We start from the raw sequence: 115343 nt of genomic DNA, 5'->3' as shown, positions 1-115343 counted from the left end.
CAAAGAGACAACCGGTAAACAGCAATGATTCTTCCAGCTTGAAGCTCACAGCGCAATCTCTCATCAACTCAAGCATTCTACTCGCCTGTTCTTCTTGCGGTAAGGAAGAAAGGTCGACGCAAGACACTGACACCCGGTTGGTAAGGTGGCGCTCATTGTAAAAGAGCTTCCCTTCTTTTGCAGAGTAATTGAGTCGTAGACAATCGTGATGGGTAACCAGTGCAGACAGACTCGCTTCAAACTCCTCTAGCGTTACTCTTTCTTTGCTTTCAAGGAGCAACGACTGGTTCCAATGATCAGCATTGCGGAACTGTTGTGACAGAAACCACGAAACGATGGGAGATGACGGCAACTCACCCGTACACGGCTCTTGTGAGATCTGTTCCACTCCCCAGCTCCAGTCACTTCTCGCTTTTAGTTCTGCAATCGTGTCGTAAATCAAGATGTCTCTTACCGGAATCTTGATTCCTCGCTGATGCAATCGATAGGAAACCTGAATCGCCTTGATCGAATCCCCCCCTAGTTGGGAAAACGGGTCATGCAGCCCAAACGGTAAATGACCAAGCACATCCTCATACACTTCAACCAATAGCTTGTCAAACTCGTCACGAGGACTAGTTTCATCCTCCCCACTTTTTCGTTCAATGACAGGTTCGGGAAGCTGTTTTCGATCTACCTTGCCATTTGAGGTCAGCGGAAACTGTTCAAGCTGCACGATTTGCGAAGGGATCATGTATGCGGGCAATCGACCTGCAAGTTCTTCGCGGAGCTCTTTTTCCCGGAAAGATGTTTCCGTGATCAAATAAGCACAAAGGTACTTACGCCCCCACGTATCTATGCGATCGATCACCACAGCCTCACGCACAGAAGAATGCCCTAGTAGCTGCTGTTCAATTTCACCCAATTCAATGCGGTAACCATGAATCTTCACCTGATAGTCAGCCCGCCCCAGATACTCCATAACTCCATTTGGCCGATAGCGAACCAGATCGCCCGTCTTGTACATTACTTTACCTGGCTGAAACGGATCGGGTAGGAAACGCTCTTGAGTCAACTCCTCGCGGTTAAGATACCCGCGTGCCACACTATCTCCCGAAATAAATAACTCTCCTGTCGATCCGATCGGGATTGGTTTCCCATATGAATCTAAAATGTAAAGCTGCACGTTATTGATCGGATGTCCAATCGGCACAGAACCCTCGACATCGGTCTCTGGATCAAATTGATAGATCATGCACCCGACTACAGTCTCAGTAGGTCCATACTCATTGAGAATTTCGATTTGTCCGTTCCATTTCGAATGAATCGCCTCAGCCAGACTCACCTTCAAGTCCTCGCCGCCCACTATCACTCTCTTTACCGTAGTAGTAGGCAGATCGATTTCTTGCAGCAAAAACAGATGGGCGGGCGTGAGCTTTACTACATGGGAACGTCCGTCGCTAAAGATGCGCGATAACACAAACTCTGAATCGGAGTGCGGATAGATAACCATCCGGTTTCCCTTTACCAGCGGGCAAAAAATGGACGTAACCGTCAAATCAAATGCTAGTGAGGAATAAAAAGCAAACGCTTCTTCTGGACAGGAGAGATAGCGGTCTTTCGCCCACGAAATATAGTTGACTAACCCCCGATGAGTAACCATGACTCCCTTCGGATTTCCGGTAGAGCCCGATGTATAAATGACATAGGCCAAATCATCTGGCTGATTAACCGACTCCAGGAACGCGCCATCATTTAAATACAGGGACGAATCACCGAGCTCCAGAATTTCTTTGGACCACGAAATATCTTCTGTTCGCGAGGTGTGACGAAGCAACAGGTCCGCTCCAGAATCAGACAGCAGATATTCGATACGCTGAGAAGGGAGTTGAGGGTCAATCGGAAGGTAAGCACCGCCCGCTTTTAGCACTCCCAGCAACCCGATGATCATCTCTGGCGAATGATCTGCCAGCAGTGCGACAATTACCCCAGGACCAACTCCTCGGATTCGCAACGACTGGGCGAGTCGATTCACTTGATCCTGCAGTTCGTAAAATGTCAGTATGCGCCCCTCTGACTCCAATGCAACTCCCTGTGGTGAGCGTTTTACTTGCTCTTCAAACAACTGGACTACTGTCTTCTGGCTGGGATAAGAAGCCGCTGTATCGTTCCACGTTTTGAGTTGTAGTGCCAACTCTTCGTCAGCAAGGAAGTTCAGATTGGACAGCGGTACTTCTGGAGTCGTGATCATCTGATTGAGCAGCCTTACGAGATGATCCGCTATTCGATCAACATCATTTTCCGTGTACTCGGCGATCTTATAATCCAATTCCAGCGTCAATCGTTCATCTGTAGCCCATTCCCTGATAATGACTTGGAGCGAATACAACTGGTGACCGTTGTAAAACTCCTCATTCGTCACGGGGTACCCGCCAAGGGTGAAGGGCAGCTGCGTGCTGTAATAATTTACACAAATCTGAAACAGGCTGTCATAGCCATGTTTCTTCAATTCCAACTCTTGAGCCAGCAAATCGTACGGATATTTCTGATGAAAAAAACAGGAAGTCAATTCCCTGTTGACATATTTGACATAATCGAAAGCATCCATTTCCATCGGAACTGCCAGACGAAATGGCATGGTGCTGGTAAACATCCCGAATATTTTGCGCTCCACTTTGCCTGAACGGTTTAACAGCGGCGTACCGATCACGATTTCTTCTTGCCTCGTACAACGCTGAAGGTAAAGACTGACGAGAGCCACAAACATGGAATTTAGCGAGCATTTCATCTGGTTTGCAAACTCGCGTATTCTTGTCGAATCTTCACGGTTGAATGCATAGACTTTGCGCTTGCCTTCGGTAGTATCCGTTGCCTTTTGTAGTGTCGTGATCACCGGCAAGCTCTGAAACTTGTCCCGCCAGTATCGCTTGTCCTTTTCAAATCTCTCAGACAGAGAATAGGCATGCTCCCTTTCGACAAAAGCTTGATAAGCGTGTTCATCTCCTACATGAACGGTACCGCCTGCCAACAACGTGTCATAATAGTGAGAAATTTGTTCTGTCATAATGGAGATGGACCAACCATCAGCAATCAAATGGTGAAACTTTACAAAATATCCGGCTTCTTCGTCACTCAGTTGAATCAGACAAAAGTAAAATAGAGGCTCCTGTCCGATCGAAAATGGTTTTGCAAACAAAGCTTGCAGGAATTGTCTGCACCGATCAGGGGCATCCGGTTCCTGTCTGAAATCAAACACCTGCAATGGCTGTGGTTCGTACTCTCCAACGTACTGAAGGACTGTTTCTTCCTCCTGATAGTTGAGGCGCAAAGCATCGTTCTTTTGAATGAACAGGTGAATGGCCGCTTCCAGAACATCCAGTTTCACCTTTCCTTGAACCCGCACCATCCCCCCTAACGTATGGATGGGAAGCTGCGGATGTAATTTTTCCGTATACCAGATACGCTTTTGTGGATGACTTAAAGGATATTCCACCTTCAATTGCTTCTTATCCTGGCGCATTGCATATCCCCCCTTTCGGAATTGTGCAGATGGAATCACAATTCGATCATGGTAAAAAATCTATTTGATTACAAATACTTCCATCCCAACTATATCGATGACTCTTCTCTAGTGTCAAATGAATTTTCCATAAAATGTTATTTCTGAAAATTAGGTTAATTGCATCTCTTCCTCCCTTTCTCTAGCGCTGCATAGAATGGAAAAAATTTTGTGCACACTATTGATTTTGGGTGTCTTTTCACGTAGGATAAAATGTAATATATTGGTAAAAACAAGCCCCGGAAGGATGAACGTGATTAGATGTCTGTGACACTTCGTGAAGTAACCCTGGAAAACTGGGAAGAGTGTATTGAACTGGAACCTACTCCCGAACAGAGTGAGTTTGTTGCCCCGAACCTCTACTCCCTCGCTGAATCAAAGTTTCAAACGACATTTGTCCCTTTGGCCATATACCATGATGAAACGATGGTTGGATTTGTCATGTATGGACTTGATCCCGACGATGGCAACTACTGGATTTACAGACTCTTAATTGATGCTAAGTTTCAGCGGCAAGGCTACGGACGTGCTGCGATTTCGCAAGTCATTGATATCCTGAAAGCAAAGGAAGGTTGTCAAAAAATTGTCATTGGTTATGCCCCAGCCAATGTTGCAGCCGAAAACCTTTACGCTTCCCTCGGATTTCAAAAAAATGGCATGGTTCTGTTTGGTGAGACGATTGCAGAATTGAACTTTTAAGCTAAGCTATTTTCTTTACCAAAAAACAAAACAGCGGCGATCTAAGACCTGAAAATCAAGCCTTAGACTCGCCGCTGTTTGAATTGTTTTCCCGTATACTAAAAAAGCACACCTTCCACGTGTCTCTAAACAACATGGTTAGTGTGCATTCATTTTTGCTATGGTGCCGGTGAAGGGACTTGAACCCCCACGGTTTCCCTCACGATTTTGAGTCGCGCGCGTCTGCCATTCCGCCACACCGGCATGTGAAACTATGAATAAAATAGCACAACATCGATAGAAAATCAATGGTGGGGAGAGACGGATTCGAACCGCCGAACCCGGAGGGAGCAGATTTACAGTCTGCCGTGTTTAGCCACTTCACTATCTCCCCACAATATGTGCTGTCTATCTTCTGCGTCTACTCTCTTCAACCAGAAGCGACATTTATTAATCTATCATGAACTTTGTTTGACGTCAATATATTTATTTAGATTGACTCTCTTTTTTCGCCAAGATTTCCTGCGCCCACTCATGAAAGACGCGCAGTGCTTCGTCTACTTCTTGAAATGTTGCTTCTTCCTCACAGGAGTATTCCGGGAAGTCTAGAATGCGGTTTTTGCGAATCTTTACTTGCTCTTCTTCGCATTTTATCTCCAAGAAGTAGGGAACGGCTTCATCTATCCCATAACTGTTTTCTAAAAACTCGTAGGTACGTACCCACTCCAGAATTCGAACTTCCGATGCTTTTAAGCGAAGCACCTGCTCCAAAGACATAATGGTTTCATTCCCGTAGTAATACATGTTATTCAGCCCTTCTGCATGAAAATAGACGGAGCCGTGACTCCGCCCTGTTATACGTATGATAAATTAGATCGAGGAAAGCAGCTCTCTCAGTTCTTTGACAATCACTTGCTGGTAGCCATTGCCTTCTCCATACTGCTCGAGCATTTCGGAACGCGCCACTTTGATCTTGTCTTCATAATCTGGGGCGTTTCGATCCGGGTTTTGTTGTTTAAACGCCGTCATGACAGCCTGGACATGCTTCGGTCGCGGTCCCCATTTGGCCAGAACATGTCCACCCGTGTCCGCGAAAATAACGACAGGGATCGCCCGACCGCCCATCGTCAGAAACTCGTCCATGAGATCGAGGTGTTGTTCCATCACCATAATTTCCACAGGCATGTCTGTTTCTTTCAGGGCATGCAATACGACTGGCAAGTTGCGAACGACGTCGCCACACCAGTCCGCAGCCAAAATCAAGCATCTAAGGTCATCACGATGCTGGAGAGAGGCAAAAAACGCTCGGTCTTGTTCATTCTCCCATGAAAATGCATCCGACCAGTTTTGGTATGTATCCTGATTTTTTGTCATGCTTTCCACAAACGCTTGTGGCTTGAGCCCCGTACGGAATTTATGAGCTACGTTTGCCCCCATCTTTTCTCCTCCTCGTGTGTAATAAATCTAGTCTTGCTTTTTAGACTCTCCCTCACTTGCTTCTTTCTCTTGCTTTGCCAACTCCATCATTTTTTGTAACAAAATATGCTGCGGCATGTGCATGAGGCGCTCTAAAGGTACCTGAAGTGCTTCGGCCAGCTTGACAGCCGTATCAGGTGATATTTGTAACGGACGCACGTATTTCCACTCCTTCCGGTTGCTTTCATCAGTTCCTCCAGTATAATACACAGCTGTTAAACCTGCCAGCTTTGTACCTTGAGGCTCATCCGTTATCCCTGCCAACCACAACAGTGACCTGCGGATGATCCGGGAATAGCATATCCAGCAGTTCTTGTTCCAGCTTGTGCCAAAGGCGGAATCGCTCTGGAACGAGCCTGGTCCAGGTCATCGCAATCTGTTCCCAATGCTCCATACGACGATTGTGCTTGACGAGCCAGCTATCTAAAAAATTCGTTGACGCCAAATGTCCGTAGCAGAGCTGCGCCAGCACCGCTTGCCACTCTGATTTTGGCAGCGGATGATGAGCCTGATACCCTTCACAGAACGCAAGGATCCCATCGTACTGTAGGGCTGACAAGTGAAGCCCTGTAACCAGATCTTTTGCCCAATACCCTTCCCTTCCAGCACCATCTGTCCAGTCTACGAGGGCAGCTACCTCGCCATTTGGATGAAAAATAAGCTGTTCGACCCAATACGAATGAAAGCATCTACCTCGGAGCGAGGGGACTGGCAAACAGGTAACGTATTCATGGCTCACCATCTTCAGCAAGGAAATTTGCTCCTCGAGTAATTCTCGTACGTATACTGGAAAATCTCCCTGCTCTTCCTGATACTGACTCCATAATTCTCGGCAATTTGCAAGCGCTTCGGAAGGCGAGAGCATGGGAACGTCCTCAATGGGGGGAAGAGGATCAAATTGCCGATGAAAATGGGCTAACAGCTCCCCCATAGCCTTTGCTTCACGAAGTGGCAATTCCCCTGGATGATAGCTGCGCCCGTCGATCCATTCATTTACTTGGTACGTCTCTCCCTGATCATGGGCAAGCCATTCATGATGAAGGGGTAGAAGCAAGCGCGGGGTGGGAAAGCCTTTCTCTCGCAGTTCTTGGCTAAGTGCTAGACCAGTAAGCATCTCCTGGTAGCGAGTTTGCAAGCGCCATTTTGCATAAAATCGTTTTACATAATATCGTTGACTGCTTGTCCAAACGGAAAAGCTTTCTTCCCATAAGCCATATGCAATGCGCTCGATACGCTCCACATTCAATTGATATTGGTTTTTTAAAGCTACTCTCACCCGATCCGTAGGCAATTCCTCCTCCGATTTCTTCCGTATAGTTCTCACTTCTACATGCAAATCCGCTATTCCTCGTAGTTCACTCCAAAAAAGATAGTCCCTCTTGAATGAAAGTGAAGGGACTATCTCCCGTGAACCGTACAACTGCACATGGAAAAGGACAAACTATGGCTTTTGCTTAGTAAGGATGCATGGTACACCAAAGCCGATCGCGCCGGGCTGGGACATCTGTTCCAGATATGCCAACCCTCGTGCACATTGCTGCTTGCATACTTGACATGTATGGGACGTTACGATTTTCAGCTGTACTTGATTGGGGTGCTCTCGCGTATTCTTCTTCTTTATTTTTTTGCCCTTGGCCATCCGTTTTCCTCCCTTTGCCCTGGATCACTCCAGTCTATGAAGGAGAACACCCCCGCTCTTTAGGCAAGCATACAAAATCAAGATGTTCACCTGCAAAATGGGCCTTGTCATACTTGTCAACAAATAGAAAAAGCCGCCGGAGAACTCTCTCCAAGCGACTTATGAGCCTTCACTATGGCTTTGGACTTAACAACTGGCGCAGTTCCAGCTCCAGTGTAGGGGCATCAACCATGCCGATGATCTTCTTTTGTACAATCCCATCCGCGTCAATCAAGTAAGTAGTTGGGAATGCCATCACCTTATAACGGTTCGACACGCTTCCAGCTACGTCCATCGGTATCGGAAATGTCAGCTTGTAGTTGGTGACGAACGCCATAGCTGCTTCTGGGCTGTCATTGCTCGTGACGTTCACGCCATACAGATCAACCTGTCCGCCGTATTTTTCATAGACTTTTTGTAAATCAGGCGCCTCCAGCTTGCATGGTCCACACCAGGAAGCCCAAAAGTTCAAGACTAATGGTTTCGCCCTTTTTCCTTCTACCTTGTACGTCTGCTGGTCCAATCCGGTCAGTGTAAAATGAGGGGCCGCAAAGCCAACTTCCGGTTTTTGAACCTCTGCTACGATTGCGGCTGTTTCTTGAGGCTTTTCCCAAACAGCAAGTCCGACCCCTAACAATACGAGCACCGCGAGCAACAGCTTTTTCATTTTGTCACCTCTGCCCTACTGAGTTAGAATCCCGTAAAGCCTCCGTACATTTGAATGAGCACGCGTGTAATATCCGTCAGTTTATCTGTATACAGAAGAATACCGAACAAAATCATAATGGCTCCTCCGATTTTCATAAACAGGTCGGAATACTTCACAATCGCGTTCACCTTACTGATGAAGAACGTCATGACAAAAAATGGAATGGCAAATCCGAGCGTATACGCCAATGTGTACGCCAAAGCGCTTGAAGGATTGGAAACGCCCATGACGATAATCCCAGAAAGAATGGGTCCCACACAAGGTGTCCATCCAGCTGCATACGTCATCCCCACCAGTATGGACCCAGTATACCCCAACGGCCTCGATTTTAAATCGATTTTAAAAGAACGCATCATCCAGTCCATTTTAAACACGCCCAGCATAACCAAACCAATGACAGCAAGCAAAATACCGCCCAGTTGACGAATTAAGTCCTGTTGGTCGGTGAACAAGCTTCCGATCCAAGATGTAGACAGCCCGAGCGCAATGAAAATGATCGAAAACCCGACAATGAAGAAAAAGGTATGCAAGAAGGCTTGCTTGCGAAAAACCGCTCTCCCTTTCTTCACTTCATCTACCGTAACCCCAGTTATGTAAGACAAAAAGGACGGATAAAGCGGTAGGCAGCAAGGGGAAATAAACGAGAGGAAACCTGCTGCAAAAGCCAAAAACACAGTAATATCGCCAGTCATATGTACCTCCGGTGGGTATTTTATCCACTATTCTCTCATTGTATCGAATCTTTTCCCCCTTCAAAAGTAGCAAAGACACTTTGTCTTAAATCCGTGACAATTTACTTTACATAATATTCATTATGTCTTAAAACTCGGTACGAAACGTTACAATTAGATGGATAAATCTGGTCCACCTTAGAAAATAGATTAGAATTTTGACAAATGTGACAAGTACCTTTCTCGGAAGACATGTAGATGATGAGCAGCATGCCCAAGGATAAAATAGACGAGTGCAGCTGCAGTTGTCTTGTCCTGAATAATCACGCCCGAACGATTCAACTCTTCTTCCGTAAGTCCTCTTACCAGTGATCGGGTAGCAGCACGCACTGTCCGATACTCCTCGATTAGATCGACAAGCGGTCGGCGGTCAAAATTCGTAAGACTGACGTAAATGTCCTGATGCCTAGGCAACGATGTCTTGTCTCCTCGGGATGCACACAGCAAGCGATAGCTCATGATTCGCTCTGTATCCATAATATGGCCGAGAACTTCCTTTACACTCCATTTATCTTCCTGATAACGGAACATGCTCAGTTCCTCCCCGCATGACCGAAACGAAGCAAGTATTTCTTCCTCCTGAGAGCAAAGCAGCTCATTCAGATCACCTTCAGGAACGACTTTGACATAGGTTTCAAACTGCGTAGGATAATCACCAGACTGTGGTTTGCGGAAGTACAAATGAAGACACCTCCCTTTTGGAATAGTGAGACGAATATTTCCATTGTACACAAAAAAGAGGCGGATGTACTCCGCCCCTTCCTTGCTACTCTTTTTCTCACTGAATAGTGACTTTGCCGCCATCTTGAAGCAGTGTTTGCCCTTTTACCACGATCTTATCGCCGGCAGACAAGCCTGTCAAAATTTCGATCTGATCACTGGAGGATTTGCCTGTAGTGACCTCGACTTGTTTTGCAATGTCACCTTCCAGCTTGAATACATACTGCTTACCTTCGCGATCAAAAACTGCACCACGCGTTACAACGAGCGATTTTGCTCCACTTTCCCCAACCGATGGGAAGGTTACATTCACAACCATATCGGACTTCAGCTCATTGGATGGGTTTGGAATCGTAATCTCCACTGGGTATGCCTTCAACTGCGTATCCATTACTGGACTCATCGCCGTTACTTTAGCATCAATCGTTTTTCCTGTCGATTGTACGTTTACTTTTACGGTAGTTCCTACTTTTACTTTTGTGATATCTGCTTCTGACAGATTTGCTTTTACCAGAAGTGGGTTCGTGTTAACGACAACCACAACCGGCTGCTGGCCTGCCATTTGACCAACTGCGCCATTTACGCTGGAAATATATCCGTTGATCGGAGACGTCACAGTCGCATTCGCTAATTGCTCACGAGCATTTTGCAGGCTTACTTGCGCTTGCTGCACAGAGGCTTCGGAAACTTGCACACTTGTTTTTTGTCCAGCAGATTGCACTGCCTGCTGCGCGTTATCATATGAAGTCTGTGCTGTTGTCAGTTGGGAATTTGCCTGTTCCATCTGCTGTGCGGAAATCGCTCCTTGTGAAAAGAGCTGTTGCATCCGCTGCTGGTTTACTTTTGCATCCTGAAGGGCAGTTTCTGCCTGCTTCAAGCTATTTTTCGCTTGGACCAAGCCTTGATCAGAGCTGCTGCCTGCTTGGCTTAAGCTCGCTTTCGATACGTTGTAGGCTGCTTCAGCTTGCTTGACACTGTTCACTAGATCTTTTTCATCGAGCTTGAACAATACTTGACCTTTTGTCACGTATTGGCCCAGTTTCACTGGCAGGGAAGAAATTTTCCCACCCATTTTCGGGGAGACTTGCACTTCCTCACTCGGCGCCAGCTTTGCCGTGAGACCAGAATCTGATACCACTGTGCCCGTTGCAACCGTTTCAACCTGTACAGGGGTTGCCGCTTCCACTGTTTCCGTAGGCGGCGTTTCCGCTTGCGGGCTGGAGCACCCTGCCACTAGCGTGATAGCCAGCAATGCCAAAATGACGGGTTTTTTACTTAGTTTCATGTATGTCCCTCCTCTTCCCACAAACGTCTTACGATTCCAAAGCGGGATTGATTTTCTTTTGTTTCTTAGCAAGTTTCTTTTCGAGTTTCAACTGGCGCTTCAAGCGTCTCTTTTTCCCTAAGTCATCAAACCAGGAAGCAACGACAGGAACCAGAACCAGTGTAATCAGTGTAGAGAATCCGAGACCGAAAATAACCGTTACGGCCATTGGTGCATTCGTCTCAGATCCGGCACCGCCAGAGAATGCGAGCGGTCCAATCGCCAGAATGGTGGTGAGTGTCGTCATCAAAATCGGACGAAGACGAATCGGCCCAGCATGCAGGATCGCATCAAACAGCTCCATACCTTTTGCACGCAGTTGGTTCACGTAGTCGATCAATACAATCGCGTTGTTCACGACCAGACCGATCAACAAAATGTACCCGATCAAAACCCCAACGCTGATCGTTGTGCCAGTCGCCAATAGTCCAAGCAGAACGCCTGTAACGGTCGGTGGCACGGAGAACATGATGATAAACGGGGTGTAGAACGATTCAAACTGCGCTGCCATTACCATATAAAGCAACACGACTGACAGTACAATCGCGAGAGCAAGGCTACTGAATGATTCCATCATTTCTTCACTTTGCCCGCCAAAATCGACTTTGTAACCATCCGGGAGATTCAGCTTCGAGATTTTCTCTTGCACTTCCCGTGTGACAGAGCTCAGGTCACGCCCTGCCAAATCACTCGTTACTTGAACTTCACGGCTTGAATTGGCACGGTTAATCGATACAGGCACATCTACCTTACTGATAGTCGCAACCGAGGTCAGCGCGATCTGTGCCCCACCTGGAGCGGAAATTCGCATATTGTTCAAGAAGTTGATATCTTCCTGAAACTCTTTCGGCAGCTTGAGGTTGACGTCAATCTCATCATCGCCTGTGCGATAATACGTTACCGTTTGACCTTGGAAGGAAGTGCGAACACTGGAGAGAATTTGTCCTGTCGTCAAGCCGTACAAGCTCGCTTTCTCTGCATTGATCTTCACTTCCAGCTCTTGTCTTGATTCTTCCAAGCTGGTTGTTACATTACTTGTACCAGGTACCTTCTCAATTTCACCTTTAATGATACCACTAATGTCTTTCAGTACGTCCAGATCATCCCCACTAACCTTCAGTTGGATTGGGGAACCCGTAGACATACCGGATGGTGCGCTTACCGTAATTTCAGGTCCAGCAATATGCTTCAGCTTTTCCTGGAGATCCATTACAACTTCATTGGAGGAACGTGTGCGCTGGTCGAGATCTACCAGCATCAGGCTGATCGTTCCTTGATTGGATGACAATGTGCTCGCTATCGGTGATGCATTGCTACCCACCGAAGTCGCAACAATTTTCTTCTCCGGTACCGTGTTGACAATTTCTTCTACTTGTCTGGTTACTTTTTCTGTTTCAGCCAGAACGGTACCATTTGGCATTTTGATAGAGATGTTTACTTGACCTTGGTCCATAGCCGGGATAAACTCAGCCCCGATCAATGGAGTCAATGCGAGAGAGCCCACCATCATGACGACCGAAGAAATCATGACCGTTTTACGATGGCCCAATGACCATTTTAACAATCTTTGGTAGCCTTTTTCCACTTTGCTAAATCCAATGTTGAACCAAGTAACCGGATTGATTCCACGATAGTTCTCATGATGCGTATGCGACGGAATTTTGTTCAAAATTCTCGAACTCAGCATCGGCACGAGCAAAATAGAGAATACAAGCGCCGCAATATGTGAGTAGACAACCGTCAATGCAAGTGGTCCAAACAACTCAGAAGCAATACCTTCTGTGAGGGCAATCGGCAAGAACACGCAAATTTGCGCCAAAGCCGAAGCCATAACTGCCGTACCTACTTCTTTGGAGCCATCCAGGGCGGCTTCCATCATGCCTTTTCCCTGTTCTCGATGGCGGAAAACATTCTCGAGCATAACAACCGCAAAGTCAATCAACGATCCCAATCCCAATGTCAAACCGGAGAGAGAAATCAAGTTGATCGTCTGTCCAGTCATGTACATCAGCAAGAACGTAGCAACGATCGATACTGGAAGAACGATGACCGCAATTACCATGGATCGCAAGCTGCCCAAGAAGAAGAACAGCAAGATCATACCGATACCGCCACCCAACAGAGCATGTTCAGCGGTGGTGTAAACGGAATCCTTAATGTAGATGGATGTATCCAGAGTCGTAATGATTTCTACGCCTTCTGGCAGCTCGCTTTTGATTTTCTCCAGCTCAGCTTTTACATCATCTGCTACCTCAATGGTGTTTCCGCCAGAAGCTTTTGTCACTTTAATGCCCAAGCTAGGTGTTCCATTTACGTAACTCAATTGCGTTACATCTTGATGCGTGTCTTTTACTTCGGCAATATCGCTGAGCCTGATGGAGTTTCCGCCGACAGAGATTGGTGTCAGCGCGATTTGTTCGATATCGGCAAACTCACCTTGCACACGGATGTTGAGCTTGGCGTCACCCTCGCGTATCGCTCCACCGGAACCTGACAAGTTGCTGGTCTGTAGAGCTTGCTGAACTTGGTCAAGTGACAGACCATACGCCGCTAATTTTGCTGGGTCGACTGTAACATCGATGATCCGGCTTTGTCCGCCGCTGATGGAAGCAGATGCGACCCCATCAATACGCTCCAGGCGTGACTGGATCATATCCTCTGCCATCTTTTTCAATTTGTTGATATCTTGCTCACCCGTCACCGCAAACTCAATGATCGGTGTACTGTTCGGGTCAATGCGCAGTACGCGTGGCGCTCTGGCTGAGTCAGGCAAAGAGCCACGAACCTGATCTACCTTCTCTCGCATGTCGAGAGTCGCCTGATCAAGGTCTGTCCCCCAGTTAAACATGAGGATAACCTGAGAAGCGCCTTCCATCGATACCGATTGTATACTATCTAAATCGGATACCGTTGCAAGTGCGTCCTCAATCGGTTTCGTTACCAGTTTTTCTACCTCACTTGGAGATCCGCCGTCAACGGATGTAACCACGACAGCAACCGGGAAGTTAAGATCCGGCATGAGATCAATCGACAAGCGAGGCAGTGAAACGAAACCAAAAATCAGCATGGCCAGAGTCAACATAATCATGGTGACCGGGCGTTTAATCGATAGTTCAGAAAGATTCAATCCACTCACCTCTTCTTTATATATCTGCTAATTTTTTGTGAGTAATAGTTCGCATGACGAAATGAATAAGGTGAACCTCGAGTTAACATTTCGTTGAACGAAATATCAAGGGATGAAACCATTTTTAGACGGTTTGTGAATTTCCCCATTTCACATCTCGCTGTTGGTATACACGCTCTGTCAGTGACACCCACACAACTCGTCGATCTGATTGGTCTCGGAACCTGCGTACCAGGTTTTCCTGCTCCAACCGATTAATAAGACCGGAAGTTGTGCTGTATGAAAGACCGACAGTCTTACTTATGTCCCCCATCGTTTTTGGCCCGTTTCCGAGCTGCTCAAGAATCAAGACCTGTTGCCAGGTTACATCGCTTGTATCCAGCTCTTGCTCAGAAATCGTGGTAAACAAAACACTGGCTTCTTGCAGGAGTTTTGCCAACTGAATCAGTTCTTTCATGAGAACCTCCCTTGCCATCCTTACTTAACCACTTCCACCCATAACTAATCGTTTATTTCCCAAAAATAATTCTACTGAAATGTATATGTAGTGAAGTCTACCCAGGGGTAGATTTCTGACAAGTATTTATCTATCTGGAGATAGACGACAACGCATGCTAGAATGAAGTTAAGTGATTATCCGGCAGAGAAAGAAGGACTTCTCATTGTTGAAGATAATGATGAAAGCCATACAAAAACGTTTACTGATCATGTGGTTTTCCATCTTAATTGTATTAGCTTTGATTCCTGATTCATTTAAACGGGAAACTCCGTTGCAATTTTCTCTTACCATTGTACTATTTATTTGTTACCTTGTGGTATTTTGGACTTCCAAGAAAAAATGGAAGCCTTTCCAATTCGAATTCGTGACAGTCGTGCTTGGAATCGTTTCCTTACTAAAGTCCCTTATCTTAGGGGGAGAAGGCTTCGGCTTGATGCTCCCACTCGCTGTTTTTATCGGGTTTCACATTCATGGACGCCGTGCGTTGGCCTATGCTACTTTTTTTGGTACGTGCAGTACGCTTTTTTTATATTTTGAAGAAAACCTGAAATTCACGCACATCATCTCTTATATTCTTACGTATGTGGGGTGCTATATCGGCGCACGTGGCTATCGGATTCAAACAGAAGCATACGAAACCAACCAACAGCATCTGGAGCAGCTGCAAAAAGCACATACAGAGTTGCAAGAGGCGCACTTACAACTTCAAGAAGCAGCGCTTCATTCCCTTCAAGTAGCGGTTCTGGAGGAACGAACGAGAATTGCCCGTGATATTCACGATGCATTGGGTCATAGTTTGACTTCACTCATTGTCCAGCTGCATGCCTTGAAGTATATGTTGCAGGATGGACCTGACAACGCACAAGAAGCCGTACGCAACATGCTCGGTGTTGCCAAGCAAAGTCTGGAGGATATTCGCTCGTCTGTCCATACACTGGCTCTGGATAAAACCTCCCTGGGACTTACGCCTCTGCGAGCTCTCTTATCACAGGCTCAAAAGCATACAGGAATAAAAATGGAGCTGATATGCTCCGATCTGGACATCCCGCTCTCTCAGGAAATGACGATAACGTTTTATCGAATTTTACAAGAAGCGATCACCAATTCCCTACGTCATTCTGACGCAAAAGAAATTCTTGTCATCATTGAACAAAAGAAGGACATCCTTTTGTTGTCCATTCGAGACGATGGAAGCATCACGAGCGACCAAAAAATCAAACCTGGCTTTGGCCTAACTGGGATCTCTGAACGAATTCAATTATTGAACGGAACTCTCGCGTATCGCATTCGAGAGCCCCACGGATTCCAACTCGATTTCAGCTTTCCGATTCGCCAGACTGAGCCTGAAAGGAGCATGCGAACATGACCGGTAAACAAAAAGAAGGAGCCATTCGCGTGGTCCTAGTAGATGACCAAACCATGATACGCCAAGGTTTGGGTTATGTCATTCAAATGCAATCCGATATGGAAGTAATTGGGGAGGCTTCCGATGGCGTGGAAGCTGTAGAACTGATTGGTGCCCTCGCACCTGATGTCGTTTTGATGGATGTTCAGATGCCCAACAAGTCTGGTATTGAGGCCACAAGAGAAATCATGCAGCAGCATCCTCGCACGAAGGTATTGATTCTTACCACCTTTGACAATCACAATTATGTGGTGGAAGGAATTCGTGCTGGCGCCGTCGGCTATATGCTAAAGGATGCCGACTCTCAGGAAATGCTTGATCTGATTCGCAGAGCCCACCAGGGAGAAGCCCTCTTCCACACCGTGACAGCTGCAAAAGCCCTTGCGGAAGCTCTGCAAGGTCAACGTGAGACACCTGATTTGACTACCACTCCCCAATCAGTTTTGCTAGATGAACTGACGGATCGAGAGCTAGATGTACTTCAACAGATCGCCGATGGTTATCGAAATGATCAGATTGCGCAAAACTTGTTCATCTCAGAAGGCACTGTAAAAACACACGTGCATCGGATTTTGCAAAAAATGGGTGTCGAGGATCGTACACAGGCAGTGGCAAAAGCTCTGCGGCACAAAATCGTGAAATAAATCAGACAGTTTTAGGCAGGAGGACTAAGTGGAATCAAGTTTCCATCCTCCTGCTTTATGCTAATGGAAATTCCTTCTACCAGCTGTGCGCTGGACATCGCTTCGAATACGGCAGCAGCCGCTTTCTTCGTATCGATCACCCGGCAAATCACTGCCAATGTCCTCTCACTGTCTTCTCCACCGTCGCTGTGTCCATTCCCGGTCTTTCCCAAGCATTCGTCCAACAGCTGTTCGATCAAATAGCGCATTTCTATCTCTGACTCAGACAAATGGGGAAAGCGAATGATCATCGGATGGAAATCGTTCTCTTTCATGACCTGATATCCTTGTTCTTTCATCTCTTCTGCCCAGATCTGCAAAACTTCGTCGGGCCTTCCCTCGATCTGCTCCGCTACTACAGCAAAATAGTCGCCAATTTCCCCTACATTTCCGTAATGAACGGTGTAAAGGTGCTCCGTTTCCTCATACCAAGCCTCCCAGTAGCTCCACCTCGTTTCGTTTTTTTTCAGCATCCGAATCACCGTTGTTCAACTCCGTTCAAATTGTAACTGTTTTGTAAATTATTCCACTGATCGACAGCCTTTGACAACAACTTACAAAAAGATTGATTCCAAAGACTTGCAACTTTTTCGCGAATGGGACTTTATGCTCATTCAAGCATAAAGAAAGACGGATATTCGATCCGTCTACAGTCACAATCCTTTTTGGATTTTAGGAAATTGAAAGAGGTAAACGAATCTCAAAACGGGCTCCTTTCAATTTTGGAGAGTTTTCCGCATAGAGTTCGCCACCGTGATCCGCGATGATGCGTTGTGTCGTAGACAAACCTAACCCCGTTCCCTCTTGTTTGGTCGTATAAAAAGGAACGAATAAATTTTGCAGGCAAGAATCTGATAGACCAGGTCCGTTGTCTTCCACAACAATGATGACTTGATTGAGAGATGAGTACACTTTCACATGAACGAGATTGCCTTGGGTCATCAATGCTTCAAGCGCATTTTTCAAGATGTTCAAGATGGCTTGCTTAATTCGCGAACGATGACCAAACACATGCCACTCGCCTTGTGCAATGTCCAACTCTAGCTTGATTCCTCTTCGATTCGCTTCTGGCTCCAGTAAACGAATGACGCCATGTAACTCGTCCATCACTAAGAAACGTTCCGATACGATTTTATCATCCCTGTACCGGGCCAAAACAAGAACATCGTTCAATAGCCCATCAATGCGTTCAATTTCCGTTAAGATGACAGAAAAATAAGATTCACTGCGATTTGCTTCCCCTTGCTCACGCAACAACTGAATGAAGCCTTTGATGGCTGTCAGTGGATTTCGAATCTCATGCGCCATCCCAGCAGCCAGTTGCCCAACTGCTGCCAGCGCTTCACGCTTGCTCAATTCTTCTTCGTACTTTTTGCTTTCCGTAACATTCCGAAGAACGGCGATCGCTCCCCACATCTCTCCATCGTAATAAATGGGGCTCGTACTAACTGTCGTCCATTTGCCTCTGTATTCCGCAACATAATGGCCGGACTGCCCGCGTTCAATCACCCACTGGACAAAACGCTCGCTTATATGAGGGCGAAGGGCATGATCAATGTTTTGACCAATGATTTGATTCCGATCTACGCCAAATAAATGACAGACAGCGTAATTCGCTTCAATGACTCTTAGCTGGCGGTCGATCATCAAGACAGCAATATCACTGGACTGCAGAACCAATTGGACAAGCTCCTGTTCAGCGAGCATTGTAACATCTTCTCCTTTGGCCGAACTGGAACTTGTAGGAGAAGTTGGTGTTTTCTCAACCGGAAATTGATGCGAATTTTTGTTGAAGACATCGTCCATTTGCTGCAAAATGTAGTCCATCGATTGATAGAGACGAATCTGTCCTTGCAAAAGCTCTACTCGCTCCATTTCCGTCGTGGCAAGAGAACATGCGTTGTTATTCATTTCTTCAATAATAACGTCTCGACACTTGCGCAAAAATTGATGCAAATACGTAAGGTTCATTCCGAGTAACGAAAATTTGTACGCAATTTCGCTCAATTCTCGTTCGAATGCATACGTGTCGATTACTTTTACTACTTCAATCCATTTTGTGATTTGCTGTACAAACAAAGCCTCTGTATTTTCGCGGTCTTCTAGAAGCAAAGCAGAGTAATGATGATCTGAAAGAAAGGAAAACGTCTTGGCCACCGCCGCAGGGACCAAATGAGTAAGATACTTACTTATTCGATTTTTCAAAACACTCTGGCTCCTTTTCTCCGTGCTTCATTGAGGCTATTTTTCCAAGTATGTATAGGCTCTATTATGGACGTAAATGAGACAAGATGTAAAGCGGCTTGATGATATCCTCGTGCAGAGAATGACACCATCCAATCAGGTTCTCTTCTTATCCTTACAGACAAACAATCTCGGCTAGCATCCTATTATCGCGCGTTTTCTATTGCCTTTTTCGGACACCTTCACCTCCTGATCACGTTTGACTGAAAACGTTTTCTCAACATTTTCTATCATATCACGATCGAGCATAAAAAGGTAAAGGATGTTTATTATTCAATCATCCAAAAAGCATTTGCCCCCGCAGAGACAAATGCTTTCGCTTTATGAATGGGATTTGACAGCGTAATTGCGCAAATCCGATTTTACCGGGCTATTCGGGTTAGTTACTGTATGTGCGCGCTTGAAAGCTTCGCTTTCTGTCCAATTTTTAAACGATTCCTCATCTGTCCATTTCGTAAAAACGATGTATTCGTCACCTTCCGTTGGTGCCAGGAAAAGGAACTCCAAAAAACCAGGAACCTCCTTCATTCGTTCTCCCCCATTACCAAATGCGCGTTCCAAATGGGATTGATAGTCTTCTGGTACAGTCAGTCTGTTCATGGATACATACATGATGGTCACACATCCTTTTCATTGGGTTCATCTACCAACTCCCATTATACTACTTTTGGCGAAAAACCTAAAAACCGCAAACGCTATTCGCGCCTGCGGTTGATTTGTTGCTCGAGCATGATATCCATCAAGAGTGTATCCTGCAACGGATCTTTCGGGTCTACCGTCAGCAGGGCAGCGACAGCGGCCATCGCGCATCGAACGGATTGGTAGGAATAAAAGGCATCTCGCTCCGATTCGCTGAACAAAGATATATCCGATCGCTCTTGGGTCGGGTATGGGAAGTCAGTCTCGACACCTGCACGATCCAGAACAATGAGTGCCTGTTTAATCGCAATCAATGCCGCACTGACACTAATGCCGTATTCTTGTCGTAGATCTTCCCACACCTGAAAAGCTGATTTTTCTACCCTTTCCTGATTGGGGCGCGTAATGATTCCTGTTTTGCGCCCTTCTTTCAATAACCAATCCACAAAAATATCGTTGCGTGGGGGAAAAGCGTATACTTGCAGCTTCATTTCCAGTTCTGTCGGGTTATCCTTTGCAAAACGTGCGTGAGCCAACGACATTTCGTAACGCCTGGACGGATGCCCAGGAACAGTGACAAATACCGTATCTTGTCGAACAGCAGCGATTTGCAGCTTGGTTCGTGCGGGTATCCTGCCTTGAGGTGCCTTTTCCCTACGGATATTACCAGGAATCAATTCTACTCCGAATTGATGGTACTCCAGCGGTGAATCTATCCAAGGGATGGGCTCTCTCGTCTGTATTTCGTAAAGCCCGTTAAACGTCACCCATTCGCCCGGGCGGCGCTGACTGCGAACCAAAACAGCATGAACTTCCTTTTCTGGTGGCAACTCCGTATCTTGATCCTCCGGTGGGGGATGCATTCGCTTGTGTTCGATAAGAATGCAGTCGGTCATGAACAATCGCTCGAGCAATTCCCGTTTGCTCACCCATTCATATCCGATGCGGTAAATCCGATTTTTCATCGGCTTCACCTCCTTTGATCGCCAATATCGCATCATCCTGGTTTGTTTCTATTACCCTACCATATGTAATCGTCGCCTTGTCCGTGCTAACGAGATCGTACAATCCGCTGTAGCGCTTGGGCTGCTTCTTCAGGTGATTCAGCATGGCTGATCGCACTGATAATTGCGACACCATCGGCCCCCGCAGCAAGCACTTCAGAAGCATTTTCCAGTGTAATGCCACCAATCCCCACGATAGGCAAGTCATTACCGACTGCCTTACGGATCTCCTCTAGCCCCACTGGTCCAATAGGCTCGCCAGCATCTGCCTTGGAACGTGTAGCGAACATCGCTCCTACACCGATACAATCTACGCCACCGTTCTGGGCTGCGAGCGCCTCTTCAACCGTACCTGCCGAAACACCAATGTACATCTCGGAGCCAACTTTGGCTCGTACTTCCGTCAACGCCATATCATCTTGCCCGACATGGACGCCATCTGCCTGCAAGCGAATCGCCAGATCTACATCGTCATTCACAAAAAATACGGTATCATGGTCACGACATAGCAGTTGCAACTGTTTGCCCAGCTCGTATTGTTCCTCAGCAGTCAGCTTGCTTCCTTTATCACGCAACTGAAGCGTACCCACTCCTCCGCGCAATGCTGCTTCCACAATTTGCACGGTCTTTTCGCTGGAATACCCGCAGTCCTGCGTACCAATGACAAAGTATACACCCATCTTTTCCCGAAGTCTTTGTATATCTCGCATACTTTATTTTCCCTCCCAACGATCCAATGCCGCTCGATAAGCGCTGGCTGCTGATTTGGCATCTGCTGCATCGGTAATCCCCGATAAGACAGCAATGCCCGCACACCCTGCTTCCAAAACTTGCGCCGTCCGATCCGGTGTGACTCCACCGAGTCCGATGATCGGTATAGTAAATCGTGCCGTCATTTGCGCGAGTTCTATTGTTCCTCTTGGTGCAAGACCCGGCTTCGAACCACTCGCAAAAATATGCCCGTAGAGCAAATAATCGACTTTTGCGGCAATGGCTTGCTGTGCTTCCTCCACGGAATGGACGGAACGCCCTATTTTTTGACCAGTCTTCAGCACCATTCTCGCTTCTAATGGAGACAGACTATGGTATGCCAGGTGAGCACCGGCGCAACCCGACGCAGCAGCCACATCCACCCGATCATTCACGATCAAGGACGAAAGGGGGATGACACTCGCCAATGCCTTTACCCAGTCCATGCATTCCTTTGCCGTACGCTGTTTTTCCCGTATGTGTAAAAAGTTCATACCACCCGCATAAGCAGCTTCTGCCATTCGCAATACGTCCTCAAGCGAATGCCGGCCGCTCGTAATCACATGCAGCTCATGAGTGCTTGACATCGGGTTGGACACCGCCTCCGGCGAGTGCTGCCACACATTCCTGCAGCCATTGCGTCGTTCGGTCTTCTTTGTCCGTCGGCGACTGAGCCAACAGCTCAATGACTAGTCGACGCAAGAAAAATGCTTGTTGCACGGTAAGTGGAAAGGTAATATTTTTCGGCTTGGTTTCCTGTTTCTCCAACGTCTCCACGCCCGCCAACAAAATATCTCCGATGGACTCCACGAGTTCGCGAAACTGCTCATTTTGCTTCAATTCGTCATAGCAGCCATCATATAGTCTGCACAAAAGTAAAAACGCCTGTGACGACAAGGTCACCGGCTGTACATTCTGCATCGGTTCCGTCATACGTTTCCCTCCACTCGCTAGAAAAAAACAAAATCTATTATATCACATCATGACCTGTATCAATGTAGAAAACCGCTGATTGCTCAGCGGTCTTTTGCAGTTCCTTCATTTCGATCATTATGGTTCGATTGTCGCAAATTTGTGTTGCGATCATTTTCATCCAGCGTTTTCCCACGGTTTTTTCCGAGGTCTTTGCTGTTGTTGTTCTTTCCCAATTGATTCACCTCCTAAGTCGTTCATAGGATAGCGTAACCAATTCGGGTCACTTTATTAGCTGGTTGCAAGTAGTCTATTGCGTTTGTAGATCGCGTAGCCGATGGCAAACGGTACACGCCACCCGAGCAAAAACGCCAGCGTAATGAAATAAGTCACACCTGCAAAAATAAGCGTAATCGGTACACCTGTCCACCAGGAGCGGATCAGTAAGCCAATTGGTGCGGCTACTGTCCAAGTAATCAGTACCGATAATAATTGTCGGCCCGCCGATTCATACGTTCGCTGTCCGTAGCTCTTGAAAAGCAGAATCGCGACGATCCATCCCACCAGGAACGGGGCTAATGTTTCGATAATTCCCATGACAGTGACAGGGTAGTTATGAATGATTTTTCCGTAATAAACAAAGAGCACAAAGGCGATCAGATCCCCGAGCAGTAACAAATAGCCCGGTAGTGACAGACGCAGTCTCATGTATACCCTCTTTTCCGGGTCTTGTCAGAGTAACCCCTCTTGGTTCACCCCTATTGTACACATGCTCTGATCGCCCTTCAATCAATCCAAGCCTTTATTCACCAAACAGCAACAATTGCAGCTTTTGCTTGGCTTCTGGCCATTCACAGTCGAGAATGCTGAAGTATACCGAGTCGCGAATGTATCCATCTGGCATCACCATATGATTGCGCAGGACACCTTCTCGAACGCCACCGATTCGGGCAATGGCACGTTGCGAATTCAAATTGCGAGAATCTGTCTTGAGCTGTACGCGTATACAACCCAGTTGTTCGAAGCAGTGGCGCAGAAGAAGCCATTTACATTCCGTATTGACGCCCGTTTTCCAAACGGACGGGGTCAGCCAGGTAAACCCGATTTCCAATCCGCGATCCTTTTTCGCTATCCCTAAGAATCTCGTGCTCCCGATGATCTGCTCATCTGCTTGGCGAATGATGACGAATGGGAGTTCTGTCTGGGCTTGTTCATTTTTCAAAGCCTGCAGGATAAAAGCCTGAGCATCTTCTCTCGTTCGAATGGTAACGGACATATACGGCCAAATCTCTTCGTATGCGCCTGCTTCCCAGATTCCGTCCACATGGACCATTCTGAGCGGCTCCAATCGGACCAGCTTGCCTTCCAAGATAACAGGTTCAATGTTTAACATGTCTGTTCGCTCCTCTACTGTTCTGCTGCATCCATCAAACAGAACAGTTCCCCGAAATTTTTCCAATGATACGGGCTCGCGAGGATGCTGTCAAGACAAATAATAGGATGTTACGCTTCTTCACTGATAATGACTTGCTTCCCTCTGCGCTTCAAGAAGATAGGGATCAGCAACCAAAGAAGCGCACAAACCAGAAAAGCAGCGGAAAGCGGCTTCGTCAAGAAGATAGAAAAGTCACCATTCGAGGTGGTCAATGCTCTTCTCATGTTATTTTCAATCATCGGTCCCAAAACAAGGCCGAGGACGAGCGGTGCTAGCGGAAAATCGTTTTTCGTCAGGAAATAGCCAGCTACCCCACAAATCACGAGCAAAATCAAGTCAAATGTACTAATTTGCACAGCGTACACACCGAAAACGGAAATCGCGATAATGAGTGGAATCAGGAAATGGGACGGTGTTTCAATGATTTTTGCAAACACTTTCACTAATGGCATGTTCAAAACCAGCAGCATAACATTCCCGATAAACATACTTGCAATTAATCCCCAAGCAATTTGCGGATGATCAGCGAATAAGAGCGGTCCGGGCTGTACGTTATACATCAATAATGCCCCCATTAAAATTGCAGTGGTACCGGACCCTGGAATGCCCAACGTCAACAGAGGAATCATCGCACCGCCAGAAGCAGCATTGTTTGCAGACTCCGGTGCTGCTACACCTGCGATCGCTCCTTTTCCAAAGCGGCTAGGATCTTTGCTGAGCTTTTTCTCAAAAATATACGAGAAGAAGGAAGCGAGGGTAGCACCAGCACCAGGCAAGACACCAATGAAAAACCCGAGCAACGAGCCGCGTGTAATCGGTCCGGCACTTTCTTTTAGGTCTTGCTTCGTAGGGAGTACTCGCCCCACTTTAATAATTTCCTTGGTCGATTGATCGTCTTCCAGGATTGTCTTGAACACTTCTCCAAGGGCAAACAAACCAACTGCTATCGTGAGGAACTCCAAGCCTTGGTACAAATCGGGAATATCGTAGGTAAATCGCGCCACTCCCGAAACGGTATCCATCCCAATTGTCGCAAGCAAGAGTCCCATGACTGTCATAATGAGGGCTTTGGTCATCGACTTCCCCCCCAGTCCGCTGACCGCACACAAGCCGAGAAGCATGAGGGAGAAATATTCAGCAGGGCCGAATTTCAAAGCGAGATCGGATAATGGATCAGCCAAAAACACAAGAGCAATCAGCGCCACGAGACCCGCGACAAAAGAACCGATCGCTGCAATCGACAACGCTGCGCCAGCACGTCCCTGTTTCGCCATCTGATAGCCGTCCAATGTCGTAACAACAGAGGAGGATTCACCCGGCGTATTTAACAAAATGGACGTTGTGGAACCACCGTACATCGCACCATAATAAACGCCTGCCAACAAAATCAGTGCGCTAGCCGCCGCACTTTCAGGAGGTAAGCCAGAGGTCAAGGAAGCCGTAACGGGCATCAATAACGCGACTCCGCTCATTGGACCGATGCCGGGAAGGACCCCTACCGCAGTACCGATCAGGACGCCAATAAAGGCAAAGACAAGATTATGCCACTGTAAGGCAACGAGAAAACCATCCGCCAAAAATTGCAATGCACTCATGCTAACCTATCCCCTCCCTAGACGCCTAGCCAGGCAGGTAGTCCTGGAAGCGTACCTTTCAGCAAATGCACATAGATGACATAAACTCCTACTGAAAACAGCAGGGAAACGATTCCCGATTTCAAAACGCTTTTACTTCCCATCATGGTGAAGGCGTACAGAAGGAAAGCGAAGCTCGAGATGACATAACCGAGTTTCTCCAACAACAAAACATACAAGACTGTCGCTGCCAAAATGAATAAAAACTGCTTGTATCGCAGTGGACTCTGTGACTCAGATGTGGAAGCAGCCACTCCTTTTTTATAGGTCTCCCACAACAATCGCAAGCTCAACAAGATCAGGATGACGCCAAGCCCAAAAGGAAACATATTCGGCCCGACCTGACTTCCGTATGCACTAGACGAAATATTTTGACTTTCGGCAATAAAGAGTGCTCCTACTAGTGCAAAAAACAGGCTGCCGATCCGATCAAACATCAGGTTCATGTATACCTCCTAAGGTGTGGAAAAAGGAGGGGATGCCCCTCCTCTCCCTACTTCGACATACCAAGTGATGTCAACAGTTCTTTGACCTGCTTATCTTGTTCGTCCAGGAATGCTGTGAAAGCAGCAGCGTCCTTGTACTCGCTTTCCCAACCGTTTGCCGCCAATTCTTTTGTCCATGCCTCATGCGTGGAAAGTTCCTTCAGCTTTGCATCCCAATAAGCTTTTGCGTCTGCTGGCATATCAGCCGGACCGAAGACACCGCGCCAAATCGTGAACGTTGCATCAATGCCTTGCTCTTTTAACGTCGGAATATCTTTCAAATCGCCGCCGAGACGTTCATCGGAAGTGACGCCCAGTACGCGAATTTTACCTGCTTTCAGATACTCACCCACGCTGGAAGCATCTGTTGCAATGATATCCGCATTGCCGCCCAACAAAGCAGCCATTGCTTCTCCGCCACCATCATAAGAGACGTATTTTACGCTTTTTGGATCAATTCCGTATTTAGCTGCTGGCATTACGCCGATCAGATGATCCATCGATCCGGGAGCAGAGCCCCCTGCCAGTGTAATTTTGCTTGGGTCAGCCTTGATCGCGTCCAATACGCTCTTGATGTCCTTATGTGGTGAATCCGCTTTCACAACGAGGGTGCCGAAATCTTTCGTCATTTGCGCCAATGGTGTGACATCTTTGTAGCCGAATGGGCTGTTCCCCTCTTTTTTGTTATTGTTAATCAAGATAGGAGGAGAGCTCACGAATAATTTATAAGGATTGCCTTTGTCTTTGCTAACATACTCAGCCAAAAACACGGTTCCCCCGCCACCCGGCTTGTTTTCTACCGTAATGGTTTCTGTCACCAGCTTGCTTTCCGCCAACACCTTTGCAACCGAGCGAGCTGTCTTATCCCAGCCCCCTCCTGCACCGGATGGAGCCACATACACGATCGGCTTTTCCGGGTATTTGGATGCCTCTGCGGCAGGCTGTGCCGATGGAGCTGGCTGCGTTCCCGGACTTGCTGTTCCCGTATTTCCAGTACCTCCACCACAAGCAGCCAATGCTAGTGAAAGAAAAGTGGACACTGTGATTAGCACTTTTTTTCTTTTCATCAAACAAAATATCCCCCTTAACCCGCTTATTTGTAAGCGCTGTCACGCCTGCACATAATGTACCACCGCGGAAGTCAGAGGAATAGTTTTCGTGCATAAGGTCTATTTTGAAAATTAATCACTTTTTGTTCATATTGTTCATGGATCATTTATGGAAGATAGCGATATTTTCTTTCCGGTCTGCCCACTGTGCCATAAATCAAGTCAGCACGCGCCTTTTTTTCCAGAACCAAGTATTCTAAATACCGTCGCGCTGTTGTTCGACTGGTACCAATCTCGCGGCCAATTTCCTCCGCCGAGACCCCCTTGTCTCCCGTCTGTCTGATCGCTTCGATTACTTTTTCCAGAGTCAAGAGGTCAATCCCTTTTGGTGCAAGCACATCTCGATTTTTCGGGGCGACCAGCCTTCTGGTCAGCATTTGGTCAATGACTTCCTGGTCTACCTCGACAGCTTCTCTCGTCCGAATGACATGCTCGCGATAGCTTTCCAACCGTTCACGAAAACGCTCGAAAACCAGCGGCTTGACGATGTAATCATATACTCCACCGCGCAACGCTTCCTGTACCATTTCCATTTCCTTGGCTGCGGTGATCATGATCACGTCTACTTCGCGGTAATGTTGCCGAATATACCAGACCAGCTCCGTTCCCAGCATGTCAGGCAAGTACACATCCAATAAAACCAGCTGAGGGCGGGTACAAGACAGCAATTCTTTGGCATCCGTCCCATTCGTTGCTGTAGCAATTACTTCAAAACCTTCAATCTTGCTGACAAATCGCTTGTTGATATCGATAATCCGCATATCGTCCTCTACGATGAGAACCTCCAGCTTTCTCAAGATGCCACCTCCATTCTTTTGCGTAGGGATACTGTGAAAAGTGCGCCTCCTAGCTCGCTTTTGCCAACGAGAATATAGCCGTCCAATTCGTTAATAATTCCATGCGCCTTGGCCAGGCCAATTCCACGATCTTCGCCTTTTTTCGTTGAGAAACCGTGCTCGAATATTTTTTCTCGCAGTTCTTCCACAACCCCCGGTCCCGAGTCCTCGATTTCGAACATGATCTCATCACCCGTGTCAGACAAATAACACTCCACTCGTTTGTGCTCAACGCTAGGCTCATTGACGGCTTCCAACGCATTCTGGATTAGAGTCCCCAATAAAACCACGATCTGCTGTCGGTTGATCGTCGGGGGGAGTTCCTTCAAGTGACTGTCGTGATGGATGACGAATTGAATTTTCAGCTCCTTGGCTCGATTGTGCATGCCTAACAGCAGAGCCCCTATTAACGGATCGGGAATTTGCTTCGCCAAAAATAAAATCATCTCTTGCTGTGCGGACGTTTCACTCGTAATCAGCTCGACCGCTTCCTGAATCGAGCCAAGCTGCAACAAGCCGGAAATGGTATACAACAAATTGTGAAATTCATGGGTTTGAGCGCGAAGTACATCCGCATAACGCCTTGCTTGGGACAATTCAGAGGCTAGCTGGTCAATTTCCGATTTGGGACGAAAGCTGCTGACCACTCCTACGACCTTACCTCCGAACTTGATCGGAAGTCGATTCACAATGATTTCTTTTCCGCTCATGATGGACTCGCGATCTAATTGATGCTCGCCTGATTCCAGTACTTCTGGCATACGACTGTCTGGTAGCACATCAACTATTTCTTTGCGATGAAACTCTTCTTCCGGTAAATTCAAAATACGAATGGCAGCCTTATTCATCATCGTGATGCGTTTATTCCGGTCAATCGCCACGATGCCTTCGCGGACTGACTCCAGTACAGCATTTCTCTCTACGTACAAGGATGCGATCTCCTCCGGCTCCAACCCCAAAATTAAGCGCTTTAAATAGCGACTGAGTGCAATGGCACCAGCAACACCACACAACAAGGCGAGAAGAGTCAAGATCAATATGCGGTCTTGGTAGAGGTCAATAGCCTCTTCGATATCTTCCAGCAGGAACCCAACGGAAACGATGCCGACGATTTCCCCTTTTTCATTTTTGATCGGCACCTTCCCTCGCAATGATGGTCCCATGCTGCCGACAGCCTTCGATATGTAAGATTGACCATGCGAGAGTCCGGGCTCGTTATCTCCCCCCACCATTTCCTTTCCGATCCGCTCCGGAATCGGGTGCGCATACCGAATTCCCTCATGGTTTCCCACGACCACAAACTCTGCTCCGGTTTGCACACGGACGTTTTCAGCGATGGGTTGAATGAGCGAAGGAGGGTAATCGCTTGAAAAAGCACTACGCAGCTCAGGATCGCTAGCAACGATCTTCGCCACACTCAATGCTTTTTTGCCCACCTGCTCTTCGATCGAAGACGCAACAATAGAAGAAAACACCGCCCCAACTGACGAAACAATCAGAATAATAACAATAGTAATCAATAAGATCATTCTGGTTTGTAAAGACATTTTGATTTTTCTTGTCGTCACAGCTCGCTCCCCCCTTGCTTCATCTTACCATCCCGATTAGGTAAAAAGGTAGAATCATTCCCTTTGTCAATGGCGATGCTTGTCGTTGCAGGCTGTCTTTTTACGACGAAAAATCAGGTATTAGGCCTTCTTTCCCCCAATATAATGTTACAACTTGTATTCAAGACAAACTAGGGCGGTTGTCCGAATACGAGACATCTTGATAAGCAAAGGAGGGAAAGAAATGAAGACGCAAACGGAATCAAATGGAATTGTTACCCTGACGAAAGAAGGCGTAGAGGCAATTAAGAACAGTCCGCTTTATAATGAAGGTCTTCGGCCAACGACGACGGCAGAGCACAGCTGGACTTCCTACAACTTCGCCAGCTTGTGGATCGGTATGTCGATTTGTTTGCCGACGTATGCAATGGCGGCAGGGTTAATTTCGTTGGGTATGAACTGGTGGCAGGCCATTTTGACGATCATTCTCGGTAACTGTATTGTCCTTATTCCCATTCTTCTCAACTCTCATGCCGGGACAAAATTTGGCATTCCGTATCCGGTTTTTGCGCGCCTCTGGTTCGGCTCCAAAGGAGCGCACATCCCCGCTGTCGCGCGCGGTTTGATAGGTGCTGGCTGGTTCGGCATCAACTGTTGGTTCGGAGGTGCTGCCATCGATACGCTCTTGATGTCGATGACAGGCTGGGCAAATGTTCCCGGACATCTCTGGATATCCTTCTTTGGCTTTTGGTTGTTAAACGTATGGGTCGCTTATCGCGGTCCCGAAACGATCAAAAAAATGGAGGCATGGGCTGCTCCCATCCTGATCATCATGAGTTTGGCTCTCCTCGTCTGGGCGCTTACGAAAGCAGGCGGATGGGGACCAATGCTCTCAGCCCCTTCGAAATTCACTTCCAATGCAGAATTCCTGAAGGTTTTCTTCCCAGCATTGACGGGAGCGATTGCTTTTTGGGCAACAATGGCCCTCAACATTCCGGATTTCTGTCGGTATGCCAAAAGTCAAAAAGCCCAAATCATCGGACAATCCTCTTCCTTACCGACCACGATGGGTTTCTTCTCGTTCATCGGAGTTGCTGTCGCTTCTGCTACCGTCGTTATTTACGGAGAAGCGTTGTGGGACCCTGCTGCCGTGTTGGCTAAATTCTCGCCTTTCGCCATTTTCCTCGGAACGATTGGAATTATTCTTGCCACATTGACGACCAACGTAGCGGCCAATATCGTTGCTCCCGCCCGGGCAGTGGAGAATCTGGCCCCTCGCCGTCTCTCGTATGAAGCCGGCGCCATCATCGCCGGGGTCGTATCGATATTGATGCAGCCTTGGTACATCTTGGATAACTTCGGCAACTACATCTTTTTATGGCTCGGAACGTATGGAGCCTTGTTAGGCCCGATCGACGGAATAGCCATCGCAGATTATTGGCTCGTGCGTAAGCGGCGCATTCATTTAACAGAATTGTACAAAACAAACGGGATCTACACCTACAAAACGGGCTTTAATGGCAGAGCCATCTGGGCGATGCTAATCGGGATTGCGATTCCTTTTATAAGTAAATACATTCCGGGCTTAACGATTATTTGGGACAATGCCTGGACTGTCGGACTACTGATTTCACTCGTGATTTACACATGGATGATGAAACATGATGCTTCGATCTTGAGTGCCAACGATTACGAGAAAATCACTGCAAACAACAAACAAACGATTGCTTCCTAAAAGCAAGCTACCAAAAAAGACTGGCTGCCCCGTTGGGTTTGCCAGTCTTTCGTTTGCTCCCTTACTCTACCATTTAAATTGACTGATGGACATTTCTTCCATGACACGTACACTTTCTTGCGTAACGCTCGTCTGTACTTCGAAAGGCAGATACAGCCACTTGCTCACCAGCCTATCCATTCATTGAACGCCGTACCAAGTGTCGCTTTCTCACATATCGAGCACAGATAGAATCGCGATCTCTTCAATTTGAATGTCAGGCTCATAGCAGATATAGTACGTTAGCTCCGGGCTGATCCGATACCGAATCCCCCGGTATCCACAGGCGATCAAATACGCACGCACCTTATCCCCTGTCCATTCCAGCCACTCTTCATAGCCCATTCCGTTCTGTCTCTGTTCGAGCTCCTCTTCTGAATAAGCAGCGCGCAATGCATCGATGCGCAGTTCATTTTCCCCATAGCGCTCGTCCAAACAAATAAGACTCTGCAAATGTAGCTGCTGGCTTAACACAACTGCCTTCTCCCCATTGGTCTCTGCATGACAAATCGCATACTGTGCCGCGATTTCCGGATTGCTTACCAAGTAAACACCAGAGCCAAACACTGCCTTTGCACTAGCGCCGTTTGTAAAATGACGCCGTTCTGCCCTCTCATACTTTTGCGCTTTCACAACGCGAAGTCCCTCGCCATATTCGACCCCTCTATATACAATCTGCCTCATCCCTGAACGCTCCTTTTGACTCTGATGGAATCCTTCCAATGATGTGAAAAGGAGGAAGGCGCATGTCCGGCACCTCCCTCACTCTTGTATTAAGGTAATAGCTTTACCATATCTTCGTAGGTCTCCGGTCTGCGATCTCGGTAAAATTGCCACGTATCCCGCACCTCATGAATTTTGTTACGGTCCATTTCAGCCATAATGACCTCATCCTGATCCCGGCTCCCCATCGCGACAAACTGTCCGCGCGGATCGACCAAGTACGATTGTCCGTAAAACTCTCCCATGTTCCACGGTGCTTCTGTCCCTACCCGATTGATCGCTGCCACATAATAACCGTTGGCTACGGCATGAGCAGGCTGCTCGAGCTTCCACAAGTATTCAGATAAGCCCGCTACCGTCGCAGACGGGTTGAATACAATCTCTGCTCCGTTCAAGCCCAGCAATCGTGCGCCTTCCGGAAAATGGCGGTCATAGCATATATAGACCCCGACCTTGGCAAAAGTGGTTTCAAAAACGGGATACCCGAGATTGCCGGGCTTAAAGTAATATTTCTCCCAGAATCCGCACCCGCTGCTGCCCACTCCGACATGCGGAATATGCTGCTTGCGATATTTGCCCAAATACGTGCCATCCGCATCAATCACAGCGGCAGTGTTGTAATACGTACCGATCCCCACGCGCTCGTACACAGGTAAAATAAGTACAGTTCCTAACTCGCGGGCAAGGGAAGAAAAAAGTTGCACGGTTGGTCCATTCGGTACTTCTTCTGCTGATTCATACCATTTCGGTTGCTGCTCGGCACAAAAATACGGGCCATAAAAGATTTCTTGCAGACAGATGATTTGTGCTCCCTTGGCTGCCGCATCCCGTACCATTTTCTCATGCTTCTCAATGGCCTTTTCTTTGTGTAAATGAACCGGTTCATCTCCGTGGACATCATTTTTTGCCTGAATCAAGCCAATGCGAATGATATCTGCCATAATCGCCCTCCTTGCCTTTTTACGTTCTCACTGATTACGGTCTTGCAAAGGTCGATCGTTTTACAAAGCGTCCAGCCCCGGCTTGCCCGACGAATTGCTGATCGCGAATGACGAATGAGCCGCGTGATAGCACCGAGATGATATCTCCATTCACCACCATGCCTTCAAATGGATTGTAGTCGACATTCATATGGTGAGTTTCAACGGAGATTGTACGCTTCAGCGTTGGATCAAACAGCACGATATCGGCGTCCGAGCCTACTGCAATCGTCCCTTTTTGCGGGAACATTCCGAACAATTTCGCTACCTTAGTAGAGGTCATATCGACGAACTGATTGAGGCTGATCTTGTCCTTTGCTACCCCTTCCGAGAAGAGAAGGCGCATCCGGTCCTCAATGATTGGTCCGCCATTCGGGATTTTCGTGAAATCCCCTAGCCCCAGTTCTTTTTGACCGGAGAAATTAAAGGAGCAATGATCAGAGCCAACCGTTTGCAAGATGCCATTTTTCAATGCGCTCCACAGGACGTCCTGATTCCACTTTTCCCGGAGCGGAGGGGACCAAACGTACTTCGCTCCTTCAAAGCCCGGCTTCTGTAGATCCGTAATATCGAGCACCAAATATTGTGGGCACGTCTCCCCGTACACATTCCATCCTTTTTCGCGAGCCTCTGCGATCCGGCGCACTGCCTCTGCACACGATACATGCACGACATACAACTGTGCATCTGCCAGTGCAGTCAAGGCGATAGCCCGTCCCGTCGCTTCTCCTTCTGCTTCAGGTGGGCGGGTGTAGGCGTGGTAGACGGGATCTGTTTGTCCTTTTGCAATCGCCTGCTTGATCAAATAATCCAGAACGTCTCCATTCTCTGCATGGACCTGTACCAGAGCACCTAGTTCCTTCGCCCGAACCAACGTTTTAAATAGTGTCTCATCATCGGCCATTAGCACATTTTTGTAGGCCATGAATACTTTGAGCGAAGTAATCCCTTCATTTCGTACGACTGCTCCTAATTCTTCGAGAACTTGATCATTCGCATCGGAAACCATCAGGTGGAAGCCGTAGTCAATGACCGCTTTGCCCCTTGCTTTTTCGTGCCAGGTCGAAATGGATGAATGCAATGGCTCCCCTTTATTCGTCAGGCAAAAATCGATGATGCTCGTCGTCCCGCCAAATGCTGCTGCCTTCGTGCCTGTATAAAAGTTATCGGAAGTAACCGTTCCGCCAAAAGGCATATCGAGATGGGTATGTGGATCAATCCCTCCTGGGAAAACATAGTATCCGGTAGCATCGATGATTTCGGCATCTTTCCCATCCAGATTGGAGCCAATTGCGACTACCTTTTCCCCTTCGATCAAAATGTCCGCCTGATACGTGTCTGACGCTGTCACAACTGTGCCATTTCGAATCCATTTTTTCATCCGATGATCATCTCCCCTTTAACCCCGTCACCGAGTAGACATGCCTTCCCTTGTACACGCTATGCACCCCGGGCCGAAAACATGACTGCTTTACAGCTCGCAGCTGCCACCCGCAGCCAAAGCAGCCTGCCGCTGATTCCAGCTAAGAGGGGCTTTGTCGCTCGGAATCTCGACCATCTCAATCGTTCCTTCGACTGGGCAAACGATGGAGCACAAATTGCAACCTACACAATCTTCTTCTCGTACGACCAAGCGCTCTTTGCCCGTCGCGGCATCAGGAACAATGTCAATGCATTGATGCGAGGTGTCCTCACAAGCGATATGACACTTGTTGCAATTGATACAGGTCTCTTCATGGATGCGCGCTACGACCTTGTAATTCAGATTCAGATGTCCCCAATCCGAGTACGTATGCACGGCTTTTCCGACAATATCCATTACAGAGGCAATTCCGCGCTGATCCAGGTAATTGTTAAGCCCATCAATCATGTCTTCCACGATCCGGAATCCATGATGCATGGCGGCTGTACATACTTGAACACCCGTTGCTCCCATCAGCAAAAATTCAACGGTATCGCGCCAATCAGAGATTCCACCAATACCGGAGATCGGGATACCAACCTTGGGATCACGAGCACATTCTGCGACCATGTTCAAGGCGATTGGTTTGACAGCAGGTCCACAATAGCCGCCGTGCGCCCCTTTTCCATCTACATGTGGGATCGGCAGCCATTTGTCGAGATCAACCCCCATCAAACTGTTTATCGTGTTGATCATGCTGATGGCATCGGCTCCCCCCTGGCTCGCGGATCGCGCTGTAAAGCGAATGTCCGTGATATTTGGGGTGAGCTTGACGATGACAGGGGTTTGGGCGACTTCTTTTACCCATTCGACCTGTTGCCGGATTAAATCTGGATGCTGACCGACCGCAGAGCCCATCCCGCGTTCAGCCATGCCATGCGGACAGCCGAAATTCAGTTCCAGACCGTCTACACCGATAGCCTCCACCTTTTTGACAATCTCGTGCCATGCTTCCTGTTTATGTTCAACCATTAGCGACGCAATCAAGGTGTGCTTCGGAAAACGGCGCTTCGTTTCATCCATTTCCTTCAAATTGACCTCGAGCGGTTTGTCCGTAATCAGTTCAATGTTGTTGAATCCAAAGACGCGCTGTCCCCCGAAGTTCAGACCTGCAAAGCGGGAGGTGACGTTGATGATCGGCTCTCCGAGTGTCTTCCAGACCGCGCCACCCCATCCCGCTTCAAAGGCACGCTGTACTTGGTAGCCTGAATTGGTCGGCGGTGCAGAGGCCAACCAGAATGGATTCGGGGATTGGATTCCCGCCAGATTAATGCTGAGATCTGCCATGATAGGTCTCCTCCTTTATACTGGCTGTTTTTGATCACGGAGCGTTTGGTGGATGGCATGAGCGGCTCGCTTGCCGTGGTTGGCTGCATCGACTACCATCGCATCTGTCTTGCCTCCACCAAAAATCACATCGCCCGCCGCGTAAACTTTGACATGGGAGGTTCGATAGGTGCCTTCCTCGACCTCGACAATCCCATTGCGGTGTTGAAGCCCAAATGATTCAATCAAAGACAGATGTCTGTTTTGTCCGATCGCTTTGACGACATAATCTACCTCGATGACAAAATGACTGCCTGGAATTTCTACTGGACGCTTTCTTCCTTTCTCATCCGGCTCACCCAGCTCCATTCGCACCAGTTCCAAGCCCTTCACTCGGCCGTTTTCCTCCAGTACACGCGTTGGAGCAACGAGCCAGCGGAATTCTACGCCATCCTGCTTGGCGAATTCGTACTCAAACTGATAACAGGACATCTCCTGAACAGTCCGTCGGTACAAAATCTGGACATTGTCAGCACCCAGCCGTTTGGAACAGGTGGCAGCGTCAATCGCCGTATTCCCCGCACCGATGATCACGACTTTTTTGCCGAGCATTTCGTCTGATAGTGGCTTGGTCTTGGTCTCCTCCACGAGTGCAATCGCATCGAGGACGCCTTCCAAATCTTCTCCCGGGATATTCAACTGAGGGACATTGCCCATACCCGCTGCCAGCAGGACGGAATCATACTGCTCCAACAGCTCTTCTGGCGCTACATCCACGCCGATCCGCGTATTGGTACGTATCTCTACCCCCAATGCCTCTACTTGCTCTACTTCCCATAGCGAAATTTCCTGTGGCAACCGGAAAGAGACGATACCGTACGTGTTTAATCCTCCTGCCTTTTCTTTGGCTTCAAATACCGTAACTGCGTAGCCGAGACGTGCAAGCTCACGCGCTGCTGATAATCCCGCCGGGCCCGCTCCAACGATGGCTACCCGTTTTCCATTTGCTTCGCCTTTTGAAAAAAGCGTTGCTTGATTTTTGATTGCCCAGTCTGTCGCGTGACGCTGGAGAAGCCCGATCATGATCGGCTTGGAAGCTGAATGGAGTACACAGGCACCCTCACACAGCTCCTCGGTTGGACATACGCGCGCACAGCTCGCCCCGACGGGATTCGATTCCATGATCGTCCGGGCTGATCCGAACAAATTCCCGGTCGCAATTTTTTTGATGAAGGAAGGAATGTCAATCGACGTGGGGCAAGCCTTAATACAGGGTGCGTCGTAGCAATACAAGCAGCGATTCGCCTCATCGATGGCTTCCTTCGGTTTTAGGGCAGGCACGATTTCCACGAAATTTTTCGCGAGCTCATTGGGAATGCTCATCTGTCCACAACCTCCTCACCAGATCTATACATGCTTGCTATTAATCAATGTGCAAAATCGCTTTTTTATGATTGTTACATTTCGTATTTGCCTAGGAAGGAAACGAAATCAATCTGCTTGGATTGACATGAATGATTTCATGTTCGAATAGGATAAAAACAAACAAGGAAGAAAGGGCCGTCCCGTATGAAGGATTACGACCTGGAAATCAGGGTAGTGAAACAAAAAATCGCGGATGCACATGCGCTTCTCAGCCAATTGGAAACCGAGCGCAAAAACTACCTGACGCAACTCGAAAGGCGCAAAGCGTTTCTCTCTTCACGCGAAATATTAAACATCCTGGAGACAAAAGCTGGCCGTGTCGGCAGTATGGCTACCGTCAAACGCTGGGCAGATCAAGGCTATTTAGGGGATTGGATAGACGAACGGGAGACCTTCCCCCTTTTGGTCAGTAAACAAGGAAACAAACGCTTTCTTTTTCCTCGCGAATCCGTACTCACTTATCTATATAAAAAAGGGTATCTTCGCCCGAGCTACGAGGTTTTGGATCGTGTCCAGCTCAGAAGAGACAGCACATGCTGCTGGGGAATCATCACCTCCGTCGAGCGAAGCGATCAGCACTTCACCTACCAAGTCCAATTGGAAAAAACGGGAGAAGTATTGTTGGCGGTACCTGAAGAAGAACTGCTCATCCCGTAAGGAGGCACTATGGAACTGGCCGTAATCACGCTGGAAAATACAGTTGCCAATCAAGAGAGATCACGACAAATCCGCGACTTGCATAAAAAAAAGGGCCAGACCCTCGCCATTCGTTTTAGCGAAGAACTGACCCATATTATTTTAGAAGCACCATGCTTGTATATCCCCGACCAGGAATGGTTGGACGAAGCTATTGTCATCGAAGGAATCGTAAAAAAATCAGCGGAATACTACGAACTGCACCCGCGAACCAAAGGGAAGACTGTCAACCTTCACCTTGATTCAGAATTGGTAGCTGAGCTGGAGCTCATTCGGTCTCTCGTCAGCAGCAAAACGCAGCAGGAAGTCCTTCGTGAGTTGTTCGTTCGAGGCATGCGCTCTTATTTGGCCGAGAAGGAAGCAACCCGCTCGCCCATCAGCGCCAAAAAGGAACGATAGTCCCTACTCTCTACCAGGAGAACTTGATTTTGTCTCCCGTGATTTGATAGCGTACCGTGTAAGTTTGTTTCTTCTCTTTCATGCTGACTTCAAACACAATTGCTTTTTTCGTCAGATCAGGCTTGACTGTATTGACATCCAGCATATCAAACGGCTCGTTTGCCTTTTTCTCCATCCCTACAATTTCTATCTTTTCATGGGTAGTAACATGATAAACTCCCACACCCATCATTGTCTGATACAAGACCCAGTTGTTGTCCAGCCATGTTACTTCATCGATAAAATAACCTGGAAACAGTTGAGCTTGCGGTGTGTAGTCTGGCTGATAAAATCGAATATTCGCGTTATTGTACAAATTGTCTGAATCAATCACCGCGATTTTTTTCTTGTCTGGTGATGGGATTCCAGCTTTTTTCGCCAATTCGATTTTTTCTTTTTCGGTTTCGATCCTCATTTTCTCGATCAGGAACAGAGCATCTTCTTTGGAAAAGACGACATTTTTTACGTTTTTTAAATCAGCGAGCTTGTCTTTGCTCGGAAAATTACTGTAGATGGTTAGCGTTGCATCATCTGGCATGCCATCGTAGGCGATGCCTCTGGATGGGTATTCCCACGCGTATGTACCAATTCCTCTGAGGTGGTACGAAAAATCCGGCTTACCCCATGCACCAAAGATAGAAAAATCAGCATATTCAGCGGGTGCCCCTAATTTTTCACCATAGTCTTGCAAATTTTTAGCCATATCAACTAGTGCTTTCGTATCGGCGATCTGATCACGACGATAAATGGAAATGGCTTTTACTTTATCCTGAGCAAACGTGAAAAACAAGTGGTAGCCCTGTTCCGCATAGCCAATCAACTCAAGCTTTTCATCCATAAAATGTGGTTTACCCAAGACTCGGACAATCTCGTCTTTTCTTTGGGAGGTCGTAATACCTTTTACAACTTCGCCTTTATAAGAAGGTTCCACGAGAACGGCAAACGCTTGCTTGTTTTCGTCCCACTTCATACTGATTCCTTGTGGATAATACACATAGTCATCAAATTCTTTCACGGATTTCCCCAGTAGCTTCGAAAGCGAACCTTGTTTCCACTGATGGGAAGTGAAGGTATTCACGAGCAGCCCTTTTGACAAATCTGCTGGTGCCTGCACGGATGTTCCTGTAACGCTTTGCGGAGTGGTTGGTATTGTCGTTGATGCGCTTGCTGCGAATGCTGTCGAAGCGTACAAACAGCAGGACAACAGTAGCATTGTCGCTTTCTTTTTCACTTCATTCCCTCCCAAACTATCAGCATGACTATATAACCGTCTCCATAAATCAACGATTATCCCTAAATTATACCAGAAATAGACAAAATCCGCTAAAAAGTTTTTTCATCCATTATCAATGTAACAGAATAAAGCGTCCTTTCCCCGATTTTTGAAGGGAAGGACGCTTTTCGATGCACGGTATTTACTTCGATTCGCCGTTGAGATAATTGAAGAACGGTTGATCTACCCAAAATTTGTATGTCTCTACCTTTACTTTGTCATTCAGCTTTTGAAAGCCTTCCACGACTTTTGGTGATTCTTCATTCAGGGAGAAAGACTGCACGACATAACGGCTATCTTTTAATACGTTGTTCGTAATGACAGCATAATCCGCCAGTTCCGTACGGGAATGATAAAGCGGCTGCCACCAAGAGGCCTTGAGCAATCCGGTCATGTCCTCTTGATCTCGTTTGGCATATTTCAAAACAAGTGGCTGGAACTTCTCTTTCTCTTCTAAACTGTCGAATTCCAGGCTGAGATCGTACTCCTTGGCATACGCAATGTAGTTGCCGTTTTCAATCTGCACCACCTGATAATCGGCTGTCTGAACAGGCTCTCCCCATTCCTTCAAGTAAATGAAGGCAGATGTTTTTGGCTCAAATTGAACCTTGGCATGGACGCCTTCACTTTTTAACAAACCGATTAATTGAATAGCGTGAGCGATATCACTATGCCCATACGTAATCGTGCGCTGTGGATCAAAATGCGGATCAAATGCGGCATCCTTCAGATTGTAGCCAGTAATCAGGTTTTGCTTCAAGCCATTGTCTACAAGCTCTTGCAATTCACCAGCTTTGATGATTTGCGATTCGTTCCACGCCTGTGCGAGCTTGCCAAAAATCTCTTCATCGGCGGTTGTGCCCAAATAGTTTTTGGCAGAGCCATGGAACTCTGCTACTTTGGCTAGCAATTGACTCGCAAGCTCTGCGGACACTGCCCCTTCTACAGAAGCTGACTTCAAAGCATTGGCGGACACAAGCCCCGTGTCAATGGCGACAGCCAGCTCTTGTGCAGCCTGCAAAGTAAGCGTGCCGCCTTTTTTGTACGAAATTCCTGCTTTTTTCAAGGCAGCCGCTACTTTTTCCTCGCTATATGTATAACCGAGCTCTTTTAACTCAGCAGCTTTTGCGGCAGCACTGACTGCTTCCCATACAACCAGCTTGGAGGCATCTTTGGATGCAGGCAAGAAAGTTTTGGCTGACAAGTCTTTTTCCGCTATACTTGTCGTAGTAGATACGATCTTGAGCAACGCTTTCTCAAATTGCTCGCGAGTTACCGTCTTTTCAAAAGTCACACCGTATTGCTGCTGTAAAAAGCTGCTCCACTCTACGTGTGCTTCCACCGTTGTTTTCGTTGTAGCACCGACTGCAGTTGGAAAAACAAGCGCCGCTGAGAGTACGGCAGCTGAAGTGGAGAGTTGTAGCCATTTCGCTGGTCTGTTCATGAAGAATCCTCCTGACGTATGAAGACGAGTCATATTAATATTATTCCTATGCGTTTACTAGGGATATAATCAACTACATTAACACTCCTGCATTCATCCTGTCAATAACTAGAATAACCCGAATTCCTCCTACAAATGGAGGGCTTCGGGTTATTTTTTGCACGTTCTTATTTATCCAGTTCCGACCATTTGTTTACTTTCACTGGCGGTGTGTAATCTCGCATACGATCTAGCAAAACAGCAGGATCACTCTCACACAGGATCAATTCGCCCTGCATAGCGGGAATAAATCCGGCCTCAGTCGCATGCTCTACCATCTGCATCAACGGCGTATAGTAGCCATCCACGTTCAAGAGTCCGATTGGCTTTTGGTGAATGCCAATTTGACCCCAGCTCACCACTTCAAAAATTTCTTCAAAGGTACCCAATCCGCCCGGCAAAGCAATGAAGCCATCAGACAAATCGATCATTTTCGCTTTGCGCTCGTGCATCGTCAGTACCTCATGCAATTCTGTCAGCCCTGTATGTACGATTTCTCCGCGGAACAATCCTGTAGGCATGACGCCGATCGCTTTGCCATCGCCTTCCAGTACTGCATTTGCTACGCGCCCCATAAGTCCCATGCTGGAACCACCATAGACCAATTCAAGACCACGAGCGACCAGTTCTTTTCCCAACTCCTGTGCACACCGCTCAAAAAGTGGATTTACTCCAGGATTGGAACCTGCATAAACACAAATACGTTTCATGTCATCCTCCCAAAACTTGTTGAAGTAGAATGGCTTTTCCTAAATTTCTTTGCGTGTAATATAATTATACTAAAATCAGGAAGGGACAGATATACGTGAATATCACTGAGTTTCAAAAATGGGTCGGAGATTTTTATCAAGAACGCGGATGGACAGGGTACGGTCCGTTTATTCGTGTAGGTTTTCTAATGGAAGAAGCTGGCGAGCTGGCAAGAGCTGTTCGCGCCATTGAAATTGGGCGAGATCGTCCTGATGAAGGGGAAAAACCCGCAGCAGAAGCTCGGCAGGAGCTGGTGGAAGAGTTGGGCGATGTACTTGGGAATTTAATCTTGCTGGCAAACCAATATGAGGTTCCTTTTGAGGAGATATTAGAAGCACATCAAGCGAAGCTGCAAAAGCGCTATCAGCTCCATCGTTAAATAACAACAGCGGCAGCTTAGGATTTTCGCATCTCCTAGTCTGCCGCTGCTTTCATCTATTCGTCTTTTCGTCCAAGCTACTCCTACTCCAATGAATCGAAAGCTTCCTTCATAACCTGCGTAATAAAATCGATATCATCACTCGTCGTGGTAAACGGTGGCGAGAGTGTCAGCACATTATTGAAGCTCGGAATGGTGTCGCCATTACGCCCGATGATTAGCCCACGCTTCTTGCACTCCGCAATCACCTGTGTCAATTTCGCTGGCGCCGCAGGTTCCTTCGTTTTGCGATCCTCAACCATCTCGATCCCCATCAGGAAGCCGAAGCTGCGAATGTCTCCAACGTATGGATGATCTGCGAGAAACGCCAGCTTGGCACGCAATTCTGCACCGAGTTCCTCCGCTCTCTCCACCAGTTTTTCTTCTTCTAAAATTTCGAGATTTTTTAGAGCGAGTGCGCATGCCGCCGGATTGCCGCCGAACGTATTGACATGACGGAAATGCAGATTATTCCCTTGCTCATTGAATTTGTCTGCGATTTCGGCCCGCACAGCCGTTGCGGAAAGCGGCAGGTAGGCGCTCGTAATGCCTTTGGCCATAGTCACGATGTCTGGCTTGATTCCGAAATTTTGGTGGCCGAACTTTTGACCGGAGCGACCGAATCCGCAGATGACCTCGTCTACGATCATCAACACGCCGTACTTATCGCAGATTTCCCGTACTTTTGGCATGTATTCCGGCGAGGGAACGAGGACACCTCCCCCAGTAATGGTTGGCTCCATAATGACGGCAGCCACTGTCTTTTCGCCTTCCCAATTGATCACTTGATCGTAATATTGGGCGCATTCCAGATTGCACTTGCCGTACGATTTTCCAGCCGGACAACGATAGCAGTAAGGCGGCGGTACATGAAGGAAGCCAGGCGCCAATGGCTCGTATTTTTCCTTGCGTATGGATTGACCTGTTGCAGCGAGAGCCCCCATCGTATTCCCGTGGTAAGCGCGATGTCGCGAAATGAATTTGTAACGTCCCGGCTCCCCGTTCTGATGATGATATTGACGGGCAATCTTGAATGCGACCTCGTTCGCTTCCGAGCCGCTGTTGGAAAAGAAAACCCGATACTCCTCCCCAAGCCATTCGCTGATCTTCTCGGATAGACGTATAGCAGGGACGTGGCTTTGTGTGAGTGGAAAATAAGCCAATTGCTTCAACTGCTCGTAAGCGGCGTCTGCGAGCTCCTGTCGGCCATAGCCAACGTTGACGCACCACAAGCCAGACATTCCATCCAGGTACCGATTCCCGTCGATATCGGTGATCCACGATCCGCTCGCTTCCGTTACGATCATCGGATTGGGATTGTAGTGGGACATATGGTGCCACATATGCGAACGGTCGGCATCCAGCAAGCTCTCTTTATCAAAATCTTTTGTCACTTGTCCTTGCTCCATCGCGCAATCCTCCTTATTTTTTCGTAAGAGGTTATTTTACAAAAACTTTTTGCGAGCCAATACTGGTATCGCCATCTTCGAACCATCTGGATGTGACCGTTTTTTTCTTCGTAAAAAAGAGGACGCCATCTTTTCCATTTGCATGCAAATCACCGTAAAAGGACTGCTTCCAGCCTGAGAAAGCAAAGAAGCCCATCGGAGCAGGCACCCCTACATTGACACCGACCATACCTGCTTCCACCTGCTGAACGAATTCTCTTCCCCATTTTCCATTGTTCGTATAGATGGTCGCCCCATTGCCAAAACGCGAGCGGCTGATCGCCTCCAAGCCCTCTTCAAAGTCTTTCACACGCATGACACTCAGGACAGGCGCGAAAATCTCATCGCGGACAATGACCATCTCGGCATCTGCCTTGTCAAAAATCGTCGGCCCGAGGAAGTAACCATCGGGCAGCCTTTTCGCATCCTCGCGACCATCGCGAACCAGCGCGGCACCAGCAACGACACCTTTTTCGATGTAGTCATGTACTTTGGACAAGTGCGAATCACGGATGACAGGCCCGAGATCGATGCCCTCCTCCAATCCATTCCCCAACGCGAGAGCATTCGCTTCCTCGATCAGATGCGCGATCAGCTCATCGGCAATCTCCTCGACAGCTACTACAGCGCTGGCTGCCATACACCGCTCTCCTGCACAGCCGAATGCTGAGCTCGTAATCGTTTTTGCTGCGCGCTTCAAATCCGTGTCAGGCATGACCAAATGGTGATTTTTCGCCCCAGCCAGTGCTTGCACACGCTTCCCGTTCGCCGCTGCTGTCTTGTACACGTATTCCGCAACTGGCTGCGAGCCGACGAAGGAGATCGCTTTTACGTCCGGATGCTCCAACAGACCATTGACGACATCATGCGCTCCGTTTACGACATTGAATACACCGTCTGGCAACCCCGCTTCCTTTAGCAGTTCAGCAATCCGAATCGAAGACAGCGGCGTCCGCTCCGAGGGCTTCAGTACAAACGTATTTCCTGCGGTAATCGCGATCGGGTACATCCACATCGGGACCATCACAGGGAAGTTAAACGGTGCAATCCCGCCCACTACCCCCAACGGAAAGCGGATCACCTGACTGTCGATGCTGTTTGCGATATTGGGCAATGTTTCTCCCATCATCAGTGTCGGCATCCCACAAGCGAACTCTACCATTTCCAGCCCACGCAAGAGCTCCGCCTGAGCTTCAGGCAGATTTTTGCCGTTCTCCATGGTAATCATTCGGGCGAGTTCATCCTCGTGCTTTACGAGAAGACTATGAAAACGAAACATAATCCGCGCACGATCTACGACAGGGGTAGCACTCCAGCTCACAAAAGCTTCCTTCGCAGCAGCAACAGCCTTGTCCACATCTTCTCTCGTCGACAGTGGCACGCGTGACAACAATTCTCCTGTTGCCGGATTGGGTACATCCTCAAAACGTGTCGTCAGTGAATCTACCCACTGCCCCCCAATGTAGTTTTTCAATGGATTTCCAACGATAGCTGTGTTCATCCCTTCAACTCCTCACGTTCAATTGATTGACAATTCCATTTTATCCAAAAATAATGCCTGTCAGCACTAGACAAAGCGTAACGCATTACGTAGGGTTAATCATACAGAGTGTAAAAAGAAGAGGTGATCCTGATGAGCAACGATTTGCGCCTGACCATTGCAGATATCATCAAGCGTCCATTGTTTCAACATGCCCAAGTGGTGGCGGGGCATCGTGGACTGTCCCGTCCTGTTCGCTGGGTTCACGTCTTGGAGACTGCCGATACGGGACAGTTTTTAAATGGCGGCGAACTGATTCTATCAACCGGGCTAGGATTTGGCGAAGAAAAGGAAAAGCGACTCGCGTATTTAACCGAACTCATTCGGCGAAAAGCAGTCGGGCTGTGCATCGAGCTGGGACGTTACATCCCCTCGATCCCTGAAGATATGCTAGAGCTGGCGAATCACCACCAGTTTCCGTTGCTCGTTTTTCACCAGCCTGTCCGCTTTGTCGACATCACGCAAGATTTGCACGAGCATTTGATTCATGCGCAGATGCAAGCACTTCGCAATCTCGAAGCATACTCTCGCAGTTTGCAGCAGCTCAGTCTGCAGGCAGCGGGCACGCCTAAGCTATTGCAGCATTTTCAGGTCGCTGTTCAGACGCAGGTCTTCTATTACGCACCAGATGGCTCCACACAATTTGCCCCGGTGGTACCACATGATGTTGCAGTGGAGATGAGCGATTTGATGCGGTCTCATTTTTCCGAACTGGATAGTAGTGAAGCTGGCGTCCGCTTCCTTACTCTATCTGCGACCAGGCAGCTTGCCTATCAACCCGTGATGGCGATGGGGCATGTGCTCGCCTATGTTGGCATTGTCTTGTATGAACGCAGTCCGGATGAGTATTTGCTTCTGACCTTAGACAATACAGTCAGCGCGATGGCCCAAATTTTAATGCGGAAGATGTTTGTGGAGGAACAGGCGCTTGCTACCGAAAACCGGCTGTTTGATGACTTGATTGCCAACCGCTCCATACCGGAAGAACAAATGCGTTCCTTACTCGGTATAACAGGCAGTGGTAAAGCCTCAACATATCACATGATCATTCTGTCCTTTGAGAAGTCGAAGAACCTGGTCGAGGACTCCCTTCCGCCGCACGACTTGACAGCTATCTTCCGTTCGCTATTGACTCGCCATCGCTTTCGTCCTTTCATACGCTGCCTGGGCCATCGCTTCTACTTTTTGCTGATCGAGCAGCAGCCGCTTGCAGATTCCCGGCGTACCTTGGAAAAAGCCTTTCGCGATGTCAAAAGAATCATGACACAAATGCTAGGATCGGATGTTCAAATCTGGATGGGTGTCAGTCGAGCCGGAAAACGGTTGTCTGACGCTGGACGGCACCTCGCGGAGGCGGAACAGGCACTCGCTTTTTATCAGGAATCATCCAGTCCCTTTTTCGCTGATCTCGGATTGTTCCGACTCCTGTTCCACGTGCCTAGTGAGCCTGTGTTAAAGACCTTCATAAGCGATTACCTCGGCCCGCTTTTAGCCCATGACCAAGCACACGGCTCCTCGCTCGTTCATACGCTGCGTGTCTATTTGGATGTTAACCTGTCTAAGCAGGAAGCAGCGGAAAAACTGTTCATTCATCGTCAAACGCTCTATCATCGCTTGGAAAAAATCGAAGAAATTCTCGGCGAGGATTACACGGCAACGCAAAACAGGATTTGCCTGGAGATCGCCATGCGAGCGCGGGACTGGCTAAGCAAAGAAGAGCAACATCAGTAAAAAAAGACACAACCTTCCATCCGATCAAAAGACGAAGGTTGTGTCTGTTATTTATTTTCCTGGCTTTTTCATATATAGTCGATACTTCGCTTGTTTTCCATCCGTCAACACAACGCGAATATTGTACAGACCGGATTTTTCAAGATTCACCGTTAGTTGTTCTGGATTGTCGGTGCTTGTTGCAGCAGCAAGCTCATGTGAACGACTGTTATACACGTACAAATCAATATTGGCATCCTCTTCCCACTCTACGGACAATTCCAAATCACCAGGTTCATTAACGCGGATCAAATACTCCATGCTTTTCTGCTTCTTCGTCAGTTTCCCTGTTCGCGCAGGTTCTTTGTCTACAACTGGCGGCTTTTCCTCTTCCTCTTCCTCTTCCTCTTCCTCGTCATCGGTCTTTTGCCATTTTCCCGTTGTCGCTAGCGCAAACGGCTGAGGTCCTTTCGGGATGTTATAGCCCTCGACCGTCACCGTGTAGGTTCCCTCTTCCGGCTCGGTAATCCATACCTGCTCGACGTTGTTCAGATTGTCCACTTCGTCGTTGTACGGGGCCTCAAAAAAATCGTTGCCGTTCAGTTTTTCTCCACTTGGTGTCGTCACCTTCAGATTCAAATCGTTGACAAGCGCACGCTTTGCGACAATGGCAGCAGGATAATCCGTCCACGCAAGCGTAATGGCCAAAGGCTTGGAATCATCCGAGACCTTGACTTGATACGTAACTTTTTCACGTGTGCGAATGCCATCCTTCTCGTCCTTGTAGTTCGTTTCAATCGCCTGCTCCAGATTGGCTCTACCGAAGCCTTGCTCTCGCATGTCTTCATCCAAGTTGTCTGCACTCGTCAACAGCATGGCTTTTACTAATGCACCGCTCGGATTTTTTTCCCCTTCTTCCTGCAAAAATTCCCGAATTTGCGCTACACCGCCCGCTAAAATCGGCGTAGCCATGCTTGTGCCGTTCATATATGCGTAATGTTCATTAAAACGCTTGTAGAAATGTTTGCTCGGTGCCAGTGAAGAGCGCGTGGACAAGATCGCAGTACCAGGCGCGACAATATCAGGCTTCAAACGCCCGTCGTCTGTTAAGCCGCGACTGCTCGATACCCACACGTCGTCCGCTTTATCGGAGGTCTTCCCCAATGTGGGTCGAACATTTTCCGTGGCGCCAACGGCGATAACGTTTTTAGCAGTGGCTGGGCTCCCAATCGTTTTATAGCCTTTCTCGCCATCGTTTCCAGCCGCAATAAGCACCGTCATATCTGGATGCTCCCATAAAAAGCGATCAAACAGAAGCGATGAAAGGCTGTACTCTCCCTTATCATTCGTCCCCCATGAATTGGAGTGAATGCGGGCTCCCTCTTCGTATGCTTCTTGCAATATGGTCTCGACATCCGTATTGAGCTTCCCTTTCGCGTTCTCTATGGAATGAAAAACGAGCTTCGCACCCGGTGCTGTTCCTTTATACTGTCCATCTGATGCTTCTCCTGTGCCCACAATGGAACCGGCTACATGTGTACCATGACCGTGGACATCACTGGCATCATTCGATCGGCCAAGAGAAATGAGCTTCTCAATTTGGCCCTTAAAATCTGGATGCATCGTTTGAAGCTTCCCAGTATCAAGTCCGGTATCGGCAACTCCGACAATTTGTCCCTTGCCTGTGTACCCTGTCGAGGCCAGCTTGTCCGAATGAATGATGGTAGCTGCCACATCATTGTGCAGCTTGTTTTCCGGCACAGGGACGACAGCAATGACATCATCTGATTTGATCACTTGTTCAATCGTTTCCTGATCCATCTTGGCGATTGATATATGGGGAGCATCTTCTGGCGTTTGAATGTCTCGTATCGCTTGATCCTCGTTCATTTCCGTCATCGCTCGATACATGTCCACCCGTTGATTGAAACCGATGACAGCAACCTCGACCCGTTCTCTGTTGCCTCCTGAAAAGCGAAGCTCGGACGATACCTTTGACTTCGGTGTAAAGGCCATAACATCTTCGACAAAAGACAGGTCCTCGACTTCCCTTCTGACCTGTTCATCCTCCATTTTCGCGATGAATGCAAAATCCGGTATGTAATCACCAAGCGTGACGCCGATATCTTCCAGTTCTTCTTTCCACTCCTCACGAACAGGACCAGATAACTGAATAACGACGAGCTCAGACTCTCTCTTTTTTGACGAAAGCTTGTCCAGTGCAAGACCCTTATCCGCTTCGATCTGGATATTGCCCCGACGCTCTCCCTCTTGCTTGGCATCCGCCGGAATGCCCTCCAACGAAAGTGTCAGAACAAGTGTCGTGCATAAAGCTGCCTGCCATTTTTTTCGCAAACCAAACACCCTTCCCCCATGGCATAATGGAACCATTTCTATCCATTATAAGAGAAAGGGTGAATTGTCAAAAGAGTAAGAAGGCATAGACATGGGACAAAAACTAATTTTTTGCCCCATCTTCCTCTTCCGTCCACTGTAATAGCGGTTGAAAATCGGTCCATGCCAACTTCATCAGTATTTCCTGATTCCATTCCTGTTTCGGAATATCCATCAGTCGCACTGCCTGGTTTTGGATCGCCTCTTGCAACAGGTTATGGCTAAAGCGACCGTTGCCATTCAATCGATGATCACTGACTGCTTTATCCAAAGACTGCGTGATCATTTCCAGCACGTTCTTCTCAATCGCATACCCAACCTCACATGCAGCCTGTTCAAGAATGTGCACGAGTTCCTTCACGGTGTAGTCGGGGAATGCAATATATTTTTTAAACCGTGACAAGAGTCCGGGGTTGCTCATCAATAATGAATTCATTTCGAGTGGGTAGCCTGCGAGGACCACGACCAGATTCTCTTCGTGTTTGGTCATCTCCTCTACGAGCGTATCAACCGCTTCCTGACCAAAATCCCGCTCTCCCCCGCCGAGCAGCGAATACGCTTCATCGATAAACAAGACGCCGCCCAAAGCTTCTCGAACTTTTCTGCGAGTAAGCGCTGCGGTCTGACCGACATACCCCGCTACCAAGTCGGCTCTACTCGCCGTAACAAGATGACCGCGTTTCAAATAGCCGATTTCTTGCAAAATCTGCGCATACAGCTGGGCAACCGTCGTCTTCCCTGTGCCTGGATTTCCAGTAAAGACGGCATGCAGCTCAATCGGACTTTTCGGCAGGCCTCTTGCTGCGCGTTCTTGCTGGACGGATACATACGCGGCAATTTTTTTCAGCTCCGTCTTCACTTGAGCAAGACCAATCAACGCTTGCAGTCGAGCATCCGCATTCCTTTCTTTTTGCGGCGGATCGAAGCCACGGACATCCTCTGGTTTTAGAATCGTAAAGTCATCCCATTTCAGTTCCTTACCGTCTGTCTCTCGTCCTTTGGCAAAGATCGCATCGAGCACGATATTTGTGACAACCCGTGCATTGCCAAACGTCTCGTCTACTTGTGCTTTTTCAATACGCTGGCGCAGCGTAATTTTTGCCGCCTCTGTCAGAGTAAAATCGTTCCGTGCGGCTACTTCTTCTGCGATTTGCACCAGTTCGTCCGCCTGATAGTCCGGCAGTAAAAAGTGTCCCGTCTCGGGAAAACGGCTATTCAGTCCAGGATTGGCATACAAAAAATGACGCATTTCTTCCGGATAGCCCGCCAGCATCACGACGAAGCGGCCTGCATACTCGCCGCTCGTCATAGCGGATACGAGCGTGTCAATCGCCACTTGTCCGTAATCACTGCCGGAGCTATCTAGGCGCTTCAAGCTGTATGCCTCATCGATAAACAGGACGCCGCCGTCTGCCTGCTTGATTGCTTCCATGACGCGTTGCTCAGTTTGTCCCACGTAAGCGCCAACCAACTGAGAGCGATCCACCTCGATGAGCTGTCCTTTTGCCAACAACCCGAGCTCCTGATACAGCTTGGCGATCAAGCGAGCCAATGTCGTCTTCCCCGTGCCTGGGTTACCCATCAGTACGAGATGAAGGGGGAGCTGGTCTTTCATATGCCAGCCTTTTTCTTCGCGCAGCTGGCGATACTGCAGAAACTGCGCCAACTGCCGAACCCGATGTTTGATCTCGTCCAAGCCGATCAACTGCTCCAATTGCTCTAAGGCACTCAAATCTTGCTGAGGCGCTTTCTCGTGATCTTCTACCCTTTCGTTTCTTTGCGGCAGGAGCTTTTCTTTCTGTTCTTGCTGGTTGGTTAAAGCGCGAATCGTCTCTTGCAATTGGACAAGCATTTCACTGGAGTAAAAGACCCCGGATAAAGACGCTCCATACGCTTGAACACGTTCTTGCAATTGTACTAATAAATTTTGTCGTTCCGTGTATAACAGCACGAGGCCAGCAGCCGTAGCCTCCGCCTCCGAATCGTTCCACTTTTGCGCTGCCAGTAGCGTCTCCTCCGCAAGAGAGCGCCACTTCGTGATTTCAGCCAGTTCATTGGTTGCCTGCTCTTCTAGCACCTCAACGGTTCTCCTGCGCATGACGACATTATCCGTTTCACGTACGGACTTGAATTCAGTGAGAAAGACATGGGATCGCAACTTTGAAAAGTACAGCTCGAGCTTAACCTCTCCAGCGTAGCGATAATCAGGGGCTAATTGAATCGCTCGATCTACCCATTCAGCTGCAAGCGTATGGCCTCCTGTTTTGTGCATCCGCAAAGCAGACATCCGCGCCAACACCATCGCTTCCGTCAAATCCAGCTCTTCGCCTGGATGTTCTTGACGATGCTGTTCGAGCATTTGCAGGAATGTCAGGCATTCACCTTCGGATAGTGTCTGGATGCTGGACGGATTGTTGCTTAAACCTGCAATCAGTACCCTCGGGTCCCGTTCTTCTTGATGTTGCATATTAGATTGCTCCTCCCGCTCCATTGTTTCATCCCTGTTGTAGCATATTTAGCCGAACATGAAAAGTCTGTCCGAACATCAGAACTCCCCTTGCATGCTCGCAGCAGTTCTTTTCACCTTTTGACGTGCGAATAAAGTCGCCAAAGCAATGAGGATACCAGCCATGCCAAATTCAAGCCAGACCCCTCCCCATTCTAACAGCATCGCACCAACCACCGGACCTGCAGCCATTCCTGTATAGCGGATGAAATTGTACACACCAATGGCCGTTGCACGCTCTGCTTCAAATACTTCGGATAGCAAGATCGTATGTGCAGACATACCTACACCCAAGGTTAAGGCAAACAACGTACTTGTTATCACAAGCAAAAGAAAAGAAACATCAGCCGCAGTCATAAAAAGAAACATCGCCAAAGCATTTGAACCAGTCGTCACCACCAATGTTGTACGTGCTCCCCATCGATTTTGCAACAAAGCAGACAGCTTGCTACTGATAATAAAGACTGCTGACACGAGCAGGAAAACCAATCCGATTTGTTCAACGGAAATTGCGTAATGGTTCGTCAATTGGACAGGAAGAAACAGCAGAAAGCAATAATAGGCGTACATTTGACTAAAACCGATCAAAATGACGGATGCACCAACCGGGTGGAGCAAAATATGACGGAAAGACCCTAACGTAAAACCGCCTGATGATGTTGCTTGATGCCTTTTCGTTTCGGGTAACAGTGTTGCATTTATGCCGACGAGAAAGACCGCGCTGATTGCTAAAAATAAAAAGACCGCAGAATGACCTCCGATGCCGCCAATCCAGCCACCCAAGAGCGGACCAAGTGCAGGACTAAGCGCTAGCAGCATCTGATAAGTGCCCATCGCAGATGCACGATTGTTTCCTGTAAATAGGTCGCCAATAATCGTTGCTGCTACAATCGGAATGGCAGCAAACCCCGCCCCTTGCAAAGCCCGGAAAAATAATAGCCCATAAATAGAATCAACCAGATAGCATCCGATGGACGCGATCATATACAGGATCAGGGCAGGTATCATGACACGTTTTCGGCCGAACCGATCGATAAATGGTCCGTAGATGATTTGCATAATCGCGAGCATGAGCGTAAAGATTGAAACGGTCCAGTTAATCATGGTCGCACTCGTCTGAAACTCATGTTGCATGGCTGGTAAAATAGGCATGAACAAATTTTGCGCGAACATACCTAGTATTAGCGTTATCCCAAGCAGGTACAGTACTTTTTTTGGACTCATGGTAGCTCTCCTCTTATCCAGTTATTATTGTGTCCACGGAAACAATTTTCGTAAAAAAAATAATGAACACCAGTTGTATGTTTCCCCTATTCATCTGTTGCTTCTCTTAGGACCTTTTCCAAAAATGCCAATTCGGCGGGAGTATACCTATCCAAAAATCGGTACATGTCAATCTCCAGTCGTTGGTGGTAGCTTTCGTGAATCTCGTTTACCATTTCGCCTACAGCTGTCAGCCGAAAAAAAACTTCCTTCTGATTGTCTTCGAGTTGGTAGCGCTCGAGTAATCCTTTTTTCAAAAGCTTGACTGTGATTTTGGATATCGCACTCTTTGTTACCCCAATATGCTGTGCAATTGTCGTAACATTGACTCGATCCCTCCCCCCTACCTCTTGAAGGACGTGGAGCTCTGTTACGGATAACCTTCCAACTTTATCATAATCAGGTACGCTGATTCTAATTTGGCGCAATAGCATTTCTTCACGTAGCTTGCTGCGCTCCTCCTGTTTATGTAAAAAGGTGATCCATCGATTCCAAATCTTCTTTTTCGGGTCCAATGCAGCATCAGCTCCTCCTCTATTTCAACTTTTGTTTCCATGGAAACAAAATCACTTTATCATGAGATTTCCTTTTGCGCAAGAAAAAACCGCAGCCCTGCATTCGCAAGCTGCGTTCCGAGACCATTCTTTATCCATTTAGATTGCCCAGTTCCTTGTCCGCACTAAAATGAGCACGAGCAGCCTCAAATACTTCATTTTCCGATCCGGCCGAGATTTTGAAACTCGATACCACTTTCTTGCCGCATCGCACTTGTACATTATACTGTGAATCCCCATCATACGTAGACTCGAAATGATAATCCTCACCATTGACCTGAATGGTTCGTTCCATGGTTACACCTCCAACCTTAGTGTGACCAAGCGACATGGCAATCATCCAATATTTTGTTGCAAAGAAATCGTTTTTCCCGTTGCAGCTGACTCTATGGCCGCTTCGATAATCAAAAGAGCGATAAGCCCATCTTTCCCCGTGACGATTGGCGCTGTTTGCTTTTGGATCGCGTCTACAAAGGCATCGATTACCCCACTGTTCGTCTGATGATCGTTGGTCTGTATCGCTCCTGTTCGCTCTACTCTTCTCTCACTCGTAGCTGTTATGACTTCGATATCCTTTTCTGGATCAGCAAAAATCTTCATGATCCCACGCTCACCGTAGAGAATCGTACTATTGTCCTCCTCACCGTAGTAGCTCCAGCTAAAGGAAGCAGTACCTAACGTACCCGACTGTGTTCGTAAAAGACATACCATATGATCGCATACCTCGATTGGTAAGCCTTCCTCGTCTTTTTTGTCCAAAACAGCTGTTAAGGCACTGACCTGCACGATTTCATCCTGAAGCAAATATCGCAGCAGATCTACTTTATGGATGCCTAAGTCTCCGGCAACACCGAGTGCAGAACGATTCTTTTTAAAAAACCACGTCGCGTTTGTTTTGTTGATACTCCAATGCTCAGGCCCTTTATGTCCGAAGCTTGTTTTAAAGGATAAGATGCGCCCTAGCTCACCTGAATCAATGATCTGACGCGCTTTTTGATGGGCGATAACCAGCCGCTGATTGTGGTCGATCATGAGAATGGCACCTGTAGCCTCGGCAGCTGCAAGCATGGCCTGTGCACCTTCACTCGTCGTCGCGATCGGCTTTTCACACAAGACATGTTTTCCAGCCAATAGTGCCTCAGTCGTGATGATATGGTGCATTTCGTTCGTCGAGCAGTCACTGATCGCTTGAATCTCAGGATGATGAACGACCTCTTGCCAGCTAGCTGCTACCGTGCCCCCATACTTTGCAACCATCTTCTGAGCACGATCCGGATTCGGGTCATACACAAGGAAAAGCTCGACATTCGGATGATGGTGATATTCCGGCGCATGCCGCTCGTTTGCAATGGAACCGCAGCCAATAATGCCTACTTTTATGCTCATGATTGCTCCTCCTTTGTATTGAACCCTTGGCAGACTCATCTGTGGTAATCGTATTCGCACTATGAAGTTGTTAGAGGGCACAACGCTGGTTCGACAGCGCCGTGCCCCGTTTCCCTTTTACAAATCAGCTATGTGAGGCGCTTTTTTTCGCGCTAACCTCTTTTCACGAATCCCCTCAAAGATCGAATAAAGAACGGGAACCAAAACAAGCGTTACGAGCGTGTGGAAAATCAAACCCGCAATTACCCCGGTAGCAAGCGGCGCTTCTAGTTCCGCTCCCTCCGCAACAGCAAGTCCCATCGGCAGCATACCGAGTATCGCTGTCAGCTTGGTCATGATTACCGGACGAACACGATCTCGTGTGCCCTGTACAATCGCTTCTTCCAACCCCATCCCCCGTGAACGGAGCAGATTGATTCTGTCAATTAACAGAATCGCATTGGAAACAACAATTCCTACCAGCATGATAAGCCCAATCATCGCCATCTCACCAAAGGTTCGCTGCGTGACCACGAATCCGAGAATGACTCCCACCAAGGCCATAGGCAACGACAGCATGATAATAAACGGCTGGGATAACCTCCCAAACTGTGCCACCATAATCACATAGATGAGGGAGACGACCGCTACCAGGACGATAATTCCTTGCGTAAAGGTGTTATTCTGTTCCTTCAAATCGCCAGCGATCTCGATCTTGTAACCAGCGGGTAATTCCACTGTACCCAGTTTCTCATTTATTTGTCTGCCTGCCGTTCCAATATCCGTGCCCAACAGTTCTGCTGATACCGTGATGATTTGTTCTCCTTTTTCATGTTTGATCGTAATCGGAGATTTGCTGAAATGGAAATCAACCAGCTCGTGTAACGGCACCTGTGAGCCTGTTTCGGTTCGAATCATAGTCTGTTGGAGTTGGTCAGGATGTGTCACCCATGTCTCTGGATATCTGGCAACAATCGAGGTTTCGATGCCATTTTGACTGATTGTGGATAGGGGCTGCTCCCCAAGCAGCATGCTGATTTGACTGTCCAATGAATCCGAGTCAACCTGTAATTGAGACATTGCCTCCTGATTCGGTGTCAGCGTTACTTTTTCCTTCCCCCTTTCAAAGTCATTCCGAATATTGACGACACCGGGGATGCTCCCCAGCATGTCTTCTACTTTGGTGAAAATCGACCGGGAAACCTCCAAATCTTCGCCCGCGACCTGCAACTCAATAGGTGCCGATTCACCTGAGAAGCCAAATGTCAAACTCGTCCGTTCCACTCCGTCAACGGCATTCAATCGGCCGTTTACTTCTTGCATAAATTCTTCTTTCTCTTGCGTTCGTTGCGACTTGGTCACTAATGTAATATTTAATTCGACTGTCTCTTTCTTTGCCGTAAAAAAGACTTGATCCACGTCTGACAACTCTCTCAACGCTTTTTCCGCTTCAACTGCCGCTGTGTTCGCCTGTTCCAAGCTAGTGCCATCGGGCATCGTGAGCGTGGCAAAAATTTGATTCTCATTGGCATTCAAGCCATTTCCTATTTTAATCAATGGGAAGAGACTCAACGCTCCTACAAACACCGCAAGAGCCACCAGCAATGTGAGAATTCGATGACGAAGGGTTAGCAACAGTAATCGCTGAAAGAGAGAAACAATCCGATTCTTCCCTTCTTTTTCGCCATGGGACTGCAACTGTTTATCGTGTTGAAGAAAACGCTCGGAAAAAATCGGAACAAACAGAAAAGCTGCAATCGTTGACGCAAGAATGGTAGAGGTAACGGTAAACGCAATGGTATGAAGAATAGGCTTCAGCCACTGTTCAAAATCCGCGACCACAAGTGGTAAAAACACAATAATCAAAGTTAATTGGGATGCAAAAACAGGTGCTAAGACTTCTTTTGAGCCCTGAACGATGGCCTGTTTCAGCTGCATCCCCTTTTCTCTCAAATGATAAATACTCTCCAGAACAACGATCGCGGCGTCAACAATCAATCCGATTGACAAACTCAGTGATATCAATACCACCATGTCAATGTTGTATCCCGCAGCTTTCAAAGCGATGAAAGTCATCAGGATGGAGAGAGGCAGCGTCGTTGCAATGACCATCGTCACACGCCAATTTCGCAGGAATACCCAGAGAACGAGGATTGCCAATATTCCCCCAATGACAACGTCTCGACTCAAATTGGTGATCGCTTTTTTAATAAAAGAGACGGATTCAAACATGACTCTCAGCTCGTAGTTACCGCCCGCCTCCTCATTGATTTGCCTCACAACTTCCTCTACTTTCTTCTGTGTGGTGATCAGGTCACTCCCCGCAGCCCGCTTTACACTGATTTGCACAAAGAGGTTTCCTTCTGTCATGGAAATAGCGTCCTTCACGCTTCCGCGCAAGTCACTCACCGTTGCCAATTGTTCAAGTGCAACCTTGCCCTTGGGTGTCTTGATCAAAATGGTTTTGAACGCTTCTACATTTTTTAAGCTGTTGTCAATCATCACAACGGTGTCGAACCCGGGATTCTCCAATATCCCCACCGCTTTTTTCCAATTGGCACCCTGAAGCTGACCAACAACTTCCGCTGCTGTCGTTCGATAGGCAGTAAGCCGTTCAGGACGAAATGTGATCGCAACCTTATTTTCAAAACCGTCCTCGGATACGACCACTTCCTTCACACCCGGGACGGATTCTATTCGATCCTTAATGGTCGTCTTCAGCAAGGTGAGCATGGTCTGTGTATCGGCACCCACCATTGCGTAATCGATCAAGTCCTCATCACCTAAATTCGTTTGAGTGACGGTTACGGTATCCACTACTTTGGGAAACTCGTTGCGCAGCCGATTCACAATATTTTGTGTCTCTTGCTTGACCTTTTCACCTTCCCCATCCTCTGCAAGGATCGAGATGCCAGAAAACCCCGTCCCTGTTTTCGATGAGAAATTTTTAATCCCAGCCACAGATTTCAATTCCTGCTCTATTTTTTTCGTGACCTTTTCTACCATCTCTTCAGGTGGCAGCGCTCCTCCTGAAATATTCACTTCAATCCAAGGCAAATTCGTTTTCGGTACGAGCTCCACGTGGAAGGAAAAGAGCGCACCGATTCCGGTAAGCACGATGAGGAATGTGCACAAATAGAGGATCACTTTTCGTTTCAGCAAAAAGAGAATGACCTTGTCCATCGGTTACTCCCCTTTCACCGTAACGACTTCTCCTTCGGCGTAGTACGTTATGCCGGAGATTAGGATTTGATTGCCTGATTGAAGGCCCGATAGAATCTCGACCTTATTTCCAAAAATTTGCCCCACTTCCACGTCACGTCTCTTGATGACACCATTCTCGACAACCATGACGAAGCGCTGTGTTTCCTTAATGCCAACACTTTGGACGGGAACGAGCACTCCGTTTACTTTGCGTGACATCTCTACAGTCGCAACCATTCCCTCTATCAACGCGTTGTCTTTATTGGGAACAGCTATCTCTACAAGATACTTTCCCGTTTCCTGGTTAAGAACGGGGGAAATAAATGTAATGGTCCCTGTACTTTTGGCCTTTCCTTCGACTGTCACAGGCACCGTGTCCCCTTGCTTGTAGTTTTCCATCACATCCAATGGGACATCGACCTTTAGCTTCACTTCCGAGCTGTCGACAAGGTGAATGATACTTTGGCCTGGCTGGGCAAGACTTCCTGCCTTTTGGGTCACATCGATGACCGTACCGCTAAACGGCGCGACGAGTTGCGTTTCTTGAAGGGTCTTCTTTGCGAGCTCTACTTCACTGGCCGCTTGTTTCAACTCGGCATCTGCACTGGCAATCTCGTTGACTTCCGCCCCCTTTAGCAACTTATCCAACGTAATTCGTGCCTCTTGTAGCGAAATCTCGATTTGCTCTTTTTCCGACTGCGCACTGTCCAGCTCACTCTGTGAAATAGCGCCGCCCTTAAACAGCTCCTGGGCTGTCTCCCATTTCCGTTGCGCATCTTTCAAGCGCTTTTCCTGGCTGTTCACTGCCAGGCGTTGTTTGCTGATGAGATCCGCGCTTGCTCCTTGCAACGTTTTTGAACGCAACGCCGATGCACTTTGAACCTGGCTTTGTGCCGCTTCCAGCCCTTTTTGATAATAGTTCGTATTTAATGAACTTAATACCTGGCCTTGTGTCACCTTTGCCCCTTTTGTTACGTTCATTCGTTCAATCGTACCAGAAGCCCCAAAGGCTAATTGGCTCTCCTGTTTGTATTCAACGAAAGCAGTAAGTGGGATCGGCAAGGAATCCTTCTGTTTTACGGTGTGCACCTGCACGATCTTTTGTTTTGTTTGCTCCGTTTCCTGTTTCGCTTCTTCTCCACATCCCGCGATGAACATCAGTACAACGGTCAAAACGACGTAGTGCATACTCTTCACGTAGAGTCCTCCAGTAGTTTTGTCATTGTCTTTTTGAATGAAGCTGACATCATATTCTCTCTCTAGTAATAGTGACCTTGCTCAAGCAGACTTGTCTGCAACCATGGGTTCTTCTTTTTTCTTAAAGTATTGACTCACTTGCTTGTTCAGATGAGCGATCAAGGCGATCACGAAAATGATGGCACCCGATGCCAACACGAGATACGTCCAGTGAACGGCCTCCAGTAAAATACCGTACAACCAGATCCCAAAAGGTACGGCCACCCCAGTAAAAGTGCCGACCACTCCAAACATGCTGGCACGTAAATGCTCAGGCGTGTTCAATTGAACAAAGGTAAAGATCGGGATGTTCCCCATGGAGTTGAAGATCGCGGAGACCAATAAAATCGAGACAAATACGCCTGTAATGATCCAAGAGGCGTTACTCGTTTCCGGAACAAAAATCGGAAATACCCATGTCAGCAAGAGAAGCCCTTGTAATTGAATCAAAAGAAAGATTTTATTCTCAACGTATTTGCTTACCTTTTTCATAGAGACAACAGCCGCTCCGATAATGATCCCGATAAACCAGGAGGACTGAATAAAGGAGAATTGCTCCATCGATACTTTTTCGACTCGATAGGCAATATGCAGCAGCCCCACATACATGAGGGGAGGGAAAATAAAGTTGAGCACGAGGAAAATCAGGAACAAGTACTTAATGACAACCTGTTCTCGGATATATTGGAAGACTTCCTTAATGGTTTCTGTATAGCTTTGCGTTGTCTCCTGCACTGCCTCAGACTTGCGGAAACGGAGGAACATCTGCATGATCCCTGCTCCGATAAAAGAAAGGCCATCAATCAGCAAAATCATTTCCATCCCCAGTAACCCATAGGCAACCGCCCCTACCAAAGGACCCGCTACATTAAGAATGGCGCTAATCGCTTGGTAGATAGAGTTCATACTTCCTACTCTTTCCTCGTCTACCAGCTCAGGAATGGATGCTTGCAAAGCGAGATACGTAAAAGCCTGAATGGTACTGATCACGAAGGCGTATCCGACAAACAGCCATAGATTCGTGGGAGACTGAAGGAAAAACAGTAAAAACAGGAGAACCAGCGCACCGCTTAGCAGCTCGGTGACAACCATGATCGTTTTCTTGTTGTGTCTATCAATATAGGCGCCTGCAAAAATATTAATCAGCACCCCTGGCAAGTACGAAAAGCCCAAGACAGTTGCAAATGCAGCGGAAGAACCCGTCACATCCGCAATGTACAGGGCAAGAGCAAATTTGTATACACCACTGCCTAATTCTGTAATGAAACGAGTAAAAGAAAAGAGAAAAATATTTAAACCGTATGTTTGGTTGCCCATCTTAACCTCCCTGAATAGTAATCCCTCTAGGTGACGATTTATTTCGGCAAGATGATCCCGCTACACCCCACGGACAATAAACTCGGAATAGAGCGGAATCCATCTGCCGATTTCCAATACGATGCCTAGACGACTCTTAGCGTATGACTAGAGGCATTCCTATCAATTTTTTCGCTTCCTCCTCCAAGATCACTCGAAGCTTCCTTTCATCCTCTCGATATGGCAAAGCCATAAAAATAGTCATTTTACCATTGGTTGTATAAGAAGCCTCAAAGAGAATACGCTTCTTTCCTTTGATAAACAGGTGATCGTATTCACTTGGTTGACTCTTGTTTTGCTCACCCAAAAAGTTGCAAATAATAGGTGTCATCTGCAAGGATTGGATGAGTGAGTGGTGGGAAAGAGGATAGTTTTCCGTTACGTCAGAATTTTGCACGAGATTGGTGAAATGGATGTTCCTCTCCTTTGCGAGATCCAACCGAACTTTCACATACGTTTCCAACTCATCGAGACTCCACGCCCGATCAATATGAAGCGGAATATGATCGATACACTCGCCAAGCACATCGAAGAAATGATTCCCCATAAAGGATCTGCCAAAGTTCATGAGGAAGATGGGTGCTTTTTGAACTCCATAGCTCCTTTCGCAAAATCTGGCTAAAAGAGCAATCGGAATCCGCGCATTTTCTATCTCCTGCGTGTTGTCCATATCTAGTTCGCAGGTAACAATCGTGTAACCGTCCAAAATGGATGAAGAGGGAAGTTGTCTTTCTATGGACAAAAGACTATTCTCAAATCCTTGAAGATCAAATTCCTCCATAAGCTGCTGATCTTCGATTCCAACTGGACCCTTGGTAATTTGCTGAACGAAATCCCAATACGTATTCCGATCATTTTCCGAGAGGTCTGTGCCATTTTCCAACGCTTCGTAATACAGGTTCATGTCGTTTTGCAGAACTTCACTGCTGATCAAATCAAAAATGAGATGCGATGCCGGGAATATGAACGAGTACTCTTTCTCGCTCTCTTTCAGCAAGATCACTTTGTATGACAGAGAACCGAGCGAATCATGCTGCTTGTAAAAATATTCGCTCAGTAAGAGATGGCGCACCTCTTCTTTTCTGTCATCCGAATCGCTCGATACATCAACAACAGGGAGCGTAATCTCACTAGGGCAAGGATATTCTTTCCAATATGGCTCTTCTTCCTCAAAAGCCAACGTGCATCGCAGTAAATGATGACGCTCCAGGATGGCAAGAAAGGCCTTTTCCAGCGTCTTAGGATCGATCATCCGCTCAAAGCGAATCACTGTTCCAGAAATGTCTTTTTCCTGTACATGATAGCGCTGTGAAGGTGACAGCGGCTGTCTAATAAAAGTCTGCTGATTGATGATTGCCTCCGAATAACGCAGGAGCTTCTGATCAAGGTCTTTGACGAGCCGTTCCTGCCATGGCAAGGATTCCTTCTCATCAAGCGTAGCCTCTGAGAAATGAATCTTCTCTTTTTCCCATGCTTTTTGCGAGAGATCCAGATATTGAATGGCGTGCGGCTGAATCGCAGGATCACAAGACCTACGCAATAAGGACAGTATTTCTTGGTGTTTGTCCTGTGCATTTTCCTCCACGTACAGAACAGCCCGTTGTTTGTTGCCGAAGGGCACCTCTACATAGTTGCTTCGCACTTGAAAATGAGCGTAGATCAAGGTTTCGAGATCTTTTTTATCTTGTGCTTTTGTGGTGCGAATCCGGTTTACGGTATCTAAATATCCTGCTAACGCTCTGACTGTGTCATATTGGTAGATCGTTTGAATCTTCACTTCTATTCCTTCCTTATGAAGTCGCGCTACCAGTTGGATTGCTTTGATAGAATGCCCGCCCAGATCATAAAAATGGTCATCCACACTGATTTCCTGTAGGTCGAGCACTTCTTTCCAGATTTCCGCCAGCCTTATCTCCTGCTCTGTAACAGGGGGATTCAGTTGCTTACTCGCCTCCCGGATCATGGCCGGCTCAGGTAATGCTTTCCGATCTATCTTTCCATTCGGTGTTACAGGCATTCTCTCAAGGACGTGGATATACGTTGGTACCATATAGGCTGGAAGAGTGGCCAAAAGCTCCTGACGCAAATCTCTGTTCCAATCAGGCTGCTCCCAGACCAGATAAGCGATCAGGCTGGCATCTCCTCCCTGCTCTTTTTTGGCCAACACGACCGCTTCCTTCACTCCTGCCTGGGATAGGATTACGTTTTCAACCTCATCAAGCTCGATACGAAAACCACGTATCTTGACCTGATTGTCCATTCGCCCCAAATATTCCAGACTTCCATCCGCAAGCCATTTCACCATATCTCCCGTCTTGTAGAGCCTCGAGCCGGGAATAAACGGATCTGCCACAAATTTCTCGTTCGTCAATTCCTCACGATTGATGTAGCCATCTGCGACGCTAATGCCAGCTATTGCCAGCTCACCAGGGATTCCCTGGGGCTGCAAATGACCATGCGCATCCAGCACGTATACTTTTGTGTTGGCTATAGGCTTTCCGATTGGCACTTGCTGCGGCAGCCCCTCTTGCCCTTCATACGTCCAAGTCGTTGCACAAATCGTTGTTTCGGTTGGACCGTATGCGTTGATGTATCGGCAATGCGCACTCCATTTATGGACGAGCTCCCAGTTTGCTGCGGAACCTGCGGTGATTAACGTTTTCAATTTCGGAAAATTTTCCGGCTCCAAATACGTTACAAAGGTAGGCGGAAGCGTCGCAACTGTTACTTCATGCCGTAGCAGATACTCACTGAAAGCCTGCGGATCGAGTACGACATCCTTTGAAACAATGACCAATCTCGCCCCAGTCAATACCCCCATCGTAAACTCCCAGACAGAGGCATCGAAGGAGATGCTGGCAAACTGCAACACCTTGTCATTTTTGGTGATACCGAGATCGTTGATGAAAAACTGCTGGAGGTTGGCGATTCCGACGTGGTGCAGCCTTACCCCCTTTGGCTTCCCCGTTGACCCGGATGTATAAATGACGTAGGCCAGGTCACTGGAACGGTGAAGGGTCTGTACATCAGATGTAACGCCTTTGTATAGGCTCCTATCCTCAAGATTGATCAACGTTGATGTAGGGAGAATACGCTCTGCATACGCTACAGTCGGATCATGGATCAAAACAATGCTGGTCCCGCTATCTTCGATCATATAGCTGATCCGTTCACTCGGATGGTCGGTGCTAATGGGGAGAAAAGCCCCACCCGCTTTTAAAACGGCCAAGATGGCGAGGCTGTAAGCAGCAGACCGCTCCACCATCACACCAACAATGATGCCTGGTTTTACCCCTTTCTCACGCAGCACGTGGGCCAGTGCATCGGATTTGTCATCTAATTCCTGATACGTGTAGGTGCCTTCCTGATCGACCACGGCAATGTGATGCGGTCCCTTTTTGACCTGTTCCTTAAATAGCTGGTCAATGGTTCGGGTTTGATCAACCAGCATATCCGTATCATTCCATTGTTGCAGAATGAGAGCCTGCTCCTCGTCCGTGACCATTTGCATTTTTGCAATCGGCTGGTCGGGATTGCGGATGACACTTTGAATCAACTGATTCAAATGCGCTTGCACTTTTTGCAGGTAGGCATCGCTGTAGGCAAGTGCATTATAGATAAAGTGAACTTCTAATTCCTTTCCGGGAATAATGCACAAGTTGAAGTCGTAGCTGGTTTGCTCATATCCTTGGACATCCGTAATTCCGAATAAACCGCCTTTTCCATCTTCGTCGGATGCCTCCTCCGTCAATGGATAGTTTTCAAAGACCATGAGATGCTGTATTAGGTTTTGTTTTAATGCGGTCTCGGACTGAATATCCGCCAGTGACAAGTATTGATAGCTGCTTGTGGCTGTAAAGAACTGTTGCACCTGCCCGAGTAACTCCGAAAAAGTCTGTTTGCCTTCACTGCGAATTCGCATAGGGATCGTATTGACAAACAATCCAACCATTTCTTCCACGCCAACGAGCTCAAAGGGACGTCCCGAAACGACCGAGCCGAAGACAACATCATTGGCATAATTGTATCGTTGCAGCAACAATCCCCAGAGGGAATGAAAGACGATGCTCAGTGTCACATCATTTGATCTCGCTATCTGCTCCAATCGGGCAGTCGTTTCCCGATCAATGCGAAACACGATTGATTCTCGTTGGTATCCCTTACCGGTTGAAATATATTCAACCGGTAAAGGAGATTGCTGATCAAATCCATCCAAACTATCTCGCCAGAATGAGAGACCCTCTTGTTTGTTTTGCTTGCCAAGCCAGGTGACATAGCTACTGAAGGAATATGGCGGAGCCAGCTCAGCCTTCTTATTTTGAAGATAAGAGCGATAAATATGGAAAAAGTCTTTTGCGACAATCCCCAAGCACCAGCCATCCATAATAATATGGTGGAAGCTCCACACCATCTTGTATTTCGATTCACTCAACTTCATAACGGTCATCCGAAACAACAGATCTTTCTCCAGATCAAATCTCTTGCTCCGATCTCTTACAAGAAACTGCTCCACAAATGCTTCTTGTTCATCCTCTGTCAGGTCAGAGATGTCCTCGATCTGAATAGCTGCTTCTCTTTGCTTCAACACGATTTGCAGAGGCTTTTTACTTTCTTTGTAGTGGAAGACTGTTCGCAGGATATCGAATCTCTCGACGAGATCGCGAAAGCTCTGATCAAGGAGATCAAGCCGCAACGACTCCTCCATCGTAATCACCGTTTGTTCGAAGTGAACCTCTGATTCAGGATGAAGAATAAAGTGATACAGCATGCCTTCTTGCATAGGTGTCAATCGGTATATATTTTTTATTTGAACACCATTCATACCTCATCACCATCTATCATTGAATTTTTTCACCCAGCAGTTGGGAAAGATGATCTAATTCCTCAATGGACAGCTCATCGTATGTGAAATCTGTTGGGCTTTGCTCGACTGACTCTTTCGATAAGCAGTGCGTAATGATTTCTACGATCTTTTCTCGGTAGGCATCCACGAGGCGCTGAATGGTTCCTTCTTCAAACTCTTCACGATGGTACGTAAAAGTAAGGGTCAGCTTGCGATTCATCACCATTCCATTCACATCAAGCGCAAAGGATCGAATGGCGGTCGGACTGATTTCTCGGCCCGGCGAAAGGGAGGAAGTCGTCAAGCTTCCTGATTCCAAGTCTGTATCGAACTGTCCCAAATAGTTAAAACTGATCTCGGGCTTTACCTGGAACGTTAACGGAACATCGGTTTGTTTCACAGACAGATACTGTAAAATGCTGTACCCAATGCCTTTGTTCGGCACACGTCGCAAGCTGTCTTTCACCATTTTGATCTGGTAGCCAAGAGATTCCGATCGGCTCATATCCAGTACGAATGGATACTGGGCTGTAAACCATCCGACGGTGCGTGAAATATCGATGCCCGTCACGATCTCTTCCCTGCCATGTCCCTCCAGATTGACGAGCACATGCTCTATCCCCGCCCACTCTTTTACCGCCAAGCCCAACGCCGCAAGCAACAAATCATTCACTTCGGTGTTATAAGCCTGATGGCTCTGCTTCAGCAGCTTTTCTGTGTAGGCTTCATCAAGCTCGATGGTGACATCTGTTGTCTCTTGCATAAGCGGTGCCCCAATCGTTTCCGCCTTTGCCAGTGGAGAGAATGGCATTTCCTCTACCTGCTTCCAATATTCGATTTCCTGTTGAATCTCGCTTCCCTGCGCATATTTTTGCAATTCTTCAGACCATGTTTGATAGGAATCGGTTTTCATAGGCAAAACAGGCTCTTCTTTCTGCAGCAAGGAGTCATACACCGCATGGAAATCTTCTAGAAGAATCCGCCATGAGACCCCATCGACAACGAGATGATGAATCACGATTAACAAGTGATCTCCATCTTCTGTTCGGAAAAGACCAAGATTTACCAACGCAGTATCCGTCAAATGAATCCCTTCCTGTATGAGCTGCGCAGCTTGTTCCATCTCCTCTACGTTTTGAGCCGAGAACTCCCTGATCATCATGGGAACCAGGCACTCGTCCAGTTTCCGATGTTCCTGGACAATGTGTGACTCATTCAATTGGAATTTCATTCGCAAAGCATCATGATGCTCAATCAGCTTCGTAAATGCTTGTTGAACCAGCTCTGGATCAAAGCCAGCTTCACTGAACAACATGACAGATTGATTATAATGATGCGGGTTCTGGTGGTTTTGTTCAAAGAAGTTCATCTGGATCGGTGTCAACGCTACTGCTCCCATTACTTGCCCCTGATCAATCTGTCTGGTCAGCGTCTGGAGATACCTTGCTGCACTGCGAATGCGCGGGTTTTGGAACAAGTCTCTCAATCGGAGCTCATACCCATGACTCCTCAATCTCGCTATCATCTGAAGGGCTTTAATGGAGTCTCCCCCAAGCTCAAAGAAGTTGTGGGTCACACTTACTTGCGTCAGCCCCAGCACATCCTTCCAGATGGTGACCATGATTTGTTCCTGTTCATCGGACGGCTCGACGATGTGTTCCTCCACCAAGAGAGAGCGATCAGGAAGAGGGAGTTTTTTCCGATCCACTTTTCCGACAGCGGTAATCGGCATAGCGTCTAGTCGAACGAAGAAAGAAGGAATCATGTAATCTGGCAAATCTTTAGCGAGCAGGTCTCTCCACTCGTCAGCTGCAAGCTCATGCTCTGTCACAATATACGCGCATAAGTATTTGCTTCCATTTTCTTCTTCTCTGGCGATAACGATTGCTTCTTTTACCTGTTCCAGCGAAAGCAGCTTGCTTTCAATTTCCCCTGGCTCAATTCGATATCCCCTGATTTTGATCTGGAAATCCTTTCTGCCCAGGAAGTGGATGTTTCCATCCGGTAAATAGACAGCCAGATCTCCTGTCTTATACATTTTTTCATAGCCGGGTTCCGCGTATGGGTTATCGACAAAGCTCTGTCTCGTTAGCTGCTCGTTATGCAAATAACCTAATCCAAGCGGCATGCCTGAGATGTAGATTTCTCCAGGAACACCTATTGGCACTCGTTTTCCGTACGCATCGAGTAGAAGGATTTTCGTGTTGAATATCGGTTTTCCAATCGGGATGCGATCTTCTTCTCCCGTAATTTGATAGGCAATGCATCCGATACTTGCTTCTGTCGGGCCATACAAATTCGTCGGAGATACATACTGGAATATTTTCAGGAATTTGGAAACCGCAGACGGAACAATTTCCTCGCCGCCGATAATGATCTTTCTGAGCGATTGTAATTTGCCCTGCAGTTCGAGATTTTCAGCCAACTGATTCACGATCACATTAAAAACAGATGGGACGAAATCAGTTAAGGTAATTTGCTCTTCTTCAATGATTCCAGCCATGTAATCAGCCGAGACAGTCATCCCTGTAGTAGGCAAAACGGTTTTTCCGCCATTGGTCAGCGGCCAGAAGAATTGCCAAATGGCACTGTCATATACATGGTTGGTGGTTTGAAGGACAGATTGCGCTGCGTCTTGTCCAAAATAATCATCCATCCAGTTAAAGCGGTTGACGATCCCTCTATGCGGTACGACGACTCCTTTTGGTTTGCCTGTTGAGCCAGAAGTAAAAATGACATAGATGGGGTCTTCCAGCGAAACGGACAGGTTTGGATTTTCCGCTTCCGGTGTCAGGCGCCCCTGATCAATCACGACCAATTTCGCTCCCAAATCCGTTTCCGTAAAGGCATGTCCAGATTCTACGAATACGAACTCGCTACCCAGCTCAGCAATAACAGACTGGAGTCGATCGACAGGCCACTGAATGTCCAGTGGTGAAAACGCTGCTCCCGTCTTCATTACACCCAATAGCGATATGACCAATTCCAGACTTCTTTCCATAAGCACTGGTACATACTTGCCTTTTCCTATACCGCGTTTCAGCAGATCAGAAGCGACTGCGTTGGCTTTCTCGTTCAATTGTTGGTAAGTGATTGTCGAGCCTTGATAGGAAACGGCAATTCGATTCGGGTAAAGTCTGGCTGATTCCTCGATGGCAACATGGATCGGTTGCAACACAGGATACTCTCGCTGGGTATCATTACTGAGCTTGTCCAATAACTGCACTTCTTCCGGAGACATGAGGTCAATCTCGCCCACAAGAATATCCATGTTCGCAGCTACCTGCTGCAGTACGTTGGTAAAATGGTTGATAAAACGATCCATCGTTTCATGCTTAAATAGACTGGTGCTATATTCGCACTCCACAAAAAAGCTTTCATTTCTCGTCTCGACATTCATGACGATGTCTAACTTGGATATTTTCGTTTGGAACGGATAAAGCCTGACCTCTACCCTGTTCCAGTCAAAGGCCGTATCTGCCACATTGTCATAGGAGAACATGGTGTCAAACAACGGATTCCTGCTTGGGTCACGTCTAACTTGAAGCTTTTCTATCAGGTCTTCCAATGGATAATCCTGATGTTCAAACGCCAGTAGTGACTTCTCACTTAGCTCTTGGACAAATTCGCGGAACGTTTTGGTGCCTGCTGGATAATTTCGCAGAGCAAGTGTATTCACAAACATTCCCACCACATTTTGAACATCGGTGTGGTTTCGTCCTGCCACTGGGGTCCCTACGACAATGTCCTCTTGCCCGGTATATTTGGACAACAAAACGTTGTACGCCGCCAATAGAATCGAAAAGACCGTCACGTTTGCTTCCTTCGCCAAGTCGTGCAATCTGCGGGATACATCCGCCTCAATCTCGCTTTCGACCGTACTCCCTTCAAAGCTTTGGAACTGCGGTCGCTGATAGTCCGAAGGCAGATTCATGACAGGTAGTTCCCCGCTGAATTCATCTATCCAGAACTTCTCCTGCCTATGCGACTGCCCCGTCGTCTTGATCTGTTTCAACCAAGCCGAATAATCCTTGTACTGAACGGTGAGTGGTTCCGGGTTTTGCCCGTTATACAGCTGATTTAACTCATCAATCACAATGCTCACCGATGTTCCATCTGCAATGATGTGGTGCATGTCAATCAGGAGTAAATGCTTGTCCTCCACGAGTTTTACCAGCTTGACGCGCAATAATGGTGCCTGACTCAGTTCGAATGGCTGAATGAACGTTCGAATGAGATTCTCTATACTTTCAGGACTGTCCTCTGCGTGAGCATGATCGATGGCAAAACGGACAGAGTCATGGACAAATTGTTTCGGCTCGCCATTTACGTAGTCGAAGGACGTACGGAACGCCTCATGTCTTTGGATTAAAGACTGGAATGCGTTTTCCAATGCCGCAGAATCCAGCTGCCCGGAAAGAACCAGAGCGCCTGCCATGTTATAGGCCACACTCGTTTCATCGAGTGATTGAACGGTGAAAATCCGTTTTTGTGAAGGAGAGAGCTCATAATGCTTTTGTTTTCCAACCGCCAAAATCAACGGCATTTCTGCTTGAGTCGCTTCAGAAAGGACGTGGGCAAAACTCCTGACGGTAGGATTTTGGAACACGGCTCGCAGCGGAATTTCTACCTGCCACTCCTTGTTCACTTTGGCAAGAAGAATAGCAGCATGCAGAGAATGTCCACCGATTTCAAAGAAACGATCCAAAACGCCGACTCGTTCGATCCCCAAGACCTCTTGCCATATTCCTGCAAGTTTCCTTTCATTTTCTGTCGCAGGCGCTACGTATTCCTCGGATATCAGCTTAGACAGATCGGGCTGCGGCAAAGCATTACGATCGATTTTGCCATTTGGCGTCACAGGCAACTCTGCCAATTGGATGATAAAGGTTGGTACCATGAACTCAGGCAGGGAATCGGCTAAAAACCCTTTGATTTCGGATGGACTTACTCCCTCATCCGTCGTGTAATACGCGCACAATACAACGGATTCATCTCCCTTTGACTTCGGAAGCACAATGGCATTGCGAACCTTTTCATGCCGTAACAGTTGATTTTCTACTTCGCCCAGCTCCACACGGTATCCACGAATCTTCAATTGGTAGTCCGAACGACCAACAAACTCCATATTTCCATCTGCCATCCAGCGAACAATATCGCCAGTCTTATACATGGTCTCACCAGGACGGAAAGGATTTTGGATGAAGCGCTCACGGGTTAATTCCTCTCGGTTCAGATAACCCCGCGCAACACCTGCTCCCCCGATATATAGTTCACCGTACACGCCCACCGGCTGTGGCCGCAATTGGGAATCCAACACATAAAATTCTGTGTTTTGCAGCGGTTTTCCGATCGGAACATTTCCGGTTGTCATTTCGGTATCGCCAGCCATTTCGAAGTAGCTCGAATCAATAGCAGCCTCCGTGACCCCATAGCTATTGATGATTTTGATCTGCCCGAAACGCTCGACCAAGCGGACAAACGCTTCGCTTTGGCAAGTATCTGAACCAAGAATCAGCAGTTTCAGATGATCGAGCGGCAATCCATTTTGGTAAACGTACTCCATAAAAGGAAGAACAAGTGCTGGTGTCGATTCAAATAAGGAAATTTCGTACCGGGTCAACCACTGATAAAGGGCCGGAAGATCAATCCTTACATCACTCGGGCAAATCACCAAATGTCCACCATGCAGCAAGGCCCTGCACAAATCCCCTGCAAATACGTCAAAAGAGAAACTCGCCATCTGCAAGAGATTCACATTCATCTGTTCAAGTTCGTACTCATACCGCCATGTATTGGCTACACTCACCAGATTGCGATGCTCGATCATGACCCCTTTGGGTTTGCCAGTAGTGCCGGATGTATAAATGATATACGCGAGATCACTCGGTCCGGAGATGGCGTCGAGATTGGACGAATCCTCTATGTAACTTGCCTCTGCGTCCAGATCGATAATGGCGCCGCTGAAATCTACTCCACTCTGTCCATTTTGATTGACCAGCATGACCTTTGCCTGACTGTCTTCCAGCATGAACGAAATACGGTCCTTCGGATACTGAGGATCAATCGGAACATAGGCTCCACCCGCCTTCATGACAGCCAGAACAGCGACAACCATGTTAATCGATCGTTCGGCCAAAATCGCAACGGAGCTGTTTGGCTTTACACCCTGATCACGCAGAGTCCGGGCCAGACGGTTTGCTTTTGCATTGAGTTCCTGATAGCTGATCTGCTCTTCCCCGTAAGAGACAGCGACTTGCTCTGCATGGCGTTTTGCTTCTGCCTCAAACCATTCATAGAATGTTGGGTAGAGAGGAGCTGGTATTTGCTTCCTCACATGATTAAAGTCGGCGACAACCTGCTTGACATCTTCGCTGGACAAGTACTCCAAATCAGCTAGACAACTCTCGTTAGATTGCAGAATGGAGTGAAGAATCATGGCAAAGTGATTGGCCATTCGCTCAACCGTATCGCGTTTAAACAGATGCGTGCTGTAATCAAATTGACAAGTGAGCGTTGTCCCGTCATCATGCACATCAAGACTGAGATCAAAGAGGGACACGCCCTTTGGATATTCATACGTCGTGACTTTGAAATCATCTGAGGCCACATCGTCAAAGGATTCATAATGGTAATCAAACATGGTATCAAATAGAGGATTCCGGCTCAAATCTTTGTTAAGTTGAAGAGAATCAACCAGTTTTTCAAACGGGTACTCCTGATTTTCAAATGCAAGGATGGCTTGATTTTTCACTTCTTGCAGGAAGTCCGTAAAGGTCTTGCTTCCTGTTGGATAGTTGCGAATCGCCAACGTATTTACAAACATGCCAATCATTCGTTCCAAATCAGGGTGTTGTCTTCCCGCCACAGCAGAACCGACAATCAGCTCCTCCTGCCCCGTGTATCGATAAAGCAATACATTGTAAGCAGCAAGCAATACCATGTACAAGGTCGTGTCAGTTTCCCTAGCCAATTGGAGTAACTGCTTCCTGACTTCCTCACCGATTCCCATTGTCAAGCGGTCACCTTCAAAGGTTTGAACCGGCGGTCTTTGGTAATCAACGGGAAACTTCAATACAGGGAGCTCTCCTTGGCCAAATTGCTTCAGCCAGTACTCTTTTTGAGCCAAAAGCTGTTCTGACTGCTCTCTCTCTTGCTCCCATGCCACAAAATCTTTATACGTCACGCTGAGCTCCGGCAGTGATTCTCCTCTATACGTATGGAGCAGCTCACGGATAAACAGAGAGACAGAATAGCCGTCCGAAATAATGTGGTGCATGTCCACAGCCACTATGAAGCGCTTGGCTGACACTTGGAAGATTTTCGCCCGAATAAGCGGTGCTTTGCTAAGATCAAAAGGCTGGATAAAGTTGCGAATTGCCTCATTTACATCCTCTTCGTCCAGTTGTTCAACCTCAATATCCAATGGCAAATCGTCATGTAAAACTTGCACGACCTCATTATCTCTGATGACAAAGTTGGTCCGGAAAGAATCATGTCTTTGTACAACCTGTTGCAAAGAGTGAATCAGACGATCAAGTTCCAGTTCCCCATCCAATTGTATGTAACCCGACAGGTTATAGGCGGTTCCTCCATCCAGACCTTGGAGGATATACATCCTTTTCTGTGCGGAAGAAGCCTTATAGTATGGCTGCAACTCGCATGAGCGAATGGGAGTAAAAGCTTGCTGCTTTGACGAGTCTACATATTTGGCTAATTCACGTATCGTCTGCGATTGAAAAATTTGATGCAAAGGAATTTGCACGTGGCATTCCTTGTAGATTCTACTGAGCATGACAGTCGCTTGTAAGGAGTTCCCGCCTTGTTCAAAAAAATTATCATCCAGATACATCGGGGAGCTTCCCAAGATTTCCTGCCAAATGACTCTGATGGTCTCTTCGGTCGCCGTTCCAGCCGACTCTGCTTCTCTGCCGCTCGTGCTTCTTTGCCCTGCAAGCCGATCGGATGAATGGATCATTTGGATTTCTCCATTTCCTAGCAGAACAGCAGATTTCGTAGTTCGCAGCCAATGAGACGGGTCTGCATGCTCGAATCCCCCATTAGCCAGATACACCTGTCCAACCGCACCCACAGGAGCCAATTGCTCATACTGATCCAGGACATAGAGGGAAGCTCGTCCTACCTGATCATCTGGCATATCCTGCAAAAGCTCTGTCCATTCTCCTGCATATTTGCCCAGGTTGCCACTGAAATCGCGTTTCATTTTTTCCATCTCGTCGGGCAGCAAAAGCGATAGTGCACGAATTTTTTCCTGGTCGTCTTCTGAAATACGATGCAAAAGATTGGCAAAGTAGACTCCCCACTGGCGAAGAATCTCCGTGGTTACTACCCCGCTTCGTGCATCCACATCAACAACAAGCTCTCCGCCCACTTCTGTCACGTTTACAAACAGATCGTACTTGCTGTAAATGATCCGATTGGGCAACAGCGTAGCCTTCATTTGAGCAAAAGTCAGGTTGTGAAGCGGTCGATCCATATTGAACAACACAGAAAGCTCCGGCAAGTTCTGATGCGGCAAATTCTCCGCTAATGCGGCAAAGGAGTAGGCTTGATGCTTTTCCATCTCCGCAACCGCCTGTTTCACTCGGGACAAATAATCAGCAGCCGTATCATTGCCGTCAATCTCCGTGCAAATCGGCAACAGATTAACGCAGTTTCCGATCAAGGACATTTTGCCGATATGGGATTGACCCGCAGTTGGGATCGCAACCACCATTTTTCTATTTCCGAGAATACGATGAAGGAACAGGTTAAAAGAAGCCAGTAAGGTAATAAACAGACTGTTCTTGTTTTGAATGCTTCTTTTTCTTGCCTTCCTTGTGATGCTGCTGTCGATCTTGAAAGTAATTCGCTCACCTGTAAAAGATGGTTTTCCCGTTTCTCTTTGCTCCAAAGGAAAAACGAGCTTTGGGATTGGATCTGCGAATTTTTCGTTCCAGTACGCGAGCGCTTCTTGAAATGCTGGTTTCTGCATCTGATCTTCTTGCCAGTTGCGATAAGCAGAAAACGGTGTGGAAGGCTCGAGCGTTATTGGGCGTTTCTGTATAAGGGCCGAGTAGATATCATCCAGCTCTTTTATAAAAACAGCCATCGACCACCCATCTGCAATCATGTGATGGAAGGTGTAGGAGGTTAGGAATTTGGCGGTAGCCAGCTTGATGACACTTACCCGATATAGAGGGTCCTCAGAAGACAGTTCAAATGGCGTACCTGTTTGTTCCTCCAAAAGCTGCTTCTTTTTTTCTTCCTGTTCCTCGGATGAAAGGTGGCTTACATCCACGAATCGAACACGTATGTCCCTCTTGGGCAGTATCACCTGATACTCTCCGTTGGAATCAATGATGGTTCGCAACGCTTCATGGCGATCCACCATAGCTTGAACAGCCTGCTCAAACACAGGGATATCAAGCTCACCCTCGACCTGAATTGAGGCTGTCTCGTTAAAAGCTGCGGATGCTTCCACGCGATATTTGACCGCAAACCACATTTGTTTCTGTTCTGGGCTAAGAGGCAGCCTCAGTTGTTCCCCCACACTTTCCACAAGCGTTGCCTCTGGCTTTTGCCCGTCGCGTCTCGTAAAGTTAGTCATTTCGACGACTTGATTTTGTTTGCGTCCTCCATTCGGAGAAGTTGGGGGTGGCTCCGGCAAAAAGCCTCCTCGACGCAGATCCTCAATACTTTCCTTCACCGCTTGGATCAGTCTTTCGATATCCTCATCGGAATGAGCAGTGGAAAGGAAGCAATTTCTGCCCTCCCATATATAAATGCCCTTGCTAATCAGGTGATAGAAGAACAATTCTATATCAGTAAACGATACGAAGCGGAACAAGGAACCGCAATGAATCATCTGGATTGGAATCTGCTCGTTCTTAAAATACGCGTTAAGCGTTTCTACCAAGTAGAGGGTCTTTTGAGTCAACGCTTCCTGAAGCTTCGGCCCCTGTTCCTTCAAATATTCCAGCGTAGCGACCGCAGCATGCATCGTCAGTGGATGCGTGCAAAACGTTCCGCCCACAAACGTCTTTTTCTCGGCATTTACCGGGTAAGAATGATCTCCAAAATTCCAGGTTCCCCCATCTACTGCATCCATGAACGCAGCTTTCCCGGCTACAACACCGATCGGCATGCCGCCACCCGGAACTTTCCCATACGTAACGAGGTCAGCTTCTATTCCATACCACGCCTGTGCGCCACCAAGATGTATACGGAAACCCGTAATGATCTCGTCAAAAATAAGGGCAGTGCCCGATTTCCTTGTAATCTCTCTGACTTCCTTCAAGAATTCCACCGGCTGCAAATCTGGACGGCGGCTTTGAACAGGCTCGACTAATACTGCTGCCAGTTCATGTGCATGTTTTTTGATCAGCTCGATTGATTTTGGATGGTTGTAGTTTAAGACCAGGACGTCATCCACGGTATGCTGAGTAATACCTGGTGCCATCGGTATGGCCTTCCCGTCCTGGGACTCAGGATCAGCCACAGTCAGAATGCCGTCAAATGTACCGTGATAGGAGCCGGAGAATAATGCGATTTTCGAACGGCCTGTAACAGCTCTGGCCAGGCGCAGTGCCACCATTACAGCCTCTGTCCCCGAATTGTAGAAGGCGACACGTTCCACTCCGGTTAGCTCGCTGATTAATTCCGCTACTCTTCCAGCTACATCCGACATAGGACCCAGCGGAGGTAAATCAGATTGAATCTGCTCCTCCAGCTTCTTCATGATAAATGCGGGATTATGACCGAGCAGGTTTACACCGAAGCCCATCGTTAGATCGACATATTCATTCCCATCCAGATCCCACATTTTGGAACCAGCCGATGCCTGTGTAATGATCGGATAGACCATTTCCTTCCAATAGGAACGGAATCCAGACACATTGCGATTGTTGGCATGAACAAATCGGTGCTCTTGCGTATACTTCTTGGATTGCTTTGTCTTTTCCGTATAGCTTTGAATGAATGCATTCAGATACTCTCTTTGTGTCGGTGTAAAATTGCCTCGTTCACCGATCATCAGTGGCTGGTACGGTATAAATGGCTTTTGGCGTTCCTCTTCATTCGCCTTGACTGGTGGTTTTGCCTCAGTTTTTTTGATCTCAGGAGCAACAGTCACAGATTCCACGTGTTGTTTTGGTACAAAGCTTTGTTCTTGGTTCAATAGCTCCAACTGCTTTTGTAACAGCGTAGCCATTTGGTTTTGGTGTTCAGATAAGAGCGAAATCTGCTTTTCGATAATGGTTTCAACCGCCCCTGCGCTGCTCGAGACTGGCATTTTCATGGTTTGTTCGCTCGGCTCTGATTGTTGAATTTTTTGAACGTCATTCTGTTCCACAACTACGTTTGCTGTCGGTTGCTCGATTTCCATCCATTCCATTTGTTTGGCAGAAGCCACAGCCGGGCTACTGGATAGTTCCAGAGCGATGTGCGCTGCTAGCTTATCAACACTGGTAATGGTTTCAAACAACTCTTGGGCCGGAATGACCACTCCAAACTTTTCCTGAATTTCACGATTGATTTGTACGAGCATAATAGAATCCAAGCCTAGCTCCAGAAAATGAAGGGATGGATCAATTTCTTCTACAGCAAAACCTGAAGCATGATGAACCAACTCTTTCAGAACTTTTGCGATTGGCGCAGTTCCTATCTCTGACACAGTAGCACCTCTATTTCCGCTAAGAGTATTCGTCTGTTCTGGAATGATGCTGATCACATCATCTGTAATCCAAGAACGATACTGATCGAAAGGATAGACCGGCAGTGGCATTCTTCTTCTCTTTTTGCCATCTCGGTAGAACTCATCCCAGTCAACCATAGCTCCCTGTACATACAAATCGCATAATGTCGCTGCATACGAATACTTCATCTCTGTACTCGCCTTGTGGTACTTTTCCTGCACATCCCTAGCGGATTGACTTAATAGATGAACGGTTTCATCTGGAACGCGGTTTTTACCAGGTGAATAGACAAAAACATCTCGATCATTTTCAAGCCGGACCGCCAATCGGTCGAGCTTTTGTTCGAAATCGCTGCGGCTATGCAAAATGAGCGCAATCCGATAGGGAAGCGTTTCTCTCCCGGTATTTGCCGTAAAGCACAAATCAGACAGAGAAAGCGGTCCGCTGGAAGAAAGAAACTCCTGGTACTTTTGAATCAGACGTTGAAGGGCTGACTCGGATTTGGCCGACAAGGTAAACACTTGCACCTCGTCTGAGACTGTCATCTCTGTTTCATTAACCGGCACATACTCTTCCAAGATAACGTGGCTATTGGTCCCGCTAAACCCAAACGAGCTAACCCCACATCTTCTCGGGTGTCCATCTGTTTCCCATTTTTCCAGTCTGTTTTGCACATAGACTGGCGACTTTTCAAATACGAAATTCCGATTCGGTTTCTGAAAATGGACGAGGGCCGGCAGCTCTTTGTGCTTTAACTGCAAGACAGCCTTAATCAAGCCAGCGATTCCCGCTGCTTCATATAAATGTCCAATATTCGCTTTTACAGTGCCGATTCCACAAAACTGTTTCTTCTGTGTATATTGTCGGAATGCTCTCTGAATTCCATCCAGCTCAACGGGGTCCCCCAGCTTTGTACCCGTTCCATGCGCCTCTATATAACTAATCGTTTCAGGGTCGACTTGCGCATCCTCCCAAGCGTCTACGATCAATTCTGCCTGGGCCTGTGAATTCGGTGCGGTAATCCCGACTGTAACGCCGTCTTGATTAACAGCGCTTCCCTTAATCACGGCATAGATGTGATCCCCGTCCCCGATGGCTTTTTCCAAGGGCTTTAACAGAACACTAGCTACGCCTTCGCCCCAACCTGTTCCATCAGATTGATCGTCAAACGCTCTGGAACGGTTGTCAGAGGATTCCATTCCGATTCCAGCCTTCTGCGCCAGCAGGATGGTTTTGACTCCACCTGCCAATGCCATCTCACAATCACCGTTTTGGATAGCCTTGCACGCCATATGAACCGCAACCAAGGAAGAAGAGCAAGCTGTATCCACGGTGACAGCAGGGCCGCGCAAATCAAGCAGGTGCGAAATGCGGCTTGCAATAATGGAAGGAAGGTTGCCTACTGCATAAGAGGGCAAATCTTTGGGACTTACCACTGACAAAAGGCGTTCGTAATCGTATCCCAGCTTGGAGAAGCCGACATACACCCCTACTTTTTCCCCTGAAAGCTTGTGCCCGCCATAGCCTGCATCCTCTAGCGTATTCCAAGCATTCTGGAGGAACAGCCTTTGGTTGGGGTCCATTAGCTTCGCTTCTTTCGGGGTGATCGAGAAGAACGAATAGTCAAACTTGTCTATCTCCTCTAAATAACCACCCTCCACAAGGTTAGGATTACCCTGCTCGCCTCTTACCAGCGAAACATATTGTTCTGCGTCCTTTCGTCTCTGACCATGAAGCTCATGAATGCAATCCTTTCCTCCCCGGATGTTTTGCCAAAATTGATCCACATCCTGAGCCTGCGGGAACTTACAAGAAATCCCGATAATAGCGATATCCTTGTGTATCTGTTGGCTCGTATCAGTCTCTTTTATGCGATCAGTTGTTTGTTCGCCGTCGAAGAGACTGCAAGAAAGCTTGGAGATCGTCGGATAGGCAAACAAATCTGTTACCGCCAGCGTGATCCCCATCTCTTCTTCTATCCGCCCTGCTAACTGGGTCAACTGCATAGAGGACACGCCTACGTCAAAATAACTGTCGTTTGGTCCCAATCTGTCTGATTGAAGCACCTCGCGGCAAATGGCAAGCATTTGTTTTTCTAATTCTTCCCGCAAGTGTGGTGATTTATCGGTTCTTTCCTCTTTTTCCTGTTCGGTGATTCGGCGCTGCATTTCCTCGGAAACATCGCGAAATGCTCCAGACTGATACTCCCTAGCTACTCTATATCGTTCGACTTTTCCACTCGTTGTTTTGGGGATGCGCTGAATCGGCAAGACCTCGCTTATTCTCCATCCTGTTCGCTCGTTCAAATGCGTTTTCACTTTCTTAGACAGCGCAACGAACTCGTCTACACTTTTCCGATGAAGGATAAACACAAGAATATCCTCTTCTTTGCTTTTCTCGTTGAATACCCCGCAGGCAACGACCTTCCCAAGCTCGACTCCTTCGACTTCTTCAGCAATCCGCTCAATATCATGCGGATAAACGTTTTGACCATTCACGAAGATGATATCTTTGGCACGCCCCGTAATGACAAGATGTTTCTTTCGCATAAAACCCAGATCCCCGGTTCTGAGCCATCCATCAGCCGTCATTACATTTGCGGTGGCAGCAGGGTTGTTGTAGTATCCAGCGGTTACATTCTTCCCTCTAATCTGGATATGGCCAACCGTTTCGCTTGGCAGCTCGTGATCCTCGTCGTCACATATTCTTACCTCGCAAAAATCGATGGGGTAACCGACTTCTACTAGTGTGAGAGCCTCTGGATTTGTATGATCCGTCATCTTGATTGGCTTCCCTACCTGGATAAACCTACGATCTAGAGAAAGCGTTGTAAAACGCTGATTCTGATCAGGTATCGATACTCCCACAGAGGCTTCTGCTAATCCATAGCACGGGAGCATGCTCGTTTTCTTCAATCCATAAGGGCTCATCTGTTCCAAAAAATGATGGATTAATTCTGAAGCAATGGGTTCTGCTCCATTTAAAATCGCGCGAAGCGTAGACAAATCCCACTCTTCTGCCACTTCCGGTTTAAACCTGGACAACACATATTTATACCCAAAGTTCGGAGAAGAAGTAATCGTCGCCTTGTGCTCGCTTACTTTCTTCAGCCATAGCGTAGGACGCCTGATAAATAGTGAGGTATGAATAAAATAATGCTGAACTCCTGCATACAACGGGGATAAATGGAACGCGATCATCCCCATGTCATGAGTTAAGGGCATCCAGCTTAGAAATGAGTCAGACTCAGTCGTTCCAAGTCTGTTATTAATCGCAAGCACATTATGGACAAGGTTTTCATGGGTCAGGGTAACCCCTTTTGGATCTCCTGTAGACCCAGATGAAAATTGGATAAAGGCCACTTGATCTGCAGTAGGATAATAGATTGTGCCCTTCTCTTCCTTTTTCCCAGTCTCATCAAGCAGGAAGGACTTCGACTTCAATGATTCCATTTCCGTCAGGTAGTTGTGTTTGCTAAAGAAATCCTCCAGTCGTTTCCAGACGCTGTCCGTCGTAATGAGATACGGATTGATTAATGTCTTCCAAACCTTTAACAGCTTAAGACGATGCTCTTCGTTATCCCCTACAGAGATAGGAACAGCAATCATTCCACCGAGTAAGCATCCCCAAAAAAGGCAGACAAAAGTTCGGAGATTACTATCCTCAATTTGAAAAACGACCTCATCTCCAGGCTTGATTCCATTACTTTGAAGGACAAATAAATAGCCGAGGGCTTCTTCATACAATTCTTTATAGGAAACAAACACCTCATTCTGGTCTCCCAAAATGAAGGTAACGCCTTTATGTTCCTCGTTCTTCCACAATTCCAGCGCTTCTACTAATGTCTGAACAAAATGCAAAGCGTTGTTCCTCCCTTGTTCCGTGTTGGATAGTTTCTAGCACTTGCCTGGTGAGCATAACCACTCCAAATGCTCCCTCTTGCTCCCCACGTGCATACAAGAGAAGTGAATTTCCCCCAAACTGTGACTCGTTGTACGATCGCCTGTCTCCCGCTTTCTTTTCCGGGCAGCACAAAGGCAGGTACCCCACATAAGCAAACGGTTATTTCATTCTGAATATTAGGAACTTTTACCCGGAAAACATATCGCCACTCACCCGGAAGAAATAGCTCAGCCAATTCTTTTTCTTTCAGCACTTTGGAATGCAACGACCAGATATACACGACTTACTTTTATTCCCTTTAATTGATTTTTTTTGAAGTATGATGCAGTAAGAAACCATCGCGATCATGAGATGGGTGATTCTTTCCTTTTTTCCGGGAACGAATGTATCGATCAATGATTTTTTTAAATGGCTGGTTCTTTTGTCTTTTCTAGGAGTAGAATAAGAGCGACGATTAGAGTAACAGTCACATTTCAGCGAGTATGGCAGGGGAAATTGGTCATTAATATGCAAATATTCACGTGGGTTAATATGATGGTAAACAATAAAAATATGAGTGAGTTGGGAATATTTTACTATCCCAAATATTAGAAGACAAGCCTTTAATTATTAATTTTTGCAATTTATTTAAATAAAATTCATTACAATATTACTCTGAATTTATCTTGACGCATATCAAAAAGGCTTTCACCCACTCTTTGCAAAGTGAGGTGGAAGCCTTTCGTTAATGCTCTATTACTCTACCGAATAAACCTTTCGGCTAGGCAGCTCCAAGCAATGCAGACGGCCGCCGTATACGGCACCTCCATCAATCCCGATGATTTTATTTTCACCGTAAAACACATCATGTTTACCGTGCAAATAACTGGTTGGCGTGTGACCGAAAACAACGGTCTTCTCCCCCTGATAGCCTTTATGGAACTCTTCACGAATCCACATCAGCAGGTACGGGTCAGTATCTGCAACCGGAGTCTCGGGATGTACACCCCCGTGAACAAAAATATAATCATTCGTTTCATAATAACAGTCCAAGCCACCCAAAAATTCCAGATGCTCTTTGACCGAAGAGGTGATTTCCAAGGTTTCCGGTGCACCAGACTCCATATCTGCTGCGGCATGACCATAGCTCGCCAACGTCTTTTGTGCGCCGTTTCTGAACCAACGCTCGATAAAGACAGGGTCTTGTTCGAACGATTTGACCATCATATGATCATGGTTGCCCATCAACACGATTGCCCCTTCTGCATGAAGCTGTTTCACCTTGTCGACGACCCCCTTCGACTCTGGTCCACGGTCTACATAATCACCTAGCAGGATCAATTGATCGTTTTGTGGATCGTACTGAATTTGCTCCATCAACGATTCCAGTTTCTCCAATTCCCCATGAATATCGCTGATTGCCAACAATCTTTTCATCCTACACCCTTCTTTCGCTCGTTTGCGGCTTCTCTCGTTACTGTCATGTCCCCTATTGTACGCCCCATTTCACCTGATTGCCAGCATGTCTGTCCCTCGAAAGCTTGCAAACGTGAAAAAAGCCTAGGCCCAAAAATCATATCAGGCCAAGGCTATTCCATTTCTCCATGCTTATTTACTCGGCATCTCATTCCAGAACGTAATCTCTTCTACATCCAAGCGAGTAGTCGGATGACCAGGCTCTGCCGCTTTGCCGACTGCAATCAACATGACCGTTTCATATTGATCCGGGATTTGGAAAGCTTCCTTGAATTTCTCGCTGTTATAGCCTCCCATTGGCACCGTGTCATACCCTCTTGCCTTGGCAACGAGCATGAATTGCATCGAGACGAGACCTCCGTCTACCAGAGCAATTTCCTTGATGATTGCTCGATCCCGATTCTCATAACGCTTGTTGATGTTGTCGATGAGTGTGGCTTTTACTTCTTCTGTCATGTAGCCCGCTTCTACCGCTTTTTTGTAAATGCTCCCAGCTTGCTTGTAGCCCTCATAATCAGCCAGGACTGCAATAATCGCCGCAGCCTCTACCACCTGCTTTTGGTTAAATGCGATGGGGAGCAGCTTCTCTTTCAATGGCTGTTCATCGATAACCAAAAATCGCCATGGCTGGAGATTGGAGCTGGAAGGTGCCAAAGTAGCTTCTTTCAGCATTTCCTTAAGCTCATCCCGCGAGATTTTTGCTGTTGGATCGTAATGACGTACGGAACGACGCTCGCGAATGACGTCCATAAAAGCCTTTTGATCAATGACTTTTTCCATGATTCCATCCTCCATTGGTAAGTATGAAAATTGGGTAAGTTACTAACTTTATTACACAACAACTCGTGTTCAAACTGTATCACATACTCCAATTGCTGGCAATCTTTTTGTATGCAAAAAAACGCTTTGGCTAAACGGCTCACATTCTGTCATGAATGCAAGCGCGTCACCAAAGCGTTTTTTTGTTAAACCGGAGAAAAAGCAGATAGAACGGCTGGCTGTCTCACGGTGTGTCCATTCGGAAGCTCGACAACCAGATAGCCACTCCCTTCGTCCTCAGCTGCTTCCCATTTCAATGAAAAAGCTTTGCGACTAAATGCTTCCTCTTCGTCCAGACAACCAAGCATCGTCTTCAATGTGTCTGACGTAATCGGCACAGGCACACTTGCTCCTTGCTCTTGTGGAAGGGAAAGCAGTTTTGGCGCGTCTTCGAAATATTGCACAGTATCGAGGAGCAGAGAAACCTGCTGCCAGCTTAGCGGTGAAACAAAGGCTTCAAACGCCATCTATTCATCATTCCTTTTATTCACGATGATCTCCATCGAACAGGCTAGCCTGGGCATTCGACGTTTTCTGTTGTCCTGCTGTGCCAGATCCGTCTCCTGGACCTTTTGCAGTCGCTTCGTCCTTCGGTTCATCTGAAGGCAAAATGGTTTCAAAAGCTACTGCTTTTACCCCACCCTCGACTAGTTGTCGGCCGATACCACCTTGCTCGTTGACGATCACTTGCTCTGTCTCTACAAGGGTCCATTCGTTCTGCGACGTCCAGGCATAAACCGTTTCCTCGATGAACATCGCAACAAGCTCATGCGGATTATTTTTTCGTTTACGAATCAACTGTACGCCTTTGCCTGCGCGAGCTTGGAGCGGGATCGCAGCAATGGCTGTGCGTTTTACAACCCCTTCAGCCGTCAGCAAGCTAAAGGCACGAGAATCGTCTTCCTCAATCGGAAGCATCGTGATGACATCGTCGCCAGGAGCTAGTGCGATTGCTTTTACACCACTCGATGCTCTACCCGTTGCGCTGACTTCATTGCGTTGGAATCGAATGCCCATGCCATCTTTCGTCGCACCGAGTATCGCCCCAGCTTCGTCAGCCACAAATACATTCACAAACTCGTCATCGTCTGCTTTCAGCTTCGCAGCTACCAACGCACTGGAACGATTCGTTTCGTATTCGGACAACGCCGTCTTTTTCATCAATCCATTTTTACTTACATGGTATACATACAGCGGTTGTTTGAAGTTTTCTACGATCGTAAAGCCAACAATTCGCTGATTCTTCTCCAATGGGATGATGTTGACGAGGGCGGAACCAATATCCTTCCACTTATCGTCCGGGAAGGCGTTGACCAAGGTGGCGAAGTATTTACCGTCCTGGGTAAAGAAGAGAGCAGTATGGGACGTATTCGTCTCCATGAAATAACGGACACGGTCTCCTTCTTTTACCCCACATGTCTCCAGCGTTCCCCCCACTGATTTAAAGGAGCGCGGGCTCGTCCGCTTGATATATCCTTCGTTTGTAAGGGTTACGATGCAATCTTCTGCATTAATTTGCATGGCGATGTCGATTTTGATTTCCTCGATCTCGCCCTGGATTTCTGTCAGGCGCTCTTCTGCGTATTTTTTCTTGATCTCGTTCAACTCGCCTGTAATGACTTGAATCAGCTTTTTCTCGCTTGCCAAAATCGATTTCAGTTCCTCGATTTCTTTTGCCAGCGTAGCCAATTCTTTTTCCAACTTGACGATATCCAAACGTGTCAAGGAAGCGAGTTGAATGCTCAAGATCGCATCTGCTTGGTTTTCGGTGAAGCCGTATTTCTCCATGATGTTTTTCTTGGCATCTGCACGGTCTTCCGAATCCATAATCGTATCGACGATCTGACGCAAAATGGACTTGGCGCGAATCAAGCCTTCCACGATATGCTCGCGGCTTTGCTTACGATTCAGATCATATTGGCAGCGATTCGTGACGACTTCTTTTTGGTGGTCGATATATGCCCCCAACAAAGCCTTGAGTCCCATCTGGCGGATGGTCCCCTCATGAATCACGTTCATGTTGTAATTGTAATAGATTTGCAGATCCGTATTTTTGTACAGGTAGTTGAGAATCGCCTGCTCATCCGCTTCCTTGCGAATATCTACTACGATACGGACCTTTTTCTGCTCGGCCTCTTTGCGACCAGTTTCATCGCGAACCGCCAGTGCCCCCTCGATTTTGCGCTCCATTACGAGCTCATCGATTTGGCCGACGAGCTTCGACTTGACCACTTCGTAAGGGATTTCGGAAATGACGATTTTTTTGATCTTGCCGCCTTTTGGCTCCTCTACATGGGTCTTCCCGCGAATGATAAATTGGCCACGGCCTGTCTCAAACGCCTTGCGAATCCCGGACAACCCTTGAACAATGCCGCCTGTTGGAAAATCTGGACCTTTGACGTGCTGCATCAGCTCATCCAGCGAGATATTCGGGTTCTTCATTTGTGCAACTGCCGCATCGATGACTTCACCCAAATTGTGAGTAGGGATGTCAGTTGCAAAACCGACCGCGATCCCGGCAGCACCATTCACGAGAAGATTAGGAAATCGTGAAGGCAATACTGCCGGTTGTTGAGCGGAGTTGTCGTAGTTCGGGATAAATGTAACCGTATCCTTTTCAATATCGCGCAGTAGCTCGTTGGCCAATGCCGACAGTCTGGATTCGGTGTAACGCATAGCGGCTGGCGGGTCTGCGTCCAAGCTACCAAAGTTTCCGTGGCCTTGAATGAGCACCTGCCGCATTTTCCACCATTGCGCCATCCGCACCATTGTTTCGTAAATCGCCGAGTCACCGTGCGGGTGATAGGTACCCATCACGTACCCGACTGTTTTCGCTGATTTACGGTAAGGTTTATCGTTCGTGTTGCCTTCTTGGTACATTGCATACAAAATACGGCGCTGTACCGGTTTTAGTCCATCGCGAGCATCCGGGATCGCGCGTGAGAGAATAACCAGGTTGGCATAGTCCCCGAAGCGCTTTCCCATAATCTCCGCGAAGCTCTGATTAATAATTTGATTGGACAGCATGCTTATTCATCCTCCCCCACTTCAAAGGTGACGTGATTCTCAATCCACTCTCGACGTGGTGGGACTTTGTCACCCATCAAAACGGTTACCAGCTTCTCACAGTGAGCGAGGTCTTCCAGTTCAACCTTAATGAGCTTGCGCGTCTCAGGGTCCATAGTTGTTTCCCAGAGCTGATCGGCGTTCATCTCACCCAAACCTTTGTAGCGCTGCACTTCAGCACCGCGTCCAGCCTTTTTCAACGCTTGTTCCAGCTCGTAATCGCTCCAACAGTAGATCGCCTCTGTCTGCTTGCCCTTGCTCTGCTTTTTCACCTGATACAAAGGCGGTTGGGCAATATACAAGTGACCAGCTGCAATCATCGGACGCATGTAGCGGAAGAAGAAGGTCAGGAGCAGCGTTTGAATGTGCGAGCCGTCAACGTCCGCATCAGACATGATAATCACTTTGTCAAATGCACAGTTTTCGATGGAAAACTCTTCGCCAATATCGGTTTCAAGCACCTCTAGGATCGTGCGGAACTCTTCATTCGCCAATACCTCGGATAGCTTTGCTTTTTCCGTGTTCAACGGCTTCCCGCGCAGGCTGAACAAGGCTTGGAACTCTGAATTACGCGCCTGTTTTGCAGAGCCACCCGCGGAATCCCCCTCGACGAGGAAGAGCTCATTGCGCTTGGAGTCTCTGTATTGCGGCGGAGTAAACTTTTCCGAAATCGATTTGCGCTTTTTCGCGGTTTTGCCTTTCTTGTCTCCGCGAAGGGCTTCGCGTTGTTTGCGTAGCTCTTCGCGAATCTCAGCAGAACGCAATGCCTTGTCAATCAGCAGCTTGCCTATTTCCGGATTTTCCTCGAGGAAGAAGCCTAGCTTTTCGGAAACAATCTGCTCTACGATTGCCCGTGCTTCTTCGTTCCCCAGCTTGTCTTTTGTTTGGGACTCAAACTGGACGTCAGCCATTTGCAATGACAATACACCGAGGAAACCTTCCCGCAAATCGTTTCCAGTCAAGTTCGGGTCTTTTTCTTTCAAGTACCCTTTTTTCCGGGCAAATTCGTTAAAGATCCGGGTCGTACCGTTGCGGAAGCCCGTAACATGTGTTCCGCCATCCGTTGTTACAATCGAGTTGACATAGGACACCAGTGTCTCTGCATAGCCGTCATTGTACTGAAAAGCCAGCTCGACGTAGATATTGTCCTTTTCCCCTTCGAAGTAAACGATCGGATGGAGCGTATTTTTCCCCTCGTTCAAGTAAGAAACGTATGATTTCAAGCCATCTTCGAAGTAAAACTCTTCCCGTTTCTTTTCAGGTCCGCGCTCGTCAATCAAAACCATGCGCAGCTTTTTCAGAAGGAATGCCGTCTCACGAAAACGATCACGAATCGTCTCATAGTCAAAGCGAGCATTGCCAAACACCGCGTCATCCGGCAGAAAACGTACCGTTGTTCCTGTACGTTTGGTGTTCCCTGTGATTTCAAGACCGGTAACCGGTTTACCGACATGTTCAGTTCCATTTGCATCCACCACATATTCAAAGCGTTGCTTATGAATTTTGCCTTCCCGGTGGATTTCGACCTCAAGCCATTTGGACAAGGCCACAACGACACTGGAGCCTACCCCGTGCAAGCCACCACTTTTTTTGTATCCGCCACCACCGAATTTACCACCGGCATGGAGCGTCGTAAAAATAACTTCTGGTACAGGTCGGCCAGTCTTGTGCATACCCGTTGGAATTCCGCGTCCATGGTCCTCTACGCTGACACTGCCATCCTTGTACAAAGTGACGATGATGCTATCGTTAACGCCGGCAAGCGCCTCGTCTTTGGCGTTATCTACAATTTCCCACAGCAGATGATGCAGGCCACGCGAGCCCGTGGAGCCTATGTACATTCCAGGCCGCTTTCGAACGGCAATCAAGCCTTCTAAGACCTGAATATCTTCTTCCGTATACGTTAATGTTTGCTGTGTTTCTGTTTCCTTCAATCGCGCTCTCCCCTCTACTCTTCGGACACTACAAAAACTTTCATGCCTTTTTACTGATGGCTAGCGTCGTATTCACCTTTTTTGAAAAACGCCGAGATGGTTCAATCCCCATGAGAGGAACGTTTTCCTAATAAAAGCGAACACTTAATCGCTATTGTACCGTATGGTTCCCATAGTATTCAACGCCAGTAGCAAAATGGGGCAAAAAAGCCACCTCGCCCCTAGCGAGATGGCCGATTCTCCTCAGTATTCCTCGTTTCTCATTCGTTCTGTACATGACATGCCTATTCCATTAATTAGTGTAGCACTTATGGTGAAGATTGGTCAAAATGAAAAACCAAAACATCTGTTTCCCTTTCTCTATTTCTTCCCCCATCCGTGTAAATCCTGCTGCCATCAAGGAAAATATGCTCATTGTTCTTGCGTAGCACTCCAGCCGTGCCTCAGGTATTTCCATTCATCCGCGTTTTGGCTTTGGGCATCCTAGTAAGGCATCGATTCCTGAGGCGAAAAAGGGGGGAATATTTTTGATCAGTGCTACCAAGCCGTTCGTCAAATTCCACAAGTATGATGCTGAGCTAGCTTCTGACGTTCACGCGTTAAATTCTGCCGGATACAACAGTGATGACATCTGGGTTTTGAAATGGAATCCTGATAAAAATCACTCCAATCAGCGAAACAATTTTTATAAATACAGTACCCACTTTGAAAGTGCCGTCGGTCACATTGACAGCATGGCGCATTTCTTTGACAATGGCGGTAAAGAACTCCGTCAGCGACTCGAAAAGCTTGGTCTTACGAAAGATGAGTGCTCTGCCTTGGTTCGCGAACTACAGGATACAGATTACACCTGCCTTCTCGTTGTACGAGACCTTAAGGATAACATTATTAAAATGAATGACTGATCGACCGCAAGAAAAAGCCACTGCTTGGGTTCTAACGCCAGCAGTGGCTTGTTTCATTCATACCGGATTACTTGTCTTCTTTAATGAGTTCGATACCTTCCAGCACTTCGTTCAGCTTCGCGTAAACAGTGCTCTCCTCGTCCTCTTCCAATGGTACCATTTCGCCGCCGTCTACTTGGAATACGAAGATGTCCACTTCTTCATCTTCTTCGCTTTCTTCGTCTTCCACTGCTTCAGCCAAGGCAATATATTCTTTACCGTTCAGGTCGAACATAGCCAATACTTCGAAATCCCCCAACGGTTCACCATTTTCATCGTCCAATGTAATGATATCGCCCAACTCAAGGTCTTTGTTCTCTTCTGTCAATGTGTTCACGTCCTTATGCTGATATTCGTATTCTGATCCATCATACCGTTTTTTTCCGGGAGAAGCAAACAGGCGAATAACTCTGTGCCTTCCCCGTCGCAAAAAACAGCCTACCACTTATGGCAGGCTGTTAGCTGATTACTCACTATACTCTTGAAGAACACCTTTTTCAAGCAAAAATGCTTCTTCTGCCTGAAGAATGGTCACGATCGCTTCGCGTTTGACATACATCCCTGCAGATGCCAGACGGCTCTCAATCGCACGAAGCAGTTCTTCAAAATCAATGATCTGTACATCTTGATCGCTCACAAAAAAACCTCCCTTTTCCCATACACCTTTTTCATTGTACACGAACAGGTCGTTTCTTCCAACTCCACCATTTTCGTCGGATTGGTTTTAACAAATAAGCGCTCCAGATGACGAGCACAAAGGAAAGAACCACGTACACACATGAGAAAAACAACCACGGTGCAAAACTGATGTCATCGGATTGATCGAATGACTCGCCTAAAATATCTAACAAAACGATGATAGGGTTCATCCCTGCCAACATCTGCAGCTCATACATGCTCCAAACATCCGAATTGACGTACCGTTCCGGATACGTCTGTTGCAAGGATTCTCCGATAAAAAAGAACAGCAAGCCAGTACCTACTACAAAAAAGAAGGCAATGCCGTATGTGGTAACGGTCGAAATTGACGTTCGTTTAATCCAGGTGGAGCAGAACAACCCCAACGATCCGAGAAAAAACATATTCACCGCGAGAAAAAGGACGAGCTGGACCATTTGTTCCGGGGAGACGCTTCCGTACAGCATCACGATACTGTACAAAGGCATCGATGCAACCAAGAGCAATGTGGAGAACGCCAAAGACGTAATGAGCTTGCTCAAAATAATCGTGCGCGTCGACAACTGGGTCGTCAGCAAAATAGGCAAGGTCTGGCGTTCTCTCTCACCACTGATCGCTCCAGCAGTCAGGGCAGGTGCCACAAAGCAAACCATCGCGTAGTGTATCCCCGCGGAAATTAGAAACAGGTCCCGGTTATCCCCTAACGATTCAGCCTTCAGGGGGTCCATGAGCAAAAAGCCCATCGGAATTCCCCCCATGACAAATAAGTAAATCGCTAATATGACCATGGTCTTTCTCGAGCGGAATCTGTCCCGCATTTCTTTTACCAAAAGAGGATTGAATAAGAAGTCGCTCACTCCATACCGACTCCTTCCGTAATCGCTAAGAAGACGTCTTCTAAATCTTTCTTGGAGTCGCCATAGTAGACGACTGCGACCTGCTCATCCAGCAGTTCTTGAAGCAATTCAGCTTTTTGTTGCTCCGTCCCTTGAAAGTAGAAGCGAAAGCCTCCCATATATTCTGTCAATTGATGTACATACGGAGAGCTCGCTAACAAAAGTCCCGCTTTGTCCAAGTTCCGCAGGGCTCTTAGTTGCATCCGGCTTTGTCCTGTGTCCCGATTGCTGACCTCATGTACAGAACCATACGCAATTAATCTGCCTTTTTCAATGACACCAATATCATCACACAGCTCGGCTAGCTCCGGCAAAACATGGGAGCTGATAATAATCGTCTTGCCCATTTCCCGTAGTTGCTTCAAAATCTCGCGCAATTCAATACGGGCTCGCGGGTCCAGCCCTGATGCCGGTTCATCCAAAATCAGCACGGCCGGATCATGTACGAGACAACGTGCTAACCCCAGGCGCTGCTGCATGCCTCGAGACAAAGAATCGACGAAGGCGTCTGCTTTGTGAGACAAATTCACCAGTTCTAAAAGATCACCAACAAGTGCCCGTCTTTTGGAGGCAGGAATTTTGTAAGCCCCGGCATAGAACTCCAAATACTCTACCGCTGTCAAATTGTCATATACACCAAAAAAATCGGGCATGTAGCCAACAGACTGGCGTACACTTGCTGGATCTTTTCGTACATTGTAGCCGCAGACAAACGCTTCCCCTTCACTCTGTTCCAGAAGGGTAGACAAGATGAGCATCGTAGTAGATTTTCCGGCGCCATTTGGACCAATGAAACCGAACACCTTTCCTGGCTCGATCGATAGGTTCAAATCCGTCAACGCTTGCAAATTGCCGTATCTTTTTCCTAAATGAACGGTTTCGATTACCATTTCCGCACCCCCTCTACCTGGAAAATTGGCTCTGGTAGAGCTAATCGCGACGTTCCATTGTGGGAAAAACGAAGTAATAATGTTTGATTAGGCGTCAATACTTGCTGGAGTTCATTATCGAGGACAAGTCTCGTCCCGCGCTCAACAGGTATCCACCTACCGCTCTTTTGGTGGAAGTATTCTATCCGGAAAGGCTTGAACGAGCTGTGATTTAGCGGCACCGTTATTCGCTTCATATTGATTGCCGCTTTGTCTGTACGCAGCTCAAACGTAATGCTGCCCTTACCAAGCTGCCAAATGTATCCGGTATTATCGAAGTCCCCTGTCATTTCATACATCTCGGCATCAAGCAGGCCATATGGAAAAGTCACTAGACCTTGTTCATTCGGCTGTAATTGAATAGGTTGCTGAATCACATTCCAGTAATGTGCTTGATGAGGCACCTGCATTGTCATCAGAGGAAGAGGCTCTGTCGTTACGCCGATGATACTTACTTGATTCCCCTCTTCATACTCAACGACTCTTTCCTGCATTTCTTTGATTCGTTCTTCTATCGTTTGCAATTCGTTTGTTGCTTGCGGTTTTCTTGGCTTAAACAAGGGCTCAAGCACGCTGTCAATCTGCTTTTCTTCTCCCTTTTTCAATGGCCCAAGCGGAATTCGCTGAAAACCAATTTCAATAAAAGTCTGATCGTAGGCAAACTCCGTATTGTTTTTCACGTACCCTTGCAGACGATTCTCATTGATTCGCAAGGAAGCAGCAAAAGCCCCCATGTCGTGTTTTACCCCGATACCGATTGCCTGTTTCGGTGTCAAATAGGGGAGATTACGGAAAGAGAGAACCTCATCGCCATCGATTAGTCCCTCTGGTCGATAATCATTTCGCCCCACTGTCAAGGGCAGTGCAACGATCGAAGGTTCAAGCTGTACATCGTATTCGTTTTGATCCACCCCCAAAAACGTTGCTGCTGAGCGAACATGAGCCAGAGACTCATCTAATATGTCGATCTTGGTTACTGCATAGCTGGTACTCGTTTTCACCACAGCAGGCTTTCCAACCGCGAATATAGCGACAGTCAAGAAAATTCCTCCTACCGGGATGACTCCCCACGCCCATTCAGTTTTTCTCATTCTTTTCAGAATGAAGTATGTCAATGGTGCGAGTATGATTACATATCCGCCCCACAACGCCACCATCCAGATCGGCGGAGGAGTTTGTACTGCAGGAATCTTCTTGCTCAAGTCAAGAAAAGGCCGGGTCATTTGATCCATATAAAGCTTCTCTTCAAAAATTTTCTTGGCGCCATGCTGGATCATTGCATTCTGCCACAGTTGTGGGTTGAACTGCCACGATGCCAACGGTTCTGCTGTCACATCATAGTTGACAAATAGCAGCAGCCCTCTGCCGTACGATTTTGACACAAACAAGGGCAAGTCACGGTTATACACACCGATACTGCCATTTGGCGCGACTTTCGCAATGTCATACCCACTTAATGCTTGCTGTAGCTCTATATTACCAGCTTTTCCGGCTTCTACAGGGAGGATATCTGCAAAACGCTGGATCATCCCATCTTGATTGGGACCTGCCGAAACAACCACGATCCCTCCCAGCTGGATCCACTCCTTAATTGCTGCCATCTGTTGATCATTAATCGTAGAACCACTATTGCCTGCCAGCGCTAGCATGTCTATGTTTTCGTATATCCACGATTGGTCAGGCAACATTTGTTCCGTGAGATTTTGAACGGACAAGGGGCGATTCATTTTGGATTGTGATTGATTGACGGCAAGGAAATGAAACGCATTGCCCTCTTCGCTGATCACCCCAATGGTACGCCCGTCCGTTGGATAAGAGATACGCAGTTTTTCGCTTTTGACAACTTGACCGTTTTGCGTCACCTGGACGTACCAATCATCGAGCAATATTTGGGAAGGCATATCAAAGTACACGGTTGTACTCTTTCCTTGCTCGAGCTTTATTGGACGCCGAAGCTTAAATTCATTATTTTTTTTGACTTGTCGCTGGGATAACTCTACAGCCCCTGTGAAATTCTGTTCTTGGCTGGTTACCTTTACGTTTAGTCTCATCCATGATTCATATTTGACGATACCACTTAAAGGTATCTCGAATTGTATGTCTATGTTGCTCTCTGCCATAGCTGGGCGTATCGAAAAGCTAAGCCATGTGATGACAAAGATTAACACCCATTTCCACCTCATGCTTGTTCCTCCGCTCATTTTCGTGACGCCAAAGAGACAACCAGTTGTTGCAGTTGATCATGACGTGAGATAAGCAGTAAGTGCTTACCTTTGTTTGCCCAGTTTCCTTTGATCAGTTCATCAGATGACTGGTTTCGCAATGGTAGCTCGCGTGTCACAAAAGGCTCTACACCCACGTTTACTTCCATCAGCGTTCCATTTGGGTGTGTATAGGTCAATCTCGTATCCGAGCTCCACGATGCCCACTGTCCCACTGCAAGCGAGGCAACTTTCCCCGTCCGCATTTCCATCAGCTGTACTTCACCGGCTTTATTGAAGGCAAGCAATCTTCCATCTGGTGACCATTCAGGCTGAGAGCCTTCTACAAGCTTCCATTCTTGGAACGATACTGTGCTGCTCACCCAAATTTCTTCGACGCCATTTTTGGAGCGGGTAAAGGCAAGCGAATCATCATGTTCAGACCAACTTGGTGAAGAATACAAGACCCCTTCTTCTTCCTTCAGCAATCGGCTGCTTCCCATGCTGTAAGCCGTCGGCATCTCCACAATCCATATCCGCGATAATTTTTTATCCTGCTCGACGACAGCAATTTGCTTCCCAGAATTAGACCACGCTACCCCCATGTATTTGCCTTCGGTTGGTGGCAGCTTGATCGTGACGGGCTTTAATTCCTCATCGATTGGAATGGTTTTCAGCTCTGTATTGTTATTGATATAAGCTAACTGAGCGGCTTTGCGATCAATATCAACAAGCTCCACGGCTGCTTGTGCTGGCAACTTAAGTAATTCATGCTCTCGAACGGCAAGAGAGGTATTGTTCCACCACACAAATCCTCCTATGGCAAGGGCGAGAGCAGCAGCAGCGATTCCGCTCCAAACCAACCTCCCCCATTTTTTGGGTGCGGCTTTTGGAGCTTTTGCCTGTTTGGCTTCGAGTTCTCTCATTTTCTGGAGCAATTGTTTTTTGAGGTCTGATTTTAGCTGATAATTGACAGGAACCGATCCGCGCATCTGCTTCAAATGGGCTAGGAGTTGGGTTACGGTCTGATCATCCGATTGATGATCCTGGGGGTGCTTCTCCTCTTCTCTCATTCGGAGTCCCCCCTCTCATACATCTTCTGAAGTTTTTGTAATCCTCGATAAGAGATCATTTTGATACTCGATTCTGTTTTGCCAAGCACCTCAGCTACCTGACTGATTTTGAGGTCAGCAAAGTACCGGAGCATCAACACGTCTCGTTGATCCTGAGACAACAAGTCCAGACGATCACGAAGCAGACGAATCTCTTCATTCGTCAGCGCCTGCCGTTCCGGCTGCCATGTGTCGTCCGGTTCTGCTCCTAGAAAATCTTCCTGGTCAACCGGTAACTCCCTGTTTTTCCGCATAAAATCCACATATGTATTGTGAGCAATACGAAAAATCCATGATGCGAAAGGACTTGTTCTGCTATATTGCTCGAATTTTTCTAGCGCTTTTAAAAAGACCACGGTGGTCAAATCATCGGCATCCCACGTACTTTGAACCCGGCATCGTAAATACCGGTTGACGCGATCAAAATATTCGTCATACAGTTCCGTAAATGGACGAGATTCATAATAATCTCCGGATGATGGCCCCGACGGTTGCTTCATAGCCATTCCCATTTGCGTTTTCCTCGGTTTCTTCCAGACTGAAGCATGCTCTCAGAATGGACTTTCTCCACTGCATTCTGAGACTACTCTAACTAAGTATTACGTATTACTTAGGAAGAAAGTTTCATAATGCGGCAAAGTTTTTTGAATTATTTCCCTAATGCGGCATCTAATGCTAACTGAATGTCTTGAACAGCCTCGATTCCGACCGATAACCTTACCAGTCCCATCGTGATTCCCGTTTCCTTGCGCTGCTGTTCAGAAAAAGCACGGTGGGATGTCGTAACAGGATGAGATACACTCGTCTCCACACCTGCAAGGGACGGAGCCAACTTGATCCAGTCAAGCGCCCGGTAAAAGTCGTAAATCTTCGTCTCGTCTGCCAGAACAAAGGATACCATTGCCCCCTGTTTTTGCCGTGTAAAAAAGAAGGTATCCGTAGGACTTGGATAATACACTTGTCCAACTGCAGAATGATCACGAAGAAACGCAGCGATCTGGCTGGCATTATCGCATTGACGCTCCATTCTCACTGCCAATGTTTTCAAACCACGTGATGTCAGCCAGGCCTCAAAAGGACTGAGCGATGCACCGTAATTGGATACAATCTCTGTGGCACGCTTGATTATCGCCTGTGATCCAACCAGAACACCTGACGTCACATCGCTATGTCCACCTATGTATTTGGTTCCACTATGTACCACAAGACCTGCCCCGAATGAAATGGGTTGTACCAAATACGGAGTTGCAAACGTATTATCCACCATGACGGTTAAGCCAAGACTCTTTGCTTCCTTGATCCAGTAAGGCAGATCCACAACAGTCAATAGCGGATTGGTGATGGTCTCCACGAAAAACAGCCGCGTAGTGGGGCGAACATGATCAGCAAGCTGTGTCATTTGACCAAGCTGGATGCATTCAAGCTCGATTCCAAACCGCGACAGCTCCTTGTGCAGTAGCGCATAGGTACCGCCATAAATTTCATGGGATGCCAGCACGTGATCCCCAGGAGAAAGAACGGCAAGTAAACCCGCCATGATCGCTCCCATACCGGAGGCAGCACTGACACCTGCTTCTGCGCCTTCTAAAACAGCGATTGCATGCGCCAGCTCAGCTTGGTTGGGATTGCCATTTCGGGTGTACAAGTATTCTCCCTCGCCGACGTAGTACTGTTCTACTTCTTCCAAGCCTTCGTAGGCAAAGACAGAGGTTTGATAAATCGGTGTAGTTTTGCTCTTTACTCCCCGCAAAGGGTCATGTCCAATATGTACCGTTTTGGTCTCAAATCGTTCTGCCACATTGATCACCCTTTTCTCCCAATCATACCACGCGTGATTGGAAAGGAAACTAGCGGATTGGCAAAAGCTCGACTATTTGTGTTATAATTCGAAACCGAACCACCCAACAGTACGAAAAAAAGGAAGGTGCATAAGATGAGAAAGATGATGACAACTCTGTTCACATGTCTGACGGCAATCGCCTTGGTTACGGGTTGTTCTACAGGAAGCAATGAAGCCGCTCCTAATCAGCCGACTACGCCAGCAGAGAAACCAGCATCCAAAGAGCCAGCTAACCCACCGGGTCCAACCGGAGAGAAGAAATACGAGAAGGCTCCGGCTATGCAGATTGACAAAGCAAAGGACTATCAAGCGAAAATCTCTACTTCCATGGGAGACATTACGATTGATCTGTTTGAGAAAGATGCCCCAATTGCTGTAAATAACTTTGTTTTCCTTGCTAAGGACAAGTTCTATGATGGCATCACGTTCCACCGCGTCATCAAAGACTTCATGATCCAAACTGGAGATCCATTGGGATCTGGCATGGGTGGCCCTGGCTACACGTTTGAAGACGAATTGAAAAATGGTCATAAATATGAACCAGGCGTGGTCGCCATGGCGAATTCCGGTAAAAACACGAATGGTAGCCAATTCTTCATTGGTTCTGGTCCTGACGTGACAGGATTGGACAACTCTCCGAATTACACGATTTTCGGAAAAGTTACGGGTGGCATGGATGTCGTTCAAAAAATTGCCGGAACAAAAGTAAAGAAACACCCACAAACCGGTGAACCAAGTATTCCTGAGCAAACGATTACCATTAAATCCATTACGATAACGGAAAAATAAGAGTAATCAAACTGAACACGAAAGCCACTTTCTCAACAGGAAAGTGGTTTTTTTATGGATGAAACATCCGTTAATGAAAGCATTTTCATAAAACACATTGTTTTGTAAATAGTTCTATGGAACCAATTCCCTCTTGAACCATTCCGATAAGATCGATAGACTTGCAAAAGACCTGATTCGCTTCCGCAATCAAAACGCAAAAAGCGAAAAGGAGTGGTTCACACCATGTTGACACGAGAAGCGCCAACGCGCTTTTTCTTCTTTTTGAACAGTTTTGGCTTGATGCTGTTATGCTTATTTGTCACACCGACAAGTGCAATGGCACCACAACCAGTACAAATCCTCCCTGTTCTCGGTCATGCACATGCGCCATCGGAACAAGTTTCGAAGAAGGAAAAGAAACCAAACGCATCTGCTACAGCGGTAAAACGCGAGTCTGTGCAGGTTAGTCGTGATAGTCGCCCAAAAGTGATTCGCAATGGAAAAGTGAAGATTTCGAAGAGGGATATGGAACTGCTCGCCCGGTTAGTGTATGCGGAAGGCCGGGGAGAACCGTATGAGGGACAGGTAGCGATTGCTGCCGTTGTATTGAATCGGGTTGCTTCAGATGAATTTCCAAATACGGTACGGGAGGTTATTTATGCTCCCAATGCGTTTTCGCCTGTCCATGACGGCAATTTGACACATAAATCAAATGAAAGTACGAGAAAAGCGGTCCAGGACGCGGTGAATGGAAAGGATCCGAGCAATGGTTCCCTCTACTTCTTCAATCCGGATACGGCTACATCCAAGTGGATTTGGTCACGTCCTGTAACAGTTGAGATCGGTAACCATCGTTTTGCTCGTTAACGCGCTACTTACAGAAAAAGATTTAATAATACTTTATTTTTATTTTATTGATGTTTTACTTTTGCTTGCTATGTTGTAGGTGTAAGCACTTTTTCAACGCATTGAGAAAAAGTTCGATTATCTTCTTTGGATGACTTTTTAACGTAAGCATGTTTAGATCGATCGTTCAATCTGAGTATGCCTACGCTAATAGCTTTGATTGATTGACTGTTTTGGGTGAGAGCAAACCAGTCATAGAACAATCAGTCGTTCTTTTTCTCAATCGCCCCCAATAATTAGGCATTCCCATCTGGGAATGCCCCTTTTTTTTATTAAAACCCGTATATAGACATACCACCATCAACCGAAATCGTTTGACCCGATATGTATGAAGCTGCATCAGAAGACAAGAAAATCGCAGGTCCTATCAAATCCTCGACATCCCCGATTCGGCCACTCGGTGTTCGCTGCAACACCTCTTGGACAAACGCTTCGTCGCTCAGCAAGCCCTCCGTTAATGGCGTACGGAAATACCACGGCGCGATTGCATTTACGTTGACACCAAACTTGCTCCATTCTAATGCCAGCACCCGCGTCATTTGGATGAGACCAGCTTTGCTGGCACCATAGGCGACACCCGTGCGAAGTGCTACTACACCTGCGACCGAAGCGATATTAACGATTCTTCCATAGCGCTGCTCACACATGATTTTGCCAGCAGCTTGACTCATGAAAAACGCTGCTTTCAAATTCAAATCCACTACCCTATCCCACTCTTCTTCCGTTACCTCATGAGCTTTTTTGCGGATATTCATTCCAGCATTGTTGATCAGAATATGAACACCCCCTAGCCCTTCGACTACCTGCTTCACAACGCTGTCCGTTGCATCAGGCTCAGTCAAGTCAGCCTCGACCGGAAAAGCCACTCCGCCTTTTGCTTCAATCTCCGCTACCACCTCTTGCAAATCAGAAGCTGTTCGCGAGACTACCGCAACTTCTGCACCTGCTTCTGCGATTCCCAACGCAAGTGCCTTCCCAATTCCTCTTCCAGCACCTGTAATGATTGCTTTCTTTCCATGCAAATCAAAACGTGTCATTTTCGAAACGACTCCCCTTTCGTTACCTTAGAGGATTCTGCATCCATCGCCTTTTCCCTTGTCTTTTGCTACAATATACCTGTATGGAAAGGGGGCAGTCCGTTGCGTTTGTACAGTCAGATGACACTCGCCGAGCTGCAGGAGGAAATGGAGCGCCTGCACGTAGAAGCGAAAGAAAAAAAGAAGCTTGGTGATCACTCACAGCTTGCGATCATTACACAAAAGTACTTTATGGCGAAATCGTACTATTTAGGAACGGGTGAGTTCCGAATTGGCAGCAAATACAGCGTGCCTGATTACGATCAGCCGTTTACCATCGATTATTTCAACGGCGTCTTTGCTTGGGGACGTTTCCCTGATTCGGATGAACAGACAGGCTTTCCAGTAGGTATGCTGGAACTGTGGTTCGACTAGTAAAAAGAGATCGGCACTCGCACTCTTGTGCATGCCGATCTCTTTTTTCTTGCCCGGGCACATGCCGCAGCAGCATGGATATACTAAGAAAAACGAAAGTGAGCCAACCCGCATATGGACTGGATTTCTATCATCCTCCTGGTACTACTGGCGCTCGGTGTCATCGGCAACAACGCAACCGTATCCATTGCAGTTGCGATCCTACTCTTAATGAGGCTCTTGTCGTTGGACCGATATTTCCCGCTGCTCGAGCAGCATGGCCTACAGCTCGGGATCATTATACTGACGATTGGCATCATGACTCCGCTCGCAAGCGGCAAAATCAATCCTTCGTCTATCTTGGAGATTTTTACGAATTGGCATTCGTTACTGGCCGTCGCCGTCGGTATGTTTGTGGCTTACCTAGCGGGAAAAGGAACAGTCTTGATGACCCAAAATCCATTGATCGTTACTGGATTGCTGCTAGGTACGATCGCTGGTGTCACTTTTTTCCGCGGTGTTGCAGTCGGTCCCTTAATTGCAGCAGGGATTCTCGCCTTTATTTTGCAATTTCTCCCGAAGTGATTAGCTCCAGCGCTCTTTAAGTTGAAGGCCATAGGCCAAAATTTGCTGTGGCGTAACCATGCGGAAGCCTTGCTGCGCACGATAATCAATCGTAAGCAGGTCAGACCCGATATAAGCAATGGTTTCGCGATCTATCAGAAACGTCAAAGAATCGACCTGGTAGACTTCATCTTCTGGCCCTTGCGTATCCCACCACAACGCATACTCTACATTCATACCGCAGCCACCGACTAGCTCACCGTTGATCCGAATGGGCTTTTCTGTACTGGCCATGCGTTCTACTGCCTCTTTTGTCACTTTTACTATCATGTTTGGTGCCACCCTTCTCATGATTTTCCAGCATACTGGATGCATCATCTCTTACATGATAGCATACAATGCTTGAAAGGCAGCAGAAAGGACGATCACCTATGAACATCTACGAACAAGATGGGATTTTTGTCGCTGAAACGGAGTTCCAATCGGAGCACGTTGTCATTTTTGCGAATACGTGGGAGGAAGCCAAGGAAAAACTACTCGTTCGGCTTCTCGTACTAGAAATGATTGGTTGAGTAAAAAGCGGGTCGCCCAGTGGACCTGCTTTTTCAATGTGAAAACAACAAGGAGCTACCCATAACCATGAAAGATCCGACAGCAACGAAAATTGACGAGCAGCACCTGATCGCTCAAATCAGACAAGCAACAACCAAAGCCAATCGCAACAATGTCACCCGCACACAAGCATACCTCGCCTTCTATCTTGAGCATCAAGAGGTTCACTGGGCGTTATTGGCCCATCTGGTCTCACGAAATGGCGGGTGGAACATGACCGACTTAAAAGGAGAATGGCTACCGCTTATCATGGATGCACAAGCAATCGAGCCGTTTTTTTGGTTTTTGGAAAGATGTAACTGGCTGATTTTTCACGATGCCTATGCGCAATTACTACTGTATGCGGAGATGAAACGAACGGGGACAGATTTAACAAAGCTTTTGGAGCCACTTGGTGTTTCAGTCTTTATGCAATCGTATTGGCAAGAGTTCCTCACATCCAAAGACAGTGCGCGCATTACACATGCACTCATCGTCAACGAACAGCAATATATCGAACAACGTGTCGTACAGAAGCCGTTTACACTGAATCGTATATTCGCTTCGTTTGCTTTCGTCGCCCAATCTGCTCTCTCGATGAATCAAGTGCTCATTCCTTATAAAGCGCATCCCACTGATCGCCGACTGAGCTTGATCGGGTTGAATGTTCATCATTTTCCCGACGTCAGAAACCGCATTCAGGTCGGAAAAACGTTGTATCAGCAATTGTTTGAAGATCCTTTTCGCTTTGAAAAAATGGTCTCCTATTGCTCTCGTATTCCTCATACAGGCTCGCGAGCAGATTATTGGCCGCATTTGTTCACACCTCATCATACTCCTTCCACCACAAAAGATGAGTACCAACTACGATTGGATGGACATGAGCTGCTAGAAGGAAGTCCGAAGATATACAGCCCACGTCTTCAAGATGCATGGGCTGATTATGGACACGATCCGGCAGATGGGGTAGATTGGTTTCGAGATGAAAAATGGCACAAGGTCGTGAAAGAACCTGCTTCACTGCCTGCCATCGACAGTGATTCTTATGTGCGTTCCTTGCAATGGATCGAATACGGAGTCAAACTCGTCTCAGCAATCACGTAGCTTGGAGAGGAGATCAGCCCCATGGAAAAATGGATGCAAGAAATGGCGTTGAATCAAACAAGTTTTTTGCTATCCTGCCAATTGCCGAGCGGCACCTTTCGCCTCAGCCCTAAACGTGATCAAATCAATCCGTACTTTACTAACCTCGGAATCATTTCCCTCATCCGCATGAAAGAGGTAGTGGCTGTTCGAGGTCATCTCGATTGGTATTTGCGAAACCTGAATGCGGACGGCTATATCAATGATTTTCGTCTTGAACAAGGCAGAGAAATCGATACCGGCACAAATGATAGCGAAGATAGCTACCACACTACTTATTTCAGCCTGCTTGCGGAATGGATACGAGCAACCGGACGTATGGACTGGCTCCATGCCAACCACGCTAAACTCTTGTCCCTTCTCCAAGCAGTTGCCCGCCTTCAACAGAAGGATGGTCTGACCTGGGCGAAGCATACGTATCGAGTCAAATATTTGATGGACAATTGCGAGGTGGCTAAGGGGCTGGCAGATGCTTCGTATTTATTTTCGTTGATCGGAAATGTAGAGGCTGCCGAGGAAGCGGCAGCACGCGCCAAAGCCTGCGTGCTCGGCATCAATGGGATGTACAGTCGGATTCGCAAGTCGTATGCAATGTATGATCGTACGTACCCCGGCTGGCGAAAATGGTATCCGGACGTCACTTCCCAAGCATTTCCTATCGTCTACAGCTTGACTGATGCCAATACCGCCTCGCTGCTCTACCAGAGGATCACAGACGCGTTCCCGCATTTTGATACGTTTCAGACTGGTGATTTATACCCTTGGATGACGATGGGGGTATGCGCGCAGTTAATGGGTGATAAAACACGGGTGAAGACCATGCTCGTAACGGCCACAGACTTGTACATACACGGTCCCAGGTACCCGTACTGGCTGATTCAAGATGCCGGACGCTATATTGAGTTACTACTGGAAGTGGATTCATGAGGATCAGATAAGAGCTGCTTCACCCAAAGATAGCAACGCTCAAGTTGTTCATCTGTCACTTGGTCGGAACGATGCTCGAACATGATCTTTACGTGCGGGTTTTCCTTCCGGATGATTGTCAGGTAGTCCTCAATCGGAGCCCACCCTGCTTCCGGTTTACATTCAGGAAGAACGGGAAAGTGAACGAATTCAACCTTATCAGCGGTCACCTTCATACTCTTCAAATGAATGCTCCACGCATACTTCGCATACTTTTGGATGACAGGACGCGCATCGAAAAACGGGTCGATTTTTTCTTGCAGGAATAATCGACCGGTATCGAGACAGAGCTTGATCATTGGATATTTCTGCAGCAAGCATTCTAAAAATTCAGTCTCATACACATATCGGTTGAGTGCATCGAATTCAAGGACTGGCGTGAAGTGAAACTCCTTGCCTTTCTCAGCCAACCACGCAAACAGCTGCTCACTACGATATCGAAACTCTGCTTCTGTGTAGACATGCTCCCATACATAGTCTCGCGAATCATAAAAGCGCCATTCACTCCAGTCGACGCGATTATCCAAAATGACAGGCTTCGGATAATGGAATAAGATATAGGTTGGCTGAATGAATGCCATAAACGCAAGTTCCCTTTCTATCCTTTCAAATGCCTCGGCTCTCGTCTGATCATGAGCATCCATGAATAGAGCATCCCGCAGCTCGGATTGACCTGCACGCAGCGGAAAATGAACACCAATCGCAAATCCTTTTGCTTGAGACTCACGCTGTAGTTTTTGGATATCCTCCTCTGAATCAAACAAGCATGCCTCTATTCCGTAAAAGCCCTCCTTAAAATCTCGTGCGTATTTAGCCTGATCAAAACCTCCATATTGACCAATCATGAAATTTTTCATTCGAGGGTTTCCTCCTATTTTCCTACGGTATAGAAAACGCGGGAAACCTCTCCCCGCGCTTGCTCTACTTTCTTTCAATTTTCGTACCCGAGTCGTGCGTCACCACGAGAAATGGGGTCAATTCCCCTTCCTCCCAATAAAAGGGCAAGACAGAAATCGGCACTTGCCCTTTCGATGCAAAATCATAAGTGAGACGCGCTAACAGGTGGGCTCCAGCTTCTCCTGCCATATCCGCCACAATCAGCACATCCTGATGCGGAATCGCGACACCAAGCGAGTCTCCTTGCTTTTTCTGATCCATCTCCGCCAGAAATGAATCAAGCAAAATTCGACTTGCCGCGTATCCATCTGTCGGACTAATAAAATGGATGCGCTGACCTCCTACCTCTTGTGACTTTATTGAAAAGGGAAGCTTTCGCAAGTTTTCCATCGCGTAGGAATGAAGCTGCTCGCTCGTCCAGCCTGCTTCCTGCAACATCCGCTTCTCTATCAATGCGTATCCTTCCCCTTGATCTAGAGCGTACAGTACGTACGTATCAGCCGTATGCTCCTTCACCACCCAACGCTCCGGGTACTTGCTGATCATGGAGGCATGACGCAATACCGGATAAATGTTATGCTCTTGGCCGCTTACTCTTCGTTGTCGATCCAACTCCATCCCTCTCTTCCCTTCGTTCATTACCAAGGTGGACTATCGTCGTCCTCCGTCGGCGTGCTCACTGGGGTATACGCAACGTTTTGGCTTCGCTCTTCGATTTCTTTCACGATGTCTGCCAATGCCTTAGGCTTTAAAAACTCAACAGGGGACATGCCACGCTCGAACTGTAGCTGCTCGCCTTCTAATAGCACCAAATAACGCCCGTTTACTTTAGCGATATGCAGGCTGGTACCGTAATCTGCCAATAATGTGCGGATCTGCATATGATCCAGCTTGAACTTCAGCTCGACCTCTGGTTGGCGATCCGTAATGATTTGCATCGCTTCCATTACGGTCTCATGCTCCCATTTTTCTGCGAGCTCCCGCTTCGGACTTGCCGCAATGAGTTCAATCGATTCCTCTTCCCGTATCCGCTCTTCAGACTCTTCGGGATACGTATATTCGATGTGCTGTCTCGCCAATGAAATGACTTCTTCAGAGACGATCTGCGTCATCGTTTGCGGATACTCGATAAAACGCAGAAATTCCTCGAAATACCGCGCGTGGGAGAACTGATGGATCTTCACATGATACGGGTCATTCATCCCAGATTCGATCATGTACGGATACATCAGTGATTTCATGTTTTTGGCATTGATCGCCATGCGTACATTCGATATAAGGCTCTTCTCATCTGTGATGACCGCTGTTTTTTGTTCGAAATCGCATTTTAAAATAAAGACATAGCGCTCATCAATAAGCTCTAGCCTCGTCCGCACCACAATCATGACCCCGCCTCTCACCTGAGAGGTTCGCAAATACGACTGAATCAACTCCTGACAGGGCTCCTTGCTCTCCCCTGGCGTTTCCGCTGCCAACAATCGATTCAAGAGGGCATAGTTGGGGTTCGAGTCCAATGGATGTCCTGTCTCCAGCACAAATTGACCCAGTTTTGTCGGCGTGCCTTCTGTCTTCGGATTCATCTCGACTTTTCTTTTCGCAATCCGGGCGAATTCCCCATCGAGAAAATCTTTCAGCTCGCTTCTCAGATATTCATCATGGCCCAAATAGCGCGTCATCCGCACTTGTTTTATGCCATCCTCTTCTTCAGGTTGTTCCATTAGATAAAAGGATAACCAATCAATTGTAAAATTCATACCCTTCGCTCCTGTCTGCATGTAACGAACTGATTATAGCAAACCTATTGAAAAAAAGGTCAGCTTTTTCAAATCATGATAAGATGAAGGGAGGAGGGGAAAATCAGACAATGTGGACTCGTATAAAGTCATGGTGGAACGAAACGATACGCGATAAACCATATCAGCCCGGCCACCTGGCAGGACAGTATAAAATAACAAAAGTACTAGGGATGGGAAGCTACGGGATCGCATATCTCGCTACTCACAACCCTACAGGTAATCAGGTCGTGCTGAAACAAGTGAAACCAAGCCTGCGTCATACGCCAAAAGGAGAAGCCATGCAAGCGTATGAAAAAAAGGTGCTGATGTCCCTCTCGCATCCGCAAATCCCCCGCTGTCTGGATTCTTTCACTTATCGGCAAGACTCGTTTATGGTTATGACTTATATAGCAGGCCCGACACTCGAAGACATGTTGTTTGATCAAAACATCGTGGCGGATGAGCAAAAATGCGCCGAATGGATCCGCCAAATCGGGGAACTCGTGGCCTACCTCCATGAGCAAAATGTGATTCACCGCGACGTACGCATCCCCAACGTCATCTGGAAAGAGGACAAGCCGTACCTGATTGATTTTGGCCTCGCTCGGTTCATTGGTGATCGCCCGACTTACACGGCTGATGCCCTTTCCGCTTACCCGTCTGAAAAACAATTGAAGCGAGAAGTTGCTCCATCCAGTGATTTGTACGCATTGGGACATTTCTTTTTATTCTTGCTCTATTCCGGGTACGAATCGGAACCTGACGCACCTGAAAAAAGCTGGGAAGAAGAGCTCACTTTATCCCCTTCCATTCACATGATGATACGGCGCTTGTTACAAATGGACGCCCCTTATGAAAGCGTACATGATTGGCTAATGGAGCTGGACCGCTATTTGATCCACTACCAAGAAAAAAGAGCAGGGCATCCGTAGACTCCACGGATTCTCCCTGCTCTTTTTCGTCATTCATTCTGCAATCGGCTCTTGTTTCGCCTGTTCCATCTTTTCCTTCAGTTCCCCTGCTTCCTGGCGCAGCACTTGCCGTTCGTGTTTCGTCAGAACTTCTCCACCAACTGTGCCATTTACCAGCAAATCCTCTTCATATAACCGATCTTTGCGCATGGAAACCTCCTGCAGACAAGTTGTGTACTTCTTGTCCTACTTTGTTCCAAAGCTGCCCTTCTTATGTGCACGATTTTGATTCCGTTTTGCAGGACTCGCATTTTTGGCTGGAGCGCCTGACTTTTGGGCTGGCTCGGGCTTTCGTACAGGACGCGGATCTTCCAGTGCTCCATGCGACATGAATTTTTCAGCAATAGGCAAGCCTGTTTGCTTGGAAAATTTTTGGATGATGAACCGTTCCTGTGTCGTAATAATCGAAAATACCAGTCCGGCACGCCCCATACGCCCAGTTCGGCCACTGCGATGAATGTACGTGTCAGCATCTGATGCAGGATCGTAATGAACAATACATTCCACACCTGGAATATCAATGCCACGTGCCGATACATCTGTCGTAATCAACACAGGGAATACTCCATCCCGGAATTGTTGCAGGGTGCGGGCACGATCTTCTTTCGTAGCATCACGGTGTAGGAGTCTGCACGGCAAATGGTGGTAGTTGAGCTTCGAGACAATCTCGTCCACTTTTTCGATTTGATTGACAAAAACAATCGAGGAGCGTACATTCACGAGGCGCAACAAACGACGAAGCGTGTCCACCTTTTTGCGTGGATCGGTGACCAAATACATATGTGCTACTCCTGCGGCTCCTTCTGGTGCTGCTGCACGAATAACAGCTGCATCTTTTGTAAAAATTTCAGCCGTATGCACGACTTCCTCTGCGATTGTCGCTGAGAATAACAGACGTTGTGTATCACGCAGTGTTTTTTTCATGACCTCTTGAACTGGCTTGCCGAAGCCCGCATCCAGCATCCGGTCTGCCTCGTCGACAACAACCGTCTTCACTTCATGGACCTTTAGCTTGCGTTGCTCAATCAGTTCCAACAGTCTTCCTGGTGTCGCTACGATCAATACAGGCTTCTTCTTCAGCCTCTCGATTTGGCGTTTCACATCGACACCGCCAATAATGGACATCACGGCCGTGTCCTTCCCTGGCAGAAGGCTTTCTGCTTCCCGCGCGATCTGAACAACGAGCTCATGCGTCGGTGCAAGTACAATAGCCTGTACATCTTTTTGCTCCATATTGATTTTCGATAAAATCGGCAATAGATACGCAAACGTCTTGCCTGTCCCTGTCGGTGATTCAATCAAGGCATCTCGACCAGCCATAATCAACGGGATGGCTTCACTCTGTACAGGTGTCGGTGTTTCCATTTTTCGCTCTCGCAATATAGTCAACAGCGGTGCGCTAATTTGTAAATCTGCAAACGTGGTGCTCACAAAAACCCTCCTGGCATAAATTCGTGCATTGGGTAAGCTTACCACACTTTGCAGGTAGAAAACAGAGGTAAGCCAGTCCTCATGAGGTAAGGTCCATCAGAGATAGATAAAAACAGGCGAAATCCGCATTGGACTTCGCCTGACCTTCCTTCTACCCGTTATTGGAATCGAAACGGGTTTCCTGCTTCTCACCCTGGTCTTGACGGTCCCGGCTGGTGGTTTGGTTACGTGTCCCTTTTGGACTTTCCATGTACTCCTCTACTTCCTTTTGAAACGCCTCATCATAGTCACGCACACCTATCACCTCCTGTCCTTTATTTTGACCAGGGTGATCACATATTATTTTCCTGAAACCTTTTGCTCCCTCATGCGTCTTCTCCTATAGGAATGATAACCCAAGTACAATTTGTCAAATGGATGTGAATATGGAATGGAGACGTTATCGCGCACTCGCACTCGCACACGGAAGCGAGCCAAGCGCAAAAGACCATGGCGTTGGGTCAAGAAATGGATGCTCGGCACTGCCTTAACCTGTACAACCTTAGCACTGCTGGGAATTATTTTTTTATTCGGAACGAAAAACGGAGTAGAATTACGCGAGTGGGCGGCAGGCACTTTGTTGACAACACAGCACGATTACTGGGCCCCCTATACATTTTTACCTGATGAAAAACTGAAAGAACTAAAGCAGCAAATTACACATCCGACCGTTATCAATTCCGAAGGCACAGGTACAGTCACGGCAGGACCTTCTGTTCCGACGAAATCGAATCTGGTAACCGTCACACTTCCGGAGAAACCAAAGGAGCTAATCGAGATTGAGGAAATCGACATCTCGAAAGGCAGTTATTATTTTAAAGGAAAAATCATGTACATTAGCGACCCGAGCAGAGTGCGGCTCGTCGTGACGAATCGCAAGGACCGTGGAGATCTGCTCGATGAGTTCGTGAAAAAAACAGGAGCCATCGGGATTGTCAATGCGAGCGGATTCGCTGACCCAGACGGCTACGGCAAAGGAGCGCGAGCCTACGGTGTCGTCATCCACGACGGAAAGATTTTGCAGGGCTACAACCCGAGAAGCGGAGAAACCGCGTTAGGACTTACCTATGACGGTAAACTGATTACAGGCAGCTACTCGGCTGAACAACTCGTAAAGATGGGCGTGCGGGACGCTGTGAGCTTTCGTCCGCAGTTGATTGTAAACGGGAAAAATATGTTTGAAGGAAAGCCTGCCAAAAGCTGGGGTATTCAACCGCGTACCGCAATTGGACAAAAAGAAGACGGGACGATCGTATTTGCTGTCATTGACGGACGCCAACCCGGCCATTCCATCGGCGCTAGCATGAACGATATGGCGGAAGTATTGGCTGAGCGCGGCGTGGTTACAGCAATGGCCATGGACGGTGGTTCCAGCTCCATGATGCTGCACAACGGTGAAGCCATCACGAAAACGTCTTCTCCGTATCATCGAGGCCGCTATTTGCCAAATGCGTGGGCTGTTTTTTAGAGAGGGCTGAGAGGATAGAGGAGGTTTAAGACACTTGGACAAATTGTTTCATTATAGTGAAGACCCGGCCATTACGATTTTTCAGCCTCGCGCACATCCCTCCCACCCCACACTTGCTCCGGCTGTATGGGCGATTGATGCAGCAAGAGCGCCGATGTATTATTTACCGCGAGATTGCCCGCGGATTTGCTTTTACAAAAAAGCAGATTCCGAGTCAGCAGACGTCGAGCGCTTTCTTGGGTTGACGAGCGCCAAAATGGTTATGGCTATCGAAAGCAAATGGTACCCCGTGCTTACACAAACTAAGCTATATGAATATACCTTCTCTCCAGAACCTTTTTATTGTTGGGACGAAGGCGCGGGTTACTATTTGTCAAAGGAAACCGTTACGCCACTACACGTAAGGCCATTAGGAGACCTCGTACACTGCCTTAGCCAAGTGGATATAGAATTGCGAATCACTCCTTCGCTGTTGCCGCTTCGAGATTCATTGCTACAAAGCAGTCTGCATTTTTCCATGATCCGTATGCGAAATGCGTCGCTCACATAAAAAAACAGGCAGTCTCACCCAATGGTGGCTGCCTGTTTTTGCTTTTACAATTTAATCGGAGTTTTTGCCTGTTCCAAGCTCCATTTCTCAACATCCCACGTCTGTGTAACCCAATCCTCATAAAATTCAGGTTCGTGGCAAACGAGAAGGACGGTCCCTTTGAACTCCTTCAACGAGCGTTTGAGCTCTTCCTTGGCGACGACATCCAAGTGGTTCGTCGGCTCGTCAAATACCAGCCAGTTGCTTTCGCGCTGCAGTAATTTACAGAGACGAACTTTTGCTTGCTCGCCCCCGGACAGAGCGTTCATGTTACGATTGATATGCTCATTTTTCAAGCCACAACGTGCCAGCGCTCCGCGAACTTCATGGTTATTCATGGAAGGGAATTCATTCCATACATCATCGAGTGCAGTAATTGGCTTCGCCTTTACTTCTTGCTCGAAGTAAGCAGGATGGAGGAAATCACCTTTCTCCAGTTTTCCGCCCAGCGGTGGAATCACACCCAGCAACGTTTTCAACAGGGTAGACTTACCGACACCGTTCATGCCGACAATCGCTACTTTTTCACCGCGCTCCAGCTTCACGCTAAGCTTCGGCAGCAATGGATGAGAATATCCGATCTCCAAGTTTTCAGCCTCGATGACAAAACGGCTACTTGCCCGGGATTCTTTAAAGATAAACGAAGGTTTCGCAGCCGTTTCCGGCTTGTCGATGCGATCCATTTTATCAAGCTGCTTTTGACGGCTCTTCGCACGGCCAGTAGTAGACGCACGTGCCTTATTGCGCGCAATAAAGTCTTCCATCTTTGCGATTTCTTCCTGCTGCTTCTCAAATGCGTCAAAGTGCTGACTGCGTTTCATCTCAGACTGTGCCAGAAAGGATTCGTAGTTCCCTGTGTAACGATTCAACTTGGTAAATTCCAAATGATAAATCACATTCACGACTTCGTTCATGAAGGTCGTGTCATGGGAAATCAGCATGAAGGCATAAGGATATTCCTTCAAGTAGTTTTTCAGCCACACGATATGCTCTTCATCCAAGTAGTTCGTCGGCTCATCCAGCAAAAGAACAGTTGGTTGTTCCAGCAGCAATTTTGCCAAAAGAACCTTGGTACGCTGACCACCAGAGAGGGAGGAAACGTCACGGTCCAAACCGATTGCACTCAAACCCAAAGCGTTGGCGATTTCATCTACTTTCGCATCGATCAAATAAAAGCCGCTAGTTTCCAGCTTGTCTTGAATTTCGCCCATGCGCTCCAGCAATTCTTCCAGTTCCTCTGGAGTCGCCTCGGCCATCTTTTCACCAATCGTCATCAGTTCCGCTTCTTGCTCCAACAGCGGCAGGAAAGCATCCTTGAGTACGTCGCGAATCGTTTTGCCAGCTTGCAACTTGGTATGCTGATCCAAATATCCGTATTCGATTTTGGGCATCCATTCAACACGACCATTATCAGGCAAGTTTTGGCCTGTCAAAATCCCCATCATCGTTGATTTTCCAGTACCATTTGCGCCTACGAGTCCTACACGGTCATTCGGTTGCAAACGGAAAGACACATCGCGAAACAAAACACGGTCCCCAAAACCATGGGACAAATTCTCTACAATCAAAACACTCATGCTTTATTCTTCCTCCTGATCTGTTTCCTCTATGAGGCTTACAACAAAATTCTTTCAAAATAAGTGGGAGCGTACCGTGCCACATAAGATTCGCCCGTAAATACCAATTCGTCCAGCCGAACGCGTATATCCTGAAGGTTGACACTTTCCCCGGCGATGTTTAAGATCGCGGCTCGTGTCATTGCCCTCAGCGTATTGACTTCTGCAGCCAGCTTGTCACCGAACAGCTTGCCGCTATGCACAATCTCTGAGCGATGATTGTACGATTTTTTTACAAACTGTGCAATCCGTTCACGCTGCAAGGCGGTTTCTCCAAAATAGTAAGCCATTCGGACACGCAATTTATAGGTAATCTCGCCTTTTTTGCCATCGGGAACGAACAATGATTCCAATGCAATCCACAGATCCAACAGCTGATCCTCGTAGTTTTTCTTCTCCAGCGAAAGCGTATAGCGACGAAAAGCAAGGGACGGCAGCTTCTGTTCGACTAATGAAGTAAAAATGCCCGCAGCTTCATCATCAAATGTGTACTTGTCACCATCAAGTGATCGCTTTAAATACGTAATGCCATACATATTGCCATTGACGGTAATGATGTAAGGAATCGAACAAGTCCCCGTTGTGGACGCTAGATTCAGCTTACTTTCGATTTCTTCAATCCACACCCGATCATCCGTTACTTTCATCTCTTCGTGATCCCCAACTAAAAATAAACTGCTGGGGTCTACACGCAAATCAAAAGTTCGCTTGTTCTCGTCCATCTCATTGCGCAAGAAACGAGACGCGATCTCATATGGCCTCTTTGCCCCTGATATGAGCGTGTACGAATTAGGCAAATCGATCCGAACGGGCTGTGCTGTTGTTGAATTGAATACGGGGGCGATTAAGACCGGCATAGTTCTCGCTCCTTCCAGACCAGCAGAGCTCGTTTATTGTTTACATAATAAATATTATGTTCTATAAACAGTATCGTGCCATTCTGTAGTTTTGACAACATATCAATTCCTTCTAAATGTGGACATGCTTCCTTATAGAATACCAGCATTTCCTATGATTCGTCATCATGTGTTTACGCCAAACTACGTAAAGAAGGAGTTGATTTTATGGAAAAGGACCATATTCTTGATGAAAATCCGCATCAAACTTACAATAATGTAGCTCAACCGCTGGAACAGACTGGCGAACCACAGCCCGGCTCTAAAAAAGTGAAGCAAGAAAATCATTCGCGCTCCATTCGAACACGAGAAGGGTAATGGATGGCACCCGGCTCTATTGCGGTCGGGTGCCCTGCCCTTCCTTTTTTTTACATCGAAAAAGATTGAATTGTCCCACAAGGATGCACTATGATAAATTTAGTATCCTTGATGGAGGTTAAGTGAAGATGATCACGATTCCACTTCCGGGCAACCATAGCCCTCTTTCCAATTTGATCAGCTACAGTGTTTCCCCGCTGTACGAGATGGCTGCTAGTTTGTATACACTCGCCCAAGAGACACCTCCCGAGCGATTTGCGTATTGGACCGAAGAAAAGTTAGAGCAGTTTGACTCAGCCCGTCTATTAAAAGAATGGAGCTATTTCGTCCCCCTCTTTCGATATGGGATCCCTGACTCATTTGACCCCCTACATACAAAAGGCGTGATGGCTGTCGATGATCAATATGAGTACTTCGTAACACTTCCCACCGATCATTTTGTGCGAAGTATGAAACCGATCTTGGAGGAGTGGATATTGCATCACGATGCTCCTATGATTGCCTTCGATTTAGAAGAGGATGCCGATTATGTGAAAGGCCGTTTTAGCCTGTTCGTTTCATCTTATTGGCAGTTATTTTTTGAGGCGAATTGGGAGGCGATTGCTCCAAAATTTGTTCGTGAAGCAGAACGGATTTATTACTCTTTACAAGGAATCGAATCCCTTACCACCTATTTGCAATCCATTTCTCCCGCCATTACCTATGACACAGCAACTCATCAACTTACCTGTCCGAGTAGTGGTCCAAGCTACGATGCGCAGCAACTCATTCTATATCCTAGCTATTATTATGCCCAAGAACCCACGCTTACGAAAAAAGGCTGGAATGCCCATTTGCTTTATTCCATCTCGGAAGCACCCACTCAACCAAAAACGCCCTCATGAAGGGCGTTTTTCATGTTGCATATGTGCGACAATTAATTGATCTAATTGTTGGCTGATTCTCACGATTTCAGGGTCAAGAAAATTGTAACCTGCATCTTTTGCTGCACGTTCTAGCCTTTGTCGCAAGTCATCAATCATCTTACTCGTAATTTCCATGCTGCAGACCCCCACCTAACGTTGTCTCCCACTATTTTACATTATTTCAGAACAGGTGGAAAGGGGAAGATGTGGAAGAAAAAGCCTTGTACCCGTTTCCGGCACAAGGCTTTTTCCACTTCCTATTTCATGACGTGGATCGGACGACCCAAAGCCAATTCAGCAGCTTCCATTGTTACTTCACCCAGCGTTGGATGTGCATGGATGGTCAGCTCGATATCTTCGAGTGTTGCGCCCATTTCGATCGCCAATCCGATCTCTGCGATGATGTTGGATGCTTCTGGACCAACGATTTGTGCACCTAATACGAGATTCGTTTCTTTTTCTGCAATCAGCTTCACGTAGCCTTCGCCTGCATTTACAGACAGAGCGCGACCGTTTGCTGCGAATGGGAAACGACCTACAACGTAATCGATGCCTTTTTCTTTTGCTTCTTTCTCATTGATTCCTACGCTTGCGATTTCTGGATCGCAGAATACAACCGCTGGAATCGCCTTGTAGTCTACTTCTGCTGGATGGCCAGCAATCGCCTCAGCTGCAACCTTACCTTCGTAGGAAGCTTTGTGAGCCAATGCAGGACCAGCTACGATATCCCCGATCGCGTACACGTTAGGAATGTTCGTGCGACCTTGTTTGTCAACAACGATCAACCCACGGTCAGTTACGTTCATGCCGATATCGCGAATACCGAGTTCATCTGTATTCGGGCGGCGTCCAACAGTAACGAGTACGTATTCCGCCTCGATTTTTTGTTGCTCGCCTTTTACTTCCGCAGTCACGATCACACCGTTTTCTGTTTCTTCCATTCCTTGTGCCAATGCTTTTGTATGGATGGTAACGTCGAGCTTTTTCAGCTTGCGTTCCACCAAACGTGGCATGTCTGGCTCAAATCCAGGCAAGATTTGATCGGAACCTTCCAAAATCGTAACTTTCGTACCGAACTTCGCGAACACAGTACCAAGCTCGATACCGATGTATCCGCCGCCGATTACCACGAGGCTCTTCGGCAGTTCAGTCAAGGACAGCGCTTCAGTAGAAGACATTACGCGTTTGCCAAACGGGAATGCAGGCAACTCGATTGGACGCGAACCAGTTGCAATGATGCAATGCTGGAAGCGATAACGGTTGACATCATAACCGTGGAATACACGTACTTCATTTTCACTTACGAACAATGCTTCACCAGGGA

At 47.4% G+C, this 115343-nt stretch carries 94 protein-coding genes and 2 tRNA genes (2 of these 96 cut by a window edge); 21 read left to right on the top strand and 75 right to left on the bottom strand.

The window, feature by feature from the left end:
• Positions 1-3499 carry the 5' portion of an edeine non-ribosomal peptide synthetase EdeP gene (gene edeP / locus FB479_RS04395; RefSeq protein ID WP_142062718.1) on the bottom strand. It extends 1007 nt beyond the left edge of the window, so 3499 of the gene's 4506 nt are visible here — the first part of the coding sequence; the start codon lies at positions 3497-3499; its stop codon lies off the left edge, out of view.
• A 300-nt stretch (positions 3500-3799) separates the two neighbouring features.
• On the opposite strand from edeP, the gene edeQ reads away from it, so the two are divergent.
• Positions 3800-4237: an edeine self-resistance N-acetyltransferase EdeQ gene (edeQ, locus tag FB479_RS04390; protein ID WP_106656437.1), complete on the top strand. Its 438-nt coding sequence runs from the start codon at positions 3800-3802 to the stop codon at positions 4235-4237.
• A gap of 161 nt (positions 4238-4398) precedes the next feature.
• Here the strand turns inward: edeQ and FB479_RS04385 are convergent.
• From FB479_RS04385 to FB479_RS04325, 13 genes are all read right to left on the bottom strand, one after another.
• Positions 4399-4480 (bottom strand) — tRNA-Leu (locus tag FB479_RS04385).
• A 45-nt stretch (positions 4481-4525) separates the two neighbouring features.
• Positions 4526-4610: transfer RNA gene (locus FB479_RS04380), tRNA-Tyr, on the bottom strand.
• Positions 4611-4702: 92 nt separating this feature from the next.
• A complete protein-coding gene (locus FB479_RS04375; RefSeq protein WP_106656438.1) occupies positions 4703-5020 on the bottom strand; it encodes a hypothetical protein in 318 nt (105 codons plus the stop codon).
• Between the two features lie 66 nt (positions 5021-5086).
• The gene (locus tag FB479_RS04370; protein ID WP_142062715.1) at positions 5087-5653 is read right to left on the bottom strand and encodes a thioredoxin family protein; all 567 of its coding nucleotides are present in this window, start codon (positions 5651-5653) and stop codon (positions 5087-5089) included.
• A gap of 27 nt (positions 5654-5680) precedes the next feature.
• Positions 5681-5851 carry a YycC family protein gene (locus FB479_RS04365; RefSeq protein WP_142062711.1) on the bottom strand — a complete coding sequence of 57 codons (171 nt, stop codon included), beginning with the start codon at positions 5849-5851 and terminating at the stop codon, positions 5681-5683.
• A gap of 85 nt (positions 5852-5936) precedes the next feature.
• Positions 5937-6983 carry a phosphotransferase enzyme family protein gene (locus FB479_RS04360; RefSeq protein ID WP_126435427.1) on the bottom strand — a complete coding sequence of 349 codons (1047 nt, stop codon included), beginning with the start codon at positions 6981-6983 and terminating at the stop codon, positions 5937-5939.
• A 150-nt stretch (positions 6984-7133) separates the two neighbouring features.
• Entirely contained in the window at positions 7134-7331 is a 198-nt protein-coding gene (locus tag FB479_RS04355; RefSeq protein WP_142062708.1) for a hypothetical protein, read from the bottom strand.
• A gap of 172 nt (positions 7332-7503) precedes the next feature.
• The gene (locus FB479_RS04350) at positions 7504-8037 is read right to left on the bottom strand and encodes a TlpA family protein disulfide reductase (RefSeq protein WP_106656442.1); all 534 of its coding nucleotides are present in this window, start codon (positions 8035-8037) and stop codon (positions 7504-7506) included.
• Positions 8038-8060: 23 nt separating this feature from the next.
• Entirely contained in the window at positions 8061-8771 is a 711-nt protein-coding gene (locus FB479_RS04345) for a cytochrome c biogenesis CcdA family protein (RefSeq protein WP_048033259.1), read from the bottom strand.
• Between the two features lie 189 nt (positions 8772-8960).
• Entirely contained in the window at positions 8961-9491 is a 531-nt protein-coding gene (locus tag FB479_RS04340; protein ID WP_142062705.1) for a DinB family protein, read from the bottom strand.
• Between the two features lie 97 nt (positions 9492-9588).
• A complete protein-coding gene (locus FB479_RS04335) occupies positions 9589-10815 on the bottom strand; it encodes an efflux RND transporter periplasmic adaptor subunit (RefSeq protein WP_106656444.1) in 1227 nt (408 codons plus the stop codon).
• Between the two features lie 28 nt (positions 10816-10843).
• Positions 10844-13981: an efflux RND transporter permease subunit gene (locus FB479_RS04330; RefSeq protein ID WP_106656445.1), complete on the bottom strand. Its 3138-nt coding sequence runs from the start codon at positions 13979-13981 to the stop codon at positions 10844-10846.
• Between the two features lie 124 nt (positions 13982-14105).
• Positions 14106-14438 (bottom strand): MarR family winged helix-turn-helix transcriptional regulator, encoded by a 333-nt coding sequence (locus FB479_RS04325; RefSeq protein ID WP_007727206.1) that lies wholly within the window; start codon positions 14436-14438, stop codon positions 14106-14108.
• Between the two features lie 172 nt (positions 14439-14610).
• Here FB479_RS04325 and FB479_RS04320 point away from each other — a divergent pair, with 172 nt between their 5' ends.
• Positions 14611-15846 (top strand): sensor histidine kinase, encoded by a 1236-nt coding sequence (locus tag FB479_RS04320; RefSeq protein WP_106656446.1) that lies wholly within the window; start codon positions 14611-14613, stop codon positions 15844-15846.
• Entirely contained in the window at positions 15843-16529 is a 687-nt protein-coding gene (locus FB479_RS04315) for a response regulator (protein ID WP_142062702.1), read from the top strand. The genes FB479_RS04320 and FB479_RS04315 overlap by 4 nt, the downstream gene beginning before the upstream one ends.
• A gap of 11 nt (positions 16530-16540) precedes the next feature.
• On the opposite strand, the gene FB479_RS04310 is transcribed toward FB479_RS04315, so the two are convergent.
• The 15 genes from FB479_RS04310 to FB479_RS04245 form a co-directional block, all read right to left on the bottom strand.
• Complete coding sequence (locus FB479_RS04310; RefSeq protein WP_142062699.1) at positions 16541-17050, bottom strand: hypothetical protein; 510 nt, start codon at positions 17048-17050, stop codon at positions 16541-16543.
• Between the two features lie 190 nt (positions 17051-17240).
• Entirely contained in the window at positions 17241-18773 is a 1533-nt protein-coding gene (locus FB479_RS04305) for a two-component system sensor histidine kinase NtrB (RefSeq protein WP_106656449.1), read from the bottom strand.
• Between the two features lie 360 nt (positions 18774-19133).
• A complete protein-coding gene (locus FB479_RS04300) occupies positions 19134-19424 on the bottom strand; it encodes an antibiotic biosynthesis monooxygenase family protein (RefSeq protein WP_142062696.1) in 291 nt (96 codons plus the stop codon).
• An 83-nt stretch (positions 19425-19507) separates the two neighbouring features.
• Complete coding sequence (locus tag FB479_RS04295; RefSeq protein ID WP_106656451.1) at positions 19508-20416, bottom strand: hypothetical protein; 909 nt, start codon at positions 20414-20416, stop codon at positions 19508-19510.
• Between the two features lie 86 nt (positions 20417-20502).
• Positions 20503-21165: a thiamine phosphate synthase gene (thiE, locus tag FB479_RS04290; protein ID WP_106656452.1), complete on the bottom strand. Its 663-nt coding sequence runs from the start codon at positions 21163-21165 to the stop codon at positions 20503-20505.
• A gap of 3 nt (positions 21166-21168) precedes the next feature.
• Positions 21169-21792 (bottom strand): thiamine phosphate synthase, encoded by a 624-nt coding sequence (locus tag FB479_RS04285; protein WP_142062693.1) that lies wholly within the window; start codon positions 21790-21792, stop codon positions 21169-21171.
• A complete protein-coding gene (locus FB479_RS04280; protein ID WP_142062690.1) occupies positions 21776-22138 on the bottom strand; it encodes a hypothetical protein in 363 nt (120 codons plus the stop codon). Before FB479_RS04280 ends, FB479_RS04285 begins: the two co-directional genes overlap by 17 nt.
• A gap of 83 nt (positions 22139-22221) precedes the next feature.
• Entirely contained in the window at positions 22222-22353 is a 132-nt protein-coding gene (locus FB479_RS30840; RefSeq protein WP_255413062.1) for a hypothetical protein, read from the bottom strand.
• Positions 22354-22408: 55 nt separating this feature from the next.
• Entirely contained in the window at positions 22409-22825 is a 417-nt protein-coding gene (locus tag FB479_RS04275) for a DUF3054 domain-containing protein (protein WP_142062687.1), read from the bottom strand.
• 94 nt (positions 22826-22919) lie between these two features.
• Complete coding sequence (locus FB479_RS04270) at positions 22920-23510, bottom strand: GNAT family N-acetyltransferase (RefSeq protein WP_142062684.1); 591 nt, start codon at positions 23508-23510, stop codon at positions 22920-22922.
• 110 nt (positions 23511-23620) lie between these two features.
• The gene (locus FB479_RS04265; protein ID WP_142062681.1) at positions 23621-25147 is read right to left on the bottom strand and encodes a tripartite tricarboxylate transporter permease; all 1527 of its coding nucleotides are present in this window, start codon (positions 25145-25147) and stop codon (positions 23621-23623) included.
• 17 nt (positions 25148-25164) lie between these two features.
• On the bottom strand, positions 25165-25632 hold the full coding sequence (locus tag FB479_RS04260; protein WP_142062677.1) for a tripartite tricarboxylate transporter TctB family protein: 468 nt from the start codon (positions 25630-25632) through the stop codon (positions 25165-25167).
• 47 nt (positions 25633-25679) lie between these two features.
• On the bottom strand, positions 25680-26738 hold the full coding sequence (locus FB479_RS04255) for a tripartite tricarboxylate transporter substrate binding protein (RefSeq protein WP_142062948.1): 1059 nt from the start codon (positions 26736-26738) through the stop codon (positions 25680-25682).
• Positions 26739-26887: 149 nt separating this feature from the next.
• Positions 26888-27541: a response regulator gene (locus tag FB479_RS04250; protein ID WP_370511675.1), complete on the bottom strand. Its 654-nt coding sequence runs from the start codon at positions 27539-27541 to the stop codon at positions 26888-26890.
• A gap of 32 nt (positions 27542-27573) precedes the next feature.
• Positions 27574-29184, bottom strand: a complete 1611-nt coding sequence (locus tag FB479_RS04245) for an ATP-binding protein (protein ID WP_142062674.1) — start codon at positions 29182-29184, stop codon at positions 27574-27576.
• A 223-nt stretch (positions 29185-29407) separates the two neighbouring features.
• On the opposite strand from FB479_RS04245, the gene FB479_RS04240 reads away from it, so the two are divergent.
• Positions 29408-30898 carry an NCS1 family nucleobase:cation symporter-1 gene (locus FB479_RS04240; protein WP_142062671.1) on the top strand — a complete coding sequence of 497 codons (1491 nt, stop codon included), beginning with the start codon at positions 29408-29410 and terminating at the stop codon, positions 30896-30898.
• 210 nt (positions 30899-31108) lie between these two features.
• Here FB479_RS04240 and FB479_RS04235 read toward each other — a convergent pair whose 3' ends face one another.
• The 5 genes from FB479_RS04235 to FB479_RS04215 all read right to left on the bottom strand — a co-directional run bounded on the left by FB479_RS04235 (position 31109) and on the right by FB479_RS04215 (position 36751).
• Positions 31109-31621: a hypothetical protein gene (locus tag FB479_RS04235; protein ID WP_142062668.1), complete on the bottom strand. Its 513-nt coding sequence runs from the start codon at positions 31619-31621 to the stop codon at positions 31109-31111.
• 89 nt (positions 31622-31710) lie between these two features.
• Positions 31711-32601: a nitrilase-related carbon-nitrogen hydrolase gene (locus tag FB479_RS04230; protein ID WP_142062665.1), complete on the bottom strand. Its 891-nt coding sequence runs from the start codon at positions 32599-32601 to the stop codon at positions 31711-31713.
• A 34-nt stretch (positions 32602-32635) separates the two neighbouring features.
• Positions 32636-34021: a dihydropyrimidinase gene (gene hydA, locus FB479_RS04225; RefSeq protein WP_142062662.1), complete on the bottom strand. Its 1386-nt coding sequence runs from the start codon at positions 34019-34021 to the stop codon at positions 32636-32638.
• A 90-nt stretch (positions 34022-34111) separates the two neighbouring features.
• The gene (gene preA / locus FB479_RS04220) at positions 34112-35389 is read right to left on the bottom strand and encodes an NAD-dependent dihydropyrimidine dehydrogenase subunit PreA (protein WP_142062659.1); all 1278 of its coding nucleotides are present in this window, start codon (positions 35387-35389) and stop codon (positions 34112-34114) included.
• A 15-nt stretch (positions 35390-35404) separates the two neighbouring features.
• Positions 35405-36751, bottom strand: a complete 1347-nt coding sequence (locus tag FB479_RS04215) for an NAD(P)-dependent oxidoreductase (protein ID WP_142062656.1) — start codon at positions 36749-36751, stop codon at positions 35405-35407.
• A 186-nt stretch (positions 36752-36937) separates the two neighbouring features.
• On the opposite strand from FB479_RS04215, the gene FB479_RS04210 reads away from it, so the two are divergent.
• Positions 36938-37450 (top strand): hypothetical protein, encoded by a 513-nt coding sequence (locus FB479_RS04210; RefSeq protein WP_106656468.1) that lies wholly within the window; start codon positions 36938-36940, stop codon positions 37448-37450.
• Between the two features lie 9 nt (positions 37451-37459).
• The gene (locus FB479_RS04205; RefSeq protein WP_142062653.1) at positions 37460-37888 is read left to right on the top strand and encodes a hypothetical protein; all 429 of its coding nucleotides are present in this window, start codon (positions 37460-37462) and stop codon (positions 37886-37888) included.
• A 10-nt stretch (positions 37889-37898) separates the two neighbouring features.
• On the opposite strand, the gene FB479_RS04200 is transcribed toward FB479_RS04205, so the two are convergent.
• From FB479_RS04200 to FB479_RS04190, 3 genes are all read right to left on the bottom strand, one after another.
• Positions 37899-39158: a hypothetical protein gene (locus tag FB479_RS04200; protein ID WP_142062650.1), complete on the bottom strand. Its 1260-nt coding sequence runs from the start codon at positions 39156-39158 to the stop codon at positions 37899-37901.
• A 184-nt stretch (positions 39159-39342) separates the two neighbouring features.
• Positions 39343-40644: a hypothetical protein gene (locus tag FB479_RS04195; RefSeq protein ID WP_142062647.1), complete on the bottom strand. Its 1302-nt coding sequence runs from the start codon at positions 40642-40644 to the stop codon at positions 39343-39345.
• Positions 40645-40811: 167 nt separating this feature from the next.
• Positions 40812-41393 carry an LOG family protein gene (locus FB479_RS04190; protein WP_106656472.1) on the bottom strand — a complete coding sequence of 194 codons (582 nt, stop codon included), beginning with the start codon at positions 41391-41393 and terminating at the stop codon, positions 40812-40814.
• A 95-nt stretch (positions 41394-41488) separates the two neighbouring features.
• Here FB479_RS04190 and FB479_RS04185 point away from each other — a divergent pair, with 95 nt between their 5' ends.
• Complete coding sequence (locus FB479_RS04185; RefSeq protein ID WP_106656473.1) at positions 41489-41812, top strand: MazG nucleotide pyrophosphohydrolase domain-containing protein; 324 nt, start codon at positions 41489-41491, stop codon at positions 41810-41812.
• 83 nt (positions 41813-41895) lie between these two features.
• Here FB479_RS04185 and FB479_RS04180 read toward each other — a convergent pair whose 3' ends face one another.
• Positions 41896-43260 carry an aspartate aminotransferase family protein gene (locus FB479_RS04180; RefSeq protein WP_142062644.1) on the bottom strand — a complete coding sequence of 455 codons (1365 nt, stop codon included), beginning with the start codon at positions 43258-43260 and terminating at the stop codon, positions 41896-41898.
• Positions 43261-43291: 31 nt separating this feature from the next.
• Complete coding sequence (locus tag FB479_RS04175; RefSeq protein WP_142062642.1) at positions 43292-44800, bottom strand: CoA-acylating methylmalonate-semialdehyde dehydrogenase; 1509 nt, start codon at positions 44798-44800, stop codon at positions 43292-43294.
• A gap of 132 nt (positions 44801-44932) precedes the next feature.
• Here FB479_RS04175 and FB479_RS04170 point away from each other — a divergent pair, with 132 nt between their 5' ends.
• On the top strand, positions 44933-46570 hold the full coding sequence (locus FB479_RS04170) for a PucR family transcriptional regulator (protein ID WP_142062639.1): 1638 nt from the start codon (positions 44933-44935) through the stop codon (positions 46568-46570).
• Positions 46571-46621: 51 nt separating this feature from the next.
• On the opposite strand, the gene FB479_RS04165 is transcribed toward FB479_RS04170, so the two are convergent.
• From FB479_RS04165 to FB479_RS04090, 16 genes are all read right to left on the bottom strand, one after another.
• A complete protein-coding gene (locus tag FB479_RS04165; protein ID WP_142062636.1) occupies positions 46622-48913 on the bottom strand; it encodes a S8 family serine peptidase in 2292 nt (763 codons plus the stop codon).
• A 94-nt stretch (positions 48914-49007) separates the two neighbouring features.
• Positions 49008-51410 carry an AAA family ATPase gene (locus FB479_RS04160; protein ID WP_142062633.1) on the bottom strand — a complete coding sequence of 801 codons (2403 nt, stop codon included), beginning with the start codon at positions 51408-51410 and terminating at the stop codon, positions 49008-49010.
• Between the two features lie 78 nt (positions 51411-51488).
• Entirely contained in the window at positions 51489-52673 is a 1185-nt protein-coding gene (locus FB479_RS04155; protein ID WP_142062630.1) for an MFS transporter, read from the bottom strand.
• Between the two features lie 86 nt (positions 52674-52759).
• The gene (locus tag FB479_RS04150) at positions 52760-53227 is read right to left on the bottom strand and encodes a MarR family transcriptional regulator (protein WP_142062627.1); all 468 of its coding nucleotides are present in this window, start codon (positions 53225-53227) and stop codon (positions 52760-52762) included.
• 130 nt (positions 53228-53357) lie between these two features.
• Positions 53358-53561 (bottom strand): hypothetical protein, encoded by a 204-nt coding sequence (locus FB479_RS04145; RefSeq protein ID WP_164724473.1) that lies wholly within the window; start codon positions 53559-53561, stop codon positions 53358-53360.
• A 41-nt stretch (positions 53562-53602) separates the two neighbouring features.
• Positions 53603-54652 carry a Gfo/Idh/MocA family protein gene (locus tag FB479_RS04140; protein WP_142062624.1) on the bottom strand — a complete coding sequence of 350 codons (1050 nt, stop codon included), beginning with the start codon at positions 54650-54652 and terminating at the stop codon, positions 53603-53605.
• Positions 54653-54769: 117 nt separating this feature from the next.
• Complete coding sequence (locus tag FB479_RS04135) at positions 54770-57814, bottom strand: efflux RND transporter permease subunit (RefSeq protein WP_142062622.1); 3045 nt, start codon at positions 57812-57814, stop codon at positions 54770-54772.
• Between the two features lie 3 nt (positions 57815-57817).
• On the bottom strand, positions 57818-59023 hold the full coding sequence (locus FB479_RS04130) for an efflux RND transporter periplasmic adaptor subunit (RefSeq protein ID WP_255438281.1): 1206 nt from the start codon (positions 59021-59023) through the stop codon (positions 57818-57820).
• Between the two features lie 90 nt (positions 59024-59113).
• On the bottom strand, positions 59114-60388 hold the full coding sequence (locus FB479_RS04125) for an MFS transporter (protein ID WP_142062616.1): 1275 nt from the start codon (positions 60386-60388) through the stop codon (positions 59114-59116).
• Positions 60389-60524: 136 nt separating this feature from the next.
• Positions 60525-65249: a non-ribosomal peptide synthetase gene (locus FB479_RS04120; RefSeq protein ID WP_142062613.1), complete on the bottom strand. Its 4725-nt coding sequence runs from the start codon at positions 65247-65249 to the stop codon at positions 60525-60527.
• A 16-nt stretch (positions 65250-65265) separates the two neighbouring features.
• Positions 65266-80826, bottom strand: a complete 15561-nt coding sequence (locus FB479_RS04115) for a hybrid non-ribosomal peptide synthetase/type I polyketide synthase (protein ID WP_142062610.1) — start codon at positions 80824-80826, stop codon at positions 65266-65268.
• Positions 80827-81604: 778 nt separating this feature from the next.
• The gene (locus tag FB479_RS04110; RefSeq protein ID WP_142062605.1) at positions 81605-82285 is read right to left on the bottom strand and encodes a metallophosphoesterase family protein; all 681 of its coding nucleotides are present in this window, start codon (positions 82283-82285) and stop codon (positions 81605-81607) included.
• A gap of 171 nt (positions 82286-82456) precedes the next feature.
• Positions 82457-83104, bottom strand: a complete 648-nt coding sequence (locus FB479_RS04105; RefSeq protein WP_142062602.1) for a nitroreductase family protein — start codon at positions 83102-83104, stop codon at positions 82457-82459.
• A gap of 185 nt (positions 83105-83289) precedes the next feature.
• A complete protein-coding gene (locus FB479_RS04100; RefSeq protein ID WP_106656490.1) occupies positions 83290-83610 on the bottom strand; it encodes a hypothetical protein in 321 nt (106 codons plus the stop codon).
• A gap of 16 nt (positions 83611-83626) precedes the next feature.
• Positions 83627-86170: a DNA topoisomerase IV subunit A gene (gene parC, locus FB479_RS04095; protein ID WP_142062599.1), complete on the bottom strand. Its 2544-nt coding sequence runs from the start codon at positions 86168-86170 to the stop codon at positions 83627-83629.
• A 2-nt stretch (positions 86171-86172) separates the two neighbouring features.
• Positions 86173-88143 carry a DNA gyrase/topoisomerase IV subunit B gene (locus tag FB479_RS04090; RefSeq protein WP_106656492.1) on the bottom strand — a complete coding sequence of 657 codons (1971 nt, stop codon included), beginning with the start codon at positions 88141-88143 and terminating at the stop codon, positions 86173-86175.
• 527 nt (positions 88144-88670) lie between these two features.
• Between FB479_RS04090 and FB479_RS04085 the strand changes: the two genes are divergently transcribed.
• Positions 88671-89048 carry a YflT domain-containing protein gene (locus FB479_RS04085; protein ID WP_106656493.1) on the top strand — a complete coding sequence of 126 codons (378 nt, stop codon included), beginning with the start codon at positions 88671-88673 and terminating at the stop codon, positions 89046-89048.
• Between the two features lie 67 nt (positions 89049-89115).
• On the opposite strand, the gene FB479_RS04080 is transcribed toward FB479_RS04085, so the two are convergent.
• From FB479_RS04080 to FB479_RS04045, 8 genes are all read right to left on the bottom strand, one after another.
• Entirely contained in the window at positions 89116-89415 is a 300-nt protein-coding gene (locus FB479_RS04080) for a DUF1292 domain-containing protein (RefSeq protein WP_007718819.1), read from the bottom strand.
• A 138-nt stretch (positions 89416-89553) separates the two neighbouring features.
• Positions 89554-89766, bottom strand: coding sequence for a hypothetical protein (locus FB479_RS04075; protein WP_142062596.1), 213 nt, complete (start codon positions 89764-89766; stop codon positions 89554-89556).
• Positions 89756-90622 carry an ABC transporter permease gene (locus FB479_RS04070; protein ID WP_106656494.1) on the bottom strand — a complete coding sequence of 289 codons (867 nt, stop codon included), beginning with the start codon at positions 90620-90622 and terminating at the stop codon, positions 89756-89758. The genes FB479_RS04075 and FB479_RS04070 overlap by 11 nt, the downstream gene beginning before the upstream one ends.
• On the bottom strand, positions 90619-91551 hold the full coding sequence (locus FB479_RS04065) for an ABC transporter ATP-binding protein (protein ID WP_106656495.1): 933 nt from the start codon (positions 91549-91551) through the stop codon (positions 90619-90621). The genes FB479_RS04070 and FB479_RS04065 overlap by 4 nt, the downstream gene beginning before the upstream one ends.
• On the bottom strand, positions 91545-93773 hold the full coding sequence (locus FB479_RS04060; RefSeq protein WP_142062593.1) for a hypothetical protein: 2229 nt from the start codon (positions 93771-93773) through the stop codon (positions 91545-91547). The genes FB479_RS04065 and FB479_RS04060 overlap by 7 nt, the downstream gene beginning before the upstream one ends.
• Before the next feature lie 14 nt (positions 93774-93787).
• Positions 93788-94864 carry a TolB family protein gene (locus FB479_RS04055; protein ID WP_142062590.1) on the bottom strand — a complete coding sequence of 359 codons (1077 nt, stop codon included), beginning with the start codon at positions 94862-94864 and terminating at the stop codon, positions 93788-93790.
• Complete coding sequence (locus FB479_RS04050; protein WP_047067599.1) at positions 94861-95415, bottom strand: RNA polymerase sigma factor; 555 nt, start codon at positions 95413-95415, stop codon at positions 94861-94863. Before FB479_RS04050 ends, FB479_RS04055 begins: the two co-directional genes overlap by 4 nt.
• A gap of 137 nt (positions 95416-95552) precedes the next feature.
• Positions 95553-96710 carry a trans-sulfuration enzyme family protein gene (locus tag FB479_RS04045; RefSeq protein WP_142062587.1) on the bottom strand — a complete coding sequence of 386 codons (1158 nt, stop codon included), beginning with the start codon at positions 96708-96710 and terminating at the stop codon, positions 95553-95555.
• A gap of 126 nt (positions 96711-96836) precedes the next feature.
• Here FB479_RS04045 and FB479_RS04040 point away from each other — a divergent pair, with 126 nt between their 5' ends.
• Positions 96837-97532 (top strand): peptidylprolyl isomerase, encoded by a 696-nt coding sequence (locus FB479_RS04040; protein ID WP_142062584.1) that lies wholly within the window; start codon positions 96837-96839, stop codon positions 97530-97532.
• A gap of 225 nt (positions 97533-97757) precedes the next feature.
• Positions 97758-98381: a cell wall hydrolase gene (locus FB479_RS04035; RefSeq protein ID WP_106656500.1), complete on the top strand. Its 624-nt coding sequence runs from the start codon at positions 97758-97760 to the stop codon at positions 98379-98381.
• Positions 98382-98692: 311 nt separating this feature from the next.
• Here the strand turns inward: FB479_RS04035 and FB479_RS04030 are convergent, their stop codons facing one another.
• Entirely contained in the window at positions 98693-99457 is a 765-nt protein-coding gene (locus FB479_RS04030; RefSeq protein WP_106656501.1) for an SDR family NAD(P)-dependent oxidoreductase, read from the bottom strand.
• A gap of 102 nt (positions 99458-99559) precedes the next feature.
• Between FB479_RS04030 and FB479_RS04025 the strand changes: the two genes are divergently transcribed.
• Both FB479_RS04025 and FB479_RS04020 read left to right on the top strand, forming a co-directional pair.
• Positions 99560-99871, top strand: coding sequence for a YfhH family protein (locus tag FB479_RS04025; RefSeq protein ID WP_048033314.1), 312 nt, complete (start codon positions 99560-99562; stop codon positions 99869-99871).
• 114 nt (positions 99872-99985) lie between these two features.
• Positions 99986-100435, top strand: a complete 450-nt coding sequence (locus FB479_RS04020; protein WP_007718844.1) for a DUF441 domain-containing protein — start codon at positions 99986-99988, stop codon at positions 100433-100435.
• Here FB479_RS04020 and FB479_RS04015 read toward each other — a convergent pair whose 3' ends face one another.
• The gene (locus FB479_RS04015; RefSeq protein WP_106656502.1) at positions 100436-100744 is read right to left on the bottom strand and encodes an iron-sulfur cluster biosynthesis family protein; all 309 of its coding nucleotides are present in this window, start codon (positions 100742-100744) and stop codon (positions 100436-100438) included. It abuts the gene before it with no gap.
• A gap of 101 nt (positions 100745-100845) precedes the next feature.
• Here FB479_RS04015 and FB479_RS30385 point away from each other — a divergent pair, with 101 nt between their 5' ends.
• The 3 genes from FB479_RS30385 to FB479_RS04005 all read left to right on the top strand — a co-directional run bounded on the left by FB479_RS30385 (position 100846) and on the right by FB479_RS04005 (position 103075).
• A complete protein-coding gene (locus FB479_RS30385; RefSeq protein ID WP_007718846.1) occupies positions 100846-100986 on the top strand; it encodes a hypothetical protein in 141 nt (46 codons plus the stop codon).
• Positions 100987-101053: 67 nt separating this feature from the next.
• Positions 101054-102109: a DUF2515 family protein gene (locus FB479_RS04010; RefSeq protein WP_106656503.1), complete on the top strand. Its 1056-nt coding sequence runs from the start codon at positions 101054-101056 to the stop codon at positions 102107-102109.
• 21 nt (positions 102110-102130) lie between these two features.
• A complete protein-coding gene (locus tag FB479_RS04005) occupies positions 102131-103075 on the top strand; it encodes a hypothetical protein (protein ID WP_142062581.1) in 945 nt (314 codons plus the stop codon).
• Here FB479_RS04005 and FB479_RS04000 read toward each other — a convergent pair.
• The 3 genes from FB479_RS04000 to FB479_RS03990 all read right to left on the bottom strand — a co-directional run bounded on the left by FB479_RS04000 (position 103042) and on the right by FB479_RS03990 (position 105765).
• On the bottom strand, positions 103042-103971 hold the full coding sequence (locus FB479_RS04000; protein WP_142062578.1) for a sugar phosphate isomerase/epimerase: 930 nt from the start codon (positions 103969-103971) through the stop codon (positions 103042-103044). The two genes, FB479_RS04005 and FB479_RS04000, sit on opposite strands and share 34 nt — an antisense overlap.
• A 64-nt stretch (positions 103972-104035) precedes the next feature.
• Positions 104036-104629 (bottom strand): DUF1444 family protein, encoded by a 594-nt coding sequence (locus FB479_RS03995; protein WP_142062575.1) that lies wholly within the window; start codon positions 104627-104629, stop codon positions 104036-104038.
• 20 nt (positions 104630-104649) lie between these two features.
• On the bottom strand, positions 104650-105765 hold the full coding sequence (locus tag FB479_RS03990) for a DUF3900 domain-containing protein (protein ID WP_142062572.1): 1116 nt from the start codon (positions 105763-105765) through the stop codon (positions 104650-104652).
• A gap of 110 nt (positions 105766-105875) precedes the next feature.
• Here FB479_RS03990 and FB479_RS03985 point away from each other — a divergent pair, with 110 nt between their 5' ends.
• The gene (locus tag FB479_RS03985) at positions 105876-106718 is read left to right on the top strand and encodes a serine/threonine protein kinase (RefSeq protein ID WP_142062569.1); all 843 of its coding nucleotides are present in this window, start codon (positions 105876-105878) and stop codon (positions 106716-106718) included.
• A gap of 33 nt (positions 106719-106751) precedes the next feature.
• On the opposite strand, the gene FB479_RS30380 is transcribed toward FB479_RS03985, so the two are convergent.
• From FB479_RS30380 to FB479_RS30375, 3 genes are all read right to left on the bottom strand, one after another.
• Positions 106752-106907 (bottom strand): hypothetical protein, encoded by a 156-nt coding sequence (locus tag FB479_RS30380; RefSeq protein ID WP_007718860.1) that lies wholly within the window; start codon positions 106905-106907, stop codon positions 106752-106754.
• Positions 106908-106943: 36 nt separating this feature from the next.
• Complete coding sequence (locus FB479_RS03980; RefSeq protein ID WP_142062566.1) at positions 106944-108188, bottom strand: DEAD/DEAH box helicase; 1245 nt, start codon at positions 108186-108188, stop codon at positions 106944-106946.
• 151 nt (positions 108189-108339) lie between these two features.
• Complete coding sequence (locus FB479_RS30375; protein ID WP_162837736.1) at positions 108340-108483, bottom strand: hypothetical protein; 144 nt, start codon at positions 108481-108483, stop codon at positions 108340-108342.
• Between the two features lie 135 nt (positions 108484-108618).
• On the opposite strand from FB479_RS30375, the gene FB479_RS03975 reads away from it, so the two are divergent.
• The gene (locus FB479_RS03975) at positions 108619-109695 is read left to right on the top strand and encodes a phosphodiester glycosidase family protein (RefSeq protein ID WP_142062563.1); all 1077 of its coding nucleotides are present in this window, start codon (positions 108619-108621) and stop codon (positions 109693-109695) included.
• Between the two features lie 34 nt (positions 109696-109729).
• A complete protein-coding gene (locus FB479_RS03970) occupies positions 109730-110245 on the top strand; it encodes a DUF6886 family protein (RefSeq protein WP_142062560.1) in 516 nt (171 codons plus the stop codon).
• Between the two features lie 44 nt (positions 110246-110289).
• Here the strand turns inward: FB479_RS03970 and FB479_RS03965 are convergent, their stop codons facing one another.
• Entirely contained in the window at positions 110290-111861 is a 1572-nt protein-coding gene (locus tag FB479_RS03965; RefSeq protein WP_106656510.1) for an ABC-F family ATP-binding cassette domain-containing protein, read from the bottom strand.
• 38 nt (positions 111862-111899) lie between these two features.
• A complete protein-coding gene (locus tag FB479_RS03960; RefSeq protein ID WP_106656511.1) occupies positions 111900-112757 on the bottom strand; it encodes a HEPN domain-containing protein in 858 nt (285 codons plus the stop codon).
• A gap of 207 nt (positions 112758-112964) precedes the next feature.
• Here FB479_RS03960 and FB479_RS03955 point away from each other — a divergent pair, with 207 nt between their 5' ends.
• Positions 112965-113114: a small acid-soluble spore protein P gene (locus tag FB479_RS03955; RefSeq protein ID WP_106656512.1), complete on the top strand. Its 150-nt coding sequence runs from the start codon at positions 112965-112967 to the stop codon at positions 113112-113114.
• A gap of 128 nt (positions 113115-113242) precedes the next feature.
• Complete coding sequence (locus tag FB479_RS03950) at positions 113243-113998, top strand: hypothetical protein (protein WP_106656513.1); 756 nt, start codon at positions 113243-113245, stop codon at positions 113996-113998.
• Here the strand turns inward: FB479_RS03950 and FB479_RS03945 are convergent.
• Positions 113993-114154: an aspartyl-phosphate phosphatase Spo0E family protein gene (locus FB479_RS03945; RefSeq protein WP_106656514.1), complete on the bottom strand. Its 162-nt coding sequence runs from the start codon at positions 114152-114154 to the stop codon at positions 113993-113995. The two genes, FB479_RS03950 and FB479_RS03945, sit on opposite strands and share 6 nt — an antisense overlap.
• Before the next feature lie 122 nt (positions 114155-114276).
• On the bottom strand, positions 114277-115343 hold the 3' portion of the coding sequence (gene lpdA, locus FB479_RS03940) for a dihydrolipoyl dehydrogenase (RefSeq protein WP_106656515.1). Its footprint extends 343 nt past the window's final position; the window shows 1067 of its 1410 coding nt (coding positions 344-1410); the start codon falls outside the window, past its right edge; its stop codon occupies positions 114277-114279.

Origin of the sequence: Brevibacillus sp. AG162 (assembly GCF_006715575.1) — a bacterium.
In the GTDB taxonomy this organism is placed as follows: Bacteria; Bacillota; Bacilli; order Brevibacillales; family Brevibacillaceae; genus Brevibacillus; species Brevibacillus brevis.
The sequence above is the reverse complement of the archived record's forward strand: the minus strand, read 5'-3'. Positions and strand labels throughout refer to the sequence as shown.

Bases quoted from the DNA above. Each gene is read 5' to 3' on its own strand.
- edeQ (WP_106656437.1), top strand. From the start codon at position 3,800: ATGTCTGTGACACTTCGTGAAGTAACCCTGGAAAACTGGGAAGAGTGT.
- FB479_RS04375 (WP_106656438.1), bottom strand. From the start codon at position 5,020: ATGTATTACTACGGGAATGAAACCATTATGTCTTTGGAGCAGGTGCTT.
- FB479_RS04370 (WP_142062715.1), bottom strand. From the start codon at position 5,653: ATGGGGGCAAACGTAGCTCATAAATTCCGTACGGGGCTCAAGCCACAA.
- FB479_RS04355 (WP_142062708.1), bottom strand. From the start codon at position 7,331: ATGGCCAAGGGCAAAAAAATAAAGAAGAAGAATACGCGAGAGCACCCC.
- FB479_RS04350 (WP_106656442.1), bottom strand. From the start codon at position 8,037: ATGAAAAAGCTGTTGCTCGCGGTGCTCGTATTGTTAGGGGTCGGACTT.
- FB479_RS04345 (WP_048033259.1), bottom strand. From the start codon at position 8,771: ATGACTGGCGATATTACTGTGTTTTTGGCTTTTGCAGCAGGTTTCCTC.
- FB479_RS04335 (WP_106656444.1), bottom strand. From the start codon at position 10,815: ATGAAACTAAGTAAAAAACCCGTCATTTTGGCATTGCTGGCTATCACG.
- FB479_RS04325 (WP_007727206.1), bottom strand. From the start codon at position 14,438: ATGAAAGAACTGATTCAGTTGGCAAAACTCCTGCAAGAAGCCAGTGTT.
- FB479_RS04315 (WP_142062702.1), top strand. From the start codon at position 15,843: ATGACCGGTAAACAAAAAGAAGGAGCCATTCGCGTGGTCCTAGTAGAT.
- FB479_RS04300 (WP_142062696.1), bottom strand. From the start codon at position 19,424: ATGTATGTATCCATGAACAGACTGACTGTACCAGAAGACTATCAATCC.
- FB479_RS04295 (WP_106656451.1), bottom strand. From the start codon at position 20,416: ATGAAAAATCGGATTTACCGCATCGGATATGAATGGGTGAGCAAACGG.
- thiE (WP_106656452.1), bottom strand. From the start codon at position 21,165: ATGCGAGATATACAAAGACTTCGGGAAAAGATGGGTGTATACTTTGTC.
- FB479_RS04285 (WP_142062693.1), bottom strand. From the start codon at position 21,792: ATGTCAAGCACTCATGAGCTGCATGTGATTACGAGCGGCCGGCATTCG.
- FB479_RS04280 (WP_142062690.1), bottom strand. From the start codon at position 22,138: ATGACGGAACCGATGCAGAATGTACAGCCGGTGACCTTGTCGTCACAG.
- FB479_RS04275 (WP_142062687.1), bottom strand. From the start codon at position 22,825: ATGAGACTGCGTCTGTCACTACCGGGCTATTTGTTACTGCTCGGGGAT.
- FB479_RS04270 (WP_142062684.1), bottom strand. From the start codon at position 23,510: ATGTTAAACATTGAACCTGTTATCTTGGAAGGCAAGCTGGTCCGATTG.
- FB479_RS04265 (WP_142062681.1), bottom strand. From the start codon at position 25,147: ATGAGTGCATTGCAATTTTTGGCGGATGGTTTTCTCGTTGCCTTACAG.
- FB479_RS04260 (WP_142062677.1), bottom strand. From the start codon at position 25,632: ATGAACCTGATGTTTGATCGGATCGGCAGCCTGTTTTTTGCACTAGTA.
- FB479_RS04255 (WP_142062948.1), bottom strand. From the start codon at position 26,738: ATGAAAAGAAAAAAAGTGCTAATCACAGTGTCCACTTTTCTTTCACTA.
- FB479_RS04250 (WP_370511675.1), bottom strand. From the start codon at position 27,541: ATGCGGATTATCGATATCAACAAGCGATTTGTCAGCAAGATTGAAGGT.
- FB479_RS04240 (WP_142062671.1), top strand. From the start codon at position 29,408: ATGAAGACGCAAACGGAATCAAATGGAATTGTTACCCTGACGAAAGAA.
- FB479_RS04235 (WP_142062668.1), bottom strand. From the start codon at position 31,621: ATGAGGCAGATTGTATATAGAGGGGTCGAATATGGCGAGGGACTTCGC.
- FB479_RS04230 (WP_142062665.1), bottom strand. From the start codon at position 32,601: ATGGCAGATATCATTCGCATTGGCTTGATTCAGGCAAAAAATGATGTC.
- hydA (WP_142062662.1), bottom strand. From the start codon at position 34,021: ATGAAAAAATGGATTCGAAATGGCACAGTTGTGACAGCGTCAGACACG.
- preA (WP_142062659.1), bottom strand. From the start codon at position 35,389: ATGGCAGATCTCAGCATTAATCTGGCGGGAATCCAATCCCCGAATCCA.
- FB479_RS04215 (WP_142062656.1), bottom strand. From the start codon at position 36,751: ATGAGCATTCCCAATGAGCTCGCGAAAAATTTCGTGGAAATCGTGCCT.
- FB479_RS04210 (WP_106656468.1), top strand. From the start codon at position 36,938: ATGAAGGATTACGACCTGGAAATCAGGGTAGTGAAACAAAAAATCGCG.
- FB479_RS04205 (WP_142062653.1), top strand. From the start codon at position 37,460: ATGGAACTGGCCGTAATCACGCTGGAAAATACAGTTGCCAATCAAGAG.
- FB479_RS04195 (WP_142062647.1), bottom strand. From the start codon at position 40,644: ATGAACAGACCAGCGAAATGGCTACAACTCTCCACTTCAGCTGCCGTA.
- FB479_RS04190 (WP_106656472.1), bottom strand. From the start codon at position 41,393: ATGAAACGTATTTGTGTTTATGCAGGTTCCAATCCTGGAGTAAATCCA.
- FB479_RS04180 (WP_142062644.1), bottom strand. From the start codon at position 43,260: ATGGAGCAAGGACAAGTGACAAAAGATTTTGATAAAGAGAGCTTGCTG.
- FB479_RS04175 (WP_142062642.1), bottom strand. From the start codon at position 44,800: ATGAACACAGCTATCGTTGGAAATCCATTGAAAAACTACATTGGGGGG.
- FB479_RS04170 (WP_142062639.1), top strand. From the start codon at position 44,933: ATGAGCAACGATTTGCGCCTGACCATTGCAGATATCATCAAGCGTCCA.
- FB479_RS04160 (WP_142062633.1), bottom strand. From the start codon at position 51,410: ATGCAACATCAAGAAGAACGGGACCCGAGGGTACTGATTGCAGGTTTA.
- FB479_RS04155 (WP_142062630.1), bottom strand. From the start codon at position 52,673: ATGAGTCCAAAAAAAGTACTGTACCTGCTTGGGATAACGCTAATACTA.
- FB479_RS04145 (WP_164724473.1), bottom strand. From the start codon at position 53,561: ATGGAACGAACCATTCAGGTCAATGGTGAGGATTATCATTTCGAGTCT.
- FB479_RS04140 (WP_142062624.1), bottom strand. From the start codon at position 54,652: ATGAGCATAAAAGTAGGCATTATTGGCTGCGGTTCCATTGCAAACGAG.
- FB479_RS04135 (WP_142062622.1), bottom strand. From the start codon at position 57,814: ATGGACAAGGTCATTCTCTTTTTGCTGAAACGAAAAGTGATCCTCTAT.
- FB479_RS04130 (WP_255438281.1), bottom strand. From the start codon at position 59,023: ATGCACTACGTCGTTTTGACCGTTGTACTGATGTTCATCGCGGGATGT.
- FB479_RS04125 (WP_142062616.1), bottom strand. From the start codon at position 60,388: ATGGGCAACCAAACATACGGTTTAAATATTTTTCTCTTTTCTTTTACT.
- FB479_RS04120 (WP_142062613.1), bottom strand. From the start codon at position 65,249: ATGAATGGTGTTCAAATAAAAAATATATACCGATTGACACCTATGCAA.
- FB479_RS04110 (WP_142062605.1), bottom strand. From the start codon at position 82,285: ATGAAAAGATTGTTGGCAATCAGCGATATTCATGGGGAATTGGAGAAA.
- FB479_RS04105 (WP_142062602.1), bottom strand. From the start codon at position 83,104: ATGGAAAAAGTCATTGATCAAAAGGCTTTTATGGACGTCATTCGCGAG.
- FB479_RS04100 (WP_106656490.1), bottom strand. From the start codon at position 83,610: ATGGCGTTTGAAGCCTTTGTTTCACCGCTAAGCTGGCAGCAGGTTTCT.
- parC (WP_142062599.1), bottom strand. From the start codon at position 86,170: ATGCTGTCCAATCAAATTATTAATCAGAGCTTCGCGGAGATTATGGGA.
- FB479_RS04065 (WP_106656495.1), bottom strand. From the start codon at position 91,551: ATGGTAATCGAAACCGTTCATTTAGGAAAAAGATACGGCAATTTGCAA.
- FB479_RS04060 (WP_142062593.1), bottom strand. From the start codon at position 93,773: ATGAGGTGGAAATGGGTGTTAATCTTTGTCATCACATGGCTTAGCTTT.
- FB479_RS04055 (WP_142062590.1), bottom strand. From the start codon at position 94,864: ATGAGAGAAGAGGAGAAGCACCCCCAGGATCATCAATCGGATGATCAG.
- FB479_RS04050 (WP_047067599.1), bottom strand. From the start codon at position 95,415: ATGGGAATGGCTATGAAGCAACCGTCGGGGCCATCATCCGGAGATTAT.
- FB479_RS04040 (WP_142062584.1), top strand. From the start codon at position 96,837: ATGAGAAAGATGATGACAACTCTGTTCACATGTCTGACGGCAATCGCC.
- FB479_RS04035 (WP_106656500.1), top strand. From the start codon at position 97,758: ATGTTGACACGAGAAGCGCCAACGCGCTTTTTCTTCTTTTTGAACAGT.
- FB479_RS04030 (WP_106656501.1), bottom strand. From the start codon at position 99,457: ATGACACGTTTTGATTTGCATGGAAAGAAAGCAATCATTACAGGTGCT.
- FB479_RS04020 (WP_007718844.1), top strand. From the start codon at position 99,986: ATGGACTGGATTTCTATCATCCTCCTGGTACTACTGGCGCTCGGTGTC.
- FB479_RS04015 (WP_106656502.1), bottom strand. From the start codon at position 100,744: ATGATAGTAAAAGTGACAAAAGAGGCAGTAGAACGCATGGCCAGTACA.
- FB479_RS30385 (WP_007718846.1), top strand. From the start codon at position 100,846: ATGAACATCTACGAACAAGATGGGATTTTTGTCGCTGAAACGGAGTTC.
- FB479_RS04010 (WP_106656503.1), top strand. From the start codon at position 101,054: ATGAAAGATCCGACAGCAACGAAAATTGACGAGCAGCACCTGATCGCT.
- FB479_RS04005 (WP_142062581.1), top strand. From the start codon at position 102,131: ATGGAAAAATGGATGCAAGAAATGGCGTTGAATCAAACAAGTTTTTTG.
- FB479_RS04000 (WP_142062578.1), bottom strand. From the start codon at position 103,971: ATGAAAAATTTCATGATTGGTCAATATGGAGGTTTTGATCAGGCTAAA.
- FB479_RS03995 (WP_142062575.1), bottom strand. From the start codon at position 104,629: ATGGAGTTGGATCGACAACGAAGAGTAAGCGGCCAAGAGCATAACATT.
- FB479_RS03990 (WP_142062572.1), bottom strand. From the start codon at position 105,765: ATGAATTTTACAATTGATTGGTTATCCTTTTATCTAATGGAACAACCT.
- FB479_RS03985 (WP_142062569.1), top strand. From the start codon at position 105,876: ATGTGGACTCGTATAAAGTCATGGTGGAACGAAACGATACGCGATAAA.
- FB479_RS30380 (WP_007718860.1), bottom strand. From the start codon at position 106,907: ATGCGCAAAGATCGGTTATATGAAGAGGATTTGCTGGTAAATGGCACA.
- FB479_RS03975 (WP_142062563.1), top strand. From the start codon at position 108,619: ATGGAGACGTTATCGCGCACTCGCACTCGCACACGGAAGCGAGCCAAG.
- FB479_RS03965 (WP_106656510.1), bottom strand. From the start codon at position 111,861: ATGAGTGTTTTGATTGTAGAGAATTTGTCCCATGGTTTTGGGGACCGT.
- FB479_RS03960 (WP_106656511.1), bottom strand. From the start codon at position 112,757: ATGCCGGTCTTAATCGCCCCCGTATTCAATTCAACAACAGCACAGCCC.
- FB479_RS03955 (WP_106656512.1), top strand. From the start codon at position 112,965: ATGGAAAAGGACCATATTCTTGATGAAAATCCGCATCAAACTTACAAT.
- FB479_RS03950 (WP_106656513.1), top strand. From the start codon at position 113,243: ATGATCACGATTCCACTTCCGGGCAACCATAGCCCTCTTTCCAATTTG.
- FB479_RS03945 (WP_106656514.1), bottom strand. From the start codon at position 114,154: ATGGAAATTACGAGTAAGATGATTGATGACTTGCGACAAAGGCTAGAA.